The organism is Rhizobium giardinii bv. giardinii H152 (assembly GCF_000379605.1).
Classification (GTDB): Bacteria; Pseudomonadota; Alphaproteobacteria; order Rhizobiales; family Rhizobiaceae; genus Pararhizobium; species Pararhizobium giardinii.
On record NZ_KB902681.1, the window covers coordinates 1 to 100,463 of the forward strand.

Annotated in this window: 94 protein-coding genes; 45 read left to right on the forward strand and 49 right to left on the reverse strand. The window is 61.8% G+C overall.

What is annotated here, in order from left to right:
• The 5 genes from A3AY_RS40160 to A3AY_RS0118230 form a co-directional block, all read left to right on the forward strand.
• Positions 1–490, forward strand: a 490-nt coding sequence (locus A3AY_RS40160) for a hypothetical protein (protein WP_210163020.1), incomplete at its 5' end; no start/stop codon positions are given.
• Between the two features lie 2 nt (positions 491–492).
• Positions 493–1,437 carry a bifunctional Delta(1)-pyrroline-2-carboxylate/Delta(1)-piperideine-2-carboxylate reductase gene (gene lhpI / locus A3AY_RS0118215; RefSeq protein WP_018327101.1) on the forward strand — a complete coding sequence of 315 codons (945 nt, stop codon included), beginning with the start codon at positions 493–495 and terminating at the stop codon, positions 1,435–1,437.
• An 86-nt stretch (positions 1,438–1,523) separates the two neighbouring features.
• A complete protein-coding gene (hrpB, locus tag A3AY_RS0118220; RefSeq protein ID WP_026203579.1) occupies positions 1,524–3,986 on the forward strand; it encodes an ATP-dependent helicase HrpB in 2,463 nt (820 codons plus the stop codon).
• Positions 3,987–4,016: 30 nt separating this feature from the next.
• Positions 4,017–5,321 carry an ActS/PrrB/RegB family redox-sensitive histidine kinase gene (locus tag A3AY_RS0118225; protein WP_018327103.1) on the forward strand — a complete coding sequence of 435 codons (1,305 nt, stop codon included), beginning with the start codon at positions 4,017–4,019 and terminating at the stop codon, positions 5,319–5,321.
• A 78-nt stretch (positions 5,322–5,399) separates the two neighbouring features.
• On the forward strand, positions 5,400–5,993 hold the full coding sequence (locus A3AY_RS0118230) for an ActR/PrrA/RegA family redox response regulator transcription factor (protein WP_018327104.1): 594 nt from the start codon (positions 5,400–5,402) through the stop codon (positions 5,991–5,993).
• 259 nt (positions 5,994–6,252) lie between these two features.
• Here A3AY_RS0118230 and A3AY_RS35485 read toward each other — a convergent pair whose 3' ends face one another.
• Positions 6,253–6,786, reverse strand: coding sequence for an MmcB family DNA repair protein (locus tag A3AY_RS35485; RefSeq protein WP_018327105.1), 534 nt, complete (start codon positions 6,784–6,786; stop codon positions 6,253–6,255).
• A gap of 181 nt (positions 6,787–6,967) precedes the next feature.
• On the opposite strand from A3AY_RS35485, the gene A3AY_RS0118240 reads away from it, so the two are divergent.
• Entirely contained in the window at positions 6,968–7,630 is a 663-nt protein-coding gene (locus tag A3AY_RS0118240; RefSeq protein WP_018327106.1) for a L,D-transpeptidase, read from the forward strand.
• A gap of 149 nt (positions 7,631–7,779) precedes the next feature.
• Positions 7,780–8,685: an AraC family transcriptional regulator gene (locus tag A3AY_RS0118245; protein ID WP_018327107.1), complete on the forward strand. Its 906-nt coding sequence runs from the start codon at positions 7,780–7,782 to the stop codon at positions 8,683–8,685.
• Between the two features lie 31 nt (positions 8,686–8,716).
• On the opposite strand, the gene A3AY_RS0118250 is transcribed toward A3AY_RS0118245, so the two are convergent.
• From A3AY_RS0118250 to A3AY_RS0118265, 4 genes are all read right to left on the reverse strand, one after another.
• On the reverse strand, positions 8,717–8,962 hold the full coding sequence (locus tag A3AY_RS0118250) for an Atu4866 domain-containing protein (protein WP_018327108.1): 246 nt from the start codon (positions 8,960–8,962) through the stop codon (positions 8,717–8,719).
• An 11-nt stretch (positions 8,963–8,973) separates the two neighbouring features.
• Entirely contained in the window at positions 8,974–9,708 is a 735-nt protein-coding gene (locus A3AY_RS0118255; protein WP_026203580.1) for an SDR family oxidoreductase, read from the reverse strand.
• A 148-nt stretch (positions 9,709–9,856) separates the two neighbouring features.
• The gene (locus A3AY_RS0118260) at positions 9,857–12,025 is read right to left on the reverse strand and encodes a malate synthase G (protein ID WP_018327110.1); all 2,169 of its coding nucleotides are present in this window, start codon (positions 12,023–12,025) and stop codon (positions 9,857–9,859) included.
• A 109-nt stretch (positions 12,026–12,134) separates the two neighbouring features.
• Positions 12,135–14,135 carry a hydantoinase/oxoprolinase N-terminal domain-containing protein gene (locus tag A3AY_RS0118265; RefSeq protein ID WP_026203581.1) on the reverse strand — a complete coding sequence of 667 codons (2,001 nt, stop codon included), beginning with the start codon at positions 14,133–14,135 and terminating at the stop codon, positions 12,135–12,137.
• Positions 14,136–14,276: 141 nt separating this feature from the next.
• Between A3AY_RS0118265 and A3AY_RS0118270 the strand changes: the two genes are divergently transcribed.
• Positions 14,277–14,891, forward strand: coding sequence for a hypothetical protein (locus A3AY_RS0118270; protein WP_115065822.1), 615 nt, complete (start codon positions 14,277–14,279; stop codon positions 14,889–14,891).
• On the opposite strand, the gene A3AY_RS0118275 is transcribed toward A3AY_RS0118270, so the two are convergent.
• The 5 genes from A3AY_RS0118275 to hslV all read right to left on the reverse strand — a co-directional run bounded on the left by A3AY_RS0118275 (position 14,854) and on the right by hslV (position 19,779).
• Entirely contained in the window at positions 14,854–16,248 is a 1,395-nt protein-coding gene (locus A3AY_RS0118275) for a cytochrome P450 (protein ID WP_018327113.1), read from the reverse strand. The genes A3AY_RS0118270 and A3AY_RS0118275 overlap by 38 nt on opposite strands.
• 78 nt (positions 16,249–16,326) lie before the next feature.
• Positions 16,327–17,241, reverse strand: coding sequence for a DUF1402 family protein (locus tag A3AY_RS0118280; RefSeq protein WP_420830329.1), 915 nt, complete (start codon positions 17,239–17,241; stop codon positions 16,327–16,329).
• A gap of 204 nt (positions 17,242–17,445) precedes the next feature.
• Positions 17,446–18,750: an ATP-dependent protease ATPase subunit HslU gene (hslU, locus tag A3AY_RS0118285; protein WP_018327115.1), complete on the reverse strand. Its 1,305-nt coding sequence runs from the start codon at positions 18,748–18,750 to the stop codon at positions 17,446–17,448.
• Positions 18,747–19,265, reverse strand: coding sequence for a GNAT family N-acetyltransferase (locus A3AY_RS0118290; protein WP_018327116.1), 519 nt, complete (start codon positions 19,263–19,265; stop codon positions 18,747–18,749). The genes hslU and A3AY_RS0118290 overlap by 4 nt, the downstream gene beginning before the upstream one ends.
• Positions 19,255–19,779, reverse strand: coding sequence for an ATP-dependent protease subunit HslV (hslV, locus tag A3AY_RS0118295; protein ID WP_018327117.1), 525 nt, complete (start codon positions 19,777–19,779; stop codon positions 19,255–19,257). The genes A3AY_RS0118290 and hslV overlap by 11 nt, the downstream gene beginning before the upstream one ends.
• A gap of 225 nt (positions 19,780–20,004) precedes the next feature.
• Here hslV and hisB point away from each other — a divergent pair, with 225 nt between their 5' ends.
• The 7 genes from hisB to coaA are packed head-to-tail and all read left to right on the forward strand — an operon-like array spanning position 20,005 to position 24,616.
• Entirely contained in the window at positions 20,005–20,613 is a 609-nt protein-coding gene (gene hisB, locus A3AY_RS0118300; RefSeq protein WP_018327118.1) for an imidazoleglycerol-phosphate dehydratase HisB, read from the forward strand.
• A 25-nt stretch (positions 20,614–20,638) separates the two neighbouring features.
• Complete coding sequence (locus A3AY_RS0118305) at positions 20,639–21,112, forward strand: DUF2628 domain-containing protein (RefSeq protein ID WP_018327119.1); 474 nt, start codon at positions 20,639–20,641, stop codon at positions 21,110–21,112.
• A complete protein-coding gene (gene hisH, locus A3AY_RS0118310; RefSeq protein WP_018327120.1) occupies positions 21,112–21,762 on the forward strand; it encodes an imidazole glycerol phosphate synthase subunit HisH in 651 nt (216 codons plus the stop codon). The genes A3AY_RS0118305 and hisH overlap by 1 nt, the downstream gene beginning before the upstream one ends.
• Position 21,763: 1 nt before the next feature.
• Positions 21,764–22,507 (forward strand): 1-(5-phosphoribosyl)-5-[(5-phosphoribosylamino)methylideneamino]imidazole-4-carboxamide isomerase, encoded by a 744-nt coding sequence (gene hisA, locus A3AY_RS0118315; protein ID WP_018327121.1) that lies wholly within the window; start codon positions 21,764–21,766, stop codon positions 22,505–22,507.
• Positions 22,504–23,280 (forward strand): imidazole glycerol phosphate synthase subunit HisF, encoded by a 777-nt coding sequence (gene hisF, locus A3AY_RS0118320; protein ID WP_018327122.1) that lies wholly within the window; start codon positions 22,504–22,506, stop codon positions 23,278–23,280. Before hisA ends, hisF begins: the two co-directional genes overlap by 4 nt.
• Before the next feature lie 18 nt (positions 23,281–23,298).
• Positions 23,299–23,613: a phosphoribosyl-ATP diphosphatase gene (locus A3AY_RS0118325; RefSeq protein ID WP_018327123.1), complete on the forward strand. Its 315-nt coding sequence runs from the start codon at positions 23,299–23,301 to the stop codon at positions 23,611–23,613.
• Positions 23,614–23,620: 7 nt separating this feature from the next.
• Entirely contained in the window at positions 23,621–24,616 is a 996-nt protein-coding gene (coaA, locus tag A3AY_RS0118330; protein ID WP_018327124.1) for a type I pantothenate kinase, read from the forward strand.
• A gap of 3 nt (positions 24,617–24,619) precedes the next feature.
• Here coaA and A3AY_RS0118335 read toward each other — a convergent pair whose 3' ends face one another.
• The 5 genes from A3AY_RS0118335 to A3AY_RS0118355 all read right to left on the reverse strand — a co-directional run bounded on the left by A3AY_RS0118335 (position 24,620) and on the right by A3AY_RS0118355 (position 28,425).
• Positions 24,620–25,231, reverse strand: a complete 612-nt coding sequence (locus A3AY_RS0118335) for an alpha-ketoglutarate-dependent dioxygenase AlkB family protein (protein ID WP_018327125.1) — start codon at positions 25,229–25,231, stop codon at positions 24,620–24,622.
• Positions 25,232–25,239: 8 nt separating this feature from the next.
• Complete coding sequence (locus A3AY_RS0118340) at positions 25,240–25,680, reverse strand: hypothetical protein (protein ID WP_112853577.1); 441 nt, start codon at positions 25,678–25,680, stop codon at positions 25,240–25,242.
• 2 nt (positions 25,681–25,682) lie between these two features.
• The gene (lysM, locus tag A3AY_RS0118345; protein WP_018327127.1) at positions 25,683–26,159 is read right to left on the reverse strand and encodes a peptidoglycan-binding protein LysM; all 477 of its coding nucleotides are present in this window, start codon (positions 26,157–26,159) and stop codon (positions 25,683–25,685) included.
• 81 nt (positions 26,160–26,240) lie between these two features.
• Positions 26,241–26,675: an alternative ribosome rescue aminoacyl-tRNA hydrolase ArfB gene (arfB, locus tag A3AY_RS0118350; protein WP_018327128.1), complete on the reverse strand. Its 435-nt coding sequence runs from the start codon at positions 26,673–26,675 to the stop codon at positions 26,241–26,243.
• A gap of 139 nt (positions 26,676–26,814) precedes the next feature.
• Entirely contained in the window at positions 26,815–28,425 is a 1,611-nt protein-coding gene (locus tag A3AY_RS0118355; RefSeq protein WP_018327129.1) for a phosphoenolpyruvate carboxykinase, read from the reverse strand.
• A gap of 341 nt (positions 28,426–28,766) precedes the next feature.
• On the opposite strand from A3AY_RS0118355, the gene A3AY_RS0118360 reads away from it, so the two are divergent.
• From A3AY_RS0118360 to trxA, 12 genes are all read left to right on the forward strand, one after another.
• Positions 28,767–29,498, forward strand: coding sequence for a response regulator transcription factor (locus A3AY_RS0118360; RefSeq protein ID WP_085995046.1), 732 nt, complete (start codon positions 28,767–28,769; stop codon positions 29,496–29,498).
• Positions 29,499–29,665: 167 nt separating this feature from the next.
• On the forward strand, positions 29,666–31,447 hold the full coding sequence (locus tag A3AY_RS0118365; protein ID WP_018327131.1) for a sensor histidine kinase: 1,782 nt from the start codon (positions 29,666–29,668) through the stop codon (positions 31,445–31,447).
• Positions 31,444–31,911, forward strand: coding sequence for an HPr kinase/phosphorylase (locus A3AY_RS0118370; RefSeq protein ID WP_018327132.1), 468 nt, complete (start codon positions 31,444–31,446; stop codon positions 31,909–31,911). Before A3AY_RS0118365 ends, A3AY_RS0118370 begins: the two co-directional genes overlap by 4 nt.
• 144 nt (positions 31,912–32,055) lie before the next feature.
• Positions 32,056–32,457: a PTS sugar transporter subunit IIA gene (locus A3AY_RS0118375; protein ID WP_018327133.1), complete on the forward strand. Its 402-nt coding sequence runs from the start codon at positions 32,056–32,058 to the stop codon at positions 32,455–32,457.
• Positions 32,426–32,743 (forward strand): HPr family phosphocarrier protein, encoded by a 318-nt coding sequence (locus A3AY_RS0118380; protein WP_051108367.1) that lies wholly within the window; start codon positions 32,426–32,428, stop codon positions 32,741–32,743. Before A3AY_RS0118375 ends, A3AY_RS0118380 begins: the two co-directional genes overlap by 32 nt.
• 226 nt (positions 32,744–32,969) lie before the next feature.
• Positions 32,970–34,370 carry an adenosylhomocysteinase gene (gene ahcY, locus A3AY_RS0118385; RefSeq protein ID WP_018327135.1) on the forward strand — a complete coding sequence of 467 codons (1,401 nt, stop codon included), beginning with the start codon at positions 32,970–32,972 and terminating at the stop codon, positions 34,368–34,370.
• Positions 34,371–34,866: 496 nt separating this feature from the next.
• Entirely contained in the window at positions 34,867–37,347 is a 2,481-nt protein-coding gene (locus tag A3AY_RS0118390; RefSeq protein ID WP_026203582.1) for a sensor histidine kinase, read from the forward strand.
• Entirely contained in the window at positions 37,347–38,837 is a 1,491-nt protein-coding gene (locus tag A3AY_RS0118395) for a bifunctional tRNA (adenosine(37)-N6)-threonylcarbamoyltransferase complex ATPase subunit type 1 TsaE/phosphotransferase (protein ID WP_018327137.1), read from the forward strand. The genes A3AY_RS0118390 and A3AY_RS0118395 overlap by 1 nt, the downstream gene beginning before the upstream one ends.
• Before the next feature lie 87 nt (positions 38,838–38,924).
• Complete coding sequence (locus A3AY_RS0118400) at positions 38,925–39,656, forward strand: nucleotidyltransferase family protein (RefSeq protein ID WP_018327138.1); 732 nt, start codon at positions 38,925–38,927, stop codon at positions 39,654–39,656.
• A gap of 4 nt (positions 39,657–39,660) precedes the next feature.
• Complete coding sequence (gene addB / locus A3AY_RS0118405; RefSeq protein WP_018327139.1) at positions 39,661–42,846, forward strand: double-strand break repair protein AddB; 3,186 nt, start codon at positions 39,661–39,663, stop codon at positions 42,844–42,846.
• On the forward strand, positions 42,836–46,396 hold the full coding sequence (gene addA, locus A3AY_RS0118410; protein WP_018327140.1) for a double-strand break repair helicase AddA: 3,561 nt from the start codon (positions 42,836–42,838) through the stop codon (positions 46,394–46,396). The genes addB and addA overlap by 11 nt, the downstream gene beginning before the upstream one ends.
• Before the next feature lie 87 nt (positions 46,397–46,483).
• On the forward strand, positions 46,484–46,807 hold the full coding sequence (trxA, locus tag A3AY_RS0118415) for a thioredoxin (RefSeq protein WP_018327141.1): 324 nt from the start codon (positions 46,484–46,486) through the stop codon (positions 46,805–46,807).
• Between the two features lie 81 nt (positions 46,808–46,888).
• Here the strand turns inward: trxA and A3AY_RS0118420 are convergent, their stop codons facing one another.
• From A3AY_RS0118420 to A3AY_RS0118445, 6 genes are all read right to left on the reverse strand, one after another.
• A complete protein-coding gene (locus A3AY_RS0118420) occupies positions 46,889–47,515 on the reverse strand; it encodes a GNAT family N-acetyltransferase (RefSeq protein ID WP_018327142.1) in 627 nt (208 codons plus the stop codon).
• Between the two features lie 46 nt (positions 47,516–47,561).
• Positions 47,562–48,905, reverse strand: coding sequence for a bifunctional folylpolyglutamate synthase/dihydrofolate synthase (locus A3AY_RS0118425; RefSeq protein ID WP_026203583.1), 1,344 nt, complete (start codon positions 48,903–48,905; stop codon positions 47,562–47,564).
• Between the two features lie 109 nt (positions 48,906–49,014).
• Positions 49,015–49,935, reverse strand: coding sequence for an acetyl-CoA carboxylase, carboxyltransferase subunit beta (gene accD / locus A3AY_RS0118430; protein WP_026203584.1), 921 nt, complete (start codon positions 49,933–49,935; stop codon positions 49,015–49,017).
• Positions 49,936–49,985: 50 nt separating this feature from the next.
• The gene (trpA, locus tag A3AY_RS0118435; RefSeq protein ID WP_018327145.1) at positions 49,986–50,825 is read right to left on the reverse strand and encodes a tryptophan synthase subunit alpha; all 840 of its coding nucleotides are present in this window, start codon (positions 50,823–50,825) and stop codon (positions 49,986–49,988) included.
• Positions 50,826–50,829: 4 nt separating this feature from the next.
• A complete protein-coding gene (gene trpB, locus A3AY_RS0118440; protein ID WP_018327146.1) occupies positions 50,830–52,050 on the reverse strand; it encodes a tryptophan synthase subunit beta in 1,221 nt (406 codons plus the stop codon).
• Positions 52,047–52,733, reverse strand: a complete 687-nt coding sequence (locus A3AY_RS0118445) for a phosphoribosylanthranilate isomerase (protein WP_026203585.1) — start codon at positions 52,731–52,733, stop codon at positions 52,047–52,049. The genes trpB and A3AY_RS0118445 overlap by 4 nt, the downstream gene beginning before the upstream one ends.
• 132 nt (positions 52,734–52,865) lie before the next feature.
• On the opposite strand from A3AY_RS0118445, the gene A3AY_RS0118450 reads away from it, so the two are divergent.
• A complete protein-coding gene (locus A3AY_RS0118450; RefSeq protein ID WP_018327148.1) occupies positions 52,866–53,066 on the forward strand; it encodes a YqaE/Pmp3 family membrane protein in 201 nt (66 codons plus the stop codon).
• Positions 53,067–53,071: 5 nt separating this feature from the next.
• Here A3AY_RS0118450 and A3AY_RS0118455 read toward each other — a convergent pair whose 3' ends face one another.
• The 11 genes from A3AY_RS0118455 to A3AY_RS0118505 form a co-directional block, all read right to left on the reverse strand.
• Positions 53,072–53,830 (reverse strand): M48 family metallopeptidase, encoded by a 759-nt coding sequence (locus A3AY_RS0118455; protein ID WP_026203586.1) that lies wholly within the window; start codon positions 53,828–53,830, stop codon positions 53,072–53,074.
• 121 nt (positions 53,831–53,951) lie between these two features.
• Positions 53,952–54,383 (reverse strand): DUF2852 domain-containing protein, encoded by a 432-nt coding sequence (locus tag A3AY_RS0118460; RefSeq protein ID WP_018327150.1) that lies wholly within the window; start codon positions 54,381–54,383, stop codon positions 53,952–53,954.
• A 143-nt stretch (positions 54,384–54,526) separates the two neighbouring features.
• Positions 54,527–55,804, reverse strand: a complete 1,278-nt coding sequence (gene phaZ, locus A3AY_RS0118465) for a polyhydroxyalkanoate depolymerase (RefSeq protein WP_018327151.1) — start codon at positions 55,802–55,804, stop codon at positions 54,527–54,529.
• A gap of 211 nt (positions 55,805–56,015) precedes the next feature.
• Entirely contained in the window at positions 56,016–56,849 is an 834-nt protein-coding gene (locus A3AY_RS0118470) for an amidohydrolase family protein (RefSeq protein ID WP_018327152.1), read from the reverse strand.
• A complete protein-coding gene (locus tag A3AY_RS0118475) occupies positions 56,846–57,865 on the reverse strand; it encodes a zinc-binding alcohol dehydrogenase family protein (RefSeq protein WP_018327153.1) in 1,020 nt (339 codons plus the stop codon). The genes A3AY_RS0118470 and A3AY_RS0118475 overlap by 4 nt, the downstream gene beginning before the upstream one ends.
• Positions 57,866–57,941: 76 nt before the next feature.
• Positions 57,942–58,916: an ABC transporter permease gene (locus tag A3AY_RS0118480; RefSeq protein ID WP_018327154.1), complete on the reverse strand. Its 975-nt coding sequence runs from the start codon at positions 58,914–58,916 to the stop codon at positions 57,942–57,944.
• A 43-nt stretch (positions 58,917–58,959) separates the two neighbouring features.
• Positions 58,960–60,513, reverse strand: coding sequence for a sugar ABC transporter ATP-binding protein (locus A3AY_RS0118485; RefSeq protein ID WP_018327155.1), 1,554 nt, complete (start codon positions 60,511–60,513; stop codon positions 58,960–58,962).
• A 132-nt stretch (positions 60,514–60,645) separates the two neighbouring features.
• Positions 60,646–61,635, reverse strand: a complete 990-nt coding sequence (locus A3AY_RS0118490) for an ABC transporter substrate-binding protein (protein ID WP_026203587.1) — start codon at positions 61,633–61,635, stop codon at positions 60,646–60,648.
• Between the two features lie 234 nt (positions 61,636–61,869).
• Positions 61,870–62,316, reverse strand: coding sequence for an RbsD/FucU family protein (locus A3AY_RS0118495; RefSeq protein ID WP_018327157.1), 447 nt, complete (start codon positions 62,314–62,316; stop codon positions 61,870–61,872).
• Between the two features lie 24 nt (positions 62,317–62,340).
• Complete coding sequence (locus A3AY_RS0118500) at positions 62,341–63,360, reverse strand: aldo/keto reductase (RefSeq protein WP_018327158.1); 1,020 nt, start codon at positions 63,358–63,360, stop codon at positions 62,341–62,343.
• Between the two features lie 32 nt (positions 63,361–63,392).
• On the reverse strand, positions 63,393–64,898 hold the full coding sequence (locus A3AY_RS0118505; RefSeq protein WP_018327159.1) for a UxaA family hydrolase: 1,506 nt from the start codon (positions 64,896–64,898) through the stop codon (positions 63,393–63,395).
• Positions 64,899–65,180: 282 nt separating this feature from the next.
• Here A3AY_RS0118505 and A3AY_RS0118510 point away from each other — a divergent pair, with 282 nt between their 5' ends.
• Together A3AY_RS0118510 and A3AY_RS0118515 are read left to right on the forward strand one after the other, a co-directional pair.
• Positions 65,181–66,059, forward strand: coding sequence for a GntR family transcriptional regulator (locus tag A3AY_RS0118510; RefSeq protein ID WP_018327160.1), 879 nt, complete (start codon positions 65,181–65,183; stop codon positions 66,057–66,059).
• Positions 66,060–66,074: 15 nt separating this feature from the next.
• Positions 66,075–67,169: a mannitol dehydrogenase family protein gene (locus A3AY_RS0118515; protein ID WP_018327161.1), complete on the forward strand. Its 1,095-nt coding sequence runs from the start codon at positions 66,075–66,077 to the stop codon at positions 67,167–67,169.
• Here the strand turns inward: A3AY_RS0118515 and hpaI are convergent, their stop codons facing one another.
• Positions 67,170–67,973, reverse strand: coding sequence for a 4-hydroxy-2-oxoheptanedioate aldolase (gene hpaI, locus A3AY_RS0118520; protein WP_026203588.1), 804 nt, complete (start codon positions 67,971–67,973; stop codon positions 67,170–67,172). It lies immediately after the preceding gene.
• Positions 67,974–68,132: 159 nt separating this feature from the next.
• The gene (gene gabD / locus A3AY_RS0118525) at positions 68,133–69,602 is read right to left on the reverse strand and encodes an NADP-dependent succinate-semialdehyde dehydrogenase (protein ID WP_018327163.1); all 1,470 of its coding nucleotides are present in this window, start codon (positions 69,600–69,602) and stop codon (positions 68,133–68,135) included.
• 242 nt (positions 69,603–69,844) lie between these two features.
• On the opposite strand from gabD, the gene A3AY_RS0118530 reads away from it, so the two are divergent.
• Positions 69,845–70,447 carry a nitroreductase family protein gene (locus A3AY_RS0118530; protein ID WP_018327164.1) on the forward strand — a complete coding sequence of 201 codons (603 nt, stop codon included), beginning with the start codon at positions 69,845–69,847 and terminating at the stop codon, positions 70,445–70,447.
• Between the two features lie 71 nt (positions 70,448–70,518).
• On the opposite strand, the gene gyrB is transcribed toward A3AY_RS0118530, so the two are convergent.
• The 5 genes from gyrB to A3AY_RS0118555 all read right to left on the reverse strand — a co-directional run bounded on the left by gyrB (position 70,519) and on the right by A3AY_RS0118555 (position 75,854).
• Positions 70,519–72,987 (reverse strand): DNA topoisomerase (ATP-hydrolyzing) subunit B, encoded by a 2,469-nt coding sequence (gyrB, locus tag A3AY_RS0118535; RefSeq protein ID WP_420830328.1) that lies wholly within the window; start codon positions 72,985–72,987, stop codon positions 70,519–70,521.
• A 117-nt stretch (positions 72,988–73,104) separates the two neighbouring features.
• Positions 73,105–73,479: a helix-turn-helix domain-containing protein gene (locus tag A3AY_RS0118540; RefSeq protein WP_018327166.1), complete on the reverse strand. Its 375-nt coding sequence runs from the start codon at positions 73,477–73,479 to the stop codon at positions 73,105–73,107.
• Positions 73,476–74,039, reverse strand: a complete 564-nt coding sequence (locus A3AY_RS0118545) for a Smr/MutS family protein (protein ID WP_018327167.1) — start codon at positions 74,037–74,039, stop codon at positions 73,476–73,478. Before A3AY_RS0118545 ends, A3AY_RS0118540 begins: the two co-directional genes overlap by 4 nt.
• The gene (gene mltA / locus A3AY_RS0118550) at positions 74,032–75,141 is read right to left on the reverse strand and encodes a murein transglycosylase A (protein ID WP_018327168.1); all 1,110 of its coding nucleotides are present in this window, start codon (positions 75,139–75,141) and stop codon (positions 74,032–74,034) included. Before mltA ends, A3AY_RS0118545 begins: the two co-directional genes overlap by 8 nt.
• A 14-nt stretch (positions 75,142–75,155) precedes the next feature.
• Entirely contained in the window at positions 75,156–75,854 is a 699-nt protein-coding gene (locus tag A3AY_RS0118555) for a Tim44/TimA family putative adaptor protein (protein WP_018327169.1), read from the reverse strand.
• Positions 75,855–75,992: 138 nt separating this feature from the next.
• Here A3AY_RS0118555 and A3AY_RS0118560 point away from each other — a divergent pair, with 138 nt between their 5' ends.
• Both A3AY_RS0118560 and secB read left to right on the forward strand, forming a co-directional pair.
• Positions 75,993–76,511, forward strand: coding sequence for an FxsA family protein (locus A3AY_RS0118560; protein WP_018327170.1), 519 nt, complete (start codon positions 75,993–75,995; stop codon positions 76,509–76,511).
• A gap of 77 nt (positions 76,512–76,588) precedes the next feature.
• Positions 76,589–77,080, forward strand: a complete 492-nt coding sequence (secB, locus tag A3AY_RS0118565) for a protein-export chaperone SecB (protein WP_018327171.1) — start codon at positions 76,589–76,591, stop codon at positions 77,078–77,080.
• A 54-nt stretch (positions 77,081–77,134) separates the two neighbouring features.
• On the opposite strand, the gene dnaQ is transcribed toward secB, so the two are convergent.
• From dnaQ to A3AY_RS0118590, 5 genes are read right to left on the reverse strand one after another with little or no spacing between them, the layout of a single operon-like run.
• Positions 77,135–77,842 (reverse strand): DNA polymerase III subunit epsilon, encoded by a 708-nt coding sequence (dnaQ, locus tag A3AY_RS0118570; RefSeq protein ID WP_026203591.1) that lies wholly within the window; start codon positions 77,840–77,842, stop codon positions 77,135–77,137.
• On the reverse strand, positions 77,842–78,435 hold the full coding sequence (gene coaE, locus A3AY_RS0118575; RefSeq protein ID WP_018327173.1) for a dephospho-CoA kinase: 594 nt from the start codon (positions 78,433–78,435) through the stop codon (positions 77,842–77,844). The genes dnaQ and coaE overlap by 1 nt, the downstream gene beginning before the upstream one ends.
• The gene (locus tag A3AY_RS0118580; protein ID WP_018327174.1) at positions 78,432–79,292 is read right to left on the reverse strand and encodes a shikimate dehydrogenase; all 861 of its coding nucleotides are present in this window, start codon (positions 79,290–79,292) and stop codon (positions 78,432–78,434) included. The genes coaE and A3AY_RS0118580 overlap by 4 nt, the downstream gene beginning before the upstream one ends.
• Positions 79,285–79,884 carry a Maf-like protein gene (locus tag A3AY_RS0118585; RefSeq protein ID WP_018327175.1) on the reverse strand — a complete coding sequence of 200 codons (600 nt, stop codon included), beginning with the start codon at positions 79,882–79,884 and terminating at the stop codon, positions 79,285–79,287. Before A3AY_RS0118585 ends, A3AY_RS0118580 begins: the two co-directional genes overlap by 8 nt.
• Positions 79,885–79,915: 31 nt before the next feature.
• Complete coding sequence (locus tag A3AY_RS0118590; protein ID WP_018327176.1) at positions 79,916–80,740, reverse strand: pyruvate, water dikinase regulatory protein; 825 nt, start codon at positions 80,738–80,740, stop codon at positions 79,916–79,918.
• Positions 80,741–81,143: 403 nt separating this feature from the next.
• On the opposite strand from A3AY_RS0118590, the gene hemE reads away from it, so the two are divergent.
• The 8 genes from hemE to A3AY_RS0118630 all read left to right on the forward strand — a co-directional run bounded on the left by hemE (position 81,144) and on the right by A3AY_RS0118630 (position 90,044).
• Positions 81,144–82,178: a uroporphyrinogen decarboxylase gene (hemE, locus tag A3AY_RS0118595; RefSeq protein WP_026203592.1), complete on the forward strand. Its 1,035-nt coding sequence runs from the start codon at positions 81,144–81,146 to the stop codon at positions 82,176–82,178.
• The gene (gene hemJ, locus A3AY_RS0118600) at positions 82,175–82,714 is read left to right on the forward strand and encodes a protoporphyrinogen oxidase HemJ (protein ID WP_018327178.1); all 540 of its coding nucleotides are present in this window, start codon (positions 82,175–82,177) and stop codon (positions 82,712–82,714) included. Before hemE ends, hemJ begins: the two co-directional genes overlap by 4 nt.
• 195 nt (positions 82,715–82,909) lie before the next feature.
• Entirely contained in the window at positions 82,910–84,175 is a 1,266-nt protein-coding gene (rho, locus tag A3AY_RS0118605) for a transcription termination factor Rho (protein WP_026203593.1), read from the forward strand.
• A 173-nt stretch (positions 84,176–84,348) separates the two neighbouring features.
• Positions 84,349–85,692: a tRNA uridine-5-carboxymethylaminomethyl(34) synthesis GTPase MnmE gene (mnmE, locus tag A3AY_RS0118610; protein WP_018327180.1), complete on the forward strand. Its 1,344-nt coding sequence runs from the start codon at positions 84,349–84,351 to the stop codon at positions 85,690–85,692.
• A gap of 95 nt (positions 85,693–85,787) precedes the next feature.
• Positions 85,788–87,671 carry a tRNA uridine-5-carboxymethylaminomethyl(34) synthesis enzyme MnmG gene (gene mnmG, locus A3AY_RS0118615; RefSeq protein WP_018327181.1) on the forward strand — a complete coding sequence of 628 codons (1,884 nt, stop codon included), beginning with the start codon at positions 85,788–85,790 and terminating at the stop codon, positions 87,669–87,671.
• Positions 87,668–88,303 (forward strand): 16S rRNA (guanine(527)-N(7))-methyltransferase RsmG, encoded by a 636-nt coding sequence (rsmG, locus tag A3AY_RS0118620; protein WP_026203594.1) that lies wholly within the window; start codon positions 87,668–87,670, stop codon positions 88,301–88,303. The genes mnmG and rsmG overlap by 4 nt, the downstream gene beginning before the upstream one ends.
• Positions 88,304–88,317: 14 nt before the next feature.
• Positions 88,318–89,112: a ParA family protein gene (locus tag A3AY_RS0118625; protein WP_018327183.1), complete on the forward strand. Its 795-nt coding sequence runs from the start codon at positions 88,318–88,320 to the stop codon at positions 89,110–89,112.
• 44 nt (positions 89,113–89,156) lie between these two features.
• Positions 89,157–90,044, forward strand: coding sequence for a ParB/RepB/Spo0J family partition protein (locus A3AY_RS0118630; protein WP_018327184.1), 888 nt, complete (start codon positions 89,157–89,159; stop codon positions 90,042–90,044).
• A 52-nt stretch (positions 90,045–90,096) separates the two neighbouring features.
• Here A3AY_RS0118630 and holA read toward each other — a convergent pair whose 3' ends face one another.
• From holA to leuS, 3 genes are read right to left on the reverse strand one after another with little or no spacing between them, the layout of a single operon-like run.
• Positions 90,097–91,131 (reverse strand): DNA polymerase III subunit delta, encoded by a 1,035-nt coding sequence (holA, locus tag A3AY_RS0118635; protein WP_018327185.1) that lies wholly within the window; start codon positions 91,129–91,131, stop codon positions 90,097–90,099.
• Between the two features lie 10 nt (positions 91,132–91,141).
• Positions 91,142–91,660, reverse strand: coding sequence for an LPS assembly lipoprotein LptE (locus A3AY_RS0118640; RefSeq protein WP_018327186.1), 519 nt, complete (start codon positions 91,658–91,660; stop codon positions 91,142–91,144).
• Positions 91,647–94,274 (reverse strand): leucine--tRNA ligase, encoded by a 2,628-nt coding sequence (leuS, locus tag A3AY_RS0118645; RefSeq protein ID WP_018327187.1) that lies wholly within the window; start codon positions 94,272–94,274, stop codon positions 91,647–91,649. Before leuS ends, A3AY_RS0118640 begins: the two co-directional genes overlap by 14 nt.
• Positions 94,275–94,521: 247 nt before the next feature.
• Between leuS and A3AY_RS0118650 the strand changes: the two genes are divergently transcribed.
• On the forward strand, positions 94,522–95,181 hold the full coding sequence (locus tag A3AY_RS0118650) for a YggS family pyridoxal phosphate-dependent enzyme (protein ID WP_026203595.1): 660 nt from the start codon (positions 94,522–94,524) through the stop codon (positions 95,179–95,181).
• Between the two features lie 97 nt (positions 95,182–95,278).
• Complete coding sequence (locus tag A3AY_RS0118655) at positions 95,279–97,186, forward strand: AMP-binding protein (RefSeq protein WP_018327189.1); 1,908 nt, start codon at positions 95,279–95,281, stop codon at positions 97,184–97,186.
• Here the strand turns inward: A3AY_RS0118655 and A3AY_RS0118660 are convergent.
• A complete protein-coding gene (locus A3AY_RS0118660) occupies positions 97,183–98,064 on the reverse strand; it encodes a LysR substrate-binding domain-containing protein (protein ID WP_018327190.1) in 882 nt (293 codons plus the stop codon). The two genes, A3AY_RS0118655 and A3AY_RS0118660, sit on opposite strands and share 4 nt — an antisense overlap.
• Positions 98,065–98,203: 139 nt before the next feature.
• Here A3AY_RS0118660 and A3AY_RS0118665 point away from each other — a divergent pair, with 139 nt between their 5' ends.
• Complete coding sequence (locus A3AY_RS0118665) at positions 98,204–98,590, forward strand: ectoine synthase (RefSeq protein WP_018327191.1); 387 nt, start codon at positions 98,204–98,206, stop codon at positions 98,588–98,590.
• 67 nt (positions 98,591–98,657) lie between these two features.
• On the opposite strand, the gene A3AY_RS0118670 is transcribed toward A3AY_RS0118665, so the two are convergent.
• Entirely contained in the window at positions 98,658–99,359 is a 702-nt protein-coding gene (locus A3AY_RS0118670; protein WP_026203596.1) for a DUF1013 domain-containing protein, read from the reverse strand.
• A gap of 235 nt (positions 99,360–99,594) precedes the next feature.
• Here A3AY_RS0118670 and A3AY_RS0118675 point away from each other — a divergent pair.
• Positions 99,595–100,463: AMP-binding protein (locus tag A3AY_RS0118675; protein ID WP_018327193.1), on the forward strand; the 869-nt coding region annotated here is incomplete at its 3' end.

Sequence of the window (100,463 nt, forward strand, 5' to 3'; positions counted from 1 at the left end):
GAACATCCGCCGCCCACGTTTCTCTTTCTCTCTATTCAATTGTCAAAAAACCGACGGTCAAAACCGTCCAAAACCTTTACCCCGAGAGCCCGAAGCGTCACCGCCTGAAACCCCAAATCCGCCCGCCATTTCTCAAAGAAACTTCAGAGCGAGTTCGTCGGTCGCCAGCAGCGCCGCCGCCCTCGTTGGTGAGCGGTTTATAGTCCCACCCCTCAAACGAAGTCAACAGCTCAATTTCAAAAAAATCAATTTTCTCGTAAGCGATTGGTATTACTGGGAGATTTCAAGATTTTGGCAAAACCAGCCGGAATCCAGCCAAAATCCTTACGTCGCGGCCGCGCAATTTCTTGTCCAAATGGTCAAAAGCAGAACAGACCCAACCGTGCGCGGTTCGCGGTCATGCGCCACACGCACAACATCAAATAATCCCGTCCTTTTCGCCACCGGAAGACTCCTGCTAATCTCCCCCCACTTTTGTCATGGGAGATAGACATGCTGGTTCTGAATGAGGCCGATACACGCGCAGCGCTGCCCTGGGGCGATCTGATAGAAGCGCTCCGGGTGATGTTTCGCGACGGCTGCGAAATGCCGGTGCGCCATCACCACGATGTCGCCGTTCCCGGCGAGGAAGCCGCGACCCTGCTGCTCATGCCCGCGTGGCAACCCGGCAGCTATATCGGCGTAAAGATGGTTTCCGTGTTTCCGGGCAATACCGGCCGCGATCTGCCGGCTATTCATGGCAGCTATCTGCTTTCGTCCGGAAAAACCGGTCAATTGCTGGCGATCATCGACGGAGCGGAATTGACGGCCAGGCGCACCGCAGCGGCCTCGGCCGTTGCAGCGGACTATCTTGCCGCCAAGGACGCGCGACGCATGCTGATGGTCGGCGCCGGGCGGCTGTCGCTGAACCTGATAGAGGCGCATGCCTGCGTCCGGCCGATTTGCGAGGTGACGATCTGGGCGCGTGATGCCCGCAAGGCCGAGGCGACGGCGGCACAGCTCGACCTTCCCGGCGTCACCGTCGCCGTGTCGACCGATCTCGAAGCGGCGGCCCGTCAGGCCGACCTGATCTCCTGCGCGACCCTGTCATCGCAACCTCTCATTCGCGGCGAGTGGCTGAAGGACGGGGCACATCTCGATCTGGTCGGCGCCTTCAAGCCGAGCATGCGTGAATCGGACGACCGGGCCGTCGAGCGCGCCTCATTGTTCGTCGATACCCGCGACGGCGCGCTCAGCGAAGGCGGCGACTTGGTCCAGCCGCTGCGCGCCGGCATCATTGCGGCGGGCGCTGTTCGGGCGGACCTGGCGGAGCTCGCGGGCGGACGGCATCCGGGGCGCACCGAACCCGGCGAGATCACCCTGTTCAAGTCGGTGGGGGCTGCACTCGAAGACCTGGCGGGCGCCATTCTCGCCTTCGAGCGGTCCCGTCCAAACTGAGTCCTGCGCCGGATTGTCATTGCGTCGTCGGTGGCGCACTTGCTATTCCGCGAGCGGCGCACCACCGGCGAGGAATATCCATGAGCATGACGAGCACCCTGCCGGACCTGCCGGTGCGGGCTATCCTTACCGAACTCGGCCAGGTTCTGGCGCACGCACCCTCGGTCGTCCTGTCCGCTCCGCCGGGGGCCGGCAAGACGACATTGGTGCCGCTCTTCCTGCTCGATCAACCCTGGCGCGGCGATGGCCGGATCATCCTGCTCGAGCCGCGGCGGTTGGCCGCGCGCGCCGCTGCCGGCCGCATGGCAAGCCTGCTCGGCGAAGCCGTCGGCGAGACCGTGGGCTACCGCATGCGGCTGGACAGCCGGGTCTCGGCCAGGACGCGCATCGAAGTGGTGACCGAGGGCGTCTTTGCCCGCATGCTGCTCGACGATCCGGAACTGCCCGATGTTTCGGCCGTCCTGTTCGACGAATTTCATGAGCGTTCGCTCGACGCCGATGTCGGGCTGGCGCTGGCACTCGACGTGCAGCAGGCGCTGCGCGACGACCTGAAGCTGATCGTCATGTCGGCAACACTGGATGTCGAGCGCGTGGCCGCGCTTCTTGGGGGCGCGCCGGTCATCGAAAGCCGGGGGCGCAGTTTTCCCGTGGATGTGCGCTATCAGGAACGGCCGTCCAGCGAGCGGGTGGAAGACGCCGTGACGCGCGCGATCATCGAAGCCCATCGCCAGGAAACCGGTTCCATCCTTGCCTTCCTGCCGGGGCAGGCGGAAATCACCCGCACGGCCGAGCGGCTGGAGGGTCGGTTCGACGCCTCCACCATTGTCACACCGCTGTTTGGCAATCTCAGCCAGAAGGAACAGGACGCGGCGATCCGCCCGGCACCGGCGGGAACGCGCAAGATCGTGCTGGCCACCTCGATTGCCGAGACCTCCATCACCATCGATGGGGTTCGCATCGTCATCGACAGCGGGCTGCAGCGGCTTCCAGCCTTCGAAGCCTCCACCGGCATCACCCGATTGGAGACCCTCCGGGTTTCTCGCGCCTCCGCCGACCAGCGCGCAGGCCGCGCCGGACGCACGGAGCCGGGCATCGCCATCCGCCTTTGGCATCAGGGTCAGACGGCAGCGCTTCCGGCCTTCACCCCGCCGCAAATTCTTTCAAGCGACCTCGCCGGTCTCGTGCTTGATCTCGCCCATTGGGGCGTGACCGATCCGCAAGGTCTTGCCTTTCTCGACCCGCCGCCACCCACGACGTGGCAGGAGGCGACGGCGCTGCTTACCCAACTTGGCGCGATCGATGCCAATGGCGCTTTGACAGCCCGGGGAAAGCAGATTCGCCAGTTGGCCCTGCCGCCGCGTCTGGCCGCCATGACCGTTTCGGCGGCTAGGGAGGGACAGGCCTGTGAGGCCTGCCTGCTGGCCGTTCTGCTGACCGAGCAGGGCCTGGGTGGAAATGGTGTCGATCTCGAAGACCGGTTGCGTCGTTTCAAGTCCGAGCGCGGCGAGCGCGCCGAGGCCTCGCGCGGCCTTGCCCGGCGCATGGCAAAGGGCTTGAGCGCAGGCAAGGAGACGAACGATCCGGTGCAGCCGGGCATGCTGCTGATGCACGCCTTTCCGGACCGGATCGCCCTGCAGCGCGGCGGGCGCGGTCGCTTCGTCATGGCCAATGGCCGCGGCGCGGAACTGCCGGAAACCGAGCGCCTGGCCGGCGCTTCGATGCTGGTCATCGCCGACCTCACCGGGCGTGCCGGCGGTCAGCGCATTCTTGCCGCCGCCGAAATTTCCCGTGCCGATGTCGAAGCACACATGCCGCAAGCGATCATTCGCGAGGACCAGACCTTCTTCGACCGGCCGAGCCGGCAGGTCCGAGCAAGGCGGGTGACGCGGCTGGGCGCCATCGTCTTCGAGGAAACGCCGCTTCCGCGGCCGAGGGGCGAAACGGCCGCGCGGGCGCTGGCTCAAGGCGTCCGGCAACTCGGTCTTGCGGTACTGCCTTTCTCCAAGGAAGCAATGCAATTGCGGGACCGGATCGGTTTCCTGTACCGCACCATTGGCGACCCTTGGCCGGATATGTCCGACGAGAGCCTGCTTGCCGGGCTGGAGGACTGGTTCGTGCCCTTTCAGGGTGAGACCCGGGGCATCGACGACATCAGCGCCGCCAGCCTTTCCGAAGGGCTGCAGTCGCTGGTGCCACACGCGGTCGCCCGCGATCTGGCACGGCTTGCACCGACCCATTTCGAGGCGCCGACGGGCCAGCGCCATCCGATCCGTTATGACGGCGACGAACCGGTTCTGTCCATCCGCGTGCAGGAACTGTTCGGGTTGAAAACCCATCCGTCGATCGGCGGCGGGCGGCTGCCACTGCTTCTGGAATTGGTCTCGCCCGGTCACAAGCCGATGCAGACCACGCGCGACCTGCCGGGATTCTGGGCCGGGTCCTGGAAGGACGTCCGCGCCGACATGCGCGGCCGCTACCCGAAACACCCGTGGCCCGAGGATCCGGCAAATGCGGCGCCGACGACACGGGCAAAGCCGCGTGGTACATGAAACGCAATGACGAGGACGATGGGAAACCAGATGACGGCAGCAGAGATCGAAAGCGATGAACCGACCACGAGCCGGGTGCTGCGGCTGCAGACGATCGTCCGCCTGCGCTGGCTTGCGGTCGGCGGGCAGTCCATCGCAGTGATCATCACCGCTTTCTTGCTGCAATTCCCGTTGCCGCTGATTGCCTGCTGCTCGCTGATCGCCTTTCTTGCCCTGGTGAATGCCTACCTGACGATCCGCTACCCGCCGACGCATCGGTTACAGCCGCCAGCGGCTTTTGCGCTGCTCGGCATTGACCTGGCGCAGCTCACCGCCCTTCTCTTCATCACCGGCGGGCTCGCCAATCCTTTTGCGCCGCTCGTCTGCGTACCGGTCATCATCTCGTCTGCCTCGCAACCCAAATGGCACAGCGTCGGCCTCGCCATCCTCGCGATTCTTGGGATCACGGCGCTGGCATTCACGCCCTTTCCGCTGCCGTGGTATCCTGGCGTCGTGCTTCTCGTGCCGACGATCCTGACGGCCGGTTTCTGGTTCGCCATCGTTTCGACCACAGCTTTTGCCGCATTCTACACCTATCGTGTCTCGCTCGAGGCAAGCGAGCTGTCGGAAGCGCTGACGGCGACGGAACTGGTGCTGCAGCGGGAAAAGCACCTGTCGCAGCTCGACGGGCTGGCTGCCGCGGCGGCGCACGAACTGGGAACACCGCTTGCCACCATCAGTGTCGTCGCCAAGGAGATGGAACGAGAGCTTGGCGACGACCCCCGGTTTGGTGAGGACGTGCAATTGCTGCGCAGCCAGAGCGAACGCTGCCGCGATATCCTGCGCCGGCTGACGACCTTGTCTTCCGAGAACGAAGCGCATATGCGGCATCTGCCCCTGTCGTCGCTGATCGAGGAAGTGATGGCGCCGCACCGCGAATTCGGCATCCGGATCAACCTCGTCGAAAGGGGCGACCGCGCCACCGAGCCCGTCGGCAATCGCAATGCGGGCATTCTCTACGGCCTCGGCAACCTCCTGGAAAACGCGGTCGACTATGCCAAGCAGGAGGTGACGGTCACGGTCGTTCATACGCCGGATATCGTCTCGGTCACCATCGAGGATGATGGCGATGGCTATGCGCCCGACATTCTCAGCCGGATCGGCGAACCCTACGTGACCAAACGCCAGAAGGACGACAGCGCCGGCGGACTGGGCCTCGGCCTGTTCATCGCCAAGACGCTGTTGGAGCGCTCGGGCGCCAAACTGACGTTCGAAAACGGCGGCCCGGACAAGCCGGGCGCGCGCGTCAGCGTCGAATGGCCACGCACACTGATGGACACGAAACTGACAAAATGACTTTATGGCATTTTGAACCGCGAATATGCGAACTACATAGAGCGCAGAAAAATTGAGCCCTGCGCCGAGGATTGCGACATGACGGAAAGAACTACCGAACAGGCACCAGCCGCCGGTGACGGCAAGCTGGATGCCGCGTTGATCGGCGCCGACACTTCCCTGCTGATCGTCGATGACGACGCCCCCTTCCTGCGCCGTCTTGCCCGTGCGATGGAGACGCGCGGCTTTTCCGTCGATATCGCCGAATCCGTTGCCGAGGGTATCGCCAAGGCAAAGACACGCCCGCCGAAACACGCGGTCGTCGATCTGCGGCTGGGCGACGGCAGCGGGCTGGACGTGATCGAAGCGATCCGCGCCAAGCGCGACGACACCCGCATCATCATGCTGACCGGCTATGGCAACATCGCCACCGCGGTCAACGCCGTGAAACTCGGCGCCGTCGACTATCTCGCCAAGCCTGCCGATGCCGACGATATTTTCGCGGCCTTGGTACAGCGGGCCGGCGAGCGCGCCGAGCCGCCGGAAAACCCGATGTCGGCCGATCGCGTCCGCTGGGAGCATATCCAGCGCGTCTACGAGATGTGCGAGCGCAACGTGTCGGAAACGGCCCGGAGACTGAACATGCACCGCCGTACCTTGCAGCGCATCCTGGCAAAGCGCGCACCCAAGTAATACCAAAGATCACTGATAATGACCGATGTGACCGGATCGATTTTGACTTACGGCTAGGAGAAAACCGCAGTCGGACCAGAAGGTCCGGCGAGGATTTTTGACGACGTCCGGAAGCCAAAAGCGACCGGCCCTTCGGGTGGCCCGGAAATCGGCCACCGGAGGGCGTCGAAATCCTCGGCGGTTTCTTCTACCCGGACGCCCGTTTCCGGGCCATCACATCGGTCATTATCAGTGATCTTTGGTATAAGGTGTGCTCGTCTTAACTTTCGCTGTCGAGAGCGCCGGAAACGATCTCGCGCATGTTCGGGCTGGTATCGCCTGCCCGGTCGGCCGACCACTCCGCCAGCATCAGCCGCTGCGCCGCGACCCGCCCGAAATTGAGGGATACCGACTTGCGCGTCGGAGCCGCGAGCCGGTGTTCGGGCGCGTCGCGGATCATCTCCGCGTCATAGCCGTCCGACAGCAGCAGCCCGCATTCTTCCGGAAAGATGTCGAGCGGCACACCGCTATGGGTGGCGAAGTAAAGCCGGTCTGAATGCATCCGGTAATCGGGCCATTTGCGGTCGACCTTGAAATCCTCGATCGAGGTCTTGATCTCGACAATCCAGATATCCCCTTTGGGCGAAATCGAGATCAGATCCGCCCGCCTTCCGCTTGCAAGCGTCAGCTCCGGCAGCACCGCATGGCGCATTTCATGAAGGAATCGCTGCACGCCGCGGCGCACCATCAGCGCGCGCTGCGACTGGCGCCCGTCGATCAGCGGGCTGTCGTTGTGGATAGAGAGAATCGCCATGCATTAAACTCTGGCACAAGGCCGCTTTTGTTGCAAAAAAACACTCCGTGGAGTTTTTGAAACATCCGGCAAAAATGCTGCGCCGCATTCACTTGCAATCGGGATGTTAATCGAAAATAAACCATAATCGCTGATGGTCGAGCCGACCCAGATATTCTTAACTTCATTTTAAGAGACACCCATGCGCTTCCGCAATGCAGTTCTGCTGTGCAGCCTCGCGGCCACCCTTGCTTTGGCCAGTTGCTCCACCGCACCGATCTCTCCCATCGGTGAAAAAGTCGCGACCAACCAGATTTTCTCGAATGGCTACGGTCCGGTCGAGGATCACGGCTACGCCCTGCCGGCGATCCCGATCAACAAGGTCAACGAGCGCTTCCACCGTCAGATCGTTGATTATACCACGGCTGAAAAGCCCGGCACGATCATCGTCAACACGCCGAACCGTTTCCTCTACTTCGTGTTGCCCGGCGGCAAGGCCGTTCGCTACGGCATCGGCGTCGGCAAGGCGGGCTTCGCATGGGAAGGCCGCGCCTATGTCGCCTGGAAGCAGGAATGGCCGACCTGGCATCCGCCGAAGGAAATGGCCGAGCGCAAGCCGGAAGTGGCGCAGTATGTCGAGGACGGCATGGGTCCGGGCCTGCGCAATCCGCTCGGCGCCCGCGCCATGTACCTGTTCAACGACGAAGGCAAGGATACGCTGTTCCGCATCCACGGATCGCCGGAATGGGCATCGATCGGCACCGCCGCCTCTTCGGGCTGTATCCGGATGATCAACCAGGACATCATCGATCTCTATGCCCGCGTCCGCCCGGGCAAGAACACCCGCGTCATCGTCCAGCAGTAGCGAAATCTGGCGTTCATCGCAGATGCTTTCCAATCCCCGGCTTGTCTGGGGATTTTACTTTGTGGCCCCTGGCCTGCCTCGAGGTTTGCGCCTTGACGCCGCACATCCGTCTTCCGATATCTGCCAACAGGATTTTGCGGAGGCGCGCTTTGTACGATATCGGAAATCTCGCGGCATTGATGGACAAGCACACACATGTGGACGGGGTGCACCCGACGGCCATTCCGCGGGTCGTTCTCATTCGCGTCTCCCGTCCTACCACGCCCCTTCATGTCCTGCACGCGCCGGCGGTCTGCATCGTCGCACAGGGTGAAAAGCAGGTGATGCTGGCAGACCGCATCTATCGATACGATCGCAGTCGATACCTGACGGTTTCCGTCGACCTACCCCTGGTCGGCCAGATCGTCACGGCAACCGCGGAAGAGCCATATCTCTGCCTTCGCATCGATCTCGACCCGGTTCTGCTCAGCGAAATCCTGATCGCCGCCGGACAGACGGAAAGCGAAGAAGCAACCACTGCCTCCAGCGGCCTTTTTCTCAACGACGCCACGCGAGATCTGATCGAGACCGCCATCCGGCTCTTGCGTCTGCTGGACAGCCCGCGCGACATCGCGATGCTTTCGCCGCTGATCGAGCGTGAGCTTCTCTATCGACTGCTGATGGGGCCGCAAGGCGGACAGTTGCGCCAGATTGCCCATGGAGAGAGCCGGTTACGGCAGGTCAACGCCGCGATCGGCTGGATCCGGCGCAATTTCGACAAGCCGCTGAGGATCGAGGACATGGCCGAGCAGGCCCGCATGAGCGCCTCGTCCTTCCATCAGCATTTCAAGGACGTCACGGCCATGAGTCCCCTGCAGTACCAGAAGCAGCTTCGCTTGCAGGAAGCGCGGCGGCTGATCCTTGGCCAGGCGCTTGACGCGGCAACCGCCGCCCATACGGTCGGCTACGAAAGTCCGTCGCAGTTTTCACGGGAATATGCGCGCCTGTTCGGCGCGCCGCCGCTGCGCGACATCGCCCGATTGAAGGCTTCGCCGGACTATCTGCTGCAGGCTTGAGGGGCACCCGAAAGCGCCCCCAAGCGTTTGTTCACTTCTCGCGGCGCAGCACCATGCCGGCATGGTGCAGAACACCGTCGATGAAATCTCCATCGGCGGTGAAGCCGGTCTCGTCGACGTAGTCGATATGCGTACCGGTCACGGTGTACCGCCCGCGATAGGCGCTCTTGCGCTTTCCTCTCGCCTCGTCGTAACGACCTTCCGGCAAAAGCTCATGGCGGATATAGCCGTCCGCCGTGACCCACATGCCGACATAGGGATGATCTGCCATCGTCATCGCGCCACTCCTCAATAGGGGCTTGCCGTCGGGCGAACGATCAGTTCGCTGACATCCACGTCATCGGGCTGGGCGATGGCATAGCCAATCGCGCGGGCGATGGCTTCCGCCGGAATGGCTATTCTGCGGAAACCCTGCATCGCCTCACGTGCCGTCTCGTCGGAAATGGTTTCGGCCAGCTCCGATTCGGTGACGCCAGGCGAAATCACGGTGACGCGAATCCGGTCGTTTTCCTGGCGCAACCCTTCTGAAATCGCGCCGACCGCGAATTTCGTGGCGCAGTAGACCGCCGCCGTCGGCGAAACCGCGTGGCCGCCGATCGACGACAGATTGATGATCTGACCGGTCCCCTGAGCCTTCATGATCGGCAAGCTTGCGGCTATGCCATGAAGAACACCGCGAATATTGACGTCGATCATCCGGTCCCACTCCTCGACTTTCAGTGCGTCGAGCGGCGACAGCGGCATGACGCCGGCATTGTTGACGAAGACATCCAGGCGGCCATATTCGCGGACGGCTTCGCGGGCAAAGGCCTCCATGTCGGCGCGATCGGTGACGTCGAGTGCGCGACAGAGGGCGGTTCCGCCCTCCGCTCTTATGGCTTCGACCAAGGTTTCCAGCCTGTCGGTGCGGCGGGCGCCTAGCACGACGCGGGCGCCTTCCTTTGCAAGGTATCGCGCCGTAGCCTCGCCGATACCGCTGCTGGCGCCGGTAATGGCGATCACTTTTCCGGTAATAGCTGACATTTCATTGTCCTTTTTCCTCTTGCGGCGGGAACGCCCCGCCGCTGGAAAGGACAATGATGGAGAACACCTTTTCAGTGGTAGATCATCACTCCGAGAGTCTTGCCTGATCCTCCAGGGAGATCGCGAATCTGCACGACTATCCGGCCGGTCAGGCCGCCTGGCTTGCCTTCAGCTCCAGCCGGCGGCGATGTAGGACCGGTTCGGTGTAGCCGTTCGGCTGTTCGCGGCCTTTGAGCACCAGCTCAAGCGCTGCCTGGAAGGCGATGGAGCCTTCGAAATTGCCCGCCATCGGCATGTAGGCCGAATCACCGGCGTTCTGCTCGTCCACGACCGCCGCCATGCGCTTCATCGTCTCGACGATCTGCTCCTCGCTGACGATGCCGTGGTGCAGCCAATTGGCCATATGCTGGGCGGAAATGCGCAGTGTCGCACGGTCTTCCATCAGGCCGACATTGTTGATGTCCGGCACCTTGGAGCAGCCGACCCCCTGATCGATCCAGCGGACGACGTAGCCAAGAATCCCTTGCGCATTGTTGTCGAGTTCACGCTGGATTACTTCCGGCGTCCAGTTCGGCCGCGATGCGACCGGGACAGAGAGGATATCGCTGAGCTTTGCCCGCGCCCGGCTCTTCAGCCCTGCCTGAACCGCGGTGACATCGACCTTGTGGTAGTGGGTTGCATGCAGGGTCGCGGCCGTCGGCGAGGGAACCCAGGCCGTGTTGGCGCCAGCCTTCGGGTGGGCGATCTTCTGCTCCAGCATCGCCGCCATCAGGTCGGGCATTGCCCACATGCCCTTGCCGATTTGGGCATGGCCGGACAGGCCGCATTCCAGGCCGATATCGACATTCCAGTTTTCATAGGCCGCGATCCAGGCCGCCTGCTTCATGTCACCCTTGCGGATCATCGGACCGGCTTCCATGGAGGTATGCATTTCGTCGCCGGTGCGATCGAGGAAACCGGTATTGATGAAGACGACGCGTTCCTTCGCCGCCCGGATGCAATCCTTCAGGTTGACGGTGGTGCGGCGCTCCTCGTCCATGATGCCCATCTTCATCGTGTTGGTCGCCATGCCGAGCGCGTCTTCGACGCGACCGAAGATTTCCGAGGCAAAGGCAACCTCTTCCGGACCATGCATCTTCGGCTTGACGACATAGATCGAGCCTTCGCGCGAGTTCATCCGGCGGCCGTTTGGGCCGATATCGTAGAGCGCGATCAGGCCGGTGATCATTGCATCCATAATCCCTTCCGGAACCTCGTTGCCGTCGCGATCGAAAACAGCCGGATTGGTCATCAGGTGGCCGACATTGCGCACCAGCATCAGGGCGCGACCTTTCAGCGAAATCTTCGATCCATCCGGCGCGGTGAAGCCGAAATCCGGATTGAGCTTGCGGATAAAGGTGCTGGCGCCCTTGGTGACCTCTTCCTGCAGGTCACCCCGCATCAGGCCGAGCCAGTTGCGATAGACGACGACCTTATCCTCAGCATCGACGGCGGCGACGGAATCCTCGCAATCCATGATCGCGGTAATCGCCGACTCGAGAATGACGTCGGAAATATGAGCCGGATCGTCCTTGCCGGTCGGCGTCAACGCATCGATGACGATCTGGATATGCAGGTTGTTCTTTTTCAGAAGCAGGTGAGATGGCGACGCCGCATCGCCGCGGAAGCCGGCAAATTGAGCTGCATCGGCGAGCGTCGTCGCACCGGCCGCCGTCGAAATCGCCAGGTTTGAGCCAGTAACCGCAAACCCCGTGACGTCCTTCCAGCTTCCGGCAGCGAGCGGCGCACTGGTATCGAGAAAGCCGCGCGACCAGGCGATAACCTTCTGTCCGCGAACCGGGTTATACCCCTTGGCCTTCTCCGCGCCGCCGTCTTCGCTGATGGCGTCGGTGCCGTAGAGCGCATCATAGAGCGAGCCCCAGCGGGCATTGGCGGCGTTCAGGGCATAGCGCGCGTTCATCACGGGAACGACGAGCTGCGGTCCGGCGATGGTGGCGATTTCCGGATCGACATTGCTGGTGGATACGGAAAAATCCGGCCCTTCCGGCAGAAGATAGCCGATCTCCCTCAGAAAGCTTTCGTAGGCGGCCATGTCGACGGGCGCGCCGTTCTGGCGGTACCAGTTGTCGAGCGTCTCCTGAAGCACGTCACGTCTGGCAAGAAGGGCGCGGTTTTTCGGCGCCAGATCGTGAACGATCTGAGAGAATGCCGAAAAGAACCGATCGGCGTCGATGCCGGTGCCCGGCAGAGCCTCGGTCACCAGGAAATCGTGCAGGCCTGCATCGATCTTCAATCCATTCTTTTCTATCCGGCCCATCGGCAACTCCCTGAAATAACGCGCAAATATGAGAGGCCGCAGTCTCGCATGGTTTCATTCCCTGTCAATCCAGCGAAAATGCGAAGAATTATTTCCAAAACCGAACAAATCAGGCATGCGCGACGCGCGGCCGGCCGCTGGCGACAGCCGTGAACCGAGCCTCGATCAGCCTCCGGCTACCCTCGACCTCCGGCGCATCGATATCCTCTCGCACCATCACGGCCGGCTCGTCGGCGCCATTCGCCCGGGCCGAAGCCAGCGCCGCCGTTTCCGCCCGCTCGCGTGCCGATGCGAAGGCCTTGCCTTCATCGAGGAAGCGGCTGCTCGGCCCGGCACCGTTGACGATGAAGATACCCTCTTCCGGCGTCGTGACAAAGACGGTCACCGAAGCCCGCACCTGACCGACGACCGCGCCGACCGCATTGGCGACACCCGCTTCTTGCGGAATGCACGATTCGGCGCGCAGCATTTCGGCGATAGCCGGATAATAGACCGGCGCGGAAGCACCGAGCCCGACCAGCGGCCGGTCGAGCGAGAGGGAAAAGCCGACGATACCGGGCTCGCGCTTCAGCGCCCGATCGACGGCAAGCGACACGGCCGGATCAATCGCCGCGCCATCCTCCGCCAGGCAGGAAGAAAGAATGACTTCGGCGGACTGGCGCGTCAGCCGGGCGACGATAAGTTCCGACAGTTCGTTAGCCGAGGCGGCGATCGGCTTGCCGGATCCGTCCCTGGTGCGCGCGGCAAGTTCGGCGCCCAGCCGCGCAGCCGTCGCGTTCCACTGCCCCTGGCGCCCGAGCACATGCATGGCATCGGACGGTGTCAGGCCGCAGATATGCACGAGGCCGCGCGCAACCAGCCGGTCCAATGTCGCCTTCTGCGGCGTGCTCGTCAGAAGGTGCTCCAGCGACACCGGCACATCACCGATCCGCTCGTACAAGGCCTGCTCCTGCAGGTGAAGGCCGCTCGCCAGATGATCCGGAAGGCCGGTACGAACAGCAAAACGGCCGTCATGACGGCCGACATGGGCCGTGCGCAGCTGTCGTTCGAGCACGGAAATCACCGCATCCGCATGCTGGGCAGCCACCAGACTGAGAGGCAGGAACCGGCGCGGACCGAGATCGATCTTCGCCTTGAGGCCGCGATCGTTGATGCGCACTTCCGAATCGCCGCCAAGCCCGAAGGTGCGCATCGCGACCGCCTCGACCATGGTGCGGAAACCGCCGACGACGGCGCCTTCGCCGTCGAGACGCGGGCGCCCCTGATCAAGCACGGCGACATCCGTCGTCGTGCCGCCGATATCGGAGACGACCGCATTGTCGAGGCCGGTCAGGTGCCGGGCGCCGACAAGGCTGGCGGCGGGGCCGGAGAGAATGGTCTCGATCGGCCGCAACCGCGCTTCGGCAGCGGAAATCAACGCGCCGTCACCGCGCACCACCATCATCGGCACGTCGATGCCGCGCTGTTGCAGAAAGCCTTCGCAGGCGCCGATCAGCCGGTCGATCATCGAGACCAGGCGGGCGTTGAGCAGGGTCGTCAGCGCGCGGCGCGGACCGCCGAGTTTCGAGGAGAGCTCATGGCTGCAGGTGACCGGCAGGTGCGAGACCTCGCGGATACGATTGCGCACCCGCTGTTCGTGAGCCGGATTCCGCACGGCGAAATAGCCGGCAATCGCAAAGGACGAAACCTCCCTCGACAACTGCGGCAGCGCCTCGTCCAGCGCCGTCATGTCGAGCAGCGTTTCGCCGCCATGCACATTGTGACCGCCCGGCAGGAAGATCACCGGATCGGAGCCGAGCGCTTCTGCCAGGCCGTCGCGCTTCAGGTCGTCCGGCGAAAAACCGATCATGACGAGGCCGGCGCGCCCGCCCTGGCCTTCGACCAGCGCGTTGGTGGCAAGCGTTGTCGACAGCGAAACGAGGCCGATGGCGGATGCGGGAACCTCGGCCTCTGCCAGCACCGCCTCAACGGCGCCGGCAATGCCGACGGAGAGGTCGTGGCGGGTGGTCAGCGCCTTTGCCTTGGCGACGACGCCCGCCGTCTCGCTGAAGAGGACCGCATCGGTATAGGTTCCGCCGGTGTCGATACCGAGGAGAAGGTGTTCAGTCAAAGCAACGTCCATTCACGCAGGGGCCGGAAACCCGGCTTCAAAGCCTATCGTCGCGGTGATATGACATCTTTCAGCGAAAGGCCATCGCCGCGCCGACGTCGATATTTCAACGCAGCGACACCGCGACACAAGAGGATCCGCATGACCCGCTTCCCTCACATGCTCTTTCTGACGCTCGCGCTTGCCGGCTCCCCCCTCCTTTCCGGCACCGTTTTTGCACAGGACGCCGAGGAGGAGGAGTATAAGGCGGTTCTTCCCGACGTCTCGATCTACAAGGCAATGCTCGATGCCAACAAGATGACGGGGTGGATACAGTTCCGCAACTACGACGACAAGCAGCTCATCTATTTCACCACGCTGCAGACGATGCACTGCCGGCTTTCGGAAATCCGCTACTCGATCAATTCGGATGCACTGGACAAGCGCTTTCCGCTCGGCAAATGCAATCCGCAGATCCCGTTCAATCTGCCCGAGGACAATACCAACGAGTATATCTATATCTCGCTGCCGGCCGGAGAGGCGAAAACGCTGACCATCCAGGCCGTTTGGGACGATGGTGCGGGCAGCGAGATCGTCGTCTACAAACCCTGCGAGGGCGTCGGCGATTCCACCTGCGCGCAGATCAAGACGATCAAGAAACCGAAGAAGCAGCTGCAGGAGCCGGTGCCCGCCGATTCGCCGATCCGCGCCGTGCAATCCGAAACCCCGGGCAAGACGTTTACCGAGCCGACACCCTCAACGGCAGCCCGCCCCTAGGCTGCGTCGTCAACCGCTGCACCGGCCAGGGCCTGGTTTCCGGCGTCATGTCGAACCGGAAGCGCTTCATCATCACGGCAAGCCCGATCACCGCTTCCTGCAAGGCAAAGGTGGCACCGATGCAGGTCCGCGGTCCTGCACCGAAAGGCAGATACTGGAACCGGTGCAGCTTTTCGCGGTTTGCCGGCAGGAACCGTTCCGGCATGAAGGCGCGCGGCTTTTCCCAATAGAGCACATGGCGATGCAGCGTCCAGGGCATGATAAGGACCGGGATGCCCTTGGGGATCTCCACCCTTTCGCCATCGGGCGAGGTCCATGAATCGGCATTGATCGCTGCACGGTTGATGGAGGGCGCGGGAGGATAGAGCCGCATTCCCTCTTCGAAGGCGGCGCGCACATGCGGCATCAGATCGAGCCAGTCGACCGGTTCGGCTCCGCTCGACAGCACGCTGTCGATCTCCGCCTCCATGTTCTCGCGCACCTGCGGAGAATTGGCGACGCAGTAGATCGTCCAGGCAAGCGCGCGCGCCGTCGTTTCGTGCCCGGCGCCGATGAAGGTCAGGATATTATCGGATATTTCATCGGTCGAAAGTCCGTCCGGCCGTTCCAGTTGCAGGAGCAGCGTCAGAAAATCCTGCGGCGCCGATGCCGGATCGGAGCGTATCAGCTGCCGCCGGTGATCCATGGTTTTCGCGACGATGCCACGGAATTCCGCCATCACCTTGGCGCCGCCGATGCGCGTCAGGCGTGGCACCCAGGGCGGCGCAAGCAGAAGGTCCATGGGATCGACGCGGCCCATGCGATGCAGCAGACGTTCGACGCTGTCGGCAAACCCTTCGGTCTCGGTGGCGATCTCCCCGGAAAACAGCGTCTCGGAAAGGATCTCAAAGGTGAGCTCGGTCATATCATTGGCGATATTGGCGACCGCGCCGGCCGCTGCCGCCTCGTCGTATTTCGCGACGTATTCCTCGGTCTTTGCCAGCATCTGCTTGGCGAAACCCCTGGCATGGCGCGGCGTGAACACCGGGGCCATGGCCTTGCGGGAGCGTCGCCACACCTCGCCCTCGGCCGTCAGCAGTCCATCGCGCAGGATCGGCCGCAGGATGAGGCGGCGCACCTTGGACATTTCATAGTTCGAGGCATTCTCAACCAGTACATGGCGGATCAGGTTCGGATCATTGACGATCAGGGTTCGTTGGTTGATGAACTTGGTGTCGATCCAGGGCAGCGTATAGGAGGGCTCGCCCCACAATTCGAGCGGATTGCGCATCACGGTGCGGATGGTTTGCAGCCGCGACGGCGGCACCGTGCGCGGGATCGGCGCAGGCGGCTCGAAAGGTTCCGGTCTCACATCCATGGATGGCTTTCCGCGCCGCCACGCATTGGCGGCTCCAACCGCTCAGTGTCGCATAAAGGTGTGGCGATTTCAGGAAAGTTAGAGCAGCGCTTTCAATTCCGCCAGCTTATCGTTGACCAGCCAGCCATAATAATTTTCCTCGGGCCACTGCACATCGCCGCCCTGGTTTCTGGCGGCAAGCGCTGCAGCGCGTTGGTCGGGGTTGCCGACATTATAGAGGGTTGCGGTTATTCCCGGATTGCCGGAGATATCCATGCCGGCGATCGACTTGTAGGCGTCGATCGAATGACGGATCGAGGCCGCCATATAGGCGAGCGACTGATCGGGATCCATAATCGCCGCGTAGACGCCGGACGCATTGTTTTCATCGAGCCGGTCATAGCCGGACACGCGCGACACCATGTCGGTCAGCATCAGAGCCGTCAGCGGATTGATCTGGCCAAGGCCGAATGTCTGGCCGGCGAAAAACGGTTGGAAGAAGACGGCGCTGAAGCGGTTGTTCGGATAGGATGTTCCACCCACGGTGTTGCCGCGGAACTCACTGTCCCACACGCTTTCACGGCAGCTCCACAGCGCATAGGAGCTCTTCTTGCCCTGGCATTTTGCAAATTCCGGACGCGACACGAACTGGTCCACACTTTCGCCCTCATAGCCGAAGCGGAAGCTGTCGCCGGCATAGGCGGCCGCCTTGACGTAATAGGACTGCAGCCGGTCATAGGCGTCGACATTGTAGGTATGCTCGCCGACGATGGCGCCGATCATGTGGATCGGATCGATGCCATAGGCGCGCGCCGTTGACTTGATCTTGCTCATCAGCTTGCCGTCAGTGGCGAGCAGATTGCGCACTTTCTCGTATTTCGCATCGAACGATGTCTTGCCTGCCTTGGTCCGCCGCATGGAGGCGCCCGGCACGTTCGGCTGCTCCTGATAGCGGTTGCCTTCGGGTACGACGCTCAATCCCCCGGCAAGAGCGGGACCGGTGGCGAGAATCATTCCCGCAAGAACAAGCATATGAATGATGGCGCGCACGAACGGTTTCCTGTGACCTGGCAAGACTGGCTTTGAATGCGCGGGGACGCATGCGGCAAAATCGTGTCGGAATCATGCCCGGCACGCAGAAACGCTTATCGCTTGCAGGCTCCGGAAACAACAAGGGCACCCGTCGGGCGCCCTGTCAGTTTCGCAATGCCTTGCCGTTCAGAGGATATAGCGCGACAAGTCCGTATTGGCGGCCAGATCGCCGACATGCTTCTTCACATAGTCCGCATCGATCTTCAACTGCTCGCCGGACTTGTCCGGCGCCACAAAGGAGATCTCATCGAGAACCCGCTCCATCACCGTCTGCAGCCGCCGGGCGCCGATGTTCTCGACACTCGAGTTGAGCATAACGGCAACATCGGCAAGCGCGTCAATTGCGTCGTCGGTGAAATCCAGGTTGACACCTTCTGTTTCCAAGAGCGCCTTGTACTGGCGGATCAGGCTAACCTCCGTTTCCGTGAGGATGCGGCGAAAGTCCTCCTTGGTCAGCGCCTTCAGCTCGACACGGATCGGCAGGCGGCCCTGGAGTTCAGGCAGGAGGTCCGAGGGCTTCGAGACGTGGAAGGCGCCCGAGGCGATGAACAGGATATGGTCGGTCTTCACCGGGCCATATTTGGTCGCGACCGTGGTGCCTTCGACGAGCGGAAGCAAGTCACGCTGCACCCCTTCGCGCGAAACGCCCGCACCCATGCCGCCGTCGCGCGCCGCGATCTTGTCGATCTCGTCGAGGAAGACGATGCCGTCGTTTTCGGCGGAGCGCACCGCTTCGCGCTGGATCTCCTCGTTGTCGAGCAGCTTGTCGGATTCATCGTTGATCAGGATGCCGTAGCTATCCTTGACCGTGGTACGAACCTTCTTGGTACGCTGCCCCATCGCCTTGCCGAACATCTCCGACAGGTTGAGCACGCCGATATTGGCGCCGGGCATGCCGGGGATCTCGAAGCCGCCAGGCGTCGATGTATCAGCGATATCGACGTCGATTTCCTTGTCGTCCAGTTCGTTGGCGCGCAGTTTCTTGCGGAAGCTGTCGCGCGTCGCAGGAGACGCGGTGGCGCCCACCAGAGCATCGAGCACCCGTTCCTCGGCGTTCAGATGCGCCTTGGCCTTGACGTCGGCCCGCTTCTTTTCGCGCACAAGGCCGATGCCGACCTCGACGAGGTCGCGGACGATCTGTTCGACATCGCGGCCGACATAGCCCACTTCGGTGAATTTCGTGGCCTCCACCTTGATGAAGGGGGCGCCGGCCAGCTTGGCGAGGCGGCGGGAAATTTCCGTCTTGCCGACGCCGGTCGGCCCGATCATCAGGATGTTCTTCGGCATCACCTCGTCGCGCAGTTCGTCGGTGAGCTGCTGGCGGCGCCAGCGGTTGCGCAGGGCGATGGCGACAGCACGCTTTGCATCGTGCTGGCCGATGATGAACCGGTCGAGCTCCGACACGATTTCGCGGGGTGAAAATGTGGTCATGACATCCTCTCAAATTCTGTCCGGGTCAATTCCATCAGGATGGTTCGCCCGGTGCTGTCGTTCCATTCGCCATAAGGGGTAAAGCCTGCCTTGGCATAAGCCCGCAGGGCCTGTTTGTTCTCCGCATCGGGATCGATGATGATTCGCGGCGCGGTGCCTGCAAAAAGCCTCGCCGCAAAGGCCCTGATAACCACCGGTGCCACGCCCTTGCCGATCATGTCGGGCGGTCCGACGAAAATGTCGACACCCGGCGTATCCGGCGTCAGATCCTTGGCCCAGGGCTCGCTCTCATATTGCGTCGGCAGCCAGGACTGGATGTAACCGGCCGGCTCGCCGTCGACCGAAAAGACGAAGCCTTCGACTTCACCGGTCAGGCAGCCGTCACGGATCAGTTTCAGCTCCTTCTCCGGCTCACCCCACCAACGTCGCACATGCTGCTGCGAAAGCCAGCCGAACAGCGTCGGCATATGGCTCTCGTCCACAGCCGTGAAGGCAATGGACGGATCAGGCTGCATCGAGCTTTTCGATGACGATGTTGCCGTTGGTATAGACGCAGATATCGCCGGCGATCTCCATTGCCCGGCGGGCGATCTCTTCGGCCGTCTTGTCCGAATCCATCAGCGCGCGGGCAGCTGCAAAGGCAAAATTTCCACCCGAGCCGATGGCGATCGTGCCGTGTTCGGGCTCGAGCACATCGCCGTTGCCGGTGATCGCCAGCGTGATCGACTTGTCGGCGACCAGCATCATCGCTTCGAGATTGCGCAGATATTTGTTGGTGCGCCAGTCCTTGGCAAGCTCGACGGCCGCGCGCATCAGCTGGTCCGGATACTGCTCGAGCTTGGCCTCAAGCCGCTCCAGCAGCGTGAAGGCATCGGCGGTGGCGCCGGCAAAACCGGCAATCACGTCGCCCTTGGCGAGGCGGCGGACCTTCCGCGCATTGCCCTTCATCACGGTCTGGCCAAGGCTCACCTGGCCATCGCCCGCCATCACCACCTGGCCGCCCTTGCGGACGGTAATAATTGTTGTCATGAAATACCTACCTGCCCACCTGCCGGGCCTTTTTTCGAAGAGCCGCACATCGGCCCTGGTTGAAGCCTATGTAAGAGCGGTTTTGCCGATTGCAAATAACCCGCATCGCACTGGCTGTCGTAACAAGTCCGGCCCATTTCGCGTCCGCGAGAATCGCGGCGGCGCTTCTGGATATTTCGCCCACCGCCTGATATGGAGCGGCTCTATGACAGTTGGAGTAACCTGATGGCAGACCAGCAAGCCAAGCGCACCGGCAGCGTTTCGCGCAAGACCAACGAAACCTCGGTGGCCGTGACCGTCAACATTGACGGCACCGGCACATCGCGCATTTCGACGGGCGTCGGCTTCTTCGACCATATGCTGGAACAGCTTTCCCGCCATTCGCTGATCGACATGGACATCGTCGCCGACGGCGACCGGCATGTCGACGACCACCACACGGTGGAAGACACCGGCATCGCCATCGGCCAGGCCCTCTCCAAGGCGCTCGGCGACCGGCGCGGGATCACCCGCTACGCCTCGCTCGACCTTGCCATGGACGAGACGATGACGCGCGCCGCCGTCGATGTGTCCGGCCGGCCGTTCCTTGTCTGGAACGTCGCCTTCTCGGCGCCGAAGATCGGCACCTTCGATACCGAACTGGTGCGCGAGTTCTTCCAGGCGCTGGCGCAGCATGGCGGCATCACGCTGCATGTTCAGAACATCTACGGCGCCAACAACCATCATATCTCCGAAACCTGCTTCAAGGCCGTTGCCCGCGTGCTTCGCACGGCAACAGAGATCGATCCGCGCCAGGCAGGCCGTGTTCCCTCCACCAAGGGAACGCTGGTCTGACCGGCCCAGTTGAAAGTTGGCTGACATGGCCTCCTATCTGGTTCTGACACCACCCGCCGCCCTTAGAAACGATGAGGATGCGCGGTTCATCGCCGACAAGTTTTCCTGGATAGCCTTCCTCTTTCCGGCGATCTGGCTGCTCTTCAAACGCCAGTGGATTGCCGGCATCGCCGTTGCCATCCTGCAGTTGATCGTGACGACCCTGACCTCGGAGCCGCGCGCTATGCTGGCCGGGCTACTGGTCGAACTGGCGCTACGCCTTCTGGTCGCCCTCGAAGGTCCGGCCTTTGTTGCCCGGGGTCTGGAAGCCGACGGCTGGACACTCCAGTCGATCATCGCGACCGACGATCTGGCCCTTGCCGAAATGATCTACGAGCAGGAAACGGCTGCGCATGCGCCCGAGGATACCGGGTGGCAGCCCCCGGCGCTGCCACAAGCGACGGCAAAATCCGAAGGCCGCACGGCTTTCGGACTGTTTGAGAATTATGGAGAACGCTGATGCGCGTTGCGATCATCGACTATGGATCCGGCAACCTGCGCTCGGCGACAAAGGCATTCGAGCGTGCAGCGCGTGAAGCCGGCCTCAACGCCGAGATCGAGCTCACCGACAAGGCCGACCGCGTCGCAAGCGCCGACCGTATCGTCCTGCCCGGCGTCGGCGCCTATGCCGACTGCCGCCGTGGTCTCGACGCCGTCGAGGGCATGCAGGAGGCTCTGACGGAAGCGGTCGAAAAATCCGCCCGCCCCTTCCTCGGCATCTGCGTTGGCATGCAGCTGATGTCGTCGCGCGGCCTTGAAAAGACAACGACGCAAGGTTTGGGCTGGATCAAGGGCGACGTCGTCGAGATGGTGCCCTCCGATCCCACGCTGAAAATCCCGCAGATCGGCTGGAACACGCTGGAGCTGACGAAACCGCATCCGCTGTTTGCCGGCATCAGGACCGGCGAGGACGGGCTGCACGCCTATTTCGTCCATTCCTACCATCTCGCCGTCGAAAACCCGGACGATCTGGTTGCGACGACCGCCTATGGCGGCGCGGTGACCGCCTTCGTCGCGAAAGGCAACAAGGCGGGCGCGCAGTTCCATCCGGAAAAGAGCCAGACGCTCGGCCTCGCCCTCATCTCGAATTTTCTGCGCTGGAAGCCCTGACATGATCCTTTTTCCCGCCATCGACCTCAAAGACGGCCAGTGCGTACGCCTCAAGCTCGGCGACATGGAACAGGCGACCGTCTACAATCCGGACCCCGGCGCCCAGGCCAAGGCCTTCGAGGACCAGGGGTTCGAATGGCTGCACGTGGTTGATCTCAACGGCGCCTTTGCCGGCGAGACGGTCAACGGGGCAGCCGTCGACGCGATCCTCGAAGCGACGAGAAATCCGGTGCAACTTGGCGGCGGCATCCGCACCCTCGATCATATCGAAAACTGGCTGTCGCGCGGGCTCGCCCGCGTCATTCTCGGCACCGTTGCCGTACGCGACCCGGCGCTGGTGATCGAGGCCTGCCGGAAATTCCCGGGCAAGGTCGCTGTCGGCATCGACGCCAAGGGCGGCAAGGTGGCGGTCGAAGGCTGGGCGGAGGCGTCCGAACTCGGCGTCATCGAGCTGGCCAAGAAATTCGAGGGCGCCGGCGTTTCGGCAATCATCTATACTGATATCGATCGTGACGGCATCCTCACCGGTATCAACTGGGCGTCGACCCTGGAGCTGGCAGACGCCGTATCGATCCCGGTCATCGCGTCGGGCGGCCTTGCCTCGATGGACGATATCCGCCGCATGCTTGAACCCGACGCAGTGAAACTCGAAGGCGCCATTTCCGGCCGCGCGCTTTATGACGGGCGCATCGATCCGGCCGAGGCGCTGGCGCTCATTCGCAGCGCGAAAGGAAAAGCGGCATGACTTTAAAAGCCCGCGTTATCCCCTGCCTTGACGTGAAAGACGGCCGCGTCGTCAAGGGCGTCAGCTTCGTCGACCTGATCGATGCCGGCAACCCCGTCGAATCGGCCAAGGCATATGATGCCGCCGGTGCCGATGAACTCTGTTTCCTCGACATCACCGCCTCCTCTGACAACCGCGACACCATCTTCGACGTCGTGGCGCGGACTGCCGACCATTGTTTCATGCCGCTCACCGTCGGCGGCGGCGTGCGCACGGTTGCCGATATCCGCAACCTGCTACTTTCCGGCGCCGACAAGGTCTCGATCAACTCGGCCGCGGTGAAGAACCCTGATTTCGTCGCCGAGGCGGCCGACAAGTTCGGCAACCAGTGCATCGTCGTCTCGATCGATTCCAAGAAGGTGTCGCAGCCCGGCGAGGAAGACCGCTGGGAAATCTTCACCCATGGCGGACGCCAGGCGACCGGTATCGATGCTGTCGCCTTTGCAGAAAAGATGGTGGAGCGCGGCGCCGGCGAGCTGCTCTTGACCTCGATGGACCGCGACGGCCAGAAGACCGGCTACGACATTGCCCTCACCCGCACCATTGCCGACCGCGTTTCCGTGCCGGTCATCGCCTCGGGCGGCGTCGGCAATCTCGACCACATGGTGGAAGGCATTCGCGACGGACATGCAACGGCGGTGCTTGCCGCCTCGATCTTCCATTTCGGCACCTATAGCATCGGCGAGGCCAAACGCTATATGGCAGAGCATGGCATCGCCATGCGGCTGGACTGAGCGACAGGACGGAAACAGATGAGCGACTTTTCCCTTTCAAGCCTCGAGGCGATCGTCGCCGAGCGCGCCGCGGCGTCGCCGGAGCACTCCTGGACGGCGAAACTGGTTGCCCATGGCCAGGCGAAGGCGGCGAAGAAGCTGGGCGAGGAAGCGGTCGAAACCGTGATCGCCGCCATCAGCAACGATCGCGCCAATCTGGTCGCGGAGAGCGCCGACCTGCTCTATCACCTTATGGTCGTATTGAAAATTGCTGATGTTCCGTTGCAGGATGTGATGAGCGAGCTCGAACGGCGCACCAGCCAGTCGGGCCTCCAGGAAAAGGCGAGCCGGTAGACATTTCATGACCATCGCGGCAAAAGACATAGGCCCGGCCGACATTCCGGATCATTTCGGCAACACCGACTATTCCCCCTATCGTTTCTTCTCGGCCCACGAATGGTCCCGCTTCCGCGCCGACACGCCCTTGACGCTGACGGCCGACGAGGTGCAGCGGCTGCGCTCGCTCAACGACCCCGTCGATCTCGACGAAGTCCGGCGCATTTATCTGTCGCTGTCGCGCCTTCTGTCGGCCCATGTCGAATCCTCGCAGATGCTGTTTGCCCAGCGGCAGCGCTTCCTCAGCATGTCGGGCGAGGCGAAAACGCCCTTCGTCATCGGTATCGCCGGTTCGGTCGCCGTCGGAAAATCGACCACGGCCCGTATTCTCGCCGAACTTCTCTCGCGCTGGCCGTCCAGCCCGAAGGTCGATCTGGTGACGACCGACGGTTTCCTCTTTCCCAATGCGACGCTGCTTCGCGAAAACATGATGGACCGCAAGGGCTTTCCCGAGAGCTATGACATCGGCGCGCTCCTGCGCTTCCTGTCGGCGATCAAGGCCGGACAGCCGAACGTCAAGGCGCCGAGCTATTCGCACCTGACCTATGACGTGCTGCCGGACCAGTTCCAGGTCATCGACCGGCCGGATATCCTGATTTTTGAAGGCATCAACGTGCTGCAGTCGCGCAACCTGCCCGCAGACGGCAAGATCGTGCCGATGGTCTCGGATTTCTTCGATTTCTCGATCTATATCGACGCCGAGGAAAGCCTGATCCACACCTGGTACGTCAACCGCTTCATGCGCCTGCGCCAGACCGCCTTCCGCGACCCGCATTCGTTCTTCAAGCGCTATGCCGAGGTCACCGAGGAGGAGGCGCTTTCGATCGCCGAGGGGCTCTGGCACAACATCAACCTGAAGAACCTTCGCCAGAACATCCTGCCGACCCGGCCGCGGGCCGACCTCATCCTGCAGAAGGGCCCCAATCACCTCACCGAGACGGTGGCACTGCGCAAACTGTAAGGCTCAGACGGTGACCCGGCGAAGCGTCAGGTTGATGCGGCCACCGTTTTTCAGAAGCGTCGAGGTGTTGGGGTAGATCTTGTCCACACCGTGGAAGGCAAGGCGCCCCTCGCCGCCCAGCACGACGACATCCCCGCTCGATAGCTTGAACGACAGGGTTTTGTCACGTCTCTCCCGCCCGCCCACACGAAACAGACAGCTATCGCCGAGTGAAATGGACACGACCGGCGTCTTCAGATCCTGCTCGTCGCGATCCTGATGCAAGCCCATGCGGGCATCTCCGGCATAGAAGTTGACGAGGCAGGCCTCCGGCTCCTTGGACGAGCCGGAAACCGCGCGCCAGATGTCGAGAAGAACGGCCGGCATCGGCGGCCATGGCTTGCCAGTGACGGGGTGCGCCGGCTGGTAGCGATAGCCGCGCTCCCTGTCCGTCACCCAGCCGAGCGCACCGCAATTGGTCATCCGCACGGACAGCGGCTTTCCGGTCTTCGGCATCGCCGGCACAAACAGCGGAGCCTCCGCGACGATGGCGCGAATATTCTCGACCATCGCTTCCTGCTTCTCGCGGTCGAGAAAGCCGGGGATATGGCGAATACCCTGGGGCAGACTGCGCATGGAAAAGCCTATTCCAGGCCAAGCACCGCGGGCGGCACGCCATAGCGCTGCTGCCAGGCTGCATAGCCGACATCCGTCGGGCCGACCATGTGATCGATCAGATTCCACCGACCGAACTGGAAGGTCGCCAGGCCATAGACCGTCAGCCCGTCCATCATGTCGGATTCTCCCGCAAAACCGGTTTTTTCCGGATCGATCGCCCCGCCGCCCGGCTGTTGCGGTTCGACCTGCACAAACGCCCAGTTCGGCGATACGCGCATCGTCGTCACCACGAATTCGACCGGCCCGCGCATCTCCGCTTCGACGGCGGGACGAAGGGTATCGAGGATCGCAGACCGCTCTGCCGATCCCTTTTCCGGCTCGCGAAACGGCTGGCCCAGCGCGGTTCCGCTCCATGCCGCCACAAGGGCAAAGGAAAGAACCAATCGATTTGCCCTGGCCTTGTTCATGCTCACGCCTGGTCCAGATCCGGAATGCGCAACACCTGGCCGGGATAGATCTTGTCCGGATGGGTCAGCATCGGCTTGTTGGCTTCGAGGATGACGGTGTTTTTTGCACCCTTGCCCTTTCCATACTGAGCTTCGGCGATCTTCCAGAGATTGTCGCCCTTCTTGACCGTGTAGAAAACCGGCGCCTTGGCGGGAGCGGGCGTCGCTGCCGCGCCGGCCGCGACCTTCAGTTCGGTCGCCTCGACCTTGGAAATACCGAGCGTATTGCCGACGGCAACCACAGCCTTTTCGAACACCGACTGGTCCTTGACGACACCGGTGAGGACAACCTTGTCGCCTTCCAAAGCGACGTCCACCTTATCGGTACCGAGGTCATGGGAGGCGAGCTCTTTCTTCACCGCTTCGACATCGGGCGCATCGTCATCACCGCCAATGCCGAGTTTCTTGCCGGCATTCTTGATAAAGCTGAACAGACCCATGGCATTTCCCCCTTTGTCATTGGCTCCAGCCTAACAGAGTGCGGTGACGCGCAAAAACAAGGTGTGCGTGAAAAATGCGTCTCATTCGTTTTCGGGACGGCCGCGCATCTTCTTGACTTCGCTGCGCCCGGTCTTTTCCTTCAGCCGGCGCTCGATCGAGCCCTTCGTCGGCCTGGTCTTTCGCCGCGGCGGCGGTGGGGGCTCCGCCGCCTTGAGGATCAGCTCCTTCAACCGCTCGCGCGCATCCTCGCGATTGCGCTCCTGGCTGCGGAAGCGGCTTGCCTCGATCATCAGGACACCGTCCTTTGACACTTTGCGACCGGCGAGCTTGATCGCATTGTCGCGCACCCGCTCCGGCAAGGCAGGCGATGCCTTGATTCCATAGAATAGCTGGACGGCAGTCGAGACCTTGTTGACGTTCTGCCCGCCGGGACCGCCAGCCAGCACGAATTGCTCCGTCAGCTCCCAGCCGGCGATGACGATGTTGTCGTTGATGTAAAGCGGATCGCTGGCCATGACGTTCTTCCTTCCTCCGCTCTATCTCACAGGATGGCGAAGTTGAAAACGCATGAACCGCCAGACAGAAGAAAACCCGGCCTTCTCAAGCCGGGTTTCACGTGAATCATAGCCTGCGATTTATGTTAGGCTGTCTTTTTTACTCCGCAGCGAGCTTGGCGCCCGGGGCAGCATCGCGGACGCTGCCATCGACATGGTTTTCGAACTTGGCGAAATTGGCAACGAACATATCCACCAGCTTGCGGGCCTGCGCGTCATAGGCGGCACCGTCGCTCCAGGTCGAGCGCGGATCGAGGATCTTGCCGTCGACACCGGGAACGGCCACGGGCACGGCGAAGCCGAAATTGCCGTCGGTGCGGAATTCGGCCGATGCCAGCGAGCCGTCAAGTGCCGCCGCAAGCAGTGCCCGCGTCGCCTTGATCGGCATACGGCTTCCGGTGCCATAGGCGCCCCCGGTCCAGCCGGTGTTGACCAGCCAGCAACTGACGCCATGCTCGGCAATCAGCGTCTTCAGGAGGTTGCCGTACTCGGACGGATGGCGCGGCATGAAGGGAGCGCCGAAGCAGGTCGAGAAGGTCGCTTCCGGTTCCGTCACGCCCTTTTCGGTGCCTGCCACCTTGGCGGTGTAACCGGAGAGGAAGTGATACATCGCCTGATCCGGCGTCAGCCGCGCGATGGGTGGCATGACGCCGAAGGCATCCGCCGTCAGCATGATGATCGTGCGCGGATGGCCCGCAGTGCCGGTCTTGCTGGCATTCGGGATGAAGTCCAGCGGATAGGCGCAGCGCGTGTTTTCAGTCAGCGAGCCGTCGTTGAAATCCGGCACGCGGTTCTCATCGAGAACGACGTTCTCGAGCACGGTGCCGAAGCGGCGCGTCGTTGCGAAGATTTCCGGCTCGGCTTCGGCCGACAGGCGAATGGTCTTGGCGTAGCAGCCGCCTTCGAAATTGAAGATGCCGTCCTCGCCCCAGCCATGCTCGTCATCACCGATGAGCGTGCGCTTCGGATCGGCAGAAAGCGTCGTCTTGCCGGTGCCCGAAAGGCCGAAGAAAACCGCCGAGTCGCCATCCGGGCCGACATTGGCGGAGCAATGCATCGGCATCACCCGCTTGGCCGGCAGCAGGTAGTTGAGCATCGTAAAGACCGACTTCTTCATCTCGCCGGCATAGGATGTGCCGCCGATCAGGATGATACCCTTGGTGAAATTGCAGGCGATCACGGTTTCGGTGCGGCAACCATGGCGGGCAGGATCACCCTTGAAGTCCGGCAGGTCGATGATCGTCAGCTTCGGTGCGAAGGTGGCCAGCGCTGCCTTTTCCGGACGGATCAGCAGGTTGCGGATGAACAGCGAATGCCAGGCGAATTCCGTAACCACACGGGTCGCAAGAGCGTTTTCCGCGTCGGCGCCGCCGATCAGGTCCTGAACATAGAGCGACTTGCCCTTGGCGTGATCGAGCATGTCCTGGTGCAGCAGCTCGAAGTGTTCCGGCGACATCGCATTGTTGTTGTCCCACCAGATTTCGTTCGCCGTATTGGCGTCGCGAACGACGAATTTGTCCTTGGGCGAACGGCCCGTATGCTGACCGGTCAGCGCACGCACGGCACCGTGCGTGGTCAGCTGCGCTTCGCCGCGGCGCAGGATTTCCTCATAGAGTTCAGCGGTGCCGAAGTTATACCGAACCATGTCCAGGTTGGTGAAACCGATTGATTCCAGCCCAAGGGATGGGTTGCGAATGCCGAGTTCCTTCATGGTTCAGCTTTCCTCCGTGGTTTGCCGATAAAACGTAGAATGTTCGTGACATTAAAAGGCGCGGTGAGAAAAGACAAGGTTGCTGTCTCAAAAAATATAATAATTTCAGTATATTAATCGATTTAAAGGAATTTATTGCTTTTTTAATCGGTTGAATCAGCGCTTTTTGGGCCCCGTTTCTTCGGCGAAATCGCGCTTGCTGCAGCCGTCGCATTGCTTTTGCATTTTACTTCGCCACAATTTGTTCCACCTTTATACTCAAGAAACGCGTCCAACCGCAGCATGGCCCCGGACAGCCGGGCTGGCCTCGGAGGCGAAGTGAAATGGTGGAGCCCTATACGATGCAGACGATTGCACTTGTCGATGACGACCGGAACATCCTGACCTCGGTATCGATTGCGCTGGAAGCCGAAGGATACAAAGTCGAAACCTATACCGACGGTGCTTCAGCCCTTGACGGCCTGCTTGCCCGACCGCCGCAACTGGCCATCTTCGACATCAAGATGCCGCGCATGGACGGCATGGAACTCTTGCGCCGCCTGCGCCAGAAGTCGGATATTCCGGTGATCTTCCTCACCTCCAAGGATGAGGAGATCGACGAGCTGTTCGGCCTGAAGATGGGCGCCGATGACTTCATCACCAAGCCCTTCTCGCAGCGACTGCTGGTTGAACGCGTCAAGGCGATCCTGCGCCGCTCGGCCAACCGGGAAGCCGCGGCTGCGGCAAATTCGGGCGGCGCCGCCAAGACCGCCGCCGATGTGCAGGCGCGTTCACTGGAACGCGGCCAGCTATCGATGGACCAGGAACGTCACACCTGCACCTGGAAGAACGAGCCGGTCACCCTGACGGTCACCGAATTCCTCATCCTGCATTCGCTGGCGCAGCGCCCCGGCGTCGTAAAGAGCCGCGATTCCCTGATGGACGCGGCCTATGACGAGCAGGTCTATGTCGACGATCGCACGATCGACAGCCACATCAAGCGGCTGCGCAAGAAGTTTAAGATGGTCGACAATGACTTCGACATGATCGAGACGCTTTACGGCGTCGGCTATCGTTTCCGCGAATCGGCCTGACGAACGCTGAACTGGCACGGGCGCGCGCTAGCGCCGCGGCCACACTGGCATGGCTTGTCGCGGAACTGTATGATACGGCTCCGCGCCGGAGCGAACCCCAAACGGTTTTCGCCTATAATAGCCATATCCGTTGATATGCAGGAGCCGCGCGAGCGGGAGTTGAAGGCTTGGTCGAAGTCTTGCGAAACATCGATGTGGAAGACAGCGACGCGAGAACCGCGTCCGACCGAAAGTGGGCGCATCCCTTCACGCTGATACGCCGGATCTTCGGCAATGCGGTGTTTTCGAGCCTGACGCGCCGCATCCTGTTCTTCAATCTCGTCGCGCTCGTCGTCCTCGTCGGCGGCATCATGTACCTGAACCAGTTTCGCGAGGGCCTGATCGATGCGCGCGTCGAAAGCCTGCTGACGCAAGGCGAAATCATCGCCGGCGCCATCGCGGCTTCCGCTTCGGTCGATACCAACTCGATCACCATCGATCCGGAAAAGCTGCTGGAACTGCAGGCAGGGCAGAGCATCACGCCGCTGCCGAGCGACGAGGACCTTGAGTTTCCGATCAATCAGGAGCGCGTCGCGCCCGTTCTGCGGCGATTGATCTCGCCGACCCGCACCCGTGCCCGCCTGTTCGACGCCGATGCCGACCTGCTGCTGGATTCACGTCACCTCTATACCGGCGGACAGGTGCTGCGCTTCGACCTGCCGCCGCTCGAACCGGAATCGGCGACGTGGTCCGAACGGCTGAACTCCTGGTTCAACCGCATCCTGCAGCCCGGCAACCTGCCGCTCTACAAGGAACCGCCAGGCGGCAACGGCTCCATCTATCCGGAGGTCATGAATGCCCTGACCGGCGTCCGCGGCGCCGTCGTGCGCGTCACCGAAAAGGGTGAGCTGATCGTCTCCGTCGCCGTTCCCGTCCAGCGGTTCCGCGCCGTTCTCGGCGTTCTTCTTCTCTCGACGCAGGCCGGCGATATCGACAAGATCGTTCATGCCGAGCGGCTGGCCATCATCCGCGTCTTCGGTGTCGCAGCCCTGGTCAACGTCATCCTCTCCCTGCTCCTGTCGAGCACGATCGCCAATCCGCTGCGGCGCCTTTCGGCCGCGGCCATTCGCGTGCGGCGGGGCGGCGCCAAGGAGCGCGAGGAAATCCCGGACTTTTCCTCCCGCCAGGACGAGATCGGAAACCTTTCGGTTGCCCTGCGCGAAATGACCACGGCGCTGTACGACCGCATCGCCGCGATCGAGAATTTCGCCGCCGATGTCAGCCATGAGCTCAAGAACCCGTTGACATCGCTGCGCAGTGCCGTCGAAACCCTGCCGCTTGCCCGCACCGACGATTCCAAGAAGCGGTTGATGGATGTGATCCAGCACGACGTGCGCCGCCTGGATCGCCTGATCAGCGACATCTCCGACGCGTCGCGGCTCGATGCCGAGCTTGCCCGCAGCGACGCCAAGGCCATCGACCTGGAGAAGCTGGTGGGCGATCTCGTCGATATTTCCCGGCAGATCCGCGGCGGCAAGAAACCCGTGCAGCTCAGCTTCGTCGTCGAGCGCAAGGACAATCCGAAGGCCCGCTTCGATGTCGCCGGCTACGAACTTCGCATCGGCCAGATCATCACCAATCTCATCGAAAACGCCCGTTCCTTCGTCCCCGAGGAAGGTGGCCGCATCATCCTGCGCCTGACGCGAACCCGCAGCCGCTGCCTCATCTATGTCGAGGACAACGGCCCCGGCATCCAGGCGGAAGACATCGACCGGATCTTCGAGCGCTTCTACACCGATCGGCCGGAAGGTGAGGATTTCGGCCAGAATTCCGGCCTTGGACTGTCGATCTCGCGCCAGATCGCAGAAGCCCATGGCGGCTCTCTGAAGGCCGAGAATATGACGAATGCGAGCGGCAAGGTCGTCGGCGCGCGCTTCACCCTGTCGCTACCGGTCGAGACCAACGCATGACGGACGAGGCGGTCAATATTCACGCCACGGCCGCCGTTCTCGGAACCCGCGGTTTCCTGTTCGTCGGTCCCTCGGGCATCGGCAAGACGGCTCTCGCGCTTTCCTGTGTGGCGGCCGCACGAGCAAGCGGATTGTTTGGCGCGCTCGTATCGGACGATCAGGTGCTGATTGCGGTGCGAAATGGCAGGGTTGTCGCCCGGCGGCCCGCCGCCATCGCCGGTTTGGCCGAGATTCGCGGTGCCGGCATCGTGAGTGTCGAGACGATATCCGCTGCCGTCATCGATTTCGCCATTCAGCCGGTCAAATCGCCGTTTGAACCGCGCCTGCCGCCCGAAAACGAGGTGTTTGCCCTTCCCTCAGGCAATTTTTTGCCGTTGCTGCGGCTTCCCTTCGGAGAGGGCTTGAATTCCTTCGAAATTTTGCGGCTTATTTTGCCTCGAAATGCCGGTTTTCAAGCACAATGATGCCTTCAAAAGCAGCATTTCTGGATTTTTAACTTGCACTTCGCCTTTTCCTTGCCAAGATGGCCGCCCCGAAGGTGGACGAAATTGCTGCATTGCGATATCTGACCATCGACGATTAGCAGATGCAGTTGGAGCGGAGACACCATGATCGGACTTGTGCTTGTCACACACGGCAAGCTGGCTGAAGAGTTTCGTCATGCGCTGGAGCATGTCGTTGGTCCGCAAAAGTCGATCGAGACGGTCTGCATCGGCCCCGAGGATGACATGGATCAACGCCGCCAGGATATCCTGGAAGCGGTCCTGTCGGCCGATGAGGGCAATGGCGTCATCATCCTGACGGACATGTTCGGCGGCACCCCGTCCAATCTGGCGATCTCGGTGATGCAGAGTGGCACCGTCGAGGTCATCGCCGGCGTCAACCTGCCTATGCTGATCAAGCTCGCCGGCGTGCGCGGCGAAAGCGATATGGACAAGGCACTCGTCGAAGCATCCGAAGCAGGCAGGAAGTATATCAATGTCGCAAGCCGTGTCCTCAGTGGCAAATAGCGAAGTGGCCGCAGTGGCGCTTTCCCGCGAATTGCTGATCATCAACAAGCGAGGGCTGCACGCCCGCGCCTCGGCCAAGTTCGTCCAGACGGTGGAAGGCTACGACGCCGAGATTCACGTGTCGAAAGACGGCATGACCGTCGGCGGCACCTCGATCATGGGCCTGATGATGCTGGCCGCCAGCACGGGCTGTTCGATCTCCGTCGTCGCCAGCGGCCGCCAGGCCCAGGAAGCGCTCGACGCCCTCGACGCGCTGGTCGCCGACAAGTTCGGCGAAGAGATCTGAGCTTTCTCTTTTGTTCCGGACGAGCCGGTTCCGCGTTCCATCGGATATCCGGCTCACTCGTGAGACATAAAGATATAAAGACTTCTTTATGTCCTGTTGCTCCCTTTCATGAATCCTGCTAGTTGAGAGCCAAACTTCGGGCTTTGTGCCGGAAGTGCGAATTTCAGCTGCCTGCCCGGATCATCGTCACTAGACCCGGTGCATGGCCTCAAGCCCGGAGAGCTTCATGAGCACGACGAACGACTATCTGGTTGCGGATATAGGCCTTGCCGATTTCGGCCGCAAGGAAATCACCATTGCCGAGACCGAAATGCCGGGCCTTATCGCCTGCCGCGAGGAATTCGGTACGAAGAAGCCGCTGAAGGGCGCGCGCATCACCGGTTCGCTGCACATGACCATCCAGACGGCAGTCCTGATCGAGACGCTGGTTGCGCTCGGCGCGGAAGTCCGCTGGGCATCCTGCAACATCTTCTCCACCCAGGACCATGCCGCCGCGGCGATCGCCGCCAGTGGCGTTCCGGTCTTTGCCGTCAAGGGCGAGACGCTGGAGGAATACTGGACCTACACCGACCGGATCTTCCAGTGGGCCGATGGCGGCGTCTCCAACATGATCCTCGATGACGGCGGCGACGCCACCATGTATATCCTGCTCGGCGCGCGCGCCGAAGCCGGCGAGGACGTGCTGTCGAACCCGACCTCGGAAGAAGAGGAAATCCTCGTCGCCCAGATCAAGAAGCGGCTTGCCGCCTCCCCGGGCTGGTTCACCAGGCAGCGCGACGCGATCAAGGGCGTGACGGAAGAAACCACCACCGGCGTCAACCGTCTGTACCAGTTGCATGCCAAGGGCCTGCTGCCCTTCCCGGCAATCAACGTCAACGATTCGGTCACCAAGTCGAAATTCGACAACAAGTACGGCTGCAAGGAATCGCTGGTCGACGGCATCCGCCGCGGCACCGACGTGATGATGGCCGGCAAGGTCGCCGTCGTCTGCGGTTATGGCGACGTCGGCAAGGGTTCGGCTGCCTCGCTGTCGGGCGCCGGTGCACGCGTCAAGGTCACCGAAGTCGACCCGATCTGCGCCCTGCAGGCGGCCATGGACGGTTATGAAGTCGTGCAGCTCGAGGACGTCGTCTCGAGCGCCGACATCTTCATCACCACGACCGGCAACAAGGACGTCATCCGCATGGACCACATGCGCGAGATGAAGGACATGGCGATCGTCGGCAATATCGGCCACTTCGACAACGAGATCCAGGTTTCCGCCCTGCGCAACCTGAAATGGACCAACATCAAGCCGCAGGTCGATCTGATCGAGTTCCCGAAGGGCAACCGCATGATCCTTCTGTCGGAAGGACGCCTGCTCAATCTCGGCAACGCCACCGGGCATCCGTCCTTCGTCATGTCGGCCTCGTTCACCAATCAGGTCCTGGCCCAGATCGAGCTCTTCACCAAGGGCGAGCAGTACGACAAGAAGGTCCACATCCTGCCGAAGCACCTCGACGAAAAGGTCGCCCGCCTGCACCTCGCCAAGCTCGGTGCCAAGCTGACGACACTTTCTGAAGAACAGGCCAACTATATCGGTGTGAAGCCGCAAGGCCCGTTCAAGGCTGAACACTACCGCTATTAATCCTTACCCGGATAATCCACAACATATGGTGGCCGCGATCTTGACACGAGATGGCGGCCTCTTTTTTTGCCTCGCCCTTCCAGACGAATCGCCGAAAGCGTATGTTTTTGGGACAATGATTCGTAATCAAGATGCGTCGCGCATGGGATGTCTTGCCGTAATGCGGCAGGCAGCCCGAGACATGCCGGACTGCAATCGGAATTGAACGAGCTCCGTCCCTGGCGGGATTTCGATTGAGCACGAGGTGGCGATTGGCAACCTTTACGACTGCGTAGTTCCTCAAAGCGGAATCGCTGCAGGGACAAATTATGCAGAAGATGGAACTGCTACAGCGACCTTTGCGCGTCTGAATGGGCTCGCGGCGCTGTAAGCGCCTTGGGCGCGCTTCGCCGAAAGGTCGGGGCACGCTTCAAGGTGTTGAAGACACATGAGATCGTCCGTGATTCGGGTTTTTCCGATCATGGCATCCTATGTGATGCAAACGGGGAAGCATGCCATGGAAACAGGTCCTTCGAAACGCGCTGGTGGTCGGATTCCGTCCTTGCTGCGCCGGTTCATGGCGAGTTCCGCGCTTGCGGCCTGTGCCGGCCCCGCTCGCGCGGCGACTGAGGGTGTCGCCACCACGAGCGTTTTCCATTCCTCCGAAGTCGTGACTTTCGCCGTCCTGATCGGGGTGATTTCGGCGGCGATGATTTCCGCCATCTGGCTGATCCGCCAGCGCGGCAGCATTGAAACGGACAATCGCGAGCTGAACGCGGCATTGGCCGACGCCAATCACAAGATCTCGCGTTTTCAGGCGCTGATCACCGACAAGAACCGCCGCATCGTCGTCTGGGAGGGCCTGGCGAACAAGCCGGAATTCCTGGGACAGCTGCCCGTCGAAACGGGCGCACCGCAGGATGACCGCGATTTCCTCGCTTTCGGCCGCTGGATCAAATCCCAGTCTGCCTCCGAACTCGAAAAGGCCATCGAGCTTTTGCGCTCCAGCGCCCAGAGCTTCGATCTCATCGTTGAAACCGCGCGTGGCGAAATCATCGAGACGCAGGGCCGCGTCTCCGGCGGCCGGGCTTTCGTCCGCTTCGTCGCTCTCAACAATCTGCGCGCCGAACTCGCCGAAATGAAACTCGAGCGGGATCGCCTGCACGGATCGCTGCTGAGCCTCCAGACGCTGCTCGATGCAATTGATCTGCCGGTCTGGCAGCGCGGCGCCGACGGTGCGCTCCTCTGGGTCAACGAAGCCTATGCGCATGCGGTCGAATCCGCCAATCCGGGTGCCGCGGTGAAAGAAAGCCGGGAGCTTCTGGCGACGGTAGCGCGCGAAAAGATCCGGGCGCTCAGCACCTATGATTCCGCTTATCGCGAAAAAGTCTCCACCGTAGTCCGGGGGAACCGGACGTTCTTCGAAGTCGTGGATTCCCGGAGCCCGGCCGGATCGGCCGGCATGGCGATCAATGTCTCGGATGTCGAGGCTGTGCGCGAGGAGCTGAACCGGACGCTGAAAAGCCACGCCGAAACGCTCGATCATCTGGCCACGCCCGTTGCGATCTTCGATGGCAGCCAGCGCCTGCAATTCTACAACCAGGCCTTCCAGAGGCTCTGGGAGCTCGACATGGGCTTCCTTGAACGCAAGCCGGGCAATGGCGAGATTCTCGACCGGCTGCGCGCCGCAGCAAAGCTGCCAGAGCAATTGAACTGGAAGCAGTGGAAGGAAAATGCGCTCGCCGTCTATCAGGCGATCGACACGCAATCCGACCTCTGGCACCTGCCGAACGGCCAGACGCTGCGCGTTTTCGCAACGGCGCGTCCGCAAGGTGGCGCGACCTGGGTGTTCGAGAACCTGACGGAAAAGGTCGATCTCGAAACCCGTTACAATACGCTGGTACAGGTCCAGGGCGAGACCATCGACCATCTGTCCGAAGGCGTCGCGGTATTCGGGCCGGACGGGCGCATCAAACTGTCGAATCCGGCGTTCCGCGCGCTCTGGGGCGTCACGGAGGCCGAGGCCAAGCCAGGCACCCACATCCGGGCCATCGAGCAGGTGTGCGCGCCGTCCTATGACCAGCCGGACGGCTGGAAACGGTTCTCGCACCTCATCACGAGTTTCGACGACGAGCGACCGTCCTGCCAGGGAATTCTCGAGCTGCGCACCGGTCTCATTCTGGATTTCGCCGTCATCCCGCTGCCGAATGCACAGACGATGCTCACCTTCGTCAACATCACCGACAGCGTACGCGTCGAACGGGCGCTGACCGAGAAGAACGACGCGCTGCAGATGGCCGATCATCTGAAGAACGACTTCGTCAAGCACGTGTCCTACGAGCTGCGCTCGCCGCTGACCAACATCATCGGTTTTGCCGATCTTTTGAAGACTCCCGCCTTCGGCTCGCTGACGGAACGGCAGGCGGAATATGTCGACCATATCTCCACCTCGTCCTCGCTGCTTTTGACGATCGTCAACGACATTCTCGATCTCGCGACCGTCGACGCCGGCATCGTCGAGCTGGACCTGTCGGAAATCAACCTCACCGACCTGCTGGACGAGGTCTCCCTTCAGATGGCCGATCGGCTGCAGGAAAGCGCCGTGACGCTGCAGATCGATACGCCTGACATGCTTGGTCTGTTCGTCGCCGACCACCAGCGGCTGAAGCAGATTCTCATCAAGCTGCTGACCAATGCCGCCAATTTCGCACCCGACGGCAGCACCGTCAGCCTGAGATGCCGCCGCGACGGCAGTGATTTCGTCTTCAGCGTAACCGACAACGGCCCCGGTATCCCGCAGGACATTCTCGATACCGTGTTCAACCGGTTCGAAAGCCATGGGACACGCGGCGGCGCCGGGCTTGGCCTCTCCATCGTCGAAAGCTTCGTCAGCCTGCACCATGGCACGGTGTCGATCCGCAGCCACGAGGGCGAAGGAACGGAAGTGACCTGCTGCATTCCCTCCGGTGAGCTTCCGAAATTCGCAGCGGCGGAATGATGCAGGCGATCGAACTCCTCCTGAAAGACGAGGCCGCAACCATCCAACTCGGCGAAGACCTGGCGCTGGCATTGAAGCCGGGCGACTGCCTGGCGCTGTCCGGCGACCTCGGGGCCGGCAAGTCGACGCTCGCCCGCGCCTTCCTGCGCGCCATGGCCGACGACGAAGCGCTTGAAGTCCCAAGCCCGACCTTCACGCTGGTGCAAAGCTACGATCTGCGCATTCCGGTTTCGCATTTCGACCTCTACCGGCTGGCGGATGTGTCGGAGCTCGACGAGCTGGGTCTCGACGAAGCGCTGTCGGACGGTATTTGCCTGGTGGAATGGCCTGAAAATGCCCTGTCGGCACTGCCGAAGACGCGGCTCACGGCCACATTTTCCCACCTCGACGATGGTCGTCGCGTCATCATCTCCGGCGACCCGGCGGCTTTGGCGCGGGTCACGCGCAGCCTGGCGATTCGTTCCTTTCTCGAAGACCGCGGATACCGCCATGCAAGACGCCGGCATCTCAGCGGTGATGCGTCGGCACGCGCCTATGAACGAATCCTGGTCGAAGGCCAGCCAGCGACGATCCTGATGGATTCGGCCCGCCACAAGCCCGGCCCAATCCTGCAGGATGGCAAATACTACCAGCAGCTCGCCCATCTCGCCGAAGATGTCGTCCCCTTCGTCGCGATCGGCCGCGACATTCGCGACAAGGGATTTTGCGCGCCCGCAATTTACGAACACGATCTCGAAGCCGGCATTCTCCTGATCGAAGATCTCGGCAGCGAGGGCATCCTCGATACCGATGGAGAGCCGATCGCTGAACGTTATCTGGAAAGCGTACGAATGCTTGCGCATCTGCATGCGCAGCCGGTGACCCGCGACATACCGCTGTCCGAGACCATCACGCATCACATCCCCGATTTCGATCGGGCGGCGATGACGATCGAAACCAGCCTGCTGATCGACTGGTATCTCCCGTGGAAGCGCGGCGAAAAGGCCTCCGACGCCGAGCGTGCAGAGTATTTCGCAATCTGGGACTCGCTGATCGATCTTCTCGCCACCTCGGAAAAAAAGCTGCTGCTGCGGGACTTTCACTCACCGAACATCATCTGGCGCGATAAGCGCGCCGGCTTCGACCGTATCGGCATCATCGATTTCCAGGACGCGATGATCGGCCCCACGGCCTATGACGTGGCCTCGATCACGCAGGACGCACGGGTGACGATCGCCCCGGACCTTTGCGAGCAGATGCTGTCGCTCTATTGCTCGCAACGTCATGCTCTTGGCGATTTCGACGAAGCGATGTTCCGGCGCGATTGGCATCTCATGTCGGCGCAGCGCAACTGCAAGCTTGTCGGCATCTGGGTCCGACTGATGCAGCGCGACGGCAAGCCCTTCTACATGAAGCACATGCCGCGGACATTTTCCTATCTTCAGGTGGCGCTTAAGCACCAAGCGCTCGCGCCCTTGCGCGAATGGTGCATAAAGGCAGGAATCCTTTAAAGCGCGTCAAACTTGACGCGCAAAGGTCGCTATAACACTTTTAAAACCGAATCACCGGTCAGGAATTCAGTGGACCAAGTGCTGCCTATGCCCATCAAGAATGCCATGGTGCTTGCCGCGGGGCTTGGCACCCGGCTGCGCCCCATCACCAATACGATTCCCAAACCGCTCGTGCGCATCGCGGGAAAACCGATGATCGACTATGTGCTCGATGCGATCGAAGGCGCGGGGGTGGAGACGGCCGCCGTCAACGTCCATCATTTCGCCGATCAGATGGAAGCGCATCTGAAGGACAGACGCCGGCCCAGGATCGTCATTTCCGATGAGCGGGCATCGCTGATGAATTCCGGCGGCGGCCTTGCCAAGGGCTTGAAGCTGCTTGCCGACGGCCCGGTGCTGGTCATGAATGCCGATCTCTTCTGGGTCGGCGAGAAGCGGGGCGTACCCTCCAATCTCGAGCGGCTTGCATCGTTCTTCGACGCGGAAACCATGGACATGGCGCTGCTGTGTGTGCGCAACGAAGACACGACAGGGCATAACGGCAAGCTGGATTTCTCGCTCGATCCGCAGGGCCGTCTTTACCGCTACCGGGAAGGCATGCAAAACCCGGTCGTCTATGCGGGCGCGATCGCCCTGCACAGTCGGCTTTTCGCCGATGCTCCGGAGGAGCCCTTCAACCTCAACATCTATTTCGACAAGGCGATCGAGAGAGGCAGGCTGTTCGGCATCGTGCTCGAAGGCCATTGGCTGACCGTTGGAACGCCGGAAGCGATCGGCGAGGCAGAGGAGGCGATCCGCCGCTTCCAGACGGGAGCTTGAGGGCGTGGTGGATACCGTTTCCAACGTCTTCACCATTCCACCGGGTCTTCCCTTCCTGAAGACGCTGGTCGAAAAGCTGTGTTCGGGTGAACTGGTGCCCGGTTTCCGCTATGCGCAGGCCGATCCGCTTGCCCTTGCCGGCATCACCATCTTCGTGCCGACCCGCCGCTCGGCGCGCGTCTTGCGCTCTGAATTGGTCGATTGCCTCGGCGGCCGCTCGGCGATCCTGCCGATAATCCGGGCGCTGGGCGAAACCGACGACGACAGCGGCTTCTTCGATGCGGAAATCCCCGCAATCCTTGATCTCGCTCCGCCTTTGCCCAACACAGCTCGGCTGATCGAGCTTGGCCGCCTCGTTCTCGCCTGGCGCAACCAGCTGCCGAAGGCCGTGGTGGACGTGCATGCGGAAAGCCCGCTGATTGCACCCGCCAGCCCCGCCGACGCGATCTGGCTCGCCCGCGATCTCGCCGAGATCATCGACGCGATGGAGACGGAAGAGCTGGACTGGGACGCGCTGGACAATCTCGACGCGAACGACCATGCGATGTGGTGGCAACTGACCCTCGAATTCCTCAGGATCGCCCGCACCTACTGGCCGGCGCGGCTGGAGGAGCTCAAGCAATCCTCGCCGGCCCGGCACCGCAACGCCATCCTCGAAGCCGAGACGCAACGTATCGCCGCCGGCAAGGTTACCGGGCCGATCATCATTGCCGGATCCACCGGCTCCATCCCCGCGACGGCCAAGCTGATCGCCGCGGTGCAGAAGCTGCCGAACGGCACGATCGTGCTGCCCGGTCTCGACCGGACGATGAGTGACGCCGAATGGGCAACGATCGCGCCGGAAACAGCGAAATTCGCCGGTGATCCGGCAAGCCGCAGCCATCCGCAATACGGCTTCTTTCGCCTCTTGAAGGGCATGGGCATCAACCGCCATGACGTCGTGTCGCTCGGCACGGCAGACGCAGACCTCGACTATCGTGCGGAACTCCTATCCCACGCGCTTTTGCCGGTGCAGGCCACGAGCGGCTGGACAGCTTTGCGTGCCGCCGTCGATCAGCACCGGCTGACGGCGGCCTTTGCGGATGCGGCGCTGATCGAAACCGCCAATGAGCGCGAGGAGGCGACAGCGATCGCCGTCGCCCTTCGGCTCGCCCTGCACGGCAGTGAGGAAAGCCAGGCCGCGCTGATCACACCCGATCGCAACCTGGCCCGCCGGGTGACGGCAGAACTGCTGCGTTTCGGCATCGAGGCCGACGATTCGGCCGGTACGCCGCTGTCGGCCACCGGCCCCGGCAGCGTGACGCGGCTGCTTCTCGAAGCCGCGCTGCGGCCAGGCGATCCGGTCTCGATCACAGCGCTGCTGAAGCATCCACTGGCGCGCTTCGGCCTGCCGGCTGAGGTCATGGATGCAGCGGCGGAAGTGCTGGAACTGATGGCGCTGCGCGGTGGTACTGGCAGCGCCGATATTTCCGAACTCGAGGTTCTTTTCGATGAGGCGCTGCAGCACGAGGCCGGAAAGAAACATCTGCCGGAATGGCGAGGCCGGATCGATGACGCCGCGATCGCGCAGGCGCGCGACCTTGCCCGGCGCATTGCGGCCGCGGCGGAGCCTCTGGCTGGCACGCTGGTTCGCCACCACAGAAGCGGGCGCGGCCTGACGGCGGCCCTGACGCTTGCCGACTGGGCGGAAAAGACCGGCGTGGCGCTGGAAGCAGTCGCCGTAGACGAACACGGCAGCCTTGCCGGCCTGTGGTCGGGTGAGGCCGGCGAAGCCTTGGCGACGCTTCTGCGCTCCATCATCGACACCGACGGTCAGCTCACGGCCGATGGGCCACAATGGAGCGACATCATGGAGGCGCTCTCAACGAGCGAGGCGATCAAGCCACGTTCCATGCGCCATCCCCGCGTGTTCATTTTCGGGGCCCTGGAATCACGCCTGCAAAGCGTCGACCTCGTCGTTCTCGGCGGCATGAACGAGGGCACATGGCCCGGCCAGACGTCCAACGATCCCTTCCTGTCGCGCACCATGAAAACATCCATCGGCCTGGAGCCGCCCGAGCGGCGCATCGGCCAGCTCGCCCATGATTTCCAGATGGCCTGCGGCACCCGCAAGCTGATCCTGACGCGGGCGATGCGCAAGGGTGCCACGCCGACCGTCGCCTCCCGCTGGCTGCAGCGGCTTCTCGCCGTCGGCGGTCATGATTTCGCAGCGAAACTGCGCGAAAACGGCAAGGATTATCATCATTGGGCGGGCCTGCTCGACCAGGGCGTTACGCAACCGCTGGCGAGCCGCCCGGAGCCGAAGCCTGCGCCGGAACAGCAGCCTCGCAGCTATTCCTTCAGCGAAGTCACCCGCCTGAGGCGCGATCCCTATGCGATCTATGCCAAACGAATCCTACGGCTGCAGCCGATCGATCCCTTCAACCGCGACCCGGGCGCAGCCGAGCGCGGCACGCTCTATCACAAGATCGTCGAGCGTTTCGTCCGCGCCAATCTCGATCCCGCCTCGCCCGAAGCGGCGCAGGAAATGAGCCGGCTGATCAACGGGGCCTTCGACGAACAGGCCCTGCCCGCCCATATCGACATCGTCTGGCGGCCGCGCTTTGCCGCCGTCGGCAAGGCGTTCATCGATTGGGAAATCGCCCGGCATGCCGATATCCGCAAGTCCTACACCGAACTCTATGCCTCGATGGAAATCGGCGTCCACGACATCAAATTGACTGGTATGGCCGATCGCATCGACATCCTCGGCGATGGCTGCGCCGTGCTGATCGACTACAAGACCGGTTCCAGCCCATCGGTCAACGAGGCGCGGGCGCTGCTCGATCCGCAGCTGGCGCTGGAGGCCGCCGCGCTGAAGGCCGGCGCCTTCAAGCACGCTGGATCACGGCATCCGCAATCGCTCGTCTATGTCCGCCTGAAACCCGGCGAACGATTTAAACCAGAGGAAGTCAACAACGAACACGCCAAGGCGCGCGCCAATGTCCAGACCAAGTCGGCAGAACAGCTGGCCGACGATTCGCTGAAGGAACTGAGAGGGCTCCTCACCGCCCTGATGAACGGCAAATACGGCTTTGCCTCCCGCGTGATCGTGCAGAAAGAGCGCGACTACGGCGGAGAGTACGATCATCTTGCCCGTGTCGCCGAATGGGCGACGGCGGAAGACGAGGAGGATGGCAATGAGGGATGATCATTTCGGACCTCTCGAACCTTCACCTCAGGCCTGGCTCGACTGGACATCGGCCAAGCAGGCGCTCGCTTCCGATCCTGCCCGCTCCGCCTGGGTGGCGGCCAATGCCGGCTCGGGCAAGACGCATGTGCTGACGCAGCGCGTTATCCGGCTTCTGTTGTCCGGCTGCCGCCCGTCTGCCATTCTCTGCCTGACCTACACGAAGGCTGCCGCGTCGGAAATGTCCAACCGCGTCTTCGAACGATTGGCCGAGTGGGTGACGCTCGACGACGCCGCGCTGGACGAGCGCATCGCAGCAATCGAGGGTGAAAAACCGGATCTCCTGAAACGCCAGGAAGCGCGGCGCCTGTTTGCCCGGGCGCTGGAGACGCCGGGCGGGCTGAAGATCCAGACGATCCACGCCTTCTGCGAAGCGCTGCTGCACCAGTTTCCGCTGGAAGCCAATGTCGCCGGCCATTTCTCGGTACTGGACGACCGCGCTTCGGCGACGCTGCTCGCCGATGCGCGTCGCGCGCTTTTGACTGCCACGGCAACCGAGGATGACCGCGAGCTGACGGAAGCTTTTGCAACGGTTCTCGATCTTGCCGACGATACCGGACTTGAAAAGCTGCTGTCGGCGATTGTCGCCAACCGCACGGCAATCCAGGCGTTTCTTGAAGATGCCAATCGTGGAATCGATCCGACGCTACGGGCAGCGCTCGGTCTCGCCTCCACCGAAACATCGGAGACAGCGATAGCCGGATTCTGGCCCTTGAAGGGTTTGAACGGCGCGGCGCTTGAGCGTTACATCGGCATCGCCCTTTCGGCCGGCGGGGCGAAGGTTGCGGAGTTCGCCGAAGGCCTGCGTGCCGTCGCAAAACTCGCCGATCCGCTACAGCGCTTCAATGCGCTCCGGGACCTCTTCTATACCCAGGGCGGCAAGCTGCGGGCGGAATCGGCCTTTCTGTCGAAACCGATTCGCGACAAGGCGCCCGATCTTGAACCGCTGGTGCTTGCCGCGCGCGAACACATCGCCGCGTCCATGGACCGCCTTAGCCTGCTTGAAATGTTCGAGGCGACGAATGCCGCCCTCACGCTCGCAGACCGGTTGAACGCCGACTACGAGGACATCAAGAAAAGCCGCAGCCAGCTGGATTTCGACGACCTGATCAACCGCACGGCGGCGCTGCTGTCGCGCGGTGACGTCAGCGCGTGGGTGCACTACAAGCTCGATCAGGGCATCGACCACATTCTCGTCGATGAGGCGCAGGACACGAGCCCCGTGCAGTGGACCATCATCCAGTCGCTGGCGAAGGATTTCTTCTCCGGCGAAACGGCCCGCAGCGACAACCGCACGATGTTTGCCGTCGGCGACGAGAAGCAGTCGATCTACTCCTTCCAGGGAGCTCGACCGGAGCGCTTCTCGGACGAGAGCATCGAGACAGAGAAGCGCGTCCGTGACAGCGGCCGGGCCTTCAGCCCGATCCGGCTGCAGCTTTCCTTCCGCTCCACCGAGGATGTCCTGTCTGCCGTCGATACGGTGTTCGAAAATCCGCTGCACGCGCGCGGGCTGAGCGCCCGGCGCGATGCCGTCGTGCATGCGTCCAATCGCATCGGTCATCCCGGCCTGGTCGAAGTGTGGGATGCGATCGCACCAGCCGACAGCGTTCAGGAGGATGACTGGACCGCAGCCTTTGATGCGACGCCCGAGGACGCGCCGGCTAATATTCTTGCTCAACGCATCGCCGCCGTGCTTGCCGACTGGATCGGCACGGAAACGGTGATCGAAAAGGGCGTCAAGCGGCCGATGCAGCCGGGCGACGTCATCGTTCTCGTGCGCAAGCGCGATGCCTTCGTCAATGCGCTCACCCGGGCCTTGAAGACGCGCCGCAACATTCCGGTTGCCGGAGCCGACCGGCTGGTTCTCACCGACCATATCGCCGTGCAGGACCTGATGGCGCTCGGACGCTTCGTGCTCCTGCCGCAGGACGACCTTTCGCTCGCCGCCGTGCTCAAAAGCCCGTTGTTCAATCTGAGCGAAGACGATGTCCGGGATCTGGCAGTCGACCGCCCCCTCTCGGTCAGCGTCTGGCAACGGCTGCAGGAATGCGGCGGCCACGCGGCGAGCCGCTACCATGCGCCTCTGCAAAAGCTGCAGCGGTACAGGGCATTGTCGCGTGTCCTGCCTGTCCACGATTTCTACGCCCGTATCCTCGGCCATGACGGCGGCCGCGCCGCGTTCCTGGGCCGGCTCGGAACGGAGGTCAGCGACATCCTCGATGAATTCCTGACCTTTGCGCTCGATCACGAGAAAAACGGTCTGCCGGGCCTGCAGGCCTTTATTTCGGGTCTCGAGATGGAAGCGCCGACGGTCAAGCGCGAGCAGGACAAGGAACGCAACGAAGTGCGCATCATGACCGTGCATGCCGCCAAGGGGCTGGAGGCGCCGGTGGTGTTCCTGGTCGATGGCGGCGGCAAGGCCTTCAATTCGCAGCATGTCTCGGGCCTTCGGCTGATCCAGCCGGACGATCACAAGACTGACAGTCTGCTTCCCGTCTGGCGGCCCCCGGGTGCCGCGTCCAACAGCTTGATCGATGCGGATACCGCCCGGCTGAAGATCGCGGCCGAAGAGGAATATCGCCGGCTTCTCTATGTCGGCATGACGCGTGCCGCCGACCGGCTGATCGTCTGTGGCTATCAGGGCAAGCGGGCCAATCCCGAAAGCTGGCACGCCATGGTCACGACCAGCCTGTCCGGCGACGAACGCGGCCGCAGCACGCCCCGAACCTTCACGGCAGGCAATCAGGAATGGACGGGCTATTCGTGGCAAACGTCCTCTGTCACGCGCGACCTGAAGACGCAGGATGCCGGCAAGGAAGCCGCCGACGCCCGCCCGGCAGGTTTGCCGGCCACGCTTCTGCAGCCCCTGCCGCCGCAGCGACATTTGCCCCGTCCGTTAAGCCCCTCCGGTGCGGGCGCCGTTATTGACGAGGACGATTCCGGCACCATTGTCGGTTCGGCGCTGTTCTCGCAAAAAGTTGCGCCCAACCGGTCGCTGCTGCGCGGCGCGATCCTGCACCGGTTCCTGCAGGTGTTGCCGTCGATCGCGCCCGAGGAACGGCTGGCCGCCGCCGAGCGCTACCTGGCTCGTTCCGTGCCCCGCTGGTCCGCAAGCGAGCGGCAGGCGCTAACGGCTTCGGTGCTGAGCGTAATCGAGCATCCGCAGCTCGCCGCACTGTTTTCAGACACGAGCCGCGCGGAAGTGTCGGTGATGGGGACGTTGACGCTCGGGACGCGCGATTTCGCCGTTTCCGGCCGCATCGATCGGCTCGCCGTCTCCGGCACGACGGTCGTTCTCGCCGATTTCAAGACCAACCGGGAGATCCCCGCCTCGCCGGAAGACGTCCCCTTCGTGTACAAGGCGCAGCTGGCGATCTATCGCTCGCTTCTCGAACCGCTTTATCCCGATTACGCCTTCCAATGCGCGCTGATTTATACGGAAGGCCCGGCGGTCCTGACTTTGCCGCAGGAGATGCTGGACAGGAGCCTTGTGGAGCTCTCGAAGAAGTGAGATACCGAATATTGAAAAAGATGCGTTCCGCTATCACATCTTGAGCAACCGTTCGAAGAACGCCGATTTCGAAACAAGGAGCAGCCTATGGCTACCGTAAAAGTCGATACCTCCAATTTTCAGGATGAAGTGCTGAATGCCGCCGAGCCGGTCATCGTGGATTTCTGGGCCGAATGGTGCGGCCCCTGCAAGATGATTGCTCCGAGTCTCGAAGAACTTTCCGTTGAACTCGCCGGCAAGGTGAAGGTCGCCAAGGTCAACATCGACGAAAACCCGGAAATCGCCGCCCAGTACGGCGTGCGCTCCATTCCGACGCTTGCCATGTTCAAGGCCGGCGAAGTCTCCGACATCAAGGTCGGCGCCGCTCCGAAAACCGCGCTGTCGTCCTGGATTTCCAACGCTGCCGCTTAATTCCTGATTCTGGAATGCATTTGAAAAGCCCGGGAAACCGGGCTTTTTTTGTCGGCTACTGCACCGGTGCCGCGGGGCGTTCTACCCCGTCACACAGTCGTGGCGCGGGACATCCAGCAGCGGGATGTGGGGGGCTGCCGTCCTTGGCAGCACACCCGTCAGCCGTGGATCGTCATGGACCTCGACCATCAGCGCATAGGGCGTAAACCCCGATCTCTGGTAAAATGCAAGGGCAGCCGGATGATCGAAGTGGCACGTGTGGAGCCAGAAACGATCAATCGGCCGCGCCCAGGCTTTGGCGATCGCCTCGTTCATGAGACAGCGGCCGACCCCCTTGCCAATCGCCTCCCTGGCCAGCCCGAAAAAGACAAGCTCGCATTCGCCAGGCACGCGAAAATCGAGCTCGAGCAGGCCGATCTGCCGTTCCCCGTCCGTTAGTGCATACACCTCGACGGCAGGATCGGAGAGGATTGCCCGCAGGGAATCATCGTCCATCTCAAGTCGAGACACCCACATCCAGTCCTCGCCGATCAGCCGAAACAGACGCCGATAGTCTTCCAGATCCGAGGAGGTAAGCCGCACCAGAGGCGTGTCGGCAGCCGTAATCTTTTCCGCCGGCTGGCGCATCTCCAGGAACGTGACCGCGTTGGCGATCTTGCCCGGTGGGACCGGCGAATAGCCCATCGGCAATTCAGGATTGGTGTTCATTCGCTTGCCTTTTTCACAGCCGAAGAGACTTCGCGGCCATCGGAAATCACCGTGGCGGCGTGCCGTTGTCGGCAAGGACGTCGCCGACCAGATAGAGTGAACCGCCGATCAGGATACGCGGCGATGCCGGATCGCCGGAAAACAGCTCGCTGATGGTCGCCAAGGCCTGCGCCACCGTCTCGAGCGGTGTCGCCTCGAAACCGGCCTCGCCGGCGTCGCCAGCCAGCGCCACCGCGTCGATCCCGGCATCCGAACCGCGAATCGGCACGGTGAAAACCTGTTCGGCCAACCCGCGGAACGCCTTGAAATAACCGACCGGATCCTTCGTGTTGATCATGCCGATGATCAGGAACAGCGGCCGCGGGTCGCGCTCCTCGAGATTGGCCATGGTTTCGGCAATGACCTGTCCCGCGCCGGGATTGTGCCCGCCATCGACCCAGATCTCCGCGCGCTTCGGCGCCATCGAAACGAGCTTGCCTTCCGTCAGGCGCTGGAGCCGGCCCGGCCATTCGACAGTCGTCAGTCCGGTTTCGATCGCCTCTTCCGTCGGATCAAACCCGGCAGCCCGGCAGGCGCGGATTGCCGCGGCCGCATTGGCGTGCTGATGGCGGCCCGGCAGGCGCGGCAGCGGCAGGTCCGCAAGCCCGACCTCGTCCTGGTAGATCAGCCGGCCGTATTCCTCATGCGCCATGAAATCCTGGCCGTAGACGGAAACCGGGCATCTGAGGCGCCCCGCCGTCGCTACGAGGAGATCGCGCGCGGCGTCTTCCTCCTGATGCCCGATCACCACCGGGCAGCCGCGTTTCATGATACCGGCCTTCTCCGCGGCGATCAGTTCAACCCGGTCGCCGAGATAGGCCTGATGGTCGAGCGAGATCGGCATGATGACGGAAACGGCCGGTGCCTTGATGACGTTGGTTGCATCGAAGCGGCCGCCGAGGCCGACCTCGATGATCGCCACATCCGCGGGGTGTTCGGCAAAGAGCACGAAGGTGACGGCCGTCAGGATCTCGAAAACGGTGATCTTCTGCCCGCCGTTCGCTGCCGCAACGCGGCGGACCGCGTCTGCCAGCACGGTATCGTTCACCAGCGCGCCGCGTCCGCCCTTCTTGCCGATACGGTAGCGCTCGTGCCAGTTGACGAGGTGCGGCGAGGTATGGACGTGGACGCTCAGGCCGGCAGCTTCGAGAATGGCCCGCGAAAAGGCCGTCACCGACCCCTTTCCGTTGGTGCCGGCCACATGGATGACCGGCGGCAGCTTGTCCTGTGGATTGCCGAGCACTTCAAGCAGCCGCGTGATCCGGTCGAGCGACAGGTCGAAGCCCTTGGGATGAAGGGCCAGGAGCTTGTCGATCTCCTGACCCGCCTCGCTGACATGCGCTGTCGTCATCATCGCTCCTGCAAACCGCCGTTGGAGCGCTGCACGCCATCGAGCGAGCCGAGAACGCCACAAACTCAAATTCTCAACATCCACCTGCGTCAGAGGCGAACGCGGGCCCCTAAACGCTGGCCGCAGCCGCAATCGGCAAGGCGGCCAAAGGCGTGCTGCCATTCAACTTGGCGGCATCCATCGGCTTCTTCATCAGGATTTTCAGCACGCGGGCGAGCGTTGTCGGGATATCGTGGCGCTTGACCACCATGTCGATCATGCCGTGCTCCATCAGATATTCCGATGTCTGGAAACCCTCGGGCAGCTTCTCGCGAATGGTCTGTTCGATCACGCGTTTGCCGGCAAAGCAGATTTCGGCGCCCGGTTCGGCCAGGTGCAGGTCGCCCAGCATCGCATAGGACGCCGTAACGCCGCCGGTGGTCGGATTGGTCAGGACGACAATGTAGGGAAGCCCGGCCTCTTTCAGCATCTGCACGGCCACGGTGGTCCGCGGCAGCTGCATCAGTGACAGAATGCCCTCCTGCATGCGCGCGCCGCCCGATGCCGGGAAGATGACCAGCGGGCATTTTTCTGAAATCGCCCTTTCGAAGGCCTTGATGATCGCTTCGCCGGCCGCCATGCCGAGCGAACCGCCCATGAAGTTGAATTCATGCACGACGCCGACCAGCTTGACGCCCTGGACGCGGCCGAGACCGGCCACGATCGTGTCTTCGAGGTCCGTCTTGACGCGGCTGTCGCGCAGGCGATCGACATACTTCTTGGAATCGCGGAATTTCAGCGGGTCCTGGGCCACCTTGGGCTGGGCCAAGGCCTCATAAACGCCGTCGTCGAACAGATCCTTCAACCGTGCCTTAGCCGGCATCTTCATATGGAAGCCGGAGGCGGGAATGACCCATTTGTTCTCCTCGAGATCGCGGTGAAACACCATCTCGCCGGTTTCCGGGCACTTGATCCAGAGATTTTCCGGAACTTCCCGGCGTCCGAGCATCGAGTTGATCTTCGGTCGAACGTAATTAGTGATCCAGTTCAAATCCAAACTCCTGAATATTTAAAACCGGTCCTGCCCCATAATGTGGGCAATTATTCGGCCGCGACAAGTCGTGCGGAACGAACGCCGGCGGAAAGGCCGCGCACCAGGGCTTCCACGCCCGGCACCGTCGCCCCTGTCGATTTTCCGTCTTCGCTCAGGCTGGATGCCACCTGATTGACGATGGCGGTGCCGACGACCACACCGTCGGCCGAAGCGCCGATCGCGCGCGCATGTTCGGCTGTCTTGACGCCGAAACCAACGCAGACCGGCAGTTGCGTGTGGCCCTTGATCCGCTGCACGGCGCCGCCGACAACCGACGGGTCCGGCAGGGCCGACCCGGTGATGCCGTTCATCGAGACATAATAGACGAAACCGGAGGTGTTTTCGAGAACCTTGGGCAACCGCTTGTCGTCCGTGGTCGGGGTCGCCAGCCGGATGAAGTTGATGTCCTTCTTCAGCGCGGGAATGCAGAGCTCATCATCCATTTCCGGCGGCAGATCGACGACGATCAGGCCGTCAATGCCCGCTTCCAGCGCATCGTCGAGGAAGCGCTCGACGCCGTAGATATAGATCGGATTGTAATAGCCCATCATGACGATGGGCGTATGCTGGTCGTCCGCGCGGAAACGGCGGGCGATTTCCAGCGTCTTCTTGAGCGTCTGTCCACCCTTCAGGGCCCGCTGGCCGGCCAGCTGGATTGCCGGGCCATCGGCCATCGGGTCGGAAAAGGGCATGCCGAGTTCGATGATGTCGGCACCGGCAGACGGCAGCGCCTTCATGATCGCCAGCGACGTCTCGAAATCCGGGTCGCCGCCCATGAAATAGGTGACGAGCGCCGGGCGGCCTTCGGCAGCAAGATCGGCAAATCGTTTGTCCATGCGTGCGGTCATGCTCTTACAGCCCCATACCCAGAATCTTGCCGACGGTGAAGATGTCCTTGTCGCCGCGACCGGAGAGGTTCATCAGGATGATCTCGTCCTTGCCCATTTTCGGTGCGCGCTTGATCACTTCGGCAATGGCGTGGCTCGGCTCCAGCGCCGGAATGATGCCCTCCAGGCGGGTCAACAGCTGGAATGCCTCAAGTGCCTCATGGTCCATGATCGGCACATATTCGACACGGCCGATATCAGCGAGCCAGGAATGCTCCGGACCGATGCCCGGATAGTCCAGACCGGCCGAAATGGAATGGCCTTCCTTGATCTGCCCGTCACTGTCCTGCAGCAGATAGGTGCGATTGCCGTGCAGCACGCCCGGCGAACCCGCGGTGATCGAGGCGCAGTGCTCGTCGCCTTCCAGGCCTTTGCCGCCTGCCTCGACGCCAACGATCCGCACCGATTCGTCATCGAGGAACGGATGGAAAATGCCGATCGCGTTCGAACCGCCGCCAACAGCCGCGATGACCAGGTCAGGCAGCCGGCCTTCCGCCTCGAGCATCTGTTCGCGCGCTTCGGTGCCGATGACCGACTGGAAGTCGCGGACGAGTTCCGGATAGGGATGCGGGCCGGCGGCCGTGCCGATCAGATAGTAGGTGCTGTCCACATTGGTGACCCAGTCGCGCAACGCTTCGTTCATCGCGTCCTTCAGCGTGCCCGAGCCGGCGGTCACCGGTTTCACCTCGGCACCGAGCAGCTTCATGCGGAACACGTTCGGCGCCTGGCGCTCGACATCGGTGGCGCCCATGTAGACGACGCAGGGAAGGCCAAAGCGCGCCGCGACCGTTGCCGAGGCGACCCCGTGCTGTCCGGCGCCGGTTTCGGCGATGATGCGGGTCTTGCCCATGCGCTTGGCAAGCAGGATCTGGCCGATGCAGTTGTTGATCTTGTGCGAGCCGGTGTGGTTCAGTTCCTCGCGCTTGAAATAGATCTTGGCGCCGCCCAGGTGTTCGGTCAGCCGCTCGGCGAAATAGAGCGGGCTCGGCCGGCCGATATAGTGGGCGCCGAGATGCTTCAGTTCCGCCTGGAATTCCGGATCGGTCTTGGCCTTGTTCCACTCGTCCTGCAGGTCGAGGATCAGCGGCATCAGGGTTTCGGCAACGAAGCGGCCACCGAAAATGCCGAAGCGGCCATCCTCGTCGGGACCCGATCGAAACGAATTCAGTTTTGGCGTCTCGTTCACGCGCTTCTCCCTGCCAATGCTACATTTCCGGCGATAGCCGTCTCTGCGCGCAGAACGGCATCGAAAAACTCTTCCATGCGCTTCAGATCCTTGACGCCCGGCGCGCTTTCGACGCCCGACGAGGTATCGACCGCCTTTGCGCCCGTGAGCGCCAGGGCTTCGCCGATATTGCCCGCATTCAATCCACCGGAAAGCATGTAATCGACGCCCTCGTCAAGCGCATCGAGCAGGCGCCAGTCGAAAGAGACGCCATTGCCGCCCGGCAGTTCCGAGCCTGCCGGCGGCTTGGCATCGAGCAGGAACCGGTCGGCAATGCCGATATAGGGTTCGATCCGCTTCAGATCGTCTGCGTCGCGAATAGAGAGTGCCTTCATGACCGGCAATCCATAGACGGCCTTGACTGTCAGGACGTGCTCGGGGCTTTCGTTGCCGTGAAGCTGCAGCATATCCGGCGACAGCGCCGAGACGATCTCGTCAAGCAGGTCGCTATCGGCATCGACCGTAACCGCGACAATCTTCGCCTTGCCGCGAATGCGGGCAGCCAAGCGGCCGGCATCGTCGGGTTCAATGTTGCGCGGGCTCTTGGGAAAGAAGATGAAGCCCGTATGGCGCGCACCGAGCGCGACGGCCCGATCCACGGCCTCGGCAGTCTTCAGCCCGCAAATTTTCACTTCCGTTTTCATGCACAGCGACCTGACATGAAATGCGGCGCGAGTCGAGCTAAAACACATCGAACTGTGGCGGCAAGAGTGCTTCAACCATTGCGAATGCTGGCCTGCGGCCCCATATCGCCATCCAAACGAATGGAGAATCCCATGCGCCTTCTGCTTGCCCTCCTTCTGCCCTGGCTTCAGTTCTTCACCATCGGCCGACCGATCGCCGGGATCGTCTGCCTGATTCTGCAGGTCACGCTGATCGGCTGGATACCGGCTGCGATCTGGTCGGTCTATGCGCTCAGCCAGTACAAGACGGACGAGAAGATCAGGGAAGCGCTGGGGAACCAGTATCGGCGCTGAGCCGGTCAGTCGAAATCGATCGCGTGCAGCATCGTGCCGTTGCGCTTCAACCAGCGCTTGGCATCCTCCATGGCCGGGCAAAGCTCCTCGCAAAGATCCCAGAAGTCCGGCCCGTGATTCATCTCGCGCAGATGCGCCACTTCGTGCGCGGCCAAGTAGTCGATCACCTTCGGCGGCGCCATGACGATGCGCCAGGAGAAACTCAAGCTTCCATCGGCGGCGCAGGACCCCCAGCGGCTGCGCGTATCCTTGAAGCTCAACGACTTTACCCTGCGGCCGACCATGCGGGCATAGATCGCAACCAGGTGCTCCAGGTCCTTGCGCGCTTCCTTCTTCAGAAAGTCCGCGATCCGGCGGCGGAGATGCTCCTCGGCGCCGCTCACGCGAAGCACAGGCTCGCCGTCGATGATGACGGCTTCGGTCAGCCCCCGCAGCTTGCCGGTGCGCTCGATCCGGTGGGCTATGCCGCGCAGCAGGATGGTGCCGCCCTCTTCCAGAACGCTTTCACCGGAAAACCGCGCCAGCTTGGTCATCAGCCAGCCCTGGTGCCGGCTGAGAAAGGCGTTGATCTCTCGCTCCGGCAGCCCGGCCGGGATCGTCATCTTCAAGGCACGGCCGCCGGGCTCGATCCGCAACGTCATCCGCGTGGCACGCGCGTTCTGCCGGATGGTCAGCGGCATCGCCTTGCCGGCAACGTCAATCGTCCGCTGCACGGGCGGCGGCGGGGACTTGGGCTGGCGCGACTTTCGAAGCAGGGAGAACATGAGGGATTGATAGCCGATTCGTTTGATGGGCGCATGATCCGCAAGAGGGGCGGACGACATATCAAAAGAAAAACCGGCATCCGAGGTGGATACCGGTTTGTCGTCAGGCGGGCCGTAGCGTTCAGTGCGCCGGGAAGCCCGGTGCCGAGCCGGAACCGCCGGAATTGCGTTCGCGCATGAAGCGGTCGAATTCTTCCTGGTCCTTGGCGCGGCGCAGCTCGCGAACATAGTCGTCGAACTGCTGGCGCATTTCGTCGAGCTTGCGGCGTTCCTCGTCGAGACGGGCAAGTTCTGCTTCGCGCCAATCGTCAAAGGCGACGTTGCCGGTGCGGAATTGCGGACCGCAGAAGCCGCGGCCACTGCCGCGCTTGAACGACGAGAAAACGCTGTCGACGGTCGAATTGGCATCCTTCTTGAAGGATTTCAGCCTTTCGCCGAACAGGATGTAGGCAAGCATGGCCAAGCCAAGCGGCCAGAAAACCACGAAACCGAGCACCATCATGGCAATCGTCGCAGGCGTCCAGTCCGGACGGATCAATGCAGATTGGTTCATGTTCAGACGTCCTCGCTAAAAGTGGGTCTCTCCTTCGGACCCGCTTATAACGAGATGGGAAGAGGCCTGCCGCTCTGCAAGACAAACCTTCGCAGATTCCGGCAAGCCGCTGATATTGATCGATGAAATCGATAGGGGCTGGATCAGGCGCTCTTTCCGCCCTTGATAATCCGCGGCAGCGACGGCTTGGCGCTGCGAGCATGCTGGCGCTGGAACGCGGTGATGCGCGGCGCGATCTCGCGGCGGAAGCGCGATCCGTTAAAGACGCCGTAGTGACCGACATCCGGCTGCATGTAGTGCATCCGCATGTTTTCCGGGATGTTGGTGCAGATCGTCTGTGCCGCCTTCGTCTGGCCGACGCCCGAAATATCGTCGTTCTCGCCTTCGACCGTGAGCAATGCGACCTTGCGGATCGCCGTTGTATCGACGGGGCGCCCGCGATGCATCATTTCGCCCTTCGGGAGGGCATGGCGCATGAAGACGGTCTCGACCGTCTGCAGGTAGAACTCGGCCGTCAGGTCCATGACCGCCATGTATTCATCGTAGAAATCGCGGTGCTTTTCGGCGGCGTCGCCATCGTTCTTGACCAGGTGCTCGAAAAACTCCTTGGTCGCCGTCATATGGCGGTCGAGATTCATCGACATGAAGCCGGAAAGCTGCAGGAAGCCGGGATAGACCGGACGCATGAAGCCCGGCTGCGGGAACGGCACCGGCATGATGACGTTGTCGCGGAACCATGTGATCGGCTTGTCCTCGGCGAGCTGGTTGACCGAGGTCGGGTTGATGCGCGTGTCGATCGGGCCGCCCATCAGCGTCATCGAGGACGGCGACAGCGGATCGTTATCGGCTTCCATCAGCGCCACCGCGGCTAGCACCGGAACCGCGGGCTGGCAGACGGCGATCACATGCGTGTCGGGGCCGAGGAAATGCAGCATCTCGATGACATATTCGATATAGTCGTCGAGGTCGAAGGTGCCCTCGGTCAGCGGCACCACCCGCGCATCGATCCAGTCGGTGATGTAGACATCCGATTGCGGCAGCAGCGCTTCGACAGTGCCGCGCAGCAACGTTGCATAGTGCCCGGACATCGGCGCGACGATCAGCACCCTGGGATCGCTCGTCCTGCCTTTCGGCACGGCCCGTTCGAAATGGATGAGATTGCAGAAGGGCTGGCGCCAGACGACGCGTTCATTAACCGCCACGGACGTGCCATCGACGATCGTTTCGGCCAGACCGAATTCCGGTTTGCCATAGCGTCGGGTCGTTCGCTCGAAAACCTCGAGGCCCGCGGCTGCCGCCCGGCCGAGATAGGTATGGGCAAAGGGATTGAGCGGATTGGCATAGGCCAACCGCATAGCATCAGCCGCAGCGCGCCACGGAGCCATCATCGCGTGATTGAGCTCGTAAAGCTGGTAAAACATCGGAAGCGATCTCCTTGTTAGCTAGACGACAATGCCGCTCCCAATCGGACGCAACCTTGCATTCGTGTTTTTCGTGTCCGCAAGCGAGGCAAACAGTAGCACTTTTCTTGTGCGACGCAATAAATATGCCTCCTCCCCGGCGTGGCAAGCCCCTAGAGACCTTGCCATGGAAGGCTTGACGCTAGGTAAAGTCGCTTGTCCGAACCTGCCCTCAAGCATCGATCCCATAGAAACGCGCCGCACTCGTGGAGAAGACAGCTTCCTGTGCGCTTTCATCAAGGTCCTGCAGCAGTTCGTTTGCGGCTATCCACCATTTTTCGTAGCTCGCGTCGAGATTGACGACCGGCCAGTCGCTGCCGAACATCACGCGCTGCGGCCCGAAGACCTCGATAAGATGGCCGGCATAGGGTTTCAGCTGATCCACCGTCCAGCCGCCGCCGGCTTCGGTCACCAGTCCGGAGAGCTTGACGCAGACATGCGGCCGCCGGGCGATCGCCGCCATATCCGCGCGCCAGGGATCGAGGATCCCTGCGCCAATGAAGGGTTTTGCGCCATGATCGATAACCATCTGCAGATCGGGCAAGCGGTCCGCGAGCGCCGCGATCACGGGCAAGTGGCGCGGTTGGATGAGCGCATCGAAACGCAGGCCAAGCTCCGGCAGCATGTCGAGCGTGCGGATCGGCTCTGGCTGGAGGATGGAAAGCGTATCCGCGATGGCCTGCAGCATCGGGCGAATCCCGCGAAACTTCGGGTGTCGCTTGAACCGCTGCAAATCGGAACGTGCCGTTGGCGACCACACGTCGACCCAGCCAACCACGGCGGCGACTGTCTCTTCGCGTTCTGCCAGCTCAAGCAGGAATTCGGTTTCCGCAAGGTTCGGCGCTGCCTGCACCAGTACGGTTTTGCTGATGCCCGCCGCCGCCAGATGCGGCCTCAGATCGCCCGGCGCGAAATCCCGATGAATCGCCGCAAGCTCCGGCGGCGGCCAATCATTGTGGCCGAGGCCGAGGGTCCAATAGTGCTGGTGGGCGTCGATGCGCGTCAAGGTGACACCTTCACCACGGCCTTGATCAACCCGGCCTTCTCATGCGCCCAGCGCGGCAGGTCACTCACCACGTCATTGAGCGTCGTGCGATGCGTGATCAGCGCTTCGACCGGCACATGGCCGGCGCGGATCGAGGCTGCCACGTGCTCGAAATCCTGCCGCGTCGCGTTACGGCTGCCGACCAGCATCATTTCGCGCTTGTGGAACTCTGGATCGGAGAAGCGGATTTCGTCCTTGACGACACTGACGAAGACCAGGCAGCCGCCATGGGCAACGAAGGCAAAGGATTTTTCCATCGAGCCGCCGAAGCCGGTGGCATCGAAAACGACATCGAAGCCATCGCCGCCCGTCGCGGCCAGCACTGCATCCAGCGCGCCGTCGCCGGCGAGAATGCCATGGGCAAAGGAAAGCCGATCGGCGGCCATCGCCAGCCGCTCGGCGCTCGCATCGAGAAGCGTCACCTCGTGCCCGGCGATACGCGAAAACAGCGCCGTGCCAAGACCGATGGGTCCGGCCCCGATGACCAGCGCCCGCGATCCGGCCGGCGCCAGCGAGCGACGCACGGCATGCGCACCGATCGCCAGGAACTCGACGGTCGCTGCCGCCTCCAGCGACAGGTCGCCAGCCGGATAAAGATTTTCCTCCGGCACGAGGATTTCCTCGCAGAAGGCGCCGTCGGTATGAACCCCCAGCACCTTGATCGCCGTGCAGCAGTTCGGCTTGCCTTTGCGGCAGGCGACGCAGGCTCCGCAGGAAAGATAGGGGTTGACGATCACCGGCGTGCCTGGCGCCAGCGAAACTCCTTCGCCGGATTCGATCACCCGCGCCGAGATCTCGTGGCCCATGACGCGGGGGTATTCGAGATACGGATGCTTGCCTTCGAAGATGTGATAGTCGGTGCCGCAGATGCCGACATGGCTGACCGCAAGTCGCGCCCAGCCCCTTGGCGGTGCCGGCGGCGTGGGCCGGTCAGTGAGTTCGAGGCGCCCGGGCTCGGGGCAGATCGCCGCTTTCATGGCAGGCAGTTCCTTAGCTTAGGTGTGGTTTTGGGACATCCGGCCGGCGGGGCCAGCCGGCCGGATGTGAGGGCCGTCAACGCGAACCGCGACGGCGCAACTGGTCGAAATAGACGATGATGATGATCAGCGCGCCGGTGATGATGCGTTGCCAGAACGAGTTGACGTTCAGAAGGTTGGCACCGTTGTTGATGGTCGCCAGGATGAAGGCGCCAAGCAGCGGGCCCTGCACCGATCCGACCGCGCCGAACAGGCTGGTGCCGCCGATGACCGAGGAAGCGATCGCCTGCAGTTCCCAGCCTTCCGCCTGGGTGGCGTTGCCGATGCCGATGCGCGAGGCAAGCAGCAGGCCGACAAAAGCAGCGCAGGTGGAAGAGAGGATATAGGCGAGATAGATCGTCCGGTTGACGTTGACGCCGGACAGACGCGCCGCTTCGCTGTTGGAGCCGACGGCGAAGAGATAACGGCCCCAGCGGCTCAAGTGAAGGAAGACGTAGGCGGGGATGGCGACGACGATGACCATCCAGAACAGGCTGGGAACGCCGAGGAAATCGGCGCGCGAGAAATTCGTGAAAGCTTCGTTGGTGATCGAGATCGTCGAACCGTTGGTGATCAGGAGGCCGATGCCGCGCAGCGACGTCAAGGTCGCCAGCGTGATGATGAACGCCGGAAGGCCCATGCGCACGATGCCGAAAGCGTGGAACGCACCGATCAGTACGCCGATCAACAAGGTGATGATCATCGCCAGCCAGAGCGGCACGCCGGCCGCGAGCAGCCAGGCGACCGCGACGCTGGCGAAACCGACCACCGCACCGACGGAGAGGTCGATGCCGGCGGTGATGATGACGAAGGTCTGACCGACGGCGAGAATGGCCGTCATCGCACCCTGCCGCAGGAGGTTGCTGATATTGTTCGGGGTCCAGAAGCTGTTGGTGGCAAAGCCCAGAACCAGCCAGAGGAACAAGAGGAGGCCAAGCAGGGTCAGGCCGAACAGGATGTTCATGCCCCTTTTCGGCACTGGTGCCGCTTCTGTCGTCGCTTCAACGGTCATGATTTTCCTCCACGCATATTTTTCTTCTGGTCTTTTGACGATTTCAAACGCCGATCGCCTGGGTCAACACGTCCTCGTGCGAGCCGCCGCGATAGCCGTGGCTGGCGACGAGCTTGCCCTGGCGGAACACATGCAGACGGTCGGCCAGTTCGTAGACTTCCGGCAGATAGGACGAGATCAGGATGATGCCGGCGCCCTGTTCCAGCAGCCGGGCGAACAGGCGGTAGATTTCCGCCTTGGTGCCGACGTCGACGCCAACCGTCGGCTCGTCGAAGATGAACAGCTTGGCACCGTGGCTGAGCCACTTGCCGATGACGATCTTCTGCTGGTTGCCACCGGACATGGCGGAGGCCAGCACCCGCCGCGTCGGCGTCTTGATCTTCAGGTCTCTGATCTGCCGATCGGCATTATCGATCTCGCGGCGGCGGTTGATGGTGAAACCGCTGGTGAGACGATCGAACACCGGCAGATTGATGTTGAGGCCGATCGGAAGGTTCAGGCAGAGCCCCTGGTCGCGGCGGCTTTCGGGCGCCAGCGCAATGCCAAGGTTCATCGCCTGGCGCTCGTTGCGGATCTCGACCTTCTTGCCTTGCCAGTAGATTTCACCCGACCTCACCGGCTGGCGGCCATAGAGCCCGAGCGCGAATTCGCTGCGCCCGGCGCCGATCAGGCCGTAGAGCCCGACAATTTCGCCCGCCCGCACCGACAGCGAGACATCCTCGAAACCGGGACCGGTAAGTCCGCGCGTCTCAAGGATGGTGGCGCCGATCGGCAGGGTTTCCTTGTGGTAGATCTGCTCGATCGTGCGATTGATCATCAGCGCGATCAGCTCGGCATCGTTGGTCTCGCTGATCTTGCGGGTGCCGACATGGGTGCCGTCGCGAAGCACCGAGACGCGATCGGCCAGTTCGAAGACCTCTTCCATACGGTGGCTGATATAGACGATGGTCACGCCTTCGCCCTGGAGCCGGCGAATGAGACGGAACAGCTGCGCCGATTCCTGGCGGGTGAGATAGGCGGTCGGCTCGTCAAAAATGAGGAACTGCGTGCCGCGCATCGCCGCGCGCGCGGTGGCGACAAGCTGCTGCTGGCCGATCGTCAGGCTCGAAAGAGTGGCCGCTGCCGGAAGGTTGAAGCCGAGGTCGTTGAGCACGGCCTGCGCCGCAGCCGTCATGGCGCCCTTGCGCATCAGCCCGTTGTTGTTCATCTCGTCGCCGAGAAACATGTTGGCAGCGACGCTCAGGTGCGGGCAGAGCACGACTTCCTGATGCACGGCATTGATGCCGCGTGCAATCGCTTCCGTCGGGTTCGAAAGCTGGACGGGCTGGCCGCACCAGAAAACCTCGCCGGATGTTCGCCGGATCACACCGGTCAAGAGCTTGATCAGCGTCGACTTGCCGGCGCCGTTTTCGCCGACGATGGCGTGGATTTCGCCGCAGAGGAACGTCAAGCTGGCCGGTTTCAAGGCCTCGACGGCACCGTATTTCTTCTGCAGGCCGCGCAGTTCAAGAATCGGCTGCCCTTTCGGAACGGGATGCCTGGCAACCGTCGCCGCGCCTTCCTCGTGCCGGTGGCTGACGTCATATAGTCCTGTCATGGCGGCTCCTCCTCCTGGACCCGAAAACCTGCTTCAGGCCGAAATTTCAGCCTGAGCAGGTCAGTATCGCAATCTGCGGCGGGCGGCAGGACAGTTGCCCGACGGTTATCGTCCTGCCGTCCTGTCTTGGGATCAGTTGACCTTCGGGTTCAGAAGGGCGTCGATCTTCGGGTCGGCCATGTTGGCCTTGGTCACCAGGTTTGCGCCGGTATCGACATTGGCTTCGACCTTTTCCTTCTTGGAAGCAGCCAGCGCGGTTTTGATGCCGTCATAGCCCATGCGATAAGGATCCTGGACGACGAGGCCGGCGAGCACGCCTTCCTTGAGGAAGCCGACCGTCTTTTCGTCGCTGTCGAAGCCGATGACCTTGATCTTGTCGCCGAGCTTGTTTTCAGCGATCGCCTGGCCGACACCCTGCGCCATGATCAGGTTGGAGGCAAAGACGCCGACGAGGTTCGGGTTGGCGGTGATCAGATCGGTCATCATGTTGAGGCCGGTGGTCGCCTGGCCGTCGGCATATTTGTCGGCAACGACCTTGAGGCCCGGATATTTCGCGGCGATCTGTTCCATGAAGCCATTATGGCGCTGATCGAGCGAGCCAACACCCGGCAGGCTGGTGATGATGGCGATTTCGCCCTCTTCCTTGCCGGTTGCTTCCTTGATCGCGGCGGCAAGACCGTCAGCAGCGATACGGCCGCCCTGGGTGTTGTCGGTGGTCAGGAACGAGGTGAAAGCCTTCGAGTCTGCGCCGGAATCGATGCCGATGATCGGAACGGACTTAGCGGCTTCGTCGATCGGCTTACCAAGCGCCTTGAATTCCGTCGGCGAAATGACGACGGCCGCAGGCGAGCCGGCAACGGCATTTTCGAGGATGCTGATCTGGCCATTGATGTCGGATTCCGACTGCGCGCCGAGTTCCGGCACGTTGACGCCGAGATCCTTGCCGGCAGCCCGGGCGCCGGCCAGAACGATCTGCCAGTAGAAGGACGTGGTGTCCTTGACGATGATCGGAATGGTGACGTCCTGGGCGAACGAGGTCATCGGCATCATGGTGGCAAACACGGCAGCACCAGCAAGGCTGGTGAAAGCGCGGCGCGACAGGATATGCTTCATAAGGGTCATGGTGTTGTTCTCCTCCAACAGCGTCTTGTTGAGTTCTCCTCATCGACCCGCAAGACGCATGCGGATCGATCTTTTATCGATAAAAAACATTTTACTCTGGCAAGCTATCTCAGCAATTTTGAAATTGCAAGCGGCGGTTCAAATCCTTGTGCATTGATTTCCTCTCGGCGCCAAGTCTTTGTTTTTTCACCATAACGATGAATCGGCCACCTCCCGGGCCGGTATTTGCAGGCTCTACACCCGGTATAGTTCTTCCGGATGGACGACGCCCTTTTTCAGGATAATGTTCCCATAAAGCCGAAACTCCGTTGTCGCGACGATATAGACGGCCTTGCGCGCCCGCTCATAGAAGGCGAAGCGCTCGACCGGCACGACCTTGAAGTCGCCGGAAAGCTTGTGAACCAGCTGCTGGAACTCGACGCAGACCTCCGGCTCTGCCGCCGGATCGCCGACAACCTCCATGCGCCAGGCGGCTTCGTCGGCGAAGGTATCGAGCGGCATATGCGCAAGGATCGCCTCCGTGATGCCCAGTGCGTCGACCCCATCGGCCCTCACGACCTTCGGCCCCATGCTGCTGGCCGGAAAATTGGCGTCGCCGACCACGATCTCGTCGCCATGGCCCATTGTGCGGATCGCGTGAAGCAGGTCCGGTCCGAGCAATGGATGTATTCCCTTCAGCATTCCGCTTTCCCTTTCGTGATCCGGCTAAACTCGAACAGCTTCCGTTCCCAGCTCGGGCGCGACCAGCGTATGGGCGTCGTAGGGCTTAAAGTCGGCCGGCTGCAGGCGCCGTTCGGTCAATTCCATATTGCGTGTCAGGCTCGACGGCTTTGCCGTTCCGAGCAGAACCGAGGCAACCATCGGATTCTGGAGCGGAAACTGGATGGCGGGTGCCGCAAGCGGCAGCCCTTGCGACTGCGCGATCCTCTCCAGCGCACCCACCTTGTCCAGAACCTCCCGGTTTGCCGGCATATAGTCGAAATGTGATCCTTCCACCGGACCTGTCGCCAGAATACCTGAATTGAAAACGCCGCCAACCACCAGCGAGGTTTTCTTTTTTTCGCACAGCGGCAACAGTGCGGCGGTGGCAGTGCGGTCGAGCAGCGTGTAGCGCCCGGCAAGCAGGATGCAGTCGAGATCCGCCTCTTGCATGACATCCAGGCAGACGGGGACTTCATTGACGCCAAGACCATAGGCAGAAATCGCGCCGCTCGATTTCAGCTCCTCCAGCGCCTTGAGGCCGCCATCGAACAGCTGGCGCAGAAAGACGCGGTTGCGCTCGGCGCCGTGCGTATAGACGCCGATGTCGTGCACGAAGAGGATATCGATGCGGTTCAGGCCAAGCCGGGCATAACTGAAATCGACCGAGCGCATGATCCCGTCGTAGGAATAGTCGTAGTCGGTGTCGAACGGCAGCGGATCGACGAAACCGTAGCTTGGCACCTTGTCATCTGCGACCGGGCGTTGCAGGCGGCCGACCTTCGTCGACAGCACATAACTGCCCTTGGGCTTGTCCCGCAGGAAATCCCCGACCCGTCTCTCGGCCAGGCCAAACCCATACCAGGGTGCCGTATCGAAAAACCGCAGGCCCGCATCCCAGGCCGCAGCCAGCGTTTCCATCGCCGCCTCGCGCGGGCAGGCGCGATACATCCCGCCGAGCGGCGCGGTGCCGAAACTGTATTCGGTAACGGACAGATCCGTCCGACCGATCCTTCTTGTCTGCATCAACCCTCTCCTCCCTCCGACGGCTGCTTCCGTCAGAGTGTCGCGCCCAGGTGCCAGGGCACGAATTCATTGTCGCCGTAGCCGAACAGTTCGCTCTTGGTCTTCCTTCCGGACGCGGTATCGATGATCAGGTCGAAGATCTCGCGGCCCTTGCCGGCGATCGTCGAATCCCCGGTCGCAATGGTGCCGCAATCGATATCCATGTCCTCCTCCATGGCGCGATAAAGCGCCGTGTTGCTCGTCAGCTTGATGGAGGGACAGGGGCGGGAGCCGAAACAGCTGCCGCGGCCGGTCGTGAACGTGATCACATTGGCGCCACCAGCGACCTGGCCGGTTGCCGATACGGGGTCGTAGCCGGGCGTATCCATGAACACGAGACCGTGTTCGGTAACCCGCTCGGCATAGTGATAGACCGCAGTCAGCGGCGAGCGGCCGCCCTTGGCCACCGCACCGAGCGATTTTTCGAGGATGGTGGTCAGGCCGCCGCGCTTGTTGCCGGGTGACGGATTGTTGTCGAGCGAAGCGCCGTGCATCTCGACGTAGCGTTCCCACCAGGAGATCAGCCCGTCCAGCTTCTGCGCCACCTCCTCATTCACCGCGCGGCTGCGCAGCAGATGCTCGGCGCCATAGATTTCCGAGGTTTCCGACAGGATCGCCGTACCACCGGCGCCGGCCAGGATATCGACCGCCGCCCCGAGCGCCGGATTTGCGGTGATGCCGGACAGCCCGTCCGAACCGCCGCATTGCAGGCCGACGATGATTTCGCCGACGGGAATCGGGATGCGTTTGGCGGTTCCGACTTCCTGGGCGATCTCTTCGAGCACGCCGATCGCCCGAGCGACGGCGCGGCGCGAGCCGCCGGCATCCTGAATGTTGAAATGGCGTTTTCCGGCGCCGGAACCGCTCTGGCCGTAAAGGGTCAGCTGGTTGACCTCGCAGCCAAGGCCGACCATCAGCACCCCGCCGAAATTCACATGGCGGGTGTAGCCGGCCAGCGTCCGATGCAGGTTCTTCATGCCATCGCCGGTCGAGCTCATGCCGCAGCCCTGATCATGAACGATCGGAACGAAGCCGTCGATGCCGTCATAGCGCGGCAGGATGGTCCGGTTGGCCTGCTCGGCAATGGCGCGACAGACCGTGGTGGAACAGTTGACGCTGGCGATGATGCCGATGAAATTGCGCGTCGCGGCGCGGCCGTCGGCGCGGCGATAGCCCATGAAGGTGCGCGCCTTGTCGGCAGCGCTGGCGGCCTCCGGCGGCACCGGCGCGCCGATCGACAGGCGGTCCTGGTCAAAGGCGAGATTGTGCGAATGGACGTGGTCGCCCGGCGCGATATCGACGGTCGCGCGGCCGATCGCCTGGCCGTACTTCACCACCGGCTCACCGGCCGGAACCGAATGGATCGCCACCTTGTGCCCGGGATCGATCCTGGCTGCGGCACGCACGCCATCCGGCAACTCGCCGCCCGGCTCGATGGCGAGCGACGCGACGGCCACATTGTCTTCCGGCGACAAAACGATGAAGGAAGGTGCGGTCACCCTTGGTATCTCCCTTGACGGTTTTTGTTTGAGCGAGCGCGCTCACTCATTTTTGTCTTTTATCTACAATAGACAGTTCGCCGTCAATGGGTATTATGCATCAGACCAGGTCGCAGCAAAAAGGCAACGACCGCATCAAAAACAAAAACAGGGACCGAAACACCATGAAACTTCGAATATCGAGCCGAGACAGGGCCGGACGGACCAGATAGAGAGCCTTCCCTAGCCGAACCGGGCATCTCCGGTTCGATCGACAGAAACCCCTATCCGGCCGGCAAAATCATGGCGAAACAGAACACCGTCTTCAAGGACGCCTTCAACCGCTGCCTCAAGCTGCTCGCGGAAACCTCCGCCCTGCCATCCGAGCCGGAACTGGGCGCGACGATCGGGGTCAGCCGCACGACCATCCGGGCGATCCTGACGCGCATGGAAGAGCTGCAGCTGATCGCCTGGGACAAGCGGGCAAAGGTGGTCCTGCGGCATCCGAAGGCCGAGGATTACTACCCGGCCGAGGAAACCGATTCGCTGTCCGAAATCATCGAGCGCAGCTTCATGCGCCGGATTCTTGCCGGCGGTGCCGAGCCCGGCATGCAGATCAACGAGCTGGAGCTGGCGCGCGATATCGGCACCGGCACGACCAGCGTGCGCGAGTTCCTCATCCGCTTCAGCCGCTTCGGACTGATCGAGAAACGGCCGAACAGTCACTGGATCCTGAAAGGTTTCACCCGCGAATTTGCGCTGGAACTGACCGAAGTGCGCGAAATGTTCGAGCTGCGTTCCGCGGCAAGTTTCGCCGCTCTTGATGCCGATCATCCGGCCTGGCAGGAGCTGGAGCGGATCGAGGCGCTGCACCACGAAATCCTCGCTGACATCGACAGCCGCTACCGCGATTTCTCCGAACTGGACGAACGCTTCCACCTGCTGGTGCACAAGTCGTCGAGCAACCGCTTCATCGTCGATTTCTACGATATCATCGCCATCGTCTTCCACTACCACTACCAGTGGAACAAGACGAATGCGCGCGAACGCAACGCCAGGGCGCTGGAGGAACACCTCGCCTATATCGCAGCGCTGAAGACACGCGACGTGGCGCAGATCGAAGCCGCCTGCAAGCGACATCTGCGGTCCGCCCGCGAAACCCTGCTCCAATCAATTCAATAGCCGGATTCATCAGATATGCCGACACCGATCGTCCAATTTGGAACCAGCCGCTTCCTGCAGGCGCATGCCGATCTCTTCATCAGTGAAGCGCTGGAGGCGGGCAATGCCATCGGTAAGATCACCATTGTCCAGACAACCGGCTCGGCGGAGCGGGCGGGACGGCTGAACGCGCTGGCGGCGCCGCAGGGATTTCCGGTAATCATCCGCGGCCTTGCCGATGGCGTCGAAATCGACCGGAGACAACAGGTGACCAGCGTCGCGCGCGCCCTGTCGACCGCCAGCGATTGGCAGGACGTGCAACGGATCGTCGCCGAGGAGGCGGAGATACTCATCTCGAATACCGGCGACACCGGCTACGATGTGGAAAGCGGAAAACCCGACACGGCGATCCCCCCGTCCTTCCCCGGAAAACTGCTCCTGCTGCTCCATGCCCGATTCGTCGCAGGCGGCAGACCGCTAACGGTTCTTCCCTGCGAGCTGATTGCCCGCAACGGCGACAGGCTGAAGGAGGTCATTCTGCGCCTTCAAGCCGAGCGGATCGGCGATGCCGATTTCGAAAAGTGGCTGTCGTCGTCAGCCGTTGTCTGGGGCAATACCCTTGTCGACCGCATCGTTTCAGAGCCGCTGGAACCGGCCGGTGCCATCGCGGAACCCTATGCGCTGTGGGCGATCGAAAGCCAGCCGGGACTGTCGGTGCCGTGTACGCACCCGTCAATCCATCTGGTCGACGACCTGACGCCCTATGAAAAGCTCAAACTGCACATTCTCAACCTCGGTCATACCGTGCTTGCCGACATCTGGCTGAAAACCGAGCGTCCACGGGACGAGACGGTAAAGGACATGCTGCGCGACGCAGATGTCGCCGCGACATTGATGGACATCTACGCCACCGAAGTCATTCCCGGCTTTGCCGCCAAAGGGCTTGGTCGGGAGGCGGCCGACTATGTGGCCCTGACGCTCGACCGGTTCCGCAACCCGTTCCTCGAGCACCGGCTTGCCGACATCGCCAATCATCACGCCGAAAAAATCGTCCGGCGGATTGCCGATTTCCGGGCCTGGAGCCCGGATGTCGCCATGCCACGACTGGCGGCGATCGCCGGGAACCGATGATCAGTAGCCGGCGACCGGCTTGGCTTTACTCTCGCCGCCGGCCAGAAAGTCCTCGCGCAGCTTGGCGGTGGCGCTGACAAGAAGCGTCACGTCGGTTCCGATCGCCATGAAGTCCGCGCCAAGCTCGCGATAGTGGCGCGCCTGATCCAGGCTGAGGGTCATGATGCCGCGGGCCTTGCCGGCTTTCCTGATTCGCTCGAATGCGTCCTTGATGGCGGCGGTCACCGCCGGATGACCAGGCTGGCCGAGATAGCCCATGTCGGCTGCGAGATCGGATGGACCGATGAACAGCCCGTCGATCCCGTCCAGCGCGGCAATCTCGTCAAGGGCCGCCAGGCCTGCCCGGCTTTCGATCTGGACGATGAGGCAGATTTCCTCATTCGCCGTCTCGAGATAATCGCCGATGCGACTGAATTGTGATGCCCGGCCGAGCGCGGCGCCGACGCCGCGCACGCCGTGCGGCGGATAGCGCACCGCCCGGACCAGCGCCTGTGCCTGTTCGACGCTCTCGACCATCGGTATCAGCAGTGTCTGCGCTCCGGTATCGAGGATCTGCTTGATCATCCAGGTCTCGCCGACCGGCAGCCGCACGATCGGATGGCTCGCCGAGCGGGCAACTGCCTGGATCTGCGACGACAGGAGCGGAATGTCGTTCGGCCCATGTTCGCCGTCGATCAGCAGCCAGTCATAGCCGCTGCCGGCGACGATTTCGGCGGCGTAGGGACTTGCCAACGCAACCCACAAACCGAGCTGGAAGCGGTCCTCACGAATCGCGGCCTTGAAGGTGTTTTTCGGGGCGGGCATCATCGTCTCTCCTTGCGGCTGTCGCTGCTACTTAAAACGCTGCTGCAAGGCCTGTGAAGCGATTTCCGTCGATGCCGGCCCGCAAATTCTGGTCATCCGGAAAATGGAAAGGCCGGCAGGATTTCTCCAGCCGGCCTCGCCCGTTTCAGAGGACTACGGTCAAGCGATGCCACCGAGGCAGACATATTTGATTTCGGTGAACTCCTCGATGCCGTATTTCGAGCCCTCGCGGCCGAGGCCGGAGAGCTTGACGCCGCCGAACGGCGCTTCCGCGGTGGAGATCAGCCCGGTATTGACGCCGACCATTCCGTATTCCAGGGCCTCGGCGACGCGGAAGACGCGGGCGAGATCCTTGGCGTAGAAATAGGAGGCGAGGCCGAACTCGGTGTCATTGGCCTGCTCGATGACGTCGGCTTCGTCCTTGAAGCGGAACAGCGGCGCCAGGGGCCCGAAGGTCTCCTCGCGCGCCACCGCCATATCCCTGGTAACGTCGGCCAGGATCGTCGCCTCGAAGAAGGTGCCGCCGAGCGCATGCTTCTTGCCGCCCTGCAGGATGCGCGCGCCCTTGGCCGTCGCATCGGCAATATGCTCCTCGACCTTGGCGAGCGCTGCCTTGTCGATCAGCGGCCCGAGGATTACGCCTTCGTCGAAGCCGTTGCCGGTCTTCAGCTTGCCGACTGCCGCTGCCAGCTTTTGGGCAAAGGCATCATAGACGCCGTCCTGCACATAAATACGGTTGGCGCAAACGCAAGTCTGGCCGTTGTTGCGGTATTTGGCGATCAGCGCGCCTTCGACCGCCGCATCAAGATCGCCATCGTCGAAAACGATGAACGGCGCATTGCCGCCGAGCTCTAGGCCGAGTTTCTTGATGGTCGGTGCGCTCTGCTTGTAGAGTTCGGTGCCGACCTCGGTCGAACCGGTGAAAGTCAGCTTGCGTACCACCGGGTTCGACGTCATCTCGCCGCCGATCTCGCGGGCCGAGCCCGTGATGACGGAAAAGAGGCCCTTCGGCAGGCCCGCGCGCTCGGCAAGAATCGCGATGGCGATCGCCGAAAACGGCGTCTGTGCCGCGGGTTTCAACACCATGGCGCAACCGGCGGCGAAGGCCGGACCCGCCTTGCGGGTGATCATCGCATTCGGGAAGTTCCACGGCGTGATCGCCGCGACGACGCCGATCGGCTGCTTCATCACCAGGATGCGCTTGTCCGGCTGGTGGCCCGGGATCATGTCGCCATAGATGCGGCGGCCCTCTTCGGCGAACCATTCGATGAAGCTTGCGCCATAGACGATCTCGCCGGTGGCTTCCGCCAGCGGCTTGCCCTGTTCGAGTGTCAGGATGCGGCCGAGATCGTCCTTGTTGTCGATCATCAGCTCGTACCATTTGCGCAGAACAGCGCAGCGGTCCTTGGCGGTGCGGGCAGCCCAGCCCTTCTGGGCGATCCTTGCCGCCTCGATCGCCGCCTTCGTCTCGGCCGCCCCGAGCTTCGGCACCAGGCCGATGATCTCGCCGGTGGCGGGATTGTTCACCTCGATCGCATTCTTGGGATCGGCCTCGATCCAGCTCTCGCCAACAAGAGCCGCCTGGCGGAACAAGGAAGGGTCTTTCAACGTGACGGTCATCAGCGGCATTCCCTCGTTTTTGAAAATCTACAGAACTTATACAACTTTTTTCGGTCGTTCCACAATGGCCAGAACACCGATTCTTTCGGATCGCGCCGCAGCTGCCCAGTTCAACGCGTTGTCGCCAGAATGGAAACGATCCATCTCAAAACCGGGGTCTAGCGCGCCAGCGGCCGATCCCTATATACCGACTGTGCCCGTTATATCGAACCTCCCACAAAACTTCTGACCTCCCAAGACAGGATTTTGCCATGACCATCTCCAGCAACTACCGCCAGGCCGATTATCCAATCGAGCCAAGCTTTCTGAACCGTTGGTCGCCACGCGCTTTCACCAATGAGACCATCTCGCAAGCCGAACTCCTGACGATCCTCGAAGCTGGCCGCTGGGCGCCGTCGGCCTACAACTCACAGCCCTGGCGCTTCGTCTATGCGCTCCGCGGCACCGAACAGTGGGACAAGCTCCTCCCGATCCTCAACGAGTTCAACCAGAGTTGGGCAAAATCCGCGTCCGCTCTCGTCATCTTCATTTCCAAGACCCATTTCACCGCGCCGGGCGCATCCGAGCCAAGCCTCTCCTACAGCCACAGCTTCGACGTGGGCGCGGCTTGGAGCGCGATCGCCCATCAGGCCCAGCTTCTCGGGTTCCAGGCGCACGGCATGACAGGACTGCATTTCGACAAGGCCATCGAGATCCTCGGCATTCCGGACGGCTACCGTGTCGAGGCGGCTGCCGCTATCGGTCGTCCTGGCGACAAGGCGCAGTTGCCGGACTATTTGCAGGCGCGCGAGACGCCCAGCCCGCGCCGGCCACTCGCCGAAATTGCCTTCAACGGCACCTTTGTCGCCGAGTAATCGTTGAAAAAAGAAAACCACGCCTTCTTGCGGAGGCGTGGTTTTGCGTTCCAGTAATTTGATCGCCCGGATCAGATATCGAGATTGGCGACGCTCAGCGCGTTTTCCTGGATGAAATCGCGGCGGGGCTCGACCTCATCGCCCATCAGGCGCGAGAACAGACCATCGGCATCCGTCGCATCGGCGACCCTGACCTGCAGCAGCGACCGGACGTTCGGATCGAGCGTCGTCTCCCAGAGCTGTTCGGCATTCATCTCGCCGAGGCCCTTGTAGCGTTGCATCGACAGGCCCTTGCGGCCGCTGGCGAAGATCGCGTCGAGCAGGGCACGCGGGCCGCTTATTTCCAAGGCACCGTCCTTGCGGCGCAGCGTCGGCGGATGGCCATAAATCTCCTTAAGGCGCGGGGTCAGCTGATCGATGTGACGCGCGTCCGAAGAGCCGATCAGCGCCATGTCGAGCGAAGCCACTTCCTTGACGCCGCGCACCATGCGCTCGAAGCGCAGGCCCCCGTCAACGGCGACGACAGCCGTCCAGCCGCGTTCCGTTTCTTCGGCAATGAGATCGAGACGCTTGGCGACCTCCGCGGCCGTTGCCTCCGACTGCGCCTGGTTATTGTTGAGTTCCGGATTGAGCGCTCCCGCAATCGCTGCCTGTTCGACGACGGAGCGGCTGTAGCGCGAATGCAGGCTTTCGACGAGCGTCCGCAGGCGCAGCGCATCGACGATCACTTCGCGTAGGTCCTGGCCCACTCGTACTTCGCCGGAGCCCAGCTCAAGCGCGGCGTCCTCGAGACCCATGGAGATCAGATATTCCTCCAGGGCCTTCTCGTCCTTCAGGTACTGAGCCGACTTGCCGCGCGCGACCTTATAGAGCGGCGGCTGGGCAATATAGAGGTGGCCGCGCTCGATCAGTTCCGGCATCTGCCGGAAGAAGAAGGTCAAAAGCAATGTCCTGATGTGGGCGCCGTCCACGTCGGCATCGGTCATGATGATGATCTTGTGGTAGCGCAGCTTTTCGGGGTTGAACTCGTCCTTGCCGATCGAGGTGCCGAGCGCCGTGATCAGCGTGCCGATTTCCTGGCTCGACAGCATCTTGTCGAAGCGGGCCCGCTCGACATTGAGGATCTTGCCGCGCAGCGGCAGGATGGCTTGGTTTTCGCGCGAGCGGCCCTGCTTGGCCGAGCCGCCTGCGGAGTCCCCTTCGACCAGGAACAGTTCCGACTTGGCCGGATCCCGTTCGGAGCAATCGGCCAGTTTTCCCGGCAGCGAAGAGATATCGAGCGCACCCTTGCGGCGTGTCAGTTCGCGCGCCTTGCGCGCCGCTTCGCGAGCGGCGGCCGCCTCGACGACCTTGCCGACGAGGATTTTCGCATCGCCCGGATGTTCTTCCAGCCAGACGCTGAGCGCCTCGTTGACGAGGCTTTCGACGACCGGGCGGACTTCCGAGGAGACCAGCTTGTCCTTGGTCTGCGAGGAGAATTTCGGATCCGGCACCTTGACCGAGAGAACCGCCGTCAACCCTTCACGGCAGTCGTCACCGGTCAGCGTTACCTTTTCCTTCTTCATGATGCCGGAACTGTCGGCGTAGGAGACGATCTGGCGAGTCAGTGCGCCACGGAAGCCGGCCATATGGGTGCCGCCGTCGCGCTGCGGAATGTTGTTGGTGAAGCAGAGCACGTTCTCGTGGTAGCTGTCGTTCCACCACATCGCGACTTCGACGGTAATGCCGTCCTTTTCGCCGCGGATCGCGACAGGCTTGGAGACCAGCGGCTTCTTTGCCCGGTCGAGATAGGCGACGAATGCTTCAAGGCCGCCGTCATAGATCATCTCGTCCTGGCGGATATCGGAATGGCGCTTGTCGGTAAGCAGGATGCGAACGCCGGAATTCAGGAAGGCGAGTTCGCGCAACCGGTGTTCCAGCGTGCCGTAGTCGAATTCGATCATGGTGAAGGTTTCGGTGCTCGGCAGGAAGGTGACTTCCGTGCCGGTCTCGCCGTTGCTGTCGCCGATGACGGCCAGCGGCGCGTCCGCAACACCATGCGTGAAGTTGATTTCGTGGATCTTGCCCTGGCGCTTGATCTTGAGCTTGAGCTTGACCGAGAGCGCATTGACGACCGAGACGCCGACGCCGTGCAGGCCACCGGAGACCTTGTAGGAATTCTGGTCGAACTTACCGCCGGCGTGCAGCTGCGTCATGATCACTTCCGCCGCTGAAATCCCCTCCCCGGTATGGATGTCGGTCGGGATGCCGCGGCCGTTGTCGGTGACCGTCACCGAACCATCGGGGTTCAGCGTCACGGTGACGATATCGGCATGACCGGCCAAGGCTTCGTCAATGGCATTGTCGACGACTTCGTAGACCATGTGGTGCAGACCGGAACCGTCGTCGGTATCGCCGATATACATGCCTGGCCGCTTGCGGACGGCATCGAGACCCTTCAGGACCTTGATGGAATCGGCACCATATTCGGCGTTTGCGCCGGCTTCGGTTTCAGGCAAATCGGTCATGCGGCTATAGGTCTTTCCAGGTTTTGAAGCCATGTCTTCGGAGATCAGATTCCGTGCGAATCAGCCCTCGATGGCGCTCCCCGAATATAGGGATTTTGTCCAGAGTTCCAAATCCCGTGCAGCCTGAAAGCGGCAGAATTCAGGGGATCATCAGAGTTCCTTATCAGGAAACCGGCCTTTTTCCAAAACATCTTCCAGGATGCCGATGGTTTCACCGGATAAACCGCGGATACGGCTGGCGAGCCGGTTGGCAAAGGCGGTGTGCGCGGGCGACAGGCCGGAGGTGTCGAGCACGACTTTCGGATCGGAAAGGGCCGCCAGCCCGAAAAGCTCATCGGCATCATCCCAGATGACGTTGAAATATCCGGCGACCCGTTGCAGGAATTCAAAGCTCGGCGCACCGCGCTTTCCATGTTCCAATGCCGAAAGATAGGCTGGCGACACGCCGATGGCCGCGGCCATCTGCTTCTGCGAAACGCCCTTCTTTCGCCGCAGCCGGTGCATCGCTTCGCCAAAAGGCGTCATGGAGTCGAACCCCTGGGCTTCGACAGGCGGACATAGAGAGCGCCCTCGCCGCCATGGTTGCGTGCCGCCGGCTCGTAGGACGAGATCAGCATCCGGAATTCCGGCAGCGAAAACCACATCGGCACCGCCCGCTTCAACGCCCCCTCGCTGCCAAGCGACGTGCCCTTGCCGGTGATGACGAGCACGTGCCGAAGCCCTCGCTCGTGCGCGCGCAGAAGAAAATGCAGGAGGAACCCATGCGCCTCATTTTGCACCATGCCGTGCAGGTCGATCCGCGCTTCGATCGGCAGATGGCCTTTTGCCAGTTTGCGCTTGACCGGCTTTTCGAGCGGATGGTGGACGCGCGGACGCTTCACGGCTTCCGCTGCCGAGCCGAAAGCCTCGGCCAAAGATTTGCCTTCCTTGATCGTCGGGACAGCGGGCTTCTCCGGCTCCGGTTCCGGCGCCGGCTCTTCGAATTCGGCAAGTTCGTCCAGGCGTCCGGGCAGAGGACGGGTGGTGCGGGCAACCTTGCCCCACAATATCCGATCCTCGCTCGTCAGGTTCTTGATCCTAGCCATGGTCGTATCTTGCCGCCGCAGCCTTCGGGACGAAAATGAAAAAGTCGGCGTCGTTGCGCACGGCACCAGCCAACCGTCCTGCTTCGTCGCCCGAACCGGTGAAAAGATCGCCGCGGGCGGGCCCGACGATCGCCGAACCGGTATCGAGCGCCAGCATCAGCCGTCGAAACGGCCGCCCGCTGTCGATCGACGTCAGACTGTCGCTCGAAATGAAGAAGGGAACGCCGAAGGTATGGATGAGCCGGTCGACCGCGAGCGAGCGGCCGGGCTCCAAGGCCACTTTGGCAGCTGCCACCGGACCGAGACCCGTATCGTCGACCTCCGCCTCGCGAAAGAAGATGAAGGACCGATTGTGCCAGAGCACCTCGTCAGTCTCATCCGGATGACCATCCAGCCAGTGCCGGATCGACTGCATCGAGACGGTTGCCGCGTCGATCTTGCCGCGCTCGATCAGCAGCTTTCCGGTGGCGGAGAAATAATGTCCGGTTTTTGCCGCATAGGTGATGCGCTTCATCGATCCGTCGGGAAAGACCAGCCGGGCGGCGCCTTGCACATGGGCGAAGAACACGTCGACCTTGGATTTCGCATAGGCGATCTCCAGTCCGCGCCCGGCGAGAAAGCCCTGTTCGATCGCCTTGCGATCCGGATATTCGCGGATGACACCGTCCTTCAATCGGCCGAAGGCAAAATACGGGTCCAAGCCATCCGGCCGATTGGTATCGTCGACATCGACGAGGTCGTCCGGCCGTCGGTAGAAGGGAAAGCGAAAAGTCTCGTCCGGTGTCGCACTGACGAGGACTTCGGGTTCGTAAAAAGCCGTGACGAAACCGGGCTTGCCGTCCCGGCGAACGATCTTGAACGGGACGAACTGCTCCTCGAAGAAAGCCCGGGCTGCGTCTGCGGTCCGGATCTCGTCGGTCGCTGCCGCCTCATAGGCCGGCATCAGGTCGGCGGACGAGACGCCGAGCGAGCCCGTCCTGTGGGGTTTGAATGTCGTGACGTGATTTCGACAGCGCTTCAGAGCGGCCAGCAAGGGCAATGGATTGTCGTCCTGCCAACCGGGGAGGCCGGAAAAGTCGACCTTCTGCAAATCGAAATCCATCGCCCGTGCCCCGATCAGTTTTCGGATTCGGTGGCGATCAGCTTCCAGTTCGGATCGCGCGAGCGAATGTCGCGGGCAAATGTCCAGAGATCGTTGACCTCGGAAACGGCTTCGCCATCGCCATCGACGATGGCGCCGGATTTGTCATAGGTGGCAGAGATCAATTGGCTGATGATCCGCAGCGTGATGTTGGCTTCGCTGTCCTTGATCTCGGCATGCACCATATCGGCCTTCTCAATTCCAACGAAAGTGGACTTGACCACTTCGCCCTTGCTTTCACGCTCGGAAATGGCGGCATCGAACCCTTCATAGACATCGCGGGACAGGAGGCCCTTCAGGGTCTTGCGGTCACCGTCGGCAAAAGCCATGACGATCATTTCGTAGGCCATCTTGGCGCCGTTGACGAATTCTTGCGGGTCGAAACCCGGATCGGCATCGCTCATTCGGCGCAGCGCCTCGTTCAGCGGCGTGCCGGCCTTGGTAAAGGCATCGATATCGGCATAGCGTGAAATGTCTTCGCCAGTGCCGTCGCGGCGGGGAAGCTGCACGACCTTGCCGGCTGCTTCCGGGCCTTGGGCGGCGTCGCGGGGCGAATAGGGATCAACGGGCGGACGTTCGTTGCCGGTCCTCTTGCCCAGCACGCTGCGCAACTGAAGGAAGATGATCACCGCGGCGACCAGGAAAAACAATGTGATGAAGTCAAAAGAGCCCATTTCCACCCAGAACCGCCGTTAACATGCCGTGCAATCATCCCATATAGTCTGCATGACACGATCATTCAAACGACTATATCACTTCTTTGCAATTGCCGGTCCAATGCGGACAGGCTGCTTTGAGAATAAGTGGACACAATGCGCTCGCTGATCATACCGCTGCTTTTCCTTTTGATGCCGCTTGCGGAGATCGCGGCCTTCATCTTTGTCGGCCGCGAGATCGGTGTCGGCATGACGCTGCTGCTGGTACTGGCAAGCGCAGTCGCCGGTGCCGCTCTCCTGCGCATCCAGGGCTTTGGCGTGCTCAGGAAAATTCAGCAGGCCTCGCAGACCGGTACCGATCCCGGGCGGCAACTCGTGCATGGCGCGATGATCGTGATCGCCGCATTCCTGCTGATCATTCCCGGCTTCATCAGCGATGTCGTCGGGCTGCTGCTTTTCATTCCGGCCGTCAGGGATCTCGGCTGGTCGCTGATCAAGACCCGGCTGACGGTCGTGACGACGGGTGGGGTGGGCGGTTTTTCGCGCCGACCGGGGCCTGAGCGCGGATCGTCACAGCGATCCGGCCCGCAGGTCATCGACCTCGACGAAGACGAATTTTCCCGTACCGATGGCCGTGGCCGCACCGATCCGAACGACCGCGACCGCCTGAAGTGAGGGGCGTTCCGGGTTGTAAGGCCAGATGCGAAGTGCTAGATGGCCTCACCTCATTCATGTTCGAAGGAAAAGGCCTTATGACCGATACCGCATCCACCCCCAACGGCGGCGCAGCAGAGAGCCCGTCCCTGAACATCCTGGCGCAGTACATCAAGGACCTTTCGTTTGAAAATCCCGGTGCGCCGCGTTCGCTTCAGGCACGCGAAAAGGCCCCGTCGATCAACATCAATGTCAACGTCAACGCCAACCCGCTGTCGGATGCCGAATTCGATGTCGTGCTGACGCTGAATGCCGAAGCCAAGGATGGCGACAAGATGCTGTTCAATGTGGAACTCGCCTATGGCGGCGTCTTCCGCGTCACCGGCTTCCCGCAGGAACACATGCTGCCGCTGCTCTTCATCGAGTGCCCGCGGCTGCTCTTCCCGTTCGCGCGCCAGATCGTTGCCGATGCGACGCGCAACGGCGGTTTCCCGCCGCTGATGATCGACCCGATCGATTTCGCCCAGATGTTCACCCAGCGCATGGCCGAAGAAAAGGTCCGTTCGCAGGTCTCCGCCAACACGAACTGATCCGGTTCCCGTCAGGCGTGATTTGAACGATGCCCGGTCGGTGACCGGGCATTTTCATTTGGCGGGTTCGTATTTCGCCCAGATCGCCTTCGCGCCCATTTTGGCGACGAGCGCCGCATGCGCCTCGATTTCCACGATGGTCAGACGGGAGGCGAGCGGTCGCGGCCTTTGCCCGGCGACGACGATTATATCGTCGGTCTCGGTGACCTGGCCGCCGCGGCTCTCGCCGGACAAAAGGCCGAGCGCCGTCTGCCGGCCGCCGATCATTTCGATATAGACTTCCGCCAGAAGCTCGGAGTCGAGCAGCGCGCCGTGCTTGGTGCGGTGCGAATTGTCGATCCCGTAGCGCCGGCAAAGCGCATCGAGCGAGTTCGGGCCCATCGGGTGTTTGCGCCGGGCAAGCGCCAGCGTATCGGTCACCAGGTCATTGGTGATGGCAGGCAGACCGAGCCGCGCCAGTTCGGCGTTGATGAAGCCCATGTCGAAGGTGGCATTGTGAGCGACCCAACGGGCGTCGCCGAAGAAATCCAAAAGCTCGGTCACGATGCCGGCAAAATCCGGCTTGTCCTTCAGGAACTCATCGGAGATGCCATGGACCGCCAACGCGTCGGGATGCACCTTCCGGTCGCCGGGATTGATGTAGACGTGGAACGTTCGCCCCGTCGGAAAATGATTGTGGAGTTCGATGCCGCCGATTTCGATGACCCGGTCCAGCCTGTTGTCGAGACCGGTCGTTTCCGTATCGAAGATGATTTCGCGCATCATGGCCCCTTCTGGCCGGTCACCTGCCGGACGATCGCCGCGACCTGGCCGCGGGTCGAATCAAACTCGCCGCTGGTATCGATGATGTAATCTGCTTTCGCACGTTTTTCGGCATCGGGAACCTGGCGGGAGAGAATGAGGGCGAATTTTTCCTCCGTCATCCCCGGTCTTTTCATCACGCGCTCCCTCTGGATCTCCGGACGGCAGGTAACGACCACCACCGCATCGACCCGATCTTCCGCCTTCGTCTCGAACAACAGCGGAATATCGAGCAGGACCAGCGGCGATTTTTTCGCGCGCTGACGCGCAAGGAACTCCCGCTCCGCTCTGCGCACCAGCGGATGAACGATTGCCTCCAGTTTCTTGAACAGCGACGGGTTTTCAGCGAGCTGCCGGGACAGCTCCTTCCTGTCGACTGCCCCGGCCGCTGTCGCTCCGGGAAATGCCGCCTCGATCGGCGCAACCGCTTCCCCCTGATAAAGCGAATGCACGACCGCGTCGGCATCGTTCACGGGCACGCCGAGATCCGCAAACATTTGCGCGGCAGTCGATTTGCCCATGCCGATCGAGCCTGTCAGTCCCAGAATGATCATGCGTGCCGCGCCATGTCGTCGATGATGATCTGCCGCAAGGTCGCGTCGACCTGGGGTCTTTTGCCAAACCATTTTTCAAAGCCGGGTGCCGCCTGATGCAGCAGCATGCCAAGACCGTCGACGATCCTGTGGCCCTGCGCTTCGGCTTGCTGCAGGATCGGCGTCTTCAGCGGGACATAGACGATATCCGTCACCACACTGCCGGGTCGCATCACCGTGAAGTCGATGTCGGGCGCCTCTGATCCGTCCATCCCGAGCGACGTGGTGTTGATGAAAAGGCCGGCGTCCAGCATTACCTCCGGCAAGGCCTCCATCGGCTGCGCATGAACCGCCGGGCCGAACCGGTCGGCCAGTTCCCGGGCCCTCGCCTGCGTCCGGTTGACCACGTGAATGGTCTTGACGCCGCGATCCCGAACGGCCTGGATGACGGCCCGGCTGGCGCCGCCGGCGCCGAGGACGATCGCGGTGTCGCATCGATCCCAGCCGACAGAGCGTTCGTCGAGATTCGCCGTGAAACCATGTCCGTCCGTATTGGTCGCATGCACCAGCCCGTCCTCGACCCACAGGGTATTGGAAGCGCCCAGCTCGGTGCTCTGCGCGTCCGGCCGGTCGGCAAGGGCGAAGGCCATTTCCTTGTGCGGGATGGTGACATTGCCGCCGATGAAGCCGGACTGGCCGTTCCTCAGCGACGCGATGAAGGCCGGAAAGTCTTCAGGCGCGACTTCATGCGCCCGGTAGCTTCCTTCGAGACCAAGCTGTTTCAGCCAGTAACTATGGATCAGAGGCGAGCGGGAATGCTTGATCGGATAGCCGGTGACGAAGGCATGGTTAACAAATGTTTCACGTGAATCACGCATCGATCACCCGCAAATCCCTGAGTTTGGCCAGAAGCGGCAGCATGGGCAGACCGAGGATGGTGAAATAATCACCTTCGATCTTCTCGAAGAGTTGAATGCCCTCACCCTCCAGCTGATAGGCGCCGACGCTCGACAGCGCCTTTGCGCCGACGCGTTCGAGGTGCCGCTCGATGAAGTCGGCACTTAACGTGCGAACGGTCATCCGCGCGGCAGACAGATGTTTCCAGAGGACGTCGCCCCCCTGCGTCAGGACGACCGCACTGTTCAGCTGGTGGGTCTGTCCGGAGAGCGACAGCAGATGCTCCCTCGCTTCCTTGATATCCCGCGGCTTGTGATAGACGCGCTGGCCGAGCGACATGGTCTGGTCCGAGCCTATTATAATGTCCTCGGGAAAGTCCCCGCCGACATGTCTTGCTTTCGCCTCGGCCAGAATGACCGCCACCTCCTCAGGCGAAGAATGCTGCCGCTCCGCCTGGTTTTCGATCGCCCGCTCGTCGATACCGGCCGCCTTCGCCTGGAAATGGATGCCGGCATTCTCCAGGAGCATGCGCCGGAAGGGGCTCGCCGAAGCGAGGACAAGAGAACCTGCCATTGTCTTCATATCCTGATTGACCGGACTCGCCTTAGCGCAGCCGCGGTCTCAGGGCAACAATTGCGGCCGCCGTTTCCTCGATGGAGCGACGCGTCACGTCGATCATCGGCCAGTTGTTGCGGGTGCAGAGCGATCGCGCGTATTTCAGTTCCTCGGCAATCGAGGCGCGGTCGACATATTCTTCGCCGCGGAAATTATGCGACGGGGTTCCGAGTACCCGGTTTTCCCGCACCTGGGAAATCCGGTCGACGGTTGCGATCAGCCCGACGACCAGTGGCTTGGTCGCCTCCATGAGGCGGTCCGGCAACGGGACGCCGGGCACGATCGGAATATTCGCCGTCTTGATGCCGCGATTGGCGAGATAGATGCTGGTCGGTGTTTTCGATGTCCGGCTGATGCCGACCAGCACGACGTCGGCATCGTTGAAATCCGCCGGCATCTGGCCGTCATCATGATCCATGGTGAAATTGAGCGCATCGATACGCGCGAAGTAATCGGCGTCCATCACATGTTGCGCACCGGACCGCCGCCGCGACGTCGTGCCGAGATAGGACTGGAAAAGCTCGATGATCGGGTCGAGCACCGAAACGCACGGAAGGCCCATCTCCTTGCAAGTCGCATCGATGATGTCGGCGAGCTCCCGATCGACGATGGTATAAAGCACGATCCCCGGCGCACCATCGATCGCGGCCATCACCTGCATCAGCTGCTTGCGGTTCCTGATCAGCGGATAGACGTGTTCGAGCGCATGCGACGACTGAAACTGCGCGGCCGCTGCCCGGCCCGCCGCGATCAACGTCTCGCCTGTCGAATCGGAGATCAGATGCAGATGGAAATAGTTTTTATGGTTCTCCACGCTATTTCTCCGGGGCTGTTGATAAACCGGGACAACGACGATCAAGAGCCGGCCCTTTTCCAAGGCAGAGGGAAAACCGGCGAGTTATTCACAATCCGGATTCGCGGGAGACCGATTTTCCGCACTTGTGGACAAGACTCATGGAAGGACAAAGTGTCACGTTTGTCCACCGCTTTTCCACAATAAAGGCGCGCGGCGGAAAACAGACAAGATTTTGAATCCCCTGAATTTTCCGGGCTATGCCGGGAGTGATGGACGCAGGGGGGAATTTGAACCCGTCAATTTGGTCGGACGACCACAAACGTGGAAAAAGGCTGGGTGACTTTTAATCCTTGATAGTCACCGACTCTAAGAAATAGAAACCTTAGATATCTGATTTCTTTTATATTGGGAGAACGTGTCGGTGACCGAGAAAAGCCGCAAGGTGTTACGGGTGTTGAATGGTGAAACCCTGTCACCTCCCCCTGTCTGGTTGATGCGGCAGGCTGGGCGCTATCTTCCCGAATATCGCCAGACCCGGGCAACAGCCGGCAGCTTCCTCGATCTCTGTTACACCCCGGAGCTTGCTGTCGAAGTGACGCTGCAGCCGATCCGCCGATACGGCTTTGACGCTGCCATTCTCTTTTCCGATATCCTGGTCATTCCCGATGCCTTGAAGTGCAATGTGCGTTTCGAGGAAGGGCATGGACCACGCATGGATCCGATCGAGGAAGCCGATATTGCAAGGCTCGATATCCGGCCGGTCGCCGATCATTTGAAGCCGGTCATCGAAACGGTCCGGCGGCTGCGCGACGAACTGCCGGGGGAGACGACCCTGCTCGGTTTCTGCGGCGCGCCCTGGACGGTGGCGACCTATATGATCGCCGGCCACGGAACACCGGACCAGGCGCCAGCGCGTTTGTTTGCCTATCGCTATCCGGAAGCCTTCGACCGGCTGCTGGCAACGCTTGCCGACGTTTCGGCCGATTACCTCGTCGCGCAGATCGATGCCGGCGCCGACGCGGTGCAGATTTTCGATTCCTGGGCAGGCGTGCTCGGCGAGGACGAGTTTCTGAGATATGCCGTCAAGCCGGTTCGCCGGATGATCGACAGTGTTCGGGCGCGACGGCCGAATGCCAAGGTCATCGCCTTCGCGAAGGGTGCCGGAATTCTTCTTAAGGGCTATCGCCAGGGAACCGCTGCAGACGCCATCGGTCTCGACTGGTCGGTGCCGCTTTCCTTTGCGGCCGAGCTTCAGAAGGATGGTCCGGTCCAGGGCAATCTCGACCCGATGCGGGTCGTTGCCGGCGGACAGGCGCTGGATGACGGCATCGACGCGATCCTGCAAGCGCTGGGTAACGGTCCGCTGATCTTCAACCTCGGCCATGGCATCACGCCCCAGGCCGATCCGGACAACGTCTCGCGTCTCGTCTCGCGGGTGCGCGGAGCAAGGACATGACCGAGCGCCAGACCGACGCCGGCCCTGGAGCCAGGGCGCGGATGCGCGCTCTTGTCGCCATCGCGCTGTTCCTGGCACTGCTTGCTGCGTTGTTCCTGTGGCAGCCCGATAATCTCTATCTCTGGGTCAAGGCGCTGCATATCATCGCCGTGATGTCCTGGATGGCCGCCCTGCTCTACATGCCGCGGCTGTTCATCTATCACACCGATGCGGCGCCGGGCTCCGACCAGTCCGAGACCTTCAAGATGATGGAACAGCGGCTGCTGAAGGTCATCATGAACCCGGCAATGATGATCAGCTGGCTGCTCGGCCTTTATCTCGCCTGGAGCGTCTACGGATTTCAGGGCGGATGGCTGCATGCCAAGCTGCTTTTCGTTGTTCTCCTGACGGGCGTCCACATGCTGTTTGCCCGCGCGGTGCGGGCCTTCGGGCGGGATGAAAACGCCCGCAGCGCCCGCTATTGGCGTCTGATGAACGAGGCGCCGACGCTGCTGATGATCCTGATCGTCATCATGGCGGTTGTAAAACCGTTTTGATTCACCGCGCGCTGTTAAGGAAACTTTTGCTAATTTTTCCAAACCCCTTGCGGCGCAGCGAGTGAATCGCTATTTTCCGCCCACCTCCTCTTATCGTGACCTATGTAAACGTTACGAGCCTGCCCCTTCCGCTGCAGCTCCCCTTACATCAGACACGCCGATTTTTCCTTTCCGATTCCAAGTGTGGTCCCCTTCATGGCTGAGATGAAGCTACAAGAACTTAAGAACAAAACAGCGACGGATCTTCTGGCCTTTGCTGAATCACTCGAGGTCGAGAACGCCAGCGTCATGCGCAAGCAGGAGCTGATGTTCGCGATCCTGAAAATGCTGGCGAGCCAGGATGTCGAAATCATCGGCGAAGGCGTCGTCGAGGTGCTGCAGGACGGCTTCGGCTTCCTGCGCTCGGCCAATGCCAATTATCTGCCCGGTCCGGATGACATCTACATCTCCCCCTCGCAGATCCGCCGCTTCTCGCTGAAGACCGGCGATACCGTCGAGGGTCCGATCCGCGGTCCGAAGGAAGGCGAGCGCTATTTCGCCCTGCTCAAGGTCAACACGATCAACTTCGAGGACCCGGAGAAGATCCGCCACAAGGTTCATTTCGACAATCTGACGCCGCTCTATCCGAACGAGCGCTTCAAGATGGAGCTTGAGGTCCCCACCTCGAAGGATCTTTCCGCTCGCGTCATCGACCTGATTGCCCCCCTCGGCAAGGGCCAGCGCGGCCTGATCGTCGCGCCGCCGCGCACCGGTAAAACCGTCCTCTTGCAGAACATCGCCCATTCGATCACCGCGAACCATCCGGAATGCTACCTGATCGTTCTTCTGATCGATGAGCGGCCGGAAGAAGTCACCGACATGCAGCGCTCGGTCAAGGGCGAAGTTGTCTCCTCGACCTTCGACGAGCCCGCGACACGCCACGTGCAGGTCGCCGAGATGGTCATCGAGAAGGCGAAGCGCCTGGTCGAACACGGCCGCGACGTCGTCATCCTGCTTGATTCGATCACCCGCCTCGGCCGCGCCTATAACACCGTCGTGCCGTCGTCGGGCAAGGTGCTGACCGGCGGTGTCGATGCCAACGCCCTGCAGCGGCCGAAGCGCTTCTTCGGTGCCGCCCGCAACATCGAGGAAGGCGGCTCGCTGACGATCATTGCCACCGCACTGATCGATACGGGTAGCCGCATGGACGAAGTCATCTTCGAAGAATTCAAGGGCACCGGTAACTCGGAAATCGTGCTGGACCGCAAGGTCGCCGACAAGCGCATCTTCCCGTCTATGGACATCCTCAAGTCCGGTACGCGCAAGGAAGACCTTCTCGTGCCGCGCCAGGACCTGCAGAAGATCTTCGTGCTTCGCCGCATCCTCGCACCCATGGGCACCACGGATGCGATCGAGTTCCTGATCGACAAGCTGAAGCAGACCAAGACCAATGGCGATTTCTTCGATTCGATGAACACGTAATCGCATCGACGGATTTCGAGACAAAGCCCAGGTTCTGCCTGGGCTTTCGTGTTTTAACTTAGCCGGATTCCTTCGCCGGAGTCGCGGCTGGGAGTTACAGAGTTACACGGTGACGCCCGATCTGGCGTATAATCGCGACACTAATAGCAGGTGCGAACCAGGATGTTCCGGCGGTGAACCATCAACACAATCAGAACGTGGCCGACACGATCTATGCCTTGTCCTCCGGCGGACTTCCGTCCGGCGTTGCGGTGATCCGTATCAGCGGTCCGCACACAAGGCCGGCGGTGGAACGGCTGTGTGGATTCGTACCCGCGCCAAGACAGGCGTTGCTGCGGTCGATTCGCAATCGAAACAATGATGTCCTGGACCAGGGACTGGTGCTTTACTTCGCGGCGCCGGCGTCATTCACCGGAGAGGATTGTGCCGAGTTCCAGATTCATGGAGGGCGCGCCGTTGTCGACGCTGTTCTGTCTGAACTTTCGACCATTCCTGGACTGAAGCATGCAGAGGCGGGCGAGTTTTCGAGGCGCGCCTTTCACAACGGCAAGCTCGACCTTGTTGAGATCGAAGGCCTCTCCGACCTGATTGCCGCGGAAACGGAGATGCAGCGTCGCCTGGCGCAAGAACATTCGAGCGGGCATCTGTCGGCGCTGTATCACGGCTGGGCGCGCCGGCTTACGCATGCAAGGGCGATGATCGAAGCAGAGCTCGATTTTGCCGATGAGGACGATGTTCCGGGCTCGGTGGCAGCGTCCATATGGGTCGACATGCAGACCCTGCGCGTGGAGATCGATGCGCATCTGGCTAGGGCCGGTGCGGCGGAAATCATCCGCGACGGGCTGAAAATCGTCATCGCCGGCGAACCGAATGCCGGTAAGTCGAGCCTGCTCAACTGCCTCGCCCGTCGCGATGTCGCCATCGTCACCGACATCGCAGGGACCACCAGGGACGTGCTGTCCGTCGATCTTTCCTTAGCCGGATTCTCCGCTCGACTTTTTGACACGGCAGGGCTTCGTCCTACCGATGACCTGGTCGAGAAAGAGGGTGTGCGCCGCGCCTACGTGACGCTGGAGCAGGCCGACCTTGTTCTGTTACTGGCCGATGCCCCGGGTGGCTTCCCGGAACTGGCGGAGCCTCATGCGGCCAAGCCGGTTATTCGCATCGGTACCAAGATTGATCGAGGCACCGTTTTATGGGATAAGGCTGCCGCCGATGTCCTGATTTCGACGAAGACGGGCGCAGGAATAGACCGGCTTATCGAACAATTGAAAAGCCACCTGCCCGACCTTTCGGGCCAAACGGCGTTGTCGTTGCCGTCGCGAAAAAGGCACGTCGATTGTCTTAAGCAGGCACGCGATGCGATCGATTTAAGTTTGGCGCAATCTAATAGCGGACTTGATATTCAGGCTGAATATCTTCGTCAGGCTGGCGACGCACTCGGTCGAATCACTGGACGTGTTGACGTTGAGGATCTGTTGGATGTGATTTTCTCCGAGTTCTGCATCGGCAAATGAGGTACGACCCGGAATACAACGTGCGCGAGTCTCTCCGGATGTTTCACGTGAAACGATTCGGAACCGATTTGATACCGTGATGGAGACGGTTTGGTATGATTGATTACGATGTCATTGTCATCGGCGGTGGCCATGCCGGGTGTGAAGCTGCAAGTGCAGCGGCCCGGATGGGGGCAAAAACGGCTCTTGTTACGCACAAGCGTGACACGATCGGCGTGATGTCATGCAATCCGGCGATTGGTGGGCTCGGCAAGGGCCACCTCGTTCGCGAGATCGATGCCATGGACGGCCTCATGGGTCGTGTCGCTGACGCTGCCGGTATCCAGTTCCGCCTGCTCAATCGCCGAAAAGGTCCTGCCGTTCGCGGCCCGCGCACCCAGGCCGATCGAAAGCTCTATCGGTTGGCGATGCAGGCAGAGATCCACTCGATCCAGAACCTGGATGTCATCGAGGGCGATGCATTCGATCTCCAGCTTGAGGGCGGCCGAGTCAGGGGTGTTGTTCTTGCCGAAGGCCGAGTGCTGCAATGCGGGGCCGCCGTCCTGACGACGGGCACGTTCCTGCGTGGCTTGATCCATATCGGCAACCGGAAGATCCCCGCTGGCCGCGTGGGAGAAGCGCCCTCCGTCGGATTGTCGGCGACGCTTGAAGGGTTCGGTCTGCGGCTCGGCCGCTTGAAAACCGGAACGCCGGCGCGATTGGATGGCAAGACGATTGATTGGGCATCCGTCGGCCGGCAGAGTGCGGATGAGGACCCGGTGCCTTTCTCCTTTATGACCGACCGGATCGTCAATCGCCAGATCGATTGCGGCGTCACGCGAACGACGGCGACCACGCATCAGATCATCGCTGACAACCTCAACAAATCAGCGATGTACTCCGGCCAGATCGAAGGCGTGGGGCCGCGCTATTGCCCCTCGATTGAAGACAAGATTGTCAAATTCGGCGAGCGCGATGGTCACCAGATTTTTCTCGAGCCGGAAGGCCTGGATGACGATACCGTTTATCCCAATGGCATTTCGACGTCGCTACCCGAGGATGTTCAGGACGCCTTCATCCGGACGATTCCCGGCCTGGAGCGGGTCTCAATCCTGCAACCCGGCTATGCGATCGAATATGATCACGTCGATCCCCGTGAACTTTCTGCGTCGTTGGAAGTGAAGAAGATTTCGGGCCTGTTTCTGGCGGGCCAGATCAACGGTACGACCGGCTATGAAGAAGCCGGTGCCCAGGGACTGGTGGCGGGGCTCAATGCGGCGCTGCTTTGTGGCGGGAGTGCCCCCTATCAGTTCAGCCGGACGAATTCTTATATCGGTGTGATGATCGACGACCTCACCTCCCGCGGCGTTGCCGAGCCCTATCGCATGTTCACCTCCCGCGCGGAATACCGACTGTCCTTGCGTGCCGACAACGCAGATATCCGTCTGACGCCGGAGGCGATGTCGCTCGGCTGTGTCTCGGCCGGTCGAGCAGAGAAGTTCAGTGCATGGGTCAAGGCGATCGAATCCAACCGTCAGATGCTGAAATCGTTGGCGGTTACCCCGACAGAAGGCCGGATGCGGGGCCTCAAGCTCAATCTCGATGGACAGCGGCGCTCTGCCTTTGAACTTCTGTCCTATGCCGAGCATAGTATTCAATCGCTCGGTGCCGTGTGGCCCGAGCTTCTGGCCATCGATGCAAAGCTGGCGGAGGCGCTAGAGATCGATGCGACCTATGCCGTCTATATGGACAGGCAGGCTGCGGATATCGCCGGCGTTCAGCGCGAAGAAAGCCGTGACATTCCGGAGGGCTTTGACTTTGGATCGCTTTCTGGACTATCGAATGAGTTGAAGCAGAAGCTCATCACCGCCATGCCGCGCAATCTTGCCCAGGCGATGAAGGTCGACGGCATCACGCCGTCGGCTATCTCGCTGATTCTTGCTCATATTCGCAAGGGCGAAGCGTCGGCGGTTGTATATTCCAGGCAGGCGATTCAATGATTACGAGTCCTTCCCGAGAGCTGAACGGATTGCGTGTTTCACGTGAAACGTCTGAAAAACTCGAGCATTTTGCATCCCTTTTTCAGAAATGGGCAAAGTCGATTAACCTGGTCGCACCGTCGACTTTGAACGATCTTTGGCAGCGTCACATCGCGGACAGTGCACAAATTTTTCAGCTCTTTCCTGGGCCAAAACGATGGGTTGATCTGGGCAGCGGCGGTGGTTTTCCCGGCATCATTACCGCGATCTTGCTCGCGGAGGATGGCGGATGGGTTCATCTGGTTGAAAGCAACAACAAGAAGGCGGCATTTCTTCGTGTCGCCTTGACTGAAACCGGCGCGCGCGGCTCCGTGCACCCGATTCGCATGGAGGAAGCCATCAAAACTATCCCGGAATGCGACGCGATCTCCGCTCGTGCGCTCGCAGATCTGCCTCAATTGCTGGATTACTGTGCTCCCTGGATGACGACTGACAGAAAACCTCGTGCATTCTTTCACAAAGGCCGGGATTACCAGCAAGAGATAGACAAAGCCGTTAGCCGCTTTCAGTTTGATCTGGTAAAACACAGAAGCGTCGTCGAGCCGGATTCTGTGGTTCTCGAGATCGCAAATCTTTCGCGGAACAATCAATAGCGGCGGACCGTGGCATGGCAGGCGAAAAGAACCGGATCATCACCATCGCCAACCAAAAAGGTGGCGTCGGAAAAACAACGACAGCCATCAACCTCGCAACGGCCCTTGCGGCGATCGGTGAGAAGGTGCTGATTGTCGATCTTGATCCGCAGGGCAACGCTAGCACCGGCCTGGGGATCCAGCGCCGCGACCGCAAGCTTTCCTCCTACGAACTGCTGATCGGTTCGCACGGCATTGACGCGATCGCCCAGGACACGGTTGTTCCCAATCTGTCGATCATTCCATCGACCATGGACCTGCTGGGGGTCGAGATGGAAATTTCCCGCGAAAGTGACCGCGTCTTCCGGCTACGAAAGGCGCTCGCCTCGCCCGAAGCGCTTGCATATTCCTACGTGCTGGTTGACTGCCCGCCATCGTTCAATCTTCTCACCATGAATGCAATGGCGGCGGCACACTCGGTTCTGGTGCCGTTGCAATGTGAGTTCTTTGCGCTCGAGGGGTTGAGCCAGTTGCTCGAAACCGTCGATCAGGTTCGCCGTTCCGTCAATCCCGTACTGGATATCCAGGGCATCGTCCTGACGATGTTCGATTCGCGCAACAATCTTGCCCAGCAGGTGGTCAATGACGTGCGAACCCATTTGGGCGAGAAGGTCTACCATACGCTGATCCCGCGCAACGTCCGGGTGTCCGAGGCGCCGTCCTACGGCAAGCCGGCGATTCTTTACGACCTCAAATGCGCCGGCAGCCAAGCCTATCTTCAGTTGGCATCCGAAGTGATTCAGCGCGAAAGGCTGCGAAAGGCGGCCTGACTGCGATCGATTCGACATCGTAACGATAAGTGTGAGTGCAGACGATGAATGACGACAATTCGAGACGAAGACTCGGCCGCGGCCTAGCAGCCTTGATCGGCGAAATGGACCAGCCATTGCAGGCCAGCGGTCCCGTGGCGCCGGTCAATGCCGACCGACGCATCCCGATCGAATTTGTCGCCCGCAACCCGCGCAACCCGCGCCGCTCCTTTGATGAGGCAGAGCTGCAGGATCTTGCAAGCTCGATCCGCCAGCATGGCATCGTTCAGCCGGTGGTCGTCCGGACGATTGCCGATGAACGCTACGAGATCATTGCCGGGGAGCGCCGCTGGCGCGCGGCGCAACTGGCCGGCTTTACCGATATCCCGGTGATTGTCCGCGACGTTGATGACCGCACGGCCCTGGAGATCGCGATCGTTGAAAACGTCCAGCGGTCCGACCTCAATCCGCTGGAAGAGGCGCTCGGCTACGACCAATTGATTGCCGAGCATGGCTACACGCAGAACGATCTTGGTGAGATCATCGGCAAGAGCCGCAGCCATGTCGCCAACAGTCTGCGCCTGCTGAAACTGCCGGAGCCGGTGCGCGACATGCTATCTTCGGGTACGCTTTCGGCCGGCCACGCCCGCGCCCTTATTCCGACATCCGATCCGGTCGGTCTGGCGCGCTCAATTATTGCCAAGGGCATGTCCGTCCGTGATGCGGAGCGCCTGGCTCAGAACGACATCCGCGCCCAGAGCGATCCCAACTACGGCAAGCCTTCGCGCAAGGAAGAGAAGGACGCCGACACGCTTGCTCTGGAAAGAACGCTTTCTGACAGCCTCGGATTGGATGTGACCGTCAATCACAAGGCAAACGGCGGCCAGTTGCGTATTTCCTACAAAACCCTTGATCAACTTGAGGAAATCTGCCGGCTGCTGGAGCGGCGCTAAATCGTTTCGTTTCCGAAATGCTTTCGATTTTATATCAAATGGGACAATAATATTATCGGCGGGCCGACTGCAGCGTGATGGCCAGCAATGTCTGCATGGCGATGCTGTCTTCCAGGCTCTGCCGGGTGCGGCTCTGGTAAATGGCCGTCTGCAAACGTCCGAGTTCGCGACGGATGGCGGGCAAGGTCCAGGTCTTCAGCGCCGCTTCGACCAGCGGCTTGCGGCGGAAATGCAGGTGGCGTCCGAGCGTTGCGATAACCTGACTCGGCTGCTGGCGCCTGTCGTCCATTTCCGCCCGCATCAGATCGAGTAGCTGAAACTGCTTGAGGCACGCCTGCAATACGAGAAAGATTGCCGTCTTTGAGGCCGTTATCTTGCGGATGGCATGCTGCAGGCCGTCGACATCGCCCTTGAGGACCGCATCGATGGCATCGTCGACCGATATGGCGCTCGCATCGCCGACGATCTCGGAAACGTGCTCCTCCTCGATCATCGCCAGGCCGCTGCAGTAGAGCGCCAGCTTGCGGATCTCGTTGCGCGAGGCGATGCGATCGCCACCCAGCGCTTCGTTCAGCCGTTGCCGCGCCGCCGGGGTGATCCTCAGGCCTTCCTCGCCCAGTTCGTGGTCGATCAGTCTGTTCAATGCGCGTGCATCGTCGCTGTAACAGGCGACGGCCACGACCGAACGCGCGGTTTCGCCGATCTTCCGGACCCCGGTTCCCTTCTTCAGGTCGCCAGCCTCGATGATCACATAGCTGCCGTCGGGCGGTTGCTGTGCGAGCGTGGAGAAGCTGTCGACCAGCGTCTTTTCCGTGCCCGACGCGCGGATCCAGACGAGCTTTTCGCCGCCGAACAGCCCGATCGTGTTGACTTCGTCGAGCAAGCGCCCGGGGCTTTGCTGCAGGTCGGAGGCATCGAGCTTGATCAGCGAAAAGGGATCGTCCAGCGCCACGCCAGTTTTCGCGGCGATCTGGCCGGCGCGTTCGGAGACAAGGCCGCGATCCGGCCCGTAGACGACATAGAGCCTGTTATCCCGGAGCGGCCGCTGCAGGAGCCCGTCGAATTCGTGCGACTTGATTTCGCTCATGCCGCTACCCTCAGCGGCCGAGCGCCGCCGCTATATCCGCCCGGATGATCTCGGCCAACTCCCTGGCTGCGCGGTTTTGCGCGTCGCGCGTCGCGCGAACCTTGGCGAATTCCTGTTCGGGGAAGTCGACGAGGGCGACGGCGCTGCGATTGCCGGAACGGACGGTTTCTCCGCTATCGGCGCGTGTCAGGTTGTAGTCCGCCCTGACGACGACGCGGCCGGCACCCGCGGTGTCGGATTCCTGATCGTAAAGCACACCCATCACCTCGCTGGTGACATTCAGCGCCATCTTGTATTCCGGATGAGCCGGCTCACCAGCGCCTCCGGATGTCAGGAAGATCAGTGCGTTGCGGACTTCCTGCTCGACGCGGTCGTCGGCATCGGAGATCTCGATCGATGCGAGTGCCTTTGCCGGCTTGCCCTGCGGCCCCTCGGAATAGAGCGGCTTCACCTGGCAGCCAGCCAGGGCGACGAAGCTGCCGATTGCCAGAAGCTGCGCGCATCTATGAGCTTTTTCAGACAACGACATTCACGATCCTCTGGGGCACGACGATGATTTTCTTCGGGCTCTGGCCGTTCAGCGCGGCCTTGACGGGGTCGAGCGCTAGCACCGCCCTCTCGATCGCAGTCTGATCTGCGTCGCGCGCAATTGTCAAATCGCCGCGTTTCTTGCCGTTGATCTGAACCGGCATCGTCACCTCGCTCTCGGCAACCAGCGCCTCGTGGTAAGTCGGCCAGGCGGCCTGCGCGACCAGACCCGTGCCGCCGATCTCCTGCCAGCACTGCTCGGCAAGATGCGGCATCATCGGCGCGACCAGGTTGATCAGGATCGTGGTCGCGTCCTTGACGGCGGCGATCGTTGCGGCGTCGGCCGACCCGTCGGCGACCTGCGTCAGCGGCCCCGCAAGCGCGTTTACCAGCTCATAGAGGCGCGCCACGGCCTTGTTGAAGGCCAGCTTGTCGTAGTCCGCCTGGACAGCCTTCAGCGTCTTGTGGGCGACCTGCGAGATCGCCAGCGCCGGTCCCTCGGAAGCCGGCTTGGCGTCGATCGCCTTCAACGTGTCGGATGCCTCCGAGACCAGCCGCCACAGGCGCTGCACGAAGCGGTGGGCCCCCTCGACGCCGGCTTCCGACCAGATGACGTCGCGATCCGGCGGAGAATCGGAGAGGACGAAGAAGCGCGCCGTGTCGGCTCCATAGGAGGCGATGATGTCGTCCGGGTCAACGACGTTCTTCTTCGACTTCGACATCTTCTCGATCGAGCCGATGGTGATCGGTTCGCCGGTTTCGATCAGCGTCGCCCGGCGCTTGCCGTCAACTTCCTCGATCGCGATCTCGGCCGGCGTGATCCATTCGCGTTGTGCGCCCTCGCCGCGGCTGTAGGTCTCGTGCACGACCATGCCCTGGGTGAAAAGACCCTTGAACGGCTCGTCGAGGCTGGCATGGCCGGTCGCCTTCATTGCCCGGGTAAAGAAGCGCGAATAGAGCAGGTGCAGGATCGCGTGCTCGATGCCGCCGATATACTGGTCGACCGGCAACCAGCGGTCGACGACGGCCGGATTGGTCGGGTTGTTTTCCCACGGTGCGGTGAAGCGGGCGAAATACCAGGATGAATCGACGAAGGTATCCATCGTGTCGGTCTCGCGCCGCGCATCCTTGCCGCATTGCGGGCAGGCGACGTGCCGCCAGGTCGGATGGCGGTCGAGCGGATTGCCCGGCTTGTCGAAGGTCACATCATCCGGCAGTTTCACCGGCAGATCGGCCTTTGGCACCGGCAGCACGCCACAGTCGTCGCAATGAATGACCGGGATCGGGCAGCCCCAATAGCGCTGGCGCGAGATGCCCCAGTCGCGCAGGCGGAAATTGACCTTGCGCTCGGCCTGCGGTTCGCCGCCGATCTTCGTGTTCTCCAGTGTCGAAGCGACCTTCTCGAAGGCCTCCTCGGTCGAAAGGCCGTCGAGGAAGCGTGAATTGATCATCACGCCATCGCCGACATAGGCTTCGTTGCCGATAGCGAAGCTTGCCGCATCGCCGTCCTTCGGCATGACCACGGCAACGACCGGCAGGCCGTATTTGCGAGCGAAGTCGAGGTCGCGCTGATCGCCGGAAGGGCAGCCGAAGATGGCGCCGGTGCCGTAGTCCATCAGCACGAAGTTGGCGACGTAGACCGGCAGTTCCCAGTTCGGATCGAGCGGATGCTTGACCCGGATGCCGGTGTCGATCCCCTTCTTCTCGGCGGTCTCGAGCGCGGCGAGCGATGTACCGGCACGGCGGCATTCGTCGCAGAAGGCTTCGATCTCGGCGTTTGCGGCGGCTGCCTGTTGCGCCAGCGGGTGATCGGCGGCGATCGCCAGGAAGGAGGCACCGAACAGCGTGTCCGGCCGCGTCGTATAGACGGTCACTTCGGATGCGTCAGCGCCGGTGCCCGGAACGATTTCCCATCGGATCGTCAGGCCCTCGGAACGGCCGATCCAGTTCTTCTGCATCAGCCGGACCTTTTCCGGCCACTGGTCGAGCGTGTCCAGCGAATCCAGCAGATCCTGGCTGAAATCGGTGATGCGGAAGAACCACTGCGTCAGTTCGCGTTGCTCCACCAGGGCGCCGGAGCGCCAGCCGCGGCCGTCGATGACCTGCTCGTTGGCGAGAACGGTGTTGTCGACCGGATCCCAGTTGACCTTCGATTGCTTGCGATAGACCAGACCCTTTTCGAGGAAGTCCAGGAACAGGTGCTGCTGGCGCTGGTAATAGTCGACGTCACAGGTCGCAAATTCCCGCGACCAGTCGAGCGACAGGCCCATGACCTTCAGTTGCGCCTTCATCGAGGCGATGTTCTGGTAAGTCCAGGATGCCGGATGTACGCCACGTTCCATGGCGGCATTTTCGGCCGGCATGCCGAAAGCGTCCCAGCCCATCGGATGCAGCACATTGTAACCACGGGCACGCTTGTAGCGCGCCACGACATCGCCCATCGCATAGTTGCGGACATGGCCCATATGGATGCGGCCCGACGGATAGGGAAACATCTCGAGCACGTAGTATTTTTCGCGCGGATCGTCATTGTCGGTGGTGAAGACGTTTTTCTGCTCCCATTCCTGTTGCCAGCGGGGTTCAGCATCGCGCGGATTGTAACGTTCGGTAGCCATATGATCGATGTTCCGGAAATTTGGGCGAGGGGAAATCATCCCCTCCGACATTTGGCGTGACCTTCACCATGAAACAAGCGTAGCGTCAAGTTTTGGAAGGCTTTGAGGGCAAATCTTTGAGCCAATCCGCCAGTCGGTGGCGATAACGGCTTGGCATCCGCGCCATGTTTGACTATTGCGCCAAAAGCCTGCCTTCCGAGACATCGAAGGCCGGCGCGGGCGAAGGATCTTGATGGAGATGGTGGCGATGAGCGTGGTTGAACGGTTGAACGATGTCCTGAGCCGGATTCGCGATGCGGAAGCCGGTGCGAACCGGGCCGCCGGCTCGGTTTCGCTGGTTGCCGTTTCGAAGACGTTCGACGCCGAGGCGATCCGCCCGGTGATGGAGGCGGGACAACGCGTCTTCGGCGAAAACCGCGTGCAGGAAGCGCAGGGCAAGTGGCCGCAGCTTCGCGCGGGGACGTCCGATATCGAGCTTCACCTGATCGGCCCGCTGCAATCCAACAAGGCGGCGGATGCGGTTGCCCTCTTCGATGTCATCGAGACCATTGACCGGGAGAAGATCGCCAGAGCCGTCGCCGCCGAGATCGTGCGTCAGGACAAGCCCGTTCGCCTCTATGTCCAGGTCAATACCGGCCTTGAGCCGCAAAAGGCCGGCATTGCGCCGGATGAAACCGTCGCCTTTGTCACCTTGTGCCGGGAGACGATCGGCATACCGATCGAGGGCCTGATGTGCATTCCGCCGGCGGACGAGAATCCGGGGCCGCACTTCGCCCTGCTCGCCAAGCTCGCAGCGCGTTGCGGGGTGACGAAGCTGTCCATGGGCATGTCCGGCGATTTCGATGTGGCCGTGCAGTTCGGCGCCACCAGCGTGCGCGTCGGCTCGGCGATCTTCGGTACGCGTTGATCTAACCCTTTGGTCTGGCTTCTCGCCTCCCTCGCAATCTCTTAAAGTTTCCGCCTGGAGGCCGGTTGAGCCCGGTTCGGGAGTGGAGGAGACGGAGATGGCGAGCAGCTATTCCGAAGTGTATGGCGCGTGGAGGCAGGACCCGCGAGCGTTCTGGGCGAAGGCCGCGGAGGATATCGACTGGCTGCGGCCGTCGCAGCGGGTTTTCGATCCCGCCGGCGGCGTCTACGGCCATTGGTTCAGCGGCGGCGAGACAAATACCTGCTTCAATTGTCTGGATCGCCAGGTCGCTGCGGGTCGCGCCGATCAGACTGCGCTGATCTATGACAGTCCGGTCACGGGCACCGTCGAACATTGGACCTACGGTGCCATGTTGGCGGAGGTTGTCGCGCTTGCGGCCGTCTATCGTGACCTCGGCATCGGCAAGGGCGACCGGATCATCATCTATATGCCGATGATCCCGCAGGCGGCCTTTGCCATGCTTGCGGCAGCGCGCATCGGCGCCGTGCACTCTGTCGTTTTCGGCGGTTTCGCAGCTAACGAGCTCGCCACGCGTATCAGCGACAGTCAGGCGAGATTGATCGTTTCTGCCAGTTGCGGCATCGAAGGCGGCCGCGCCATCGCCTACAAGCCCCTTCTCGACGCGGCGATCGAGATCAGTGCCCACAAGCCCGATCACTGCCTGGTTTATCAACGCGAAACGCTGCAGGCGGAGTTGCGGGGGAAGCGCGATATTGACCTTGCTTCGGCGGTCAGCGCGGCAAAGCATAAAGGAGCCGATGTGCCCTGCACGCCGGTTCTTGCCACTGATCCCTTGTACATCCTCTACACGTCCGGAACGACCGGCCAGCCCAAGGGCGTGGTGCGCGACACGGGCGGCCATATGGTCGCGCTTTTGTGGTCGATGCAGAACTTCTTCGGCCTGAAGCCGGGGGAGGTTTTCTGGGCGGCATCCGATATCGGCTGGGTCGTCGGCCACTCCTACATCGTCTACGGTCCCCTGCTCAACGGCAGCACGTCTGTGCTCTACGAAGGAAAGCCCGTGGGCACGCCCGACGCGGGCGCCTACTGGCGCGTCGTCGAACAGCACGGCGTTACAAAGCTGTTCACAGCGCCGACGGCGTTTCGTGCCATCCGCAAGGAAGATCCGCAGGGAGAACTGATCGGCCGGCATGACATTTCATCGCTGCAAGCCCTGTTTCTTGCCGGCGAGCGGGCCGATCCGGATACCGTTGCCTGGGCGCAGGCGAAACTCGGCGTGCCCGTCATCGACAATTGGTGGCAGACGGAAACCGGTTGGCCGGTGGCGGGAAATCCGATCGGTCTCGGCCTCCTGCCGGTCAAATATGGTTCCGCCGCGGTGCCGCTGCCCGGTTATGACGTCCAGGTCCTCGACGATGCCGGACACCCGGTTGCCAAAGGAACCCTCGGCAATGTCGTGATCAAGCTGCCGCTGCCGCCCGGCTGCCTGCCGACGTTCTGGAATGCTGACGCGCGTTTTCGCGAGGCCTGCCTCTCGGAATTCCCGGGTTACTACCGCACCGCCGATGCAGGCTATATCGATGAAGACGGCTATATCTTCATCATGTCGCGCACCGACGACATCATCAATGTCGCCGGACATCGCCTTTCCACGGGGGCGATGGAGGAAATCTGCGCCAGCCATGCGGATGTTGCCGAATGCGCGGTGATTGGCATTGCCGATGCAATCAAGGGCCAGATTCCGGCCGGCTTCCTTGTCATCAACGCCGATGTTTCCCGTGAAACAACTGCGATCGAGCGGGAAGTCGTTGCCTTGGTGCGCGAACGTCTCGGCCCCGTCGCCGCGTTCAAGACGGTCATCTGCGTCAAGCGCCTGCCGAAGACGCGCTCGGGAAAAATCCTCCGCGGCACGATGCAGAAGATCGCCGATCGCGAAAGCTGGAAGATGCCGGCGACGATCGACGACCCGGCCGTGCTGGAGGAAATTGCCGCGGCGCTGAAAGAACGCGGCATCGGTGGTTAGCCGGATTTACGCAAACTCGCCGTCAGACCGCAAAACCAGTCCCGGAACCGGACGGCGCCGCCGCCGGCCGGCCGGGCGGTGACGAGGAAATAGCTTTCGTCGGTCAACGTCTCGACATCGGAGAGGATAACGAGGTCGCCATTTGCCAATTCGCGGCGGAACACTTCGGTCGGACAGAGGGCAATGCCGTGCCCGGCGATCACGGCGGTGGCGAGCAGGTTGAAGTCCTGGAACACCGGGCCGCGCAACGGGCCGTCCGGCTGCAGCCCCGCCTTCCGGCACCAGTTCAGCCAGCGATCCGGCGTTTCGTCGTGCAGGAGGTCGGCGGCGGCGATCTCCCGGGCGGTCTGCGGCTTTCCCCGGCGCGCAAGATAGCTCGGGCTGGCAACGGGCCGGTTGGCGCGGGAAAACAGCCGGGTGCATTCCCGCGTCTCGCTCTTGTCTTCCCCCAGCGTGATCAGGACGTCGCAATCGGCCTCGCGAAAGCGTTGCTCGCCCATTGCATAGAGGACACGTACATTGAGGTCCGGATGGGCGTTCAGGAAGTCCGGAAGGGCTGGGATCAGCCATCGTGTCGCGATCGAAGCGATGCAGGCGACGGTCAGCTCGCCTGTCGTCTGCATGCGCAAGGCGTGGGCCTCCGCTTCGATCCGCGCCAAGCTGACCGACAGCGTCTGCGCCAGCGCCAGCGCATCGGGCACGAGCCGGACGCTGCGCTTTTCGCGCAGAAACAGCGGCCGGCCGAACCAGTCCTCGAGCAGACGGATCTGATGGCTGACCGCTGCATGCGTGACATGCAACTCGTCGGCGGCGCGCGAAAAGCTGTTGTGGCGTGCGGCGGCCTCGAAGACGCGCAAAGCGCTAAGCGATGGCAGCATAGTCAAGCTTTCCTAACATAAACGACGAGAAAGCATCATTTGTCGAGCAAGGAAATGCAAGCGATACAGGCAATCACAGAGCGGTTTTGACCCCTCTTTCATCCGATCGTCAAATTTTCCTGAAGAAAGGCTAAGGCCGATGTTCGTTCGCAATCTGAAGCAAGTCGAGGAAACGCCGCATTTCGTCGAGTGGGGAAGCGGCACCAGCCATCGTCTGCTGACCGAGCGCGATGGCATGGGCTTTACTGTCTGCCACACCGTCGTGCGCGCCAATACCACCTCGCTGCTCGAATACCGCAACCATCTCGAGGCCTGCTATTGCATCGCCGGCACCGGAGAGGTCGAGGACATGGCGGGCAATGTCTTTCCGATCGCGCCGGGCGATATCTACGTGCTCGACAAGAACGACAAGCATTACCTGCGCGGCGGCAAGAACGAGGACCTGATCCTCGTCAGCATCTTCAATCCGCCGCTCAAGGGTACGGAGCGGCACCGGCTGGACGGCAGCGAGGGCTCTGCCTACTGACGGCTTGCCGCTCGGCACAAAAAAACCCGGATCAGGCGATCCGGGTTTGTGGTGTAAGGCGATCCGATCAGTAATGATCGTCGTCGTCTTCGTCCTTGCGGTCGGACTTGAGCGACTTGAGCTTGGCAAAAACGGCGTCGGCGTCCATTTCCTTCTCTTCCTCGCGCTCATAGGAGAACGGCAGCTTTTCCGTCTCCTTGGAGGCTTCGAGCGTCGCGCCGAGTTCGGCAGCGGTCGGCAGCGGCCGGCCCTTCGATGCACGTTCGACTTCGAGGTCGAGGTCGATCTGGGTGCAGAGGCCAAGCGTCACCGGGTCCATCGCCGTCAGGTTCGTCGAGTTCCAGTGGGTGCGCTCGCGGATTTGCTCGATCGTCGACTTGGTCGTGCCGACGAGACGCGAGATCTGGGCGTCCTTCAGTTCCGGATGGTTGCGCACCAGCCAGAGAATGGCGTTCGGACGGTCCTGGCGCTTGGAAACCGGGGTATAGCGCGGGCCCTTGCGCTTGCTGTCCGGCACACGCACCTTCGGCTCGGAAAGTTTCAGCTTGTGGTTCGGGTTGCCTTCGGCGCGGGCGATCTCGTCGCGCGACAGCTGGCCGGTGGCGATCGGGTCGAGGCCCTTGATGCCCTGCGCCGATTCACCGTCCGCGATCGCCTTGACCTCCAGCGGGTGCAGCTTGCAGAACTGGGCGATCTGCTCGAACGACAGGGCAGTGTTGTCAACAAGCCATACGGCCGTCGCTTTGGGCATAAGCAGTTGTTGAGCCATGGGTATAGTCCTTCTGTCCGTCCGCGCCGGTGTCGCGGGCCGTGGGGTGTAACCACTTAATTTCCGGGAAATTAGCGCCTCTATACCCTCGTCGTCGCATAAATGCAATTCTTCTCGCAGAAATGACCTTTTGTCTAATTGCCGCCGTGTCTTGACCTGATATGAATGCGCCCGGAGAGGACGCACAGGGAGACGCGGCGTCCGGAAACTTGCCTGCGCAGGGAGGAAAATCAGCATGTCCGTGAAGACCTATCCGGTGCTCAAGCCGGCGAAGCAACGCGCTTTGATCGACAACGCCACCTATCTGAAATGGTACAAGCAGAGCGTCGCCGACCCGGAAGCGTTCTGGGGCGAACATGGCAAGCGCATCGATTGGTTCAAGCCTTACACCAAGGTCAAGAACACCAGCTTTGAAGGCAAGGTATCGATCAAGTGGTTCGAGGACGGTCTCACCAACGTCTCCTACAACTGCATCGACCGGCATCTGGAAAAGCGCGGCGACCAGGTGGCGATCATCTGGGAGGGGGACAATCCATATGACGACCGGAAGATCACCTACCGCGAGCTCTACGAGCATGTCTGCCGCCTCGCCAATGTGCTGAAGGAAAACGGCGTCAGACGAGGCGACCGCGTCACGATCTACATGCCGATGATCCCNGAAGCCGCCTATGCGATGCTCGCCTGCACCCGCATCGGTGCCGTGCATTCGATCGTGTTTGGCGGTTTTTCCCCCGATGCGCTGGCCGGCCGCATTGTCGATTGCCAATCCACCTTCGTCATCACAGCGGACGAGGGCCTGCGCGGCGGCAAGCCGATTCCGCTCAAGGCCAACACCGACCACGCGATCGACATCGCCAAGCGCGACGGCGTCGAGGTCAAGTCCGTTCTTGTCGTTCGTCGCACCGCCGGCAAGATCAACTGGTTCGCGGATCGCGACATCTGGTANCATCAGGCCGTCGCCACGGTGAANGCCGATTGCCCGCCGGCGAAGATGAAGGCCGAGGATCCGCTGTTCATCCTCTATACCTCGGGCTCGACCGGCAAGCCGAAGGGTGTGCTGCACACGACGGGCGGCTATCTTGTCTATGCCTCGATGACCCATCA

Coding starts and splice junctions, on each gene's coding strand:
- lhpI (WP_018327101.1), top strand. CDS start 493: ATGCTGGTTCTGAATGAGGCCGATACACGCGCAGCGCTGCCCTGGGGC.
- hrpB (WP_026203579.1), top strand. CDS start 1,524: ATGACGAGCACCCTGCCGGACCTGCCGGTGCGGGCTATCCTTACCGAA.
- A3AY_RS0118225 (WP_018327103.1), top strand. CDS start 4,017: ATGACGGCAGCAGAGATCGAAAGCGATGAACCGACCACGAGCCGGGTG.
- A3AY_RS0118230 (WP_018327104.1), top strand. CDS start 5,400: ATGACGGAAAGAACTACCGAACAGGCACCAGCCGCCGGTGACGGCAAG.
- A3AY_RS35485 (WP_018327105.1), bottom strand. CDS start 6,786: ATGGCGATTCTCTCTATCCACAACGACAGCCCGCTGATCGACGGGCGC.
- A3AY_RS0118240 (WP_018327106.1), top strand. CDS start 6,968: ATGCGCTTCCGCAATGCAGTTCTGCTGTGCAGCCTCGCGGCCACCCTT.
- A3AY_RS0118250 (WP_018327108.1), bottom strand. CDS start 8,962: ATGACGATGGCAGATCATCCCTATGTCGGCATGTGGGTCACGGCGGAC.
- A3AY_RS0118255 (WP_026203580.1), bottom strand. CDS start 9,708: ATGTCAGCTATTACCGGAAAAGTGATCGCCATTACCGGCGCCAGCAGC.
- A3AY_RS0118260 (WP_018327110.1), bottom strand. CDS start 12,025: ATGGGCCGGATAGAAAAGAATGGATTGAAGATCGATGCAGGCCTGCAC.
- A3AY_RS0118270 (WP_115065822.1), top strand. CDS start 14,277: ATGACCCGCTTCCCTCACATGCTCTTTCTGACGCTCGCGCTTGCCGGC.
- A3AY_RS0118275 (WP_018327113.1), bottom strand. CDS start 16,248: ATGGATGTGAGACCGGAACCTTTCGAGCCGCCTGCGCCGATCCCGCGC.
- A3AY_RS0118280 (WP_420830329.1), bottom strand. CDS start 17,241: ATGATTCTCGCCACCGGTCCCGCTCTTGCCGGGGGATTGAGCGTCGTA.
- hslU (WP_018327115.1), bottom strand. CDS start 18,750: ATGACCACATTTTCACCCCGCGAAATCGTGTCGGAGCTCGACCGGTTC.
- A3AY_RS0118290 (WP_018327116.1), bottom strand. CDS start 19,265: ATGCAGCCTGATCCGTCCATTGCCTTCACGGCTGTGGACGAGAGCCAT.
- hslV (WP_018327117.1), bottom strand. CDS start 19,779: ATGACAACAATTATTACCGTCCGCAAGGGCGGCCAGGTGGTGATGGCG.
- hisB (WP_018327118.1), top strand. CDS start 20,005: ATGGCAGACCAGCAAGCCAAGCGCACCGGCAGCGTTTCGCGCAAGACC.
- A3AY_RS0118305 (WP_018327119.1), top strand. CDS start 20,639: ATGGCCTCCTATCTGGTTCTGACACCACCCGCCGCCCTTAGAAACGAT.
- hisH (WP_018327120.1), top strand. CDS start 21,112: ATGCGCGTTGCGATCATCGACTATGGATCCGGCAACCTGCGCTCGGCG.
- hisA (WP_018327121.1), top strand. CDS start 21,764: ATGATCCTTTTTCCCGCCATCGACCTCAAAGACGGCCAGTGCGTACGC.
- hisF (WP_018327122.1), top strand. CDS start 22,504: ATGACTTTAAAAGCCCGCGTTATCCCCTGCCTTGACGTGAAAGACGGC.
- A3AY_RS0118325 (WP_018327123.1), top strand. CDS start 23,299: ATGAGCGACTTTTCCCTTTCAAGCCTCGAGGCGATCGTCGCCGAGCGC.
- coaA (WP_018327124.1), top strand. CDS start 23,621: ATGACCATCGCGGCAAAAGACATAGGCCCGGCCGACATTCCGGATCAT.
- A3AY_RS0118335 (WP_018327125.1), bottom strand. CDS start 25,231: ATGCGCAGTCTGCCCCAGGGTATTCGCCATATCCCCGGCTTTCTCGAC.
- A3AY_RS0118340 (WP_112853577.1), bottom strand. CDS start 25,680: ATGAACAAGGCCAGGGCAAATCGATTGGTTCTTTCCTTTGCCCTTGTG.
- lysM (WP_018327127.1), bottom strand. CDS start 26,159: ATGGGTCTGTTCAGCTTTATCAAGAATGCCGGCAAGAAACTCGGCATT.
- arfB (WP_018327128.1), bottom strand. CDS start 26,675: ATGGCCAGCGATCCGCTTTACATCAACGACAACATCGTCATCGCCGGC.
- A3AY_RS0118355 (WP_018327129.1), bottom strand. CDS start 28,425: ATGAAGGAACTCGGCATTCGCAACCCATCCCTTGGGCTGGAATCAATC.
- A3AY_RS0118360 (WP_085995046.1), top strand. CDS start 28,767: ATGCAGACGATTGCACTTGTCGATGACGACCGGAACATCCTGACCTCG.
- A3AY_RS0118370 (WP_018327132.1), top strand. CDS start 31,444: ATGACGGACGAGGCGGTCAATATTCACGCCACGGCCGCCGTTCTCGGA.
- A3AY_RS0118375 (WP_018327133.1), top strand. CDS start 32,056: ATGATCGGACTTGTGCTTGTCACACACGGCAAGCTGGCTGAAGAGTTT.
- A3AY_RS0118380 (WP_051108367.1), top strand. CDS start 32,426: ATGTCGCAAGCCGTGTCCTCAGTGGCAAATAGCGAAGTGGCCGCAGTG.
- ahcY (WP_018327135.1), top strand. CDS start 32,970: ATGAGCACGACGAACGACTATCTGGTTGCGGATATAGGCCTTGCCGAT.
- A3AY_RS0118390 (WP_026203582.1), top strand. CDS start 34,867: ATGGAAACAGGTCCTTCGAAACGCGCTGGTGGTCGGATTCCGTCCTTG.
- A3AY_RS0118395 (WP_018327137.1), top strand. CDS start 37,347: ATGCAGGCGATCGAACTCCTCCTGAAAGACGAGGCCGCAACCATCCAA.
- A3AY_RS0118400 (WP_018327138.1), top strand. CDS start 38,925: ATGCCCATCAAGAATGCCATGGTGCTTGCCGCGGGGCTTGGCACCCGG.
- addA (WP_018327140.1), top strand. CDS start 42,836: ATGAGGGATGATCATTTCGGACCTCTCGAACCTTCACCTCAGGCCTGG.
- trxA (WP_018327141.1), top strand. CDS start 46,484: ATGGCTACCGTAAAAGTCGATACCTCCAATTTTCAGGATGAAGTGCTG.
- A3AY_RS0118420 (WP_018327142.1), bottom strand. CDS start 47,515: ATGAACACCAATCCTGAATTGCCGATGGGCTATTCGCCGGTCCCACCG.
- A3AY_RS0118425 (WP_026203583.1), bottom strand. CDS start 48,905: ATGACGACAGCGCATGTCAGCGAGGCGGGTCAGGAGATCGACAAGCTC.
- trpA (WP_018327145.1), bottom strand. CDS start 50,825: ATGACCGCACGCATGGACAAACGATTTGCCGATCTTGCTGCCGAAGGC.
- A3AY_RS0118445 (WP_026203585.1), bottom strand. CDS start 52,733: ATGAAAACGGAAGTGAAAATTTGCGGGCTGAAGACTGCCGAGGCCGTG.
- A3AY_RS0118450 (WP_018327148.1), top strand. CDS start 52,866: ATGCGCCTTCTGCTTGCCCTCCTTCTGCCCTGGCTTCAGTTCTTCACC.
- A3AY_RS0118455 (WP_026203586.1), bottom strand. CDS start 53,830: ATGTTCTCCCTGCTTCGAAAGTCGCGCCAGCCCAAGTCCCCGCCGCCG.
- A3AY_RS0118460 (WP_018327150.1), bottom strand. CDS start 54,383: ATGAACCAATCTGCATTGATCCGTCCGGACTGGACGCCTGCGACGATT.
- phaZ (WP_018327151.1), bottom strand. CDS start 55,804: ATGTTTTACCAGCTTTACGAGCTCAATCACGCGATGATGGCTCCGTGG.
- A3AY_RS0118475 (WP_018327153.1), bottom strand. CDS start 57,865: ATGAAAGCGGCGATCTGCCCCGAGCCCGGGCGCCTCGAACTCACTGAC.
- A3AY_RS0118480 (WP_018327154.1), bottom strand. CDS start 58,916: ATGACCGTTGAAGCGACGACAGAAGCGGCACCAGTGCCGAAAAGGGGC.
- A3AY_RS0118485 (WP_018327155.1), bottom strand. CDS start 60,513: ATGACAGGACTATATGACGTCAGCCACCGGCACGAGGAAGGCGCGGCG.
- A3AY_RS0118490 (WP_026203587.1), bottom strand. CDS start 61,635: ATGACCCTTATGAAGCATATCCTGTCGCGCCGCGCTTTCACCAGCCTT.
- A3AY_RS0118495 (WP_018327157.1), bottom strand. CDS start 62,316: ATGCTGAAGGGAATACATCCATTGCTCGGACCGGACCTGCTTCACGCG.
- A3AY_RS0118500 (WP_018327158.1), bottom strand. CDS start 63,360: ATGCAGACAAGAAGGATCGGTCGGACGGATCTGTCCGTTACCGAATAC.
- A3AY_RS0118510 (WP_018327160.1), top strand. CDS start 65,181: ATGGCGAAACAGAACACCGTCTTCAAGGACGCCTTCAACCGCTGCCTC.
- A3AY_RS0118515 (WP_018327161.1), top strand. CDS start 66,075: ATGCCGACACCGATCGTCCAATTTGGAACCAGCCGCTTCCTGCAGGCG.
- hpaI (WP_026203588.1), bottom strand. CDS start 67,973: ATGCCCGCCCCGAAAAACACCTTCAAGGCCGCGATTCGTGAGGACCGC.
- gabD (WP_018327163.1), bottom strand. CDS start 69,602: ATGCCGCTGATGACCGTCACGTTGAAAGACCCTTCCTTGTTCCGCCAG.
- A3AY_RS0118530 (WP_018327164.1), top strand. CDS start 69,845: ATGACCATCTCCAGCAACTACCGCCAGGCCGATTATCCAATCGAGCCA.
- gyrB (WP_420830328.1), bottom strand. CDS start 72,987: ATGGCTTCAAAACCTGGAAAGACCTATAGCCGCATGACCGATTTGCCT.
- A3AY_RS0118540 (WP_018327166.1), bottom strand. CDS start 73,479: ATGACGCCTTTTGGCGAAGCGATGCACCGGCTGCGGCGAAAGAAGGGC.
- A3AY_RS0118545 (WP_018327167.1), bottom strand. CDS start 74,039: ATGGCTAGGATCAAGAACCTGACGAGCGAGGATCGGATATTGTGGGGC.
- mltA (WP_018327168.1), bottom strand. CDS start 75,141: ATGGATTTCGATTTGCAGAAGGTCGACTTTTCCGGCCTCCCCGGTTGG.
- A3AY_RS0118555 (WP_018327169.1), bottom strand. CDS start 75,854: ATGGGCTCTTTTGACTTCATCACATTGTTTTTCCTGGTCGCCGCGGTG.
- A3AY_RS0118560 (WP_018327170.1), top strand. CDS start 75,993: ATGCGCTCGCTGATCATACCGCTGCTTTTCCTTTTGATGCCGCTTGCG.
- secB (WP_018327171.1), top strand. CDS start 76,589: ATGACCGATACCGCATCCACCCCCAACGGCGGCGCAGCAGAGAGCCCG.
- dnaQ (WP_026203591.1), bottom strand. CDS start 77,842: ATGCGCGAAATCATCTTCGATACGGAAACGACCGGTCTCGACAACAGG.
- coaE (WP_018327173.1), bottom strand. CDS start 78,435: ATGATCATTCTGGGACTGACAGGCTCGATCGGCATGGGCAAATCGACT.
- A3AY_RS0118580 (WP_018327174.1), bottom strand. CDS start 79,292: ATGCGTGATTCACGTGAAACATTTGTTAACCATGCCTTCGTCACCGGC.
- A3AY_RS0118585 (WP_018327175.1), bottom strand. CDS start 79,884: ATGGCAGGTTCTCTTGTCCTCGCTTCGGCGAGCCCCTTCCGGCGCATG.
- hemJ (WP_018327178.1), top strand. CDS start 82,175: ATGACCGAGCGCCAGACCGACGCCGGCCCTGGAGCCAGGGCGCGGATG.
- rho (WP_026203593.1), top strand. CDS start 82,910: ATGGCTGAGATGAAGCTACAAGAACTTAAGAACAAAACAGCGACGGAT.
- mnmG (WP_018327181.1), top strand. CDS start 85,788: ATGATTGATTACGATGTCATTGTCATCGGCGGTGGCCATGCCGGGTGT.
- rsmG (WP_026203594.1), top strand. CDS start 87,668: ATGATTACGAGTCCTTCCCGAGAGCTGAACGGATTGCGTGTTTCACGT.
- A3AY_RS0118625 (WP_018327183.1), top strand. CDS start 88,318: ATGGCAGGCGAAAAGAACCGGATCATCACCATCGCCAACCAAAAAGGT.
- A3AY_RS0118630 (WP_018327184.1), top strand. CDS start 89,157: ATGAATGACGACAATTCGAGACGAAGACTCGGCCGCGGCCTAGCAGCC.
- holA (WP_018327185.1), bottom strand. CDS start 91,131: ATGAGCGAAATCAAGTCGCACGAATTCGACGGGCTCCTGCAGCGGCCG.
- A3AY_RS0118640 (WP_018327186.1), bottom strand. CDS start 91,660: ATGTCGTTGTCTGAAAAAGCTCATAGATGCGCGCAGCTTCTGGCAATC.
- leuS (WP_018327187.1), bottom strand. CDS start 94,274: ATGGCTACCGAACGTTACAATCCGCGCGATGCTGAACCCCGCTGGCAA.
- A3AY_RS0118650 (WP_026203595.1), top strand. CDS start 94,522: ATGAGCGTGGTTGAACGGTTGAACGATGTCCTGAGCCGGATTCGCGAT.
- A3AY_RS0118655 (WP_018327189.1), top strand. CDS start 95,279: ATGGCGAGCAGCTATTCCGAAGTGTATGGCGCGTGGAGGCAGGACCCG.
- A3AY_RS0118660 (WP_018327190.1), bottom strand. CDS start 98,064: ATGCTGCCATCGCTTAGCGCTTTGCGCGTCTTCGAGGCCGCCGCACGC.
- A3AY_RS0118665 (WP_018327191.1), top strand. CDS start 98,204: ATGTTCGTTCGCAATCTGAAGCAAGTCGAGGAAACGCCGCATTTCGTC.
- A3AY_RS0118670 (WP_026203596.1), bottom strand. CDS start 99,359: ATGGCTCAACAACTGCTTATGCCCAAAGCGACGGCCGTATGGCTTGTT.